Source organism: Trichococcus shcherbakoviae, from assembly GCF_963666195.1.
Lineage (GTDB): Bacteria > Bacillota > Bacilli > Lactobacillales > Aerococcaceae > Trichococcus > Trichococcus shcherbakoviae.
This window is the reverse complement of record NZ_OY762653.1, coordinates 2201881-2317223: the sequence shown is the minus strand read 5'-3', so window position 1 is coordinate 2317223 and position 115343 is coordinate 2201881. Positions and strand designations below refer to the sequence as shown.

111 protein-coding genes, 1 tRNA gene, 1 pseudogene, 1 riboswitch and 1 other annotated feature (2 of these 115 only partly in view) are annotated in these 115343 nt (G+C 48.8%); of the genes and pseudogenes, 23 read left to right on the top strand and 90 right to left on the bottom strand.

Annotation, left to right across the window (positions count from 1 at the left end; all coding sequences use genetic code 11):
- Positions 1 to 950: the 3' portion of an ATP-dependent zinc metalloprotease FtsH gene (gene ftsH, locus ACKPBX_RS11070; RefSeq protein WP_319995383.1), read on the top strand. The gene continues 925 nt to the left of window position 1, outside the view; only the last 950 of its 1875 coding nucleotides appear in the window; the start codon falls outside the window, past its left edge; it ends in the stop codon at positions 948 to 950.
- A gap of 253 nt (positions 951 to 1203) precedes the next feature.
- Here ftsH and ACKPBX_RS11065 read toward each other — a convergent pair whose 3' ends face one another.
- The 7 genes from ACKPBX_RS11065 to ACKPBX_RS11035 all read right to left on the bottom strand — a co-directional run bounded on the left by ACKPBX_RS11065 (position 1204) and on the right by ACKPBX_RS11035 (position 8790).
- The gene (locus ACKPBX_RS11065; protein ID WP_179193120.1) at positions 1204 to 1356 is read right to left on the bottom strand and encodes a hypothetical protein; all 153 of its coding nucleotides are present in this window, start codon (positions 1354 to 1356) and stop codon (positions 1204 to 1206) included.
- A gap of 112 nt (positions 1357 to 1468) precedes the next feature.
- Positions 1469 to 2422 (bottom strand): carbohydrate kinase family protein, encoded by a 954-nt coding sequence (locus ACKPBX_RS11060; protein WP_319995382.1) that lies wholly within the window; start codon positions 2420 to 2422, stop codon positions 1469 to 1471.
- A gap of 51 nt (positions 2423 to 2473) precedes the next feature.
- Complete coding sequence (locus ACKPBX_RS11055) at positions 2474 to 3973, bottom strand: glycoside hydrolase family 32 protein (protein WP_319995381.1); 1500 nt, start codon at positions 3971 to 3973, stop codon at positions 2474 to 2476.
- Between the two features lie 38 nt (positions 3974 to 4011).
- Positions 4012 to 5625, bottom strand: a complete 1614-nt coding sequence (locus ACKPBX_RS11050) for a type 2 periplasmic-binding domain-containing protein (RefSeq protein WP_319995380.1) — start codon at positions 5623 to 5625, stop codon at positions 4012 to 4014.
- 46 nt (positions 5626 to 5671) lie between these two features.
- Positions 5672 to 6553, bottom strand: coding sequence for a carbohydrate ABC transporter permease (locus ACKPBX_RS11045; RefSeq protein ID WP_086628593.1), 882 nt, complete (start codon positions 6551 to 6553; stop codon positions 5672 to 5674).
- A gap of 17 nt (positions 6554 to 6570) precedes the next feature.
- The gene (locus ACKPBX_RS11040) at positions 6571 to 7491 is read right to left on the bottom strand and encodes an ABC transporter permease (protein WP_407702597.1); all 921 of its coding nucleotides are present in this window, start codon (positions 7489 to 7491) and stop codon (positions 6571 to 6573) included.
- A gap of 324 nt (positions 7492 to 7815) precedes the next feature.
- Positions 7816 to 8790, bottom strand: a complete 975-nt coding sequence (locus ACKPBX_RS11035) for a LacI family DNA-binding transcriptional regulator (protein WP_319996433.1) — start codon at positions 8788 to 8790, stop codon at positions 7816 to 7818.
- A 273-nt stretch (positions 8791 to 9063) separates the two neighbouring features.
- Between ACKPBX_RS11035 and ACKPBX_RS11030 the strand changes: the two genes are divergently transcribed.
- Positions 9064 to 10038, top strand: coding sequence for a bile acid:sodium symporter family protein (locus tag ACKPBX_RS11030; RefSeq protein ID WP_319995378.1), 975 nt, complete (start codon positions 9064 to 9066; stop codon positions 10036 to 10038).
- A 65-nt stretch (positions 10039 to 10103) separates the two neighbouring features.
- Here the strand turns inward: ACKPBX_RS11030 and ACKPBX_RS11025 are convergent, their stop codons facing one another.
- The 3 genes from ACKPBX_RS11025 to ACKPBX_RS11015 form a co-directional block, all read right to left on the bottom strand.
- Positions 10104 to 11474 carry a CHAD domain-containing protein gene (locus ACKPBX_RS11025; RefSeq protein WP_319995377.1) on the bottom strand — a complete coding sequence of 457 codons (1371 nt, stop codon included), beginning with the start codon at positions 11472 to 11474 and terminating at the stop codon, positions 10104 to 10106.
- Between the two features lie 201 nt (positions 11475 to 11675).
- Entirely contained in the window at positions 11676 to 13058 is a 1383-nt protein-coding gene (locus ACKPBX_RS11020) for an MATE family efflux transporter (RefSeq protein ID WP_319995376.1), read from the bottom strand.
- A gap of 254 nt (positions 13059 to 13312) precedes the next feature.
- Positions 13313 to 14131, bottom strand: coding sequence for a MurR/RpiR family transcriptional regulator (locus tag ACKPBX_RS11015; protein ID WP_140186926.1), 819 nt, complete (start codon positions 14129 to 14131; stop codon positions 13313 to 13315).
- 146 nt (positions 14132 to 14277) lie between these two features.
- Between ACKPBX_RS11015 and ACKPBX_RS11010 the strand changes: the two genes are divergently transcribed.
- Positions 14278 to 14967 carry an N-acetylmannosamine-6-phosphate 2-epimerase gene (locus tag ACKPBX_RS11010; protein ID WP_319995375.1) on the top strand — a complete coding sequence of 230 codons (690 nt, stop codon included), beginning with the start codon at positions 14278 to 14280 and terminating at the stop codon, positions 14965 to 14967.
- A gap of 12 nt (positions 14968 to 14979) precedes the next feature.
- On the top strand, positions 14980 to 16488 hold the full coding sequence (locus ACKPBX_RS11005; protein WP_086943561.1) for a PTS transporter subunit EIIC: 1509 nt from the start codon (positions 14980 to 14982) through the stop codon (positions 16486 to 16488).
- Between the two features lie 249 nt (positions 16489 to 16737).
- Here the strand turns inward: ACKPBX_RS11005 and sstT are convergent, their stop codons facing one another.
- A complete protein-coding gene (gene sstT / locus ACKPBX_RS11000) occupies positions 16738 to 17958 on the bottom strand; it encodes a serine/threonine transporter SstT (protein WP_319995374.1) in 1221 nt (406 codons plus the stop codon).
- Positions 17959 to 18175: 217 nt separating this feature from the next.
- On the opposite strand from sstT, the gene ACKPBX_RS10995 reads away from it, so the two are divergent.
- From ACKPBX_RS10995 to ACKPBX_RS10980, 4 genes are all read left to right on the top strand, one after another.
- Positions 18176 to 18265: transfer RNA gene (locus ACKPBX_RS10995), tRNA-Ser, on the top strand.
- Positions 18266 to 19106: 841 nt separating this feature from the next.
- Entirely contained in the window at positions 19107 to 19724 is a 618-nt protein-coding gene (locus ACKPBX_RS10990) for a class D sortase, LPxTATN-specific (RefSeq protein WP_319995373.1), read from the top strand.
- A gap of 12 nt (positions 19725 to 19736) precedes the next feature.
- On the top strand, positions 19737 to 20654 hold the full coding sequence (locus ACKPBX_RS10985; RefSeq protein ID WP_319995372.1) for a hypothetical protein: 918 nt from the start codon (positions 19737 to 19739) through the stop codon (positions 20652 to 20654).
- A gap of 44 nt (positions 20655 to 20698) precedes the next feature.
- Positions 20699 to 21220 carry a hypothetical protein gene (locus ACKPBX_RS10980; protein WP_319995371.1) on the top strand — a complete coding sequence of 174 codons (522 nt, stop codon included), beginning with the start codon at positions 20699 to 20701 and terminating at the stop codon, positions 21218 to 21220.
- Between the two features lie 133 nt (positions 21221 to 21353).
- On the opposite strand, the gene ACKPBX_RS10975 is transcribed toward ACKPBX_RS10980, so the two are convergent.
- From ACKPBX_RS10975 to ACKPBX_RS10965, 3 genes are read right to left on the bottom strand one after another with little or no spacing between them, the layout of a single operon-like run.
- Positions 21354 to 21746 (bottom strand): hypothetical protein, encoded by a 393-nt coding sequence (locus ACKPBX_RS10975; protein WP_319995370.1) that lies wholly within the window; start codon positions 21744 to 21746, stop codon positions 21354 to 21356.
- Positions 21743 to 22258 (bottom strand): Panacea domain-containing protein, encoded by a 516-nt coding sequence (locus ACKPBX_RS10970; protein ID WP_319995369.1) that lies wholly within the window; start codon positions 22256 to 22258, stop codon positions 21743 to 21745. The genes ACKPBX_RS10975 and ACKPBX_RS10970 overlap by 4 nt, the downstream gene beginning before the upstream one ends.
- 49 nt (positions 22259 to 22307) lie before the next feature.
- The gene (locus ACKPBX_RS10965) at positions 22308 to 23207 is read right to left on the bottom strand and encodes an NAD-dependent protein deacylase (RefSeq protein WP_319995368.1); all 900 of its coding nucleotides are present in this window, start codon (positions 23205 to 23207) and stop codon (positions 22308 to 22310) included.
- A 199-nt stretch (positions 23208 to 23406) separates the two neighbouring features.
- Between ACKPBX_RS10965 and ACKPBX_RS10960 the strand changes: the two genes are divergently transcribed.
- Positions 23407 to 25980 carry a vitamin B12-dependent ribonucleotide reductase gene (locus ACKPBX_RS10960; RefSeq protein WP_319995367.1) on the top strand — a complete coding sequence of 858 codons (2574 nt, stop codon included), beginning with the start codon at positions 23407 to 23409 and terminating at the stop codon, positions 25978 to 25980.
- Between the two features lie 324 nt (positions 25981 to 26304).
- On the opposite strand, the gene ACKPBX_RS10955 is transcribed toward ACKPBX_RS10960, so the two are convergent.
- Positions 26305 to 27552 carry an MFS transporter gene (locus tag ACKPBX_RS10955; protein ID WP_319995366.1) on the bottom strand — a complete coding sequence of 416 codons (1248 nt, stop codon included), beginning with the start codon at positions 27550 to 27552 and terminating at the stop codon, positions 26305 to 26307.
- 141 nt (positions 27553 to 27693) lie between these two features.
- Between ACKPBX_RS10955 and uvrC the strand changes: the two genes are divergently transcribed.
- Both uvrC and ACKPBX_RS10945 read left to right on the top strand, forming a co-directional pair.
- Positions 27694 to 29478 (top strand): excinuclease ABC subunit UvrC, encoded by a 1785-nt coding sequence (uvrC, locus tag ACKPBX_RS10950; RefSeq protein ID WP_319995365.1) that lies wholly within the window; start codon positions 27694 to 27696, stop codon positions 29476 to 29478.
- Between the two features lie 139 nt (positions 29479 to 29617).
- A complete protein-coding gene (locus tag ACKPBX_RS10945; protein ID WP_319995364.1) occupies positions 29618 to 30469 on the top strand; it encodes a DegV family protein in 852 nt (283 codons plus the stop codon).
- Between the two features lie 249 nt (positions 30470 to 30718).
- Here the strand turns inward: ACKPBX_RS10945 and ACKPBX_RS10940 are convergent, their stop codons facing one another.
- The 5 genes from ACKPBX_RS10940 to ypfJ all read right to left on the bottom strand — a co-directional run bounded on the left by ACKPBX_RS10940 (position 30719) and on the right by ypfJ (position 38384).
- Entirely contained in the window at positions 30719 to 31222 is a 504-nt protein-coding gene (locus tag ACKPBX_RS10940) for an AbrB family transcriptional regulator (protein WP_068561339.1), read from the bottom strand.
- A gap of 138 nt (positions 31223 to 31360) precedes the next feature.
- On the bottom strand, positions 31361 to 33361 hold the full coding sequence (locus ACKPBX_RS10935; protein ID WP_319995363.1) for an HIRAN domain-containing protein: 2001 nt from the start codon (positions 33359 to 33361) through the stop codon (positions 31361 to 31363).
- A gap of 170 nt (positions 33362 to 33531) precedes the next feature.
- Entirely contained in the window at positions 33532 to 34728 is a 1197-nt protein-coding gene (locus ACKPBX_RS10930; protein WP_319995362.1) for an iron-containing alcohol dehydrogenase, read from the bottom strand.
- 317 nt (positions 34729 to 35045) lie between these two features.
- Positions 35046 to 37292 (bottom strand): heavy metal translocating P-type ATPase, encoded by a 2247-nt coding sequence (locus ACKPBX_RS10925; RefSeq protein ID WP_319995361.1) that lies wholly within the window; start codon positions 37290 to 37292, stop codon positions 35046 to 35048.
- Positions 37293 to 37502: 210 nt separating this feature from the next.
- The gene (gene ypfJ, locus ACKPBX_RS10920; protein ID WP_319995360.1) at positions 37503 to 38384 is read right to left on the bottom strand and encodes a KPN_02809 family neutral zinc metallopeptidase; all 882 of its coding nucleotides are present in this window, start codon (positions 38382 to 38384) and stop codon (positions 37503 to 37505) included.
- A gap of 594 nt (positions 38385 to 38978) precedes the next feature.
- On the opposite strand from ypfJ, the gene ACKPBX_RS10915 reads away from it, so the two are divergent.
- Positions 38979 to 39620, top strand: coding sequence for an SDR family oxidoreductase (locus ACKPBX_RS10915; RefSeq protein WP_319995359.1), 642 nt, complete (start codon positions 38979 to 38981; stop codon positions 39618 to 39620).
- A gap of 98 nt (positions 39621 to 39718) precedes the next feature.
- Here ACKPBX_RS10915 and ACKPBX_RS10910 read toward each other — a convergent pair whose 3' ends face one another.
- The 4 genes from ACKPBX_RS10910 to ACKPBX_RS10895 form a co-directional block, all read right to left on the bottom strand.
- Entirely contained in the window at positions 39719 to 40468 is a 750-nt protein-coding gene (locus ACKPBX_RS10910) for a hydrolase (protein ID WP_319995358.1), read from the bottom strand.
- A 46-nt stretch (positions 40469 to 40514) separates the two neighbouring features.
- Positions 40515 to 41342: a DUF975 family protein gene (locus ACKPBX_RS10905; RefSeq protein WP_319995357.1), complete on the bottom strand. Its 828-nt coding sequence runs from the start codon at positions 41340 to 41342 to the stop codon at positions 40515 to 40517.
- Between the two features lie 107 nt (positions 41343 to 41449).
- Complete coding sequence (locus tag ACKPBX_RS10900) at positions 41450 to 41833, bottom strand: zinc ribbon domain-containing protein (RefSeq protein ID WP_119094128.1); 384 nt, start codon at positions 41831 to 41833, stop codon at positions 41450 to 41452.
- A complete protein-coding gene (locus ACKPBX_RS10895) occupies positions 41833 to 42384 on the bottom strand; it encodes an O-acetyl-ADP-ribose deacetylase (protein ID WP_319995356.1) in 552 nt (183 codons plus the stop codon). Before ACKPBX_RS10895 ends, ACKPBX_RS10900 begins: the two co-directional genes overlap by 1 nt.
- A 164-nt stretch (positions 42385 to 42548) precedes the next feature.
- Between ACKPBX_RS10895 and ACKPBX_RS10890 the strand changes: the two genes are divergently transcribed.
- Entirely contained in the window at positions 42549 to 43778 is a 1230-nt protein-coding gene (locus tag ACKPBX_RS10890; protein WP_319995355.1) for an MFS transporter, read from the top strand.
- Between the two features lie 58 nt (positions 43779 to 43836).
- Here the strand turns inward: ACKPBX_RS10890 and ACKPBX_RS10885 are convergent, their stop codons facing one another.
- The 6 genes from ACKPBX_RS10885 to ACKPBX_RS10860 all read right to left on the bottom strand — a co-directional run bounded on the left by ACKPBX_RS10885 (position 43837) and on the right by ACKPBX_RS10860 (position 49057).
- Positions 43837 to 44046, bottom strand: a complete 210-nt coding sequence (locus tag ACKPBX_RS10885; protein WP_119094125.1) for a YdbC family protein — start codon at positions 44044 to 44046, stop codon at positions 43837 to 43839.
- A gap of 159 nt (positions 44047 to 44205) precedes the next feature.
- Complete coding sequence (locus ACKPBX_RS10880; protein WP_319995354.1) at positions 44206 to 45372, bottom strand: amidohydrolase; 1167 nt, start codon at positions 45370 to 45372, stop codon at positions 44206 to 44208.
- A gap of 427 nt (positions 45373 to 45799) precedes the next feature.
- Positions 45800 to 46972: a Mur ligase family protein gene (locus ACKPBX_RS10875; protein ID WP_319995353.1), complete on the bottom strand. Its 1173-nt coding sequence runs from the start codon at positions 46970 to 46972 to the stop codon at positions 45800 to 45802.
- A 5-nt stretch (positions 46973 to 46977) separates the two neighbouring features.
- Entirely contained in the window at positions 46978 to 47235 is a 258-nt protein-coding gene (locus tag ACKPBX_RS10870; protein WP_319995352.1) for a Mur ligase domain-containing protein, read from the bottom strand.
- Positions 47236 to 47457: 222 nt separating this feature from the next.
- Positions 47458 to 48123 (bottom strand): SIMPL domain-containing protein, encoded by a 666-nt coding sequence (locus tag ACKPBX_RS10865; protein WP_319995351.1) that lies wholly within the window; start codon positions 48121 to 48123, stop codon positions 47458 to 47460.
- 175 nt (positions 48124 to 48298) lie between these two features.
- A complete protein-coding gene (locus tag ACKPBX_RS10860) occupies positions 48299 to 49057 on the bottom strand; it encodes a hypothetical protein (protein WP_319995350.1) in 759 nt (252 codons plus the stop codon).
- Between the two features lie 255 nt (positions 49058 to 49312).
- Positions 49313 to 49388, top strand: a riboswitch (Fluoride riboswitch).
- Between the two features lie 44 nt (positions 49389 to 49432).
- Between ACKPBX_RS10860 and ACKPBX_RS10855 the strand changes: the two genes are divergently transcribed.
- Positions 49433 to 50617, top strand: coding sequence for a cation:proton antiporter domain-containing protein (locus ACKPBX_RS10855; RefSeq protein WP_233436881.1), 1185 nt, complete (start codon positions 49433 to 49435; stop codon positions 50615 to 50617).
- A gap of 87 nt (positions 50618 to 50704) precedes the next feature.
- On the opposite strand, the gene ACKPBX_RS10850 is transcribed toward ACKPBX_RS10855, so the two are convergent.
- The 8 genes from ACKPBX_RS10850 to ACKPBX_RS10815 form a co-directional block, all read right to left on the bottom strand.
- Complete coding sequence (locus ACKPBX_RS10850; RefSeq protein ID WP_119094118.1) at positions 50705 to 51451, bottom strand: class I SAM-dependent methyltransferase; 747 nt, start codon at positions 51449 to 51451, stop codon at positions 50705 to 50707.
- Positions 51452 to 51497: 46 nt separating this feature from the next.
- The gene (locus ACKPBX_RS10845) at positions 51498 to 52136 is read right to left on the bottom strand and encodes an NAD(P)-dependent oxidoreductase (RefSeq protein ID WP_086628505.1); all 639 of its coding nucleotides are present in this window, start codon (positions 52134 to 52136) and stop codon (positions 51498 to 51500) included.
- 174 nt (positions 52137 to 52310) lie between these two features.
- Complete coding sequence (locus ACKPBX_RS10840) at positions 52311 to 53711, bottom strand: MATE family efflux transporter (protein ID WP_086628504.1); 1401 nt, start codon at positions 53709 to 53711, stop codon at positions 52311 to 52313.
- A 66-nt stretch (positions 53712 to 53777) separates the two neighbouring features.
- A complete protein-coding gene (locus tag ACKPBX_RS10835) occupies positions 53778 to 54254 on the bottom strand; it encodes a GyrI-like domain-containing protein (RefSeq protein ID WP_086628503.1) in 477 nt (158 codons plus the stop codon).
- A 97-nt stretch (positions 54255 to 54351) separates the two neighbouring features.
- The gene (locus tag ACKPBX_RS10830; protein ID WP_119094148.1) at positions 54352 to 55881 is read right to left on the bottom strand and encodes a chloride channel protein; all 1530 of its coding nucleotides are present in this window, start codon (positions 55879 to 55881) and stop codon (positions 54352 to 54354) included.
- Positions 55882 to 56443: 562 nt separating this feature from the next.
- Positions 56444 to 58141, bottom strand: a complete 1698-nt coding sequence (gene argS / locus ACKPBX_RS10825) for an arginine--tRNA ligase (protein ID WP_319995349.1) — start codon at positions 58139 to 58141, stop codon at positions 56444 to 56446.
- A 121-nt stretch (positions 58142 to 58262) separates the two neighbouring features.
- Positions 58263 to 58534: a binding site (T-box leader), on the bottom strand.
- Positions 58535 to 58596: 62 nt separating this feature from the next.
- Positions 58597 to 59208 (bottom strand): GNAT family N-acetyltransferase, encoded by a 612-nt coding sequence (locus tag ACKPBX_RS10820; RefSeq protein WP_319995348.1) that lies wholly within the window; start codon positions 59206 to 59208, stop codon positions 58597 to 58599.
- A 47-nt stretch (positions 59209 to 59255) separates the two neighbouring features.
- Complete coding sequence (locus tag ACKPBX_RS10815) at positions 59256 to 60020, bottom strand: alpha/beta hydrolase (protein ID WP_319995347.1); 765 nt, start codon at positions 60018 to 60020, stop codon at positions 59256 to 59258.
- Positions 60021 to 60126: 106 nt separating this feature from the next.
- On the opposite strand from ACKPBX_RS10815, the gene ACKPBX_RS10810 reads away from it, so the two are divergent.
- Positions 60127 to 60783 carry a DNA alkylation repair protein gene (locus ACKPBX_RS10810; RefSeq protein WP_319995346.1) on the top strand — a complete coding sequence of 219 codons (657 nt, stop codon included), beginning with the start codon at positions 60127 to 60129 and terminating at the stop codon, positions 60781 to 60783.
- Positions 60784 to 60795: 12 nt separating this feature from the next.
- On the opposite strand, the gene ACKPBX_RS10805 is transcribed toward ACKPBX_RS10810, so the two are convergent.
- The 4 genes from ACKPBX_RS10805 to ACKPBX_RS10790 form a co-directional block, all read right to left on the bottom strand.
- Complete coding sequence (locus ACKPBX_RS10805) at positions 60796 to 61332, bottom strand: dihydrofolate reductase family protein (protein WP_319995345.1); 537 nt, start codon at positions 61330 to 61332, stop codon at positions 60796 to 60798.
- A 188-nt stretch (positions 61333 to 61520) separates the two neighbouring features.
- Positions 61521 to 61805: a barstar family protein gene (locus ACKPBX_RS10800; RefSeq protein ID WP_119094147.1), complete on the bottom strand. Its 285-nt coding sequence runs from the start codon at positions 61803 to 61805 to the stop codon at positions 61521 to 61523.
- A gap of 6 nt (positions 61806 to 61811) precedes the next feature.
- Positions 61812 to 62372, bottom strand: a complete 561-nt coding sequence (locus ACKPBX_RS10795) for a ribonuclease domain-containing protein (protein ID WP_319995344.1) — start codon at positions 62370 to 62372, stop codon at positions 61812 to 61814.
- A gap of 69 nt (positions 62373 to 62441) precedes the next feature.
- Positions 62442 to 62966 (bottom strand): SOUL family heme-binding protein, encoded by a 525-nt coding sequence (locus ACKPBX_RS10790; RefSeq protein WP_168173194.1) that lies wholly within the window; start codon positions 62964 to 62966, stop codon positions 62442 to 62444.
- 229 nt (positions 62967 to 63195) lie between these two features.
- On the opposite strand from ACKPBX_RS10790, the gene ACKPBX_RS10785 reads away from it, so the two are divergent.
- Positions 63196 to 64431 carry an MFS transporter gene (locus tag ACKPBX_RS10785; RefSeq protein WP_319995343.1) on the top strand — a complete coding sequence of 412 codons (1236 nt, stop codon included), beginning with the start codon at positions 63196 to 63198 and terminating at the stop codon, positions 64429 to 64431.
- 74 nt (positions 64432 to 64505) lie between these two features.
- Here the strand turns inward: ACKPBX_RS10785 and ACKPBX_RS10780 are convergent, their stop codons facing one another.
- Genes ACKPBX_RS10780 through ACKPBX_RS10760 form a run of 5 tightly spaced genes read right to left on the bottom strand, consistent with a single transcriptional unit; the run spans position 64506 to position 69572 of the window.
- The gene (locus ACKPBX_RS10780; protein WP_319995342.1) at positions 64506 to 65759 is read right to left on the bottom strand and encodes a coproporphyrinogen-III oxidase family protein; all 1254 of its coding nucleotides are present in this window, start codon (positions 65757 to 65759) and stop codon (positions 64506 to 64508) included.
- Positions 65760 to 65763: 4 nt separating this feature from the next.
- Positions 65764 to 65916, bottom strand: a complete 153-nt coding sequence (locus tag ACKPBX_RS10775; RefSeq protein WP_319995341.1) for a hypothetical protein — start codon at positions 65914 to 65916, stop codon at positions 65764 to 65766.
- Positions 65917 to 65954: 38 nt separating this feature from the next.
- Complete coding sequence (locus ACKPBX_RS10770; RefSeq protein ID WP_319995340.1) at positions 65955 to 66218, bottom strand: SHOCT domain-containing protein; 264 nt, start codon at positions 66216 to 66218, stop codon at positions 65955 to 65957.
- Positions 66219 to 66271: 53 nt separating this feature from the next.
- Positions 66272 to 68716 carry a cation-translocating P-type ATPase gene (locus tag ACKPBX_RS10765; protein ID WP_319995339.1) on the bottom strand — a complete coding sequence of 815 codons (2445 nt, stop codon included), beginning with the start codon at positions 68714 to 68716 and terminating at the stop codon, positions 66272 to 66274.
- Positions 68700 to 69572 carry a DUF6544 family protein gene (locus tag ACKPBX_RS10760; RefSeq protein WP_319995338.1) on the bottom strand — a complete coding sequence of 291 codons (873 nt, stop codon included), beginning with the start codon at positions 69570 to 69572 and terminating at the stop codon, positions 68700 to 68702. The genes ACKPBX_RS10765 and ACKPBX_RS10760 overlap by 17 nt, the downstream gene beginning before the upstream one ends.
- A 220-nt stretch (positions 69573 to 69792) precedes the next feature.
- Here ACKPBX_RS10760 and ACKPBX_RS10755 point away from each other — a divergent pair, with 220 nt between their 5' ends.
- Complete coding sequence (locus ACKPBX_RS10755; RefSeq protein WP_086628491.1) at positions 69793 to 70440, top strand: acetate uptake transporter; 648 nt, start codon at positions 69793 to 69795, stop codon at positions 70438 to 70440.
- A 470-nt stretch (positions 70441 to 70910) separates the two neighbouring features.
- On the opposite strand, the gene ACKPBX_RS10750 is transcribed toward ACKPBX_RS10755, so the two are convergent.
- The 5 genes and pseudogenes from ACKPBX_RS10750 to ACKPBX_RS10730 all read right to left on the bottom strand — a co-directional run bounded on the left by ACKPBX_RS10750 (position 70911) and on the right by ACKPBX_RS10730 (position 74637).
- Entirely contained in the window at positions 70911 to 71282 is a 372-nt protein-coding gene (locus tag ACKPBX_RS10750) for a hypothetical protein (RefSeq protein WP_319995337.1), read from the bottom strand.
- Positions 71283 to 71404: 122 nt separating this feature from the next.
- Positions 71405 to 72382 carry a hypothetical protein gene (locus ACKPBX_RS10745; protein WP_140186737.1) on the bottom strand — a complete coding sequence of 326 codons (978 nt, stop codon included), beginning with the start codon at positions 72380 to 72382 and terminating at the stop codon, positions 71405 to 71407.
- 19 nt (positions 72383 to 72401) lie between these two features.
- Positions 72402 to 73507 (bottom strand): annotated as a pseudogene (locus ACKPBX_RS10740) (RtcB family protein).
- A 179-nt stretch (positions 73508 to 73686) separates the two neighbouring features.
- Positions 73687 to 74187: a flavodoxin family protein gene (locus ACKPBX_RS10735; RefSeq protein WP_319995336.1), complete on the bottom strand. Its 501-nt coding sequence runs from the start codon at positions 74185 to 74187 to the stop codon at positions 73687 to 73689.
- Between the two features lie 36 nt (positions 74188 to 74223).
- Positions 74224 to 74637 (bottom strand): VOC family protein, encoded by a 414-nt coding sequence (locus ACKPBX_RS10730; RefSeq protein ID WP_319996432.1) that lies wholly within the window; start codon positions 74635 to 74637, stop codon positions 74224 to 74226.
- Positions 74638 to 74797: 160 nt separating this feature from the next.
- Here ACKPBX_RS10730 and ACKPBX_RS10725 point away from each other — a divergent pair, with 160 nt between their 5' ends.
- On the top strand, positions 74798 to 75793 hold the full coding sequence (locus ACKPBX_RS10725; RefSeq protein WP_140186745.1) for an MsnO8 family LLM class oxidoreductase: 996 nt from the start codon (positions 74798 to 74800) through the stop codon (positions 75791 to 75793).
- A gap of 32 nt (positions 75794 to 75825) precedes the next feature.
- Here the strand turns inward: ACKPBX_RS10725 and ACKPBX_RS10720 are convergent, their stop codons facing one another.
- From ACKPBX_RS10720 to ACKPBX_RS10695, 6 genes are all read right to left on the bottom strand, one after another.
- Positions 75826 to 76419, bottom strand: a complete 594-nt coding sequence (locus ACKPBX_RS10720; RefSeq protein ID WP_140186747.1) for a YdeI/OmpD-associated family protein — start codon at positions 76417 to 76419, stop codon at positions 75826 to 75828.
- A gap of 38 nt (positions 76420 to 76457) precedes the next feature.
- Positions 76458 to 77399, bottom strand: coding sequence for a prenyltransferase/squalene oxidase repeat-containing protein (locus tag ACKPBX_RS10715; RefSeq protein ID WP_319995335.1), 942 nt, complete (start codon positions 77397 to 77399; stop codon positions 76458 to 76460).
- Positions 77400 to 77418: 19 nt separating this feature from the next.
- Positions 77419 to 78804: a uridine kinase family protein gene (locus ACKPBX_RS10710; RefSeq protein WP_319995334.1), complete on the bottom strand. Its 1386-nt coding sequence runs from the start codon at positions 78802 to 78804 to the stop codon at positions 77419 to 77421.
- A 36-nt stretch (positions 78805 to 78840) separates the two neighbouring features.
- Entirely contained in the window at positions 78841 to 79251 is a 411-nt protein-coding gene (locus ACKPBX_RS10705) for a DUF5655 domain-containing protein (protein ID WP_140186751.1), read from the bottom strand.
- 40 nt (positions 79252 to 79291) lie between these two features.
- Positions 79292 to 79750: a GyrI-like domain-containing protein gene (locus ACKPBX_RS10700; RefSeq protein ID WP_140186753.1), complete on the bottom strand. Its 459-nt coding sequence runs from the start codon at positions 79748 to 79750 to the stop codon at positions 79292 to 79294.
- Positions 79751 to 79944: 194 nt separating this feature from the next.
- Positions 79945 to 80766 (bottom strand): TspO-related membrane protein, encoded by an 822-nt coding sequence (locus ACKPBX_RS10695; protein WP_233442770.1) that lies wholly within the window; start codon positions 80764 to 80766, stop codon positions 79945 to 79947.
- 330 nt (positions 80767 to 81096) lie between these two features.
- On the opposite strand from ACKPBX_RS10695, the gene ACKPBX_RS10690 reads away from it, so the two are divergent.
- The 4 genes from ACKPBX_RS10690 (at position 81097) to nadC (ending at position 84992) form a co-directional block, all read left to right on the top strand.
- Positions 81097 to 81744 carry a DUF2202 domain-containing protein gene (locus ACKPBX_RS10690; RefSeq protein WP_319995333.1) on the top strand — a complete coding sequence of 216 codons (648 nt, stop codon included), beginning with the start codon at positions 81097 to 81099 and terminating at the stop codon, positions 81742 to 81744.
- Positions 81745 to 81969: 225 nt separating this feature from the next.
- Positions 81970 to 82899 carry a quinolinate synthase NadA gene (gene nadA, locus ACKPBX_RS10685; RefSeq protein ID WP_140186757.1) on the top strand — a complete coding sequence of 310 codons (930 nt, stop codon included), beginning with the start codon at positions 81970 to 81972 and terminating at the stop codon, positions 82897 to 82899.
- Positions 82886 to 84166 carry an L-aspartate oxidase gene (locus ACKPBX_RS10680; protein WP_319995332.1) on the top strand — a complete coding sequence of 427 codons (1281 nt, stop codon included), beginning with the start codon at positions 82886 to 82888 and terminating at the stop codon, positions 84164 to 84166. Before nadA ends, ACKPBX_RS10680 begins: the two co-directional genes overlap by 14 nt.
- Positions 84156 to 84992: a carboxylating nicotinate-nucleotide diphosphorylase gene (gene nadC, locus ACKPBX_RS10675; protein ID WP_233442771.1), complete on the top strand. Its 837-nt coding sequence runs from the start codon at positions 84156 to 84158 to the stop codon at positions 84990 to 84992. Before ACKPBX_RS10680 ends, nadC begins: the two co-directional genes overlap by 11 nt.
- A gap of 117 nt (positions 84993 to 85109) precedes the next feature.
- On the opposite strand, the gene ACKPBX_RS10670 is transcribed toward nadC, so the two are convergent.
- The 20 genes from ACKPBX_RS10670 to ACKPBX_RS10575 form a co-directional block, all read right to left on the bottom strand.
- A complete protein-coding gene (locus ACKPBX_RS10670) occupies positions 85110 to 85628 on the bottom strand; it encodes a carboxymuconolactone decarboxylase family protein (protein ID WP_319995331.1) in 519 nt (172 codons plus the stop codon).
- A gap of 169 nt (positions 85629 to 85797) precedes the next feature.
- The gene (locus tag ACKPBX_RS10665; RefSeq protein WP_086990807.1) at positions 85798 to 86046 is read right to left on the bottom strand and encodes a helix-hairpin-helix domain-containing protein; all 249 of its coding nucleotides are present in this window, start codon (positions 86044 to 86046) and stop codon (positions 85798 to 85800) included.
- A 295-nt stretch (positions 86047 to 86341) separates the two neighbouring features.
- Complete coding sequence (gene heR, locus ACKPBX_RS10660; RefSeq protein ID WP_319995330.1) at positions 86342 to 87133, bottom strand: heliorhodopsin HeR; 792 nt, start codon at positions 87131 to 87133, stop codon at positions 86342 to 86344.
- Positions 87134 to 87226: 93 nt separating this feature from the next.
- Entirely contained in the window at positions 87227 to 87856 is a 630-nt protein-coding gene (locus tag ACKPBX_RS10655; RefSeq protein ID WP_319995329.1) for a DUF2238 domain-containing protein, read from the bottom strand.
- Positions 87857 to 87871: 15 nt separating this feature from the next.
- Complete coding sequence (locus ACKPBX_RS10650; protein WP_319995328.1) at positions 87872 to 89293, bottom strand: deoxyribodipyrimidine photo-lyase; 1422 nt, start codon at positions 89291 to 89293, stop codon at positions 87872 to 87874.
- Between the two features lie 417 nt (positions 89294 to 89710).
- Positions 89711 to 90133, bottom strand: a complete 423-nt coding sequence (locus ACKPBX_RS10645) for an HIT family protein (RefSeq protein WP_288926029.1) — start codon at positions 90131 to 90133, stop codon at positions 89711 to 89713.
- Between the two features lie 259 nt (positions 90134 to 90392).
- Positions 90393 to 90923: a DUF2703 domain-containing protein gene (locus ACKPBX_RS10640; protein WP_319995327.1), complete on the bottom strand. Its 531-nt coding sequence runs from the start codon at positions 90921 to 90923 to the stop codon at positions 90393 to 90395.
- A gap of 83 nt (positions 90924 to 91006) precedes the next feature.
- Positions 91007 to 91606: a hypothetical protein gene (locus ACKPBX_RS10635; protein WP_319995326.1), complete on the bottom strand. Its 600-nt coding sequence runs from the start codon at positions 91604 to 91606 to the stop codon at positions 91007 to 91009.
- 201 nt (positions 91607 to 91807) lie between these two features.
- Entirely contained in the window at positions 91808 to 92914 is a 1107-nt protein-coding gene (locus tag ACKPBX_RS10630) for an NADH-dependent flavin oxidoreductase (RefSeq protein WP_319995325.1), read from the bottom strand.
- A 253-nt stretch (positions 92915 to 93167) separates the two neighbouring features.
- Positions 93168 to 93299: a hypothetical protein gene (locus ACKPBX_RS10625; protein WP_319995324.1), complete on the bottom strand. Its 132-nt coding sequence runs from the start codon at positions 93297 to 93299 to the stop codon at positions 93168 to 93170.
- An 81-nt stretch (positions 93300 to 93380) separates the two neighbouring features.
- Positions 93381 to 93992: an SDR family NAD(P)-dependent oxidoreductase gene (locus ACKPBX_RS10620; protein WP_319995323.1), complete on the bottom strand. Its 612-nt coding sequence runs from the start codon at positions 93990 to 93992 to the stop codon at positions 93381 to 93383.
- Between the two features lie 153 nt (positions 93993 to 94145).
- Entirely contained in the window at positions 94146 to 95219 is a 1074-nt protein-coding gene (locus ACKPBX_RS10615) for an alpha/beta hydrolase (protein ID WP_319995322.1), read from the bottom strand.
- Positions 95216 to 95776 (bottom strand): CPBP family intramembrane glutamic endopeptidase, encoded by a 561-nt coding sequence (locus ACKPBX_RS10610; protein WP_319995321.1) that lies wholly within the window; start codon positions 95774 to 95776, stop codon positions 95216 to 95218. The genes ACKPBX_RS10615 and ACKPBX_RS10610 overlap by 4 nt, the downstream gene beginning before the upstream one ends.
- A gap of 402 nt (positions 95777 to 96178) precedes the next feature.
- A complete protein-coding gene (locus tag ACKPBX_RS10605; protein WP_319995320.1) occupies positions 96179 to 96841 on the bottom strand; it encodes a GyrI-like domain-containing protein in 663 nt (220 codons plus the stop codon).
- 65 nt (positions 96842 to 96906) lie between these two features.
- Positions 96907 to 97335, bottom strand: coding sequence for a hypothetical protein (locus ACKPBX_RS10600; RefSeq protein ID WP_319995319.1), 429 nt, complete (start codon positions 97333 to 97335; stop codon positions 96907 to 96909).
- A gap of 30 nt (positions 97336 to 97365) precedes the next feature.
- The gene (locus tag ACKPBX_RS10595; RefSeq protein WP_319995318.1) at positions 97366 to 97869 is read right to left on the bottom strand and encodes a DUF7000 family protein; all 504 of its coding nucleotides are present in this window, start codon (positions 97867 to 97869) and stop codon (positions 97366 to 97368) included.
- A gap of 205 nt (positions 97870 to 98074) precedes the next feature.
- Positions 98075 to 98356 (bottom strand): hypothetical protein, encoded by a 282-nt coding sequence (locus ACKPBX_RS10590; RefSeq protein ID WP_319995317.1) that lies wholly within the window; start codon positions 98354 to 98356, stop codon positions 98075 to 98077.
- Between the two features lie 94 nt (positions 98357 to 98450).
- Positions 98451 to 99149, bottom strand: a complete 699-nt coding sequence (locus tag ACKPBX_RS10585) for an alpha/beta fold hydrolase (protein ID WP_180687987.1) — start codon at positions 99147 to 99149, stop codon at positions 98451 to 98453.
- A gap of 268 nt (positions 99150 to 99417) precedes the next feature.
- A complete protein-coding gene (locus ACKPBX_RS10580; protein WP_319995316.1) occupies positions 99418 to 100812 on the bottom strand; it encodes an alkaline phosphatase in 1395 nt (464 codons plus the stop codon).
- Positions 100813 to 101025: 213 nt separating this feature from the next.
- Positions 101026 to 101865 carry an ADP-ribosylglycohydrolase family protein gene (locus ACKPBX_RS10575; protein ID WP_319995315.1) on the bottom strand — a complete coding sequence of 280 codons (840 nt, stop codon included), beginning with the start codon at positions 101863 to 101865 and terminating at the stop codon, positions 101026 to 101028.
- 121 nt (positions 101866 to 101986) lie between these two features.
- Here ACKPBX_RS10575 and ACKPBX_RS10570 point away from each other — a divergent pair, with 121 nt between their 5' ends.
- Entirely contained in the window at positions 101987 to 102274 is a 288-nt protein-coding gene (locus ACKPBX_RS10570) for a hypothetical protein (RefSeq protein WP_140186801.1), read from the top strand.
- On the opposite strand, the gene ACKPBX_RS10565 is transcribed toward ACKPBX_RS10570, so the two are convergent.
- From ACKPBX_RS10565 to yghU, 12 genes are all read right to left on the bottom strand, one after another.
- Positions 102275 to 102880 carry a hypothetical protein gene (locus tag ACKPBX_RS10565; protein WP_319995314.1) on the bottom strand — a complete coding sequence of 202 codons (606 nt, stop codon included), beginning with the start codon at positions 102878 to 102880 and terminating at the stop codon, positions 102275 to 102277. It lies immediately after the preceding gene.
- Between the two features lie 227 nt (positions 102881 to 103107).
- Positions 103108 to 103710, bottom strand: coding sequence for a TMEM175 family protein (locus tag ACKPBX_RS10560; RefSeq protein ID WP_140186805.1), 603 nt, complete (start codon positions 103708 to 103710; stop codon positions 103108 to 103110).
- Between the two features lie 275 nt (positions 103711 to 103985).
- Positions 103986 to 104477 (bottom strand): DUF2798 domain-containing protein, encoded by a 492-nt coding sequence (locus tag ACKPBX_RS10555; protein WP_233442772.1) that lies wholly within the window; start codon positions 104475 to 104477, stop codon positions 103986 to 103988.
- A gap of 279 nt (positions 104478 to 104756) precedes the next feature.
- Entirely contained in the window at positions 104757 to 105077 is a 321-nt protein-coding gene (locus ACKPBX_RS10550) for a DsrE family protein (RefSeq protein ID WP_140186809.1), read from the bottom strand.
- A 17-nt stretch (positions 105078 to 105094) separates the two neighbouring features.
- On the bottom strand, positions 105095 to 106171 hold the full coding sequence (gene rsgA / locus ACKPBX_RS10545) for a ribosome small subunit-dependent GTPase A (RefSeq protein ID WP_319995313.1): 1077 nt from the start codon (positions 106169 to 106171) through the stop codon (positions 105095 to 105097).
- A 33-nt stretch (positions 106172 to 106204) separates the two neighbouring features.
- Positions 106205 to 107125: a Fic family protein gene (locus ACKPBX_RS10540; protein ID WP_319995312.1), complete on the bottom strand. Its 921-nt coding sequence runs from the start codon at positions 107123 to 107125 to the stop codon at positions 106205 to 106207.
- 307 nt (positions 107126 to 107432) lie between these two features.
- A complete protein-coding gene (locus ACKPBX_RS10535; RefSeq protein WP_319995311.1) occupies positions 107433 to 109037 on the bottom strand; it encodes a phytoene desaturase family protein in 1605 nt (534 codons plus the stop codon).
- A complete protein-coding gene (locus ACKPBX_RS10530; protein WP_319995310.1) occupies positions 109030 to 109992 on the bottom strand; it encodes an SDR family NAD(P)-dependent oxidoreductase in 963 nt (320 codons plus the stop codon). The genes ACKPBX_RS10535 and ACKPBX_RS10530 overlap by 8 nt, the downstream gene beginning before the upstream one ends.
- A gap of 4 nt (positions 109993 to 109996) precedes the next feature.
- Positions 109997 to 110455 (bottom strand): nuclear transport factor 2 family protein, encoded by a 459-nt coding sequence (locus ACKPBX_RS10525; protein WP_319995309.1) that lies wholly within the window; start codon positions 110453 to 110455, stop codon positions 109997 to 109999.
- Positions 110456 to 110870: 415 nt separating this feature from the next.
- Positions 110871 to 113141 (bottom strand): formate C-acetyltransferase, encoded by a 2271-nt coding sequence (pflB, locus tag ACKPBX_RS10520; protein ID WP_319995308.1) that lies wholly within the window; start codon positions 113139 to 113141, stop codon positions 110871 to 110873.
- A gap of 256 nt (positions 113142 to 113397) precedes the next feature.
- Entirely contained in the window at positions 113398 to 114726 is a 1329-nt protein-coding gene (locus ACKPBX_RS10515; RefSeq protein ID WP_319995307.1) for an MATE family efflux transporter, read from the bottom strand.
- Between the two features lie 252 nt (positions 114727 to 114978).
- Positions 114979 to 115343 carry the 3' portion of a glutathione-dependent disulfide-bond oxidoreductase gene (gene yghU, locus ACKPBX_RS10510; protein WP_319996431.1) on the bottom strand. Its footprint extends 424 nt past the window's final position, so the window shows 365 of its 789 coding nt (coding positions 425–789); its start codon lies beyond the right edge, outside the window — the gene reads right to left on this strand; the stop codon is at positions 114979 to 114981.

Below are 115343 nucleotides of genomic sequence, written 5' to 3'. Positions count from 1 at the left end.
ACCAATTGCTGGCGGAAATGGACGGATTTGAAGCCAACAAAGGCATCATCCTCCTGGCCGCCACCAACCGTCCGGAATCCCTTGACGCTGCCCTACTGCGTCCGGGCCGTTTTGACCGTCGCGTACCGGTCGAACTGCCGGACTTGGCAGGACGTGAAGCCATTCTGAAAGTGCATGCGTTGAACTACAAAATGGATCCAAATATTGATTACAATACAATCGCCCGCGCTACTTCCGGTGCTTCCGGTGCTGAATTGGCGAATATCATCAATGAAGGCGGCCTCCGCGCCGTCCGTGAAGGCCGCAGCGCCGTTACGCAAAGCGATCTGGAGGAGTCTGTTGAGACTGTCATTGCTGGGTACCAGCGCAAAAATGCGGTCATTTCTCCGAAAGAAAAGGAAATCGTCTCTTACCATGAAATCGGCCACGCGCTGGTAGCGGCCAAACAGACGGATTCCGCGCCGGTCCACAAGATCACGATCATTCCGCGTACTTCCGGTGCTTTGGGCTATACAATGCAGATCGAGGAAGGCGAAAAATCGTTGATGACGAAGCAAGAATTGTTCAATAAAATCGTGACGTTGGCAGGCGGTCGCGCCGCCGAAGAGATCGTCTTCGGCAGCATCACGACCGGCGCTTCGAATGATATCGAGCAGATGACCAAAATGGCGCGCGCCATGATTACGCGCTACGGGATGAGCGACACGTTCGACATGATGCAGATTGAAACCCAGACGAACAAATATTTGGGTGGCGACACTTCCATGAATGTGTCCGCCGGGATGGCCGAGCAGGTCGACCGTGAAGTGCTGGACATCATCAAGCTGGCTCATGAGAAAGCCATTGCCATATTGAACGAAAACAGAGAGAAACTGCATGAACTGTCCCACCACCTGCTGATCGAAGAGACCATTACCGGTGCGGAATTCATGAAGATATTGGAAGCATAACAGCTCGCATACGAGGCACGGATTCATCAGAACTGCCGATATGTCAACAAAAGAAAGCAGTGTGGTTGTCTCAGTTCGAGATAGCCACACTGCTTATTTTTGAGGCGGAAAATGTTCGAGATATGCTCGCGTTGTCCGATTCTTTGCGGTTATCGGACAAGCAGGACTCCTAATGCGATGCGGATGTCGGATACTTTGCAGTAATCCGACAAGCAGTGCACCAAATGCGGTGAGGTTGTCGGATACATTGCGGTTATCCGACAAGCACTGCACCAAATGCGATGCGGATGTCGGATACTATGCGGTTATCCGACAAGTAGCGCACCAAATGCGATGCGGATGTCGTATGCTTGCTCGCGTTGTCCGATTCTTCCCGGTTATTGGACAACCCCAACAACCCAGCCATCTCCGATCGAACCCAGATATGAAAAAACACATTCAAGTACCCGTAAGCACCAAGTGAACATGCAAAAAACAGGGCTATCCACATAGGAATAATGCCCTGTTTTTTTGATTAATTATCCTTCCGAACGTAACACTTCCTGCAAGGTCGGTATGGATTGCATGCCGCCCGGTCGCGTCGTCACCAATGCGGCCACACGATTGGCGAACAGGCCCATCTCGCGGATTTCATCCAACGTGCAGTCTTCCCAAGCATCCTTGCCGGCGATCTGATAGAGGAAGGACCCGATGAATGAGTCGCCTGCCCCTGTCGTATCGACTGCTTTGACGCTGATCCCTTCAATGCTGGTCTTCTCGCCTTTGAAGTACAGATCCGCTCCCTTGCTGCCTTTGGTGAAGATCAGCAGTTTCGGTTCCGTCTTCAGCAATGCTGCTATCCCATCCGCTTCCGAATCCATGCCCGTAATGAAGGCCAATTCATCATCGCTGATTTTCAGGATGTCGGCATACGGCAGGAATTCCTGGATCGTCTGCTTCAGCATTTCCGGATCCGGCCAGAGATTCAAGCGCACATTCGGATCGAAAACGATCGTTCCGCCGGCCTGCTGCATTTTTTCCAAAGCGGCAAGATGCGCATACTTTACGGGTGCTTCGATCAGATCGACCGAGCAAAAATGCAGGATATCTGCAGCGGTGAAAACAAGCTCATTCAGTTCTTCCTTGTTCAACAACATATCCGCGCTGGGATTGCGGTAGAAACTGAATTCACGCTCCCCATTTTCCTGGAGCGACACAAACGCCAGCGCCGTGTTTGCCTCAGTGGTCCGAAACAGGTGATGGGTGTCCACCTGATTCTGTTTGAGCACATCAGTCAAATAATCCCCGAAGGCATCCTGACCCACTTTACCGATGAAGCTCGCGTTCCCGCCTAGGCGGCTAACCGTCACCGCAACATTAGCAGGCGCGCCTCCCGGTTGCTTCGTGAAACCGGAAACCTCCTTCAAGGGCACCCCGATTTCACTCGGGAAAAAATCAATCAGTATTTCTCCAATAGTATAAACTCTCCGCATAACGTCTCCTTTCGGTTGCAGTTATTTGTTCCAAAAAACCTGAATTCCCGATCAGATAAAGGGCGTAAAAGTCGCTTCCTCAAATACCGCTTTGCCGCTGCATTCAAACGAAATGCCTTTTGCTTCCGCGGTTGGATATACGTTTGAAGTCATGACTACTTCACCATTTTTCTCAAACACTTCAACCGACGAACTGTCCAGGTAAATGGCGAGTTCAAGATGATCGCTCTTTCCGGACAACACGACTTTCCGGCTGACGGGAGGATGTGCTTCCTCCCCTTTCAGTTCGATGCCGCTTGCAGATCGATCGATTCCTAATTCATTCTTTGCTTTATCATAGTAGACTACTGTTCTTTCGTTCTCGTTCTCACGCAGATGGATGGACAGTTTTTCCAATCCAGACGTATCCACTTTCAGCGTCAGCAATCCGCAGTCCCCTGCGATGCCTGGGATTGATTCTTTAGTATCCGCCATTGTGATCACCGGGCTGTTTTCTCCCTGATTGTCGGCAATAGCTTCGATACCGATCGGATATTGCTTCAACTTGCCGTCTTCCCATTTCAACTCCCGCGGAATCGTCATTGATCCTGTCCAGTTGTGGCCCAGCGTATCTGTCGGGAAATTTCTTCCCCACATCTGCATCCAGCCGATACAGATTCTTCTGCCTTTGTCATCCTCCAGGCTTTGAGGAGCATAATAGTCCAAACCGTGATCCAATTCCTGATAACTTTCCGGGTGGAACTGTTTCGTCGCCCAATCCACTTCGCCGACAGCCAAGACCGAGGCATTCAGATTCTGATAGTCGTCCCCGTCCTGTGGCCATTGCATCGGCGAGAAGATCAAGCAATCTTTCCCATTCAAGCGGAAGAAATCCGGGCATTCCCACATGATCCCTTGCTCTTTGTTCCCCTTCAGGAAGACGGAGGCAAACTCCCATTCCACCAAGTCAGCAGATTGGTAAAGCAAAATTTGCCCTGTCTCGTCGCCAGCCTTGGAGGCGACTACCGTGTAGTACATGCCTTCGTGTTCAAAAACTTTAGGGTCCCGGAAATCGATCTGGGAAGCGTCTGCCGGCAAAGCCGCAACCGGGATGACCGGATTTTGCTGCACTTTATCGAAGTGCAGCCCATCCTCTGACACCGCCAGACACTGCACCTGGTGATGCACGCCTTCTTCATTGGCTTCGGTTACGCCTGTATACAGCAGATACAATTTCCCGTCCCGTTCGATGGCGCTTCCTGAGAAGCAGCCGAATCGGTCATACGCTTGATCCGGCGCCAAAGCGACAGGCAAGTCTTCCCAATGGATCAAGTCCGTCGACTTCATGTGGCCCCAGTGCATCGGGCCCCATTTCGCATCATACGGGTGGAATTGATAAAACAGGTGATACGCCCCTTGGAACTGGACGAAGCCGTTCGGATCGTTCATCCAGCCGACTGGCGGTGATGCATGATAGCGATTCCGGTAAAGAGGATTCACTGTTCCTTTATTTTCTGCTATATATTGGTTGGCACGATCTGCCGAGTAAGCCAATTGACTTTGAGTGTTCACGCTACCCCTCATTTCTTGGATTTGTTTTTTCTATGTGGTTATTTATTGTTTGATAAGTAAGTATCATACGCGTCTTGTTTGATCTGCATCCATTCTTCCAGTCCCAGACGGTTCAGTTCTTCCAGGTAAGCATCCCACTCTTCGGCAATTTTGCCGTTTGCGATCCATTCTGCACGTTTTCTGTTGACGAACGGCATCAAGTCCGCGTCGATCTGTGCGATCCGGTCAGCCTGTTCCAATGACAAGAATACACGAGGATAATTGAATTGATTATGAACATCAGCCAAGTAAGTGTCTTTGAAGATATCCAAACGCCATTGTGCATCATCCGGCATTGTCGTCACAGTTCCGTAGTAGTCGTCCAAAATTGCCAACGGTCCGCCAGCTTCGGTTTTTTGACGCAATTCGCCCGGTGCTGTGCCTTCCAAAGGCAAGTGTTTCAACGAATCAGTTGCTTCTACATATTCAAAGATATTTTGTTGCGTTTCATCCCCATATGTACCCCAGTTATTCTGTACAGATTGGATCGGCACATACATCTGATCTGCCCATTTGGCAGTCAACTCCAGATTTTTGTTGGCGCTGGTGATTACGAAACGGTCGCGGCTGAATCCGAAGCCGTTCGTACGCGTAACATGTTTTTCTCCACTTGGACCAGCCAATGCAGGCAGTGGCTCATAGGAATCATTCGCTCCCGAAACGTTGGCTTTATCCCATGAGAAATACACGCCGAACAGTTGCTCTTTCCCTTTCGCTACGTAGGCATTCCAATCCTGTTCAAAAGCTTCCACATCAATCAGGTTTTTGTTGTACAGTTCGTTGAAATAAGTGACGCCATTTTTGAATTCTTCGTTGTCGGCAGTAAAGTCGATTGTGCCGTCATCATTGACTACCAAGTGATCATCGTTGTCGCCGATGCCAAATGCGCCGAAGAGGAACTTCATGTCTTCATTTCCGCCATCGTTGATGAAGGACATCGGGATTTCATCCGCTTTGCCATTGCCGTTCGGGTCTTGGGTTTTGAATGCTTCCAATACAACCATCAATTCTTCCGTTGTTTGCGGCATCTCCAAGCCCAATGTTTCCAACCAATCCACATTAATCCACGGAATATCATTTACGGTATGGATGGACTCTTTATCCTGACCCAATTCTTCGATCCATGGCAGAGAGTAGATATGGCCGTCCGGCGCTGTGACCATGGCCAAATATTCCGGATTTTCGTCCAATACTTTTTTGAAGTTCGGCATATGTTCATTGATCAGGTCTTCCAAGGGAATGATGATGCCGTCTTCCGCCCAGGAAAGCAGATCATAGTCGCTGGCGCCAGCATTCCACATGGCATCAGGCAAGTCGCCGCTGGAAATGTCCAGATTCCGTTTTTCAATGTAGTCCGAAGAATAGTTTTTCCATTCGACTTGCACGCCCGATTGCTCCTGCAAACGCTGGAAGATCAACTTCTCATTCGGATCAGCCGGTGCCAATGGCGAACTGGAAGTGGACATCTTCAAGGTTACTTCTTCCTTCAAAGGGAACGATACATTGGTCAATTCGTAATCGGGGGAAGAGGCCCCGCCGGAAGAACCGCATGCTGCTAAAGTCAAAACTGTTGCTGTGGATAATAGTGCTGTGCCAAGGTATTTTACTCTCATTTTGTATTTCTCCTTTATAGTGTATTTATTTTGTGTTGCGTATTGCCTAACCTTTGAGTGAACCTGCCATCATCCCTTTATCGAAATACTTCTGGAAGAATGGATACATGATCAGAAGCGGTAAGCTGGAGATGACGATTGTTGAGTATTTGATCAGTTCAGCCAACTGGGCCATTTCCGCCATTTGAGTCGCCGATCCGATCATATCTTGTTGCGGTTGGTTTTGAATCAGTATTTTTCGCAGCACAATTTGGAGTGGCTGCAGGTCTGCATCATTCAGGTAAATCATGGCATCGAAGTAAGAATTCCACTGACCCACGAAAGCGTAGAGGAACAGCACGAAAATGATTGGTTTCGCCAATGGCAGCATGATCTTAAAGAATATCTGCAGTTCATTCGCGCCATCAATGATGGCTGCCTCCTCCAACTCGGCGGGCAATTGTTGAAAGTACGTCCGGGCCAAGATAATGTTCCAAACATTGATTGAGCCTGGAAGGATAATTGCCCAGACGGTGTTCAACATGCCCAGGTTTTTCACTAATAAATAAGTAGGAACCAACCCGCCACCTATGAACATCGTGATTATAAAAAAGATTGTTAGCGGTCGTTTGCCTACCAGTTTTTTTCTTGATAAAGGATAGGCAGTCAAGATCGATACCCCCACGGTCAATGCACTGTAAGTGAACGAATAGAAAATCGAATTCACAAAACCTCTTATGATTGCCGGATCCTTCAGCACCCGGTTATAGCCATCCAAACTCCAATTCGCAGGATTCAGACTCAGGCCTTGTGAGCGGAGAATGAAGGGATCCATGAAGGAAGCAATCAATACATACAGCAACGGCGATAGAGTGATCAATACCAGAAGCCCTATCAGAATGCGGTTCAGCAGCAGGACACTGCGGTCAAATTTTGTCAACGTTATCATTTTGTTCTCCTCTCTCTCTATAAAGCCGCGTCATCAGTGCTTACTTTATTTGCTATCATGTTTACGGCCAACAGCAAGATGACATTGATGACTGTATTGAATAACCCGACTGCTGTTGAATATCCGTAATCCCCCATTTGCAATCCGACTTTGTAGACGTAGGTCGAGATGATCTCCGAAACAGGCAGGTTCATAGATGTTTGCATCAGGAAAGCTTTCTCATAACCAACGTTCATGATCCCCCCGACAGAAAGGATGAACTGGATGACCATGATCGGGCGCAGCGCCGGAAGATCGATGTACCAGATCCGGTACAAGATATTGGCGCCGTCCATGTGAGCTGCATCAATCAGATCTTGGCTGACGTTTGCCAGTGTGGCTGTGTAGAGGACCGATGCCCAGCCCATTCCTTGCCAAATGCCGGATAGGACGTACAAAGTCCGGAAATAATTCGGGTCGGTCATGAACGTGATGCGCGAACCGGTGATGGTTTCAATTAATCCGTTGATGGGGCCATCTGCGGCAAGGAACATGAACAGCATCCCCACAACGATGACCAAGGAAATGAAGTTCGGTGCATACAGGATCAGTTGGAATCGCTTCTTCCATTTTGTGCTGATCAGATGATTCAAGGATAATGCCAAGAGGATCGGCGGGAAGAATCCCAAGATCAGTCCGTATATGCTTATTTTGAGCGTGTTCTCCAACAGTATGCCGAAGTTGGGAGAGTCGATGAACTGTACGAAGTTTTCCACTCCCACCCATTCGCTTCCCATGATCCCACGCAGCGGGTTGTAATCCTTGAAAGCCAAGAGAATGCCGTACATCGGGAAATACTTGAATACTAGCGTGAGTATCAGTCCCGGCAACAGCATATAGTAGAGCATTCGGTGCTGTTTGATGAATTCCCATTTTGTTTGTGTGCCCTTTGGTTTGATGCTTGTCTGGCTTTTTTTCATGACTGATCTAACTCCTCCTTTTGAAAATTGAAACGTTTCCACTTTGCTTCAAAAAAATGTGGAAAGATTCATGCTCGATAATTGAAACGTTTCCACTTTAGTTCAAAAAAATAAATTCTGAAGAATCGGCATGCTACTTTTGAAATCGGTGCGGTTAATGGATCATCAGACTGCCCGCAATTTCAAAAATAGGGAAACGTTTATCGAGTAATTGAAACGTTTCCACTTCGCTTCAAAAAAATATGTTTTTGATTTAAACATATAATAATTCAGTAACCGTTTTCTGTCAATACCAAAAACATATTATTTTAAAATTTCATTTTTCGTCGTCGGTCCTTCTATGTAATGGACAGGCAAAGTGATCTTCGTTTTGACGGGTTCGCCATCGATCACCTGGATGATTTTTTCGACTGCGGCTTTGGCCATCAAATCCACAGGCTGACGGATTGTCGATACGATCTGTTTGCGCCCTGCTTCCATCTTGATGCCATCGCACCCGATGATCTGCACCTCTTCCGGTACTTTGCGATTCATTTCCTCCAAAACTTCCAGAATGTCCAAAGCAATAAAATCTGTGTGGGCAAAGACGCCATCCACATCTGGATTTTCTTCGAAAAAGGTTCGGATGTCTTTCTTTAATTCCACAACAGGGTCTTCCCCATCGAAGATGGCATAAGGCATTCCCATCAGCTCAGATTGCTCCACAAAACCACTCCTTCTCTTTGTCGTCTCAGTAGGAAAGCGTGAATGGGTTCCGATATACCCGATTTTTTTACAACCTTTCTCAATCAACTTTTCTACAGCCAATTGGCCTGCATGAAAGTTGTCCGAAGTGACACAGACCGTTTCTTCCTTGAAATGACGGTCAATGGTGACGAAAGGCAAATGCGACGAGACAAAATTATCCAAATCCGAATAGGTGATGCCGATGATGCCGTCCACTTTGTTTTCTTGAACCATCTTGATATATTCCAGTTCCTTGTCATTGTTGACATCGGAGTTGCACAACAACATCTTGTATTTATGTTCGGATAAATTCCGCTCCACATAGTAGGCAAATTCTGAAAAGAATGGATGCCAGATTGTCGGAATGATCAACGCAACCGTGTTGGTCTTGTTCATCTTCAATCCGCGCGCGTAGGCATTCGGAATATAGTTCAACTCTTTCATCGCCGCTTCTACTTTTCTGCGGGTTGATTCTTTTACGGCTCCGGAATTGTTCAGTACACGCGATACGGTACCGACGCCAACCTTCGCTAAAGCAGCTACGTCTTTCATTGTTCCCAATTGAAACACCTCCTTTCCTGTATACACTTGCAATCTAACTATCATGATAGCAGAGTCCACAAAATAAGTATAGCTGTACTTTGGGACTCATTCATTTCTGAGCCGCATGCACAATGAATGGAAATACAGAAATAATTATAACAATAGAATAATAAAGATTGACATAATGCTCATCAAGTTTTAATATTTATCTATCGTGACTTTGCAAACATTCGTTTATTTTAAAGCATGATGTTTATCGTTTTTAAGAAAAGAGGGGAAATAATGGCAAATCTGAACCAAATCTTCAACAAGTATCTAACCTGGATCGTGCTCGGTGTCGCGTTGGCGGCTTTCGTTTTCGATCAATCCTTTGTATGGGCAAGCAATTATACAACTTTATTCCTGCAGATCATCATGTTTTTCATGGGTTTGACCCTATCCGTCGATGACTTCAAAGAGGTGTTCCATCGTCCGGGATATGTGGCACTGGTAACCTTGATGCAATTCATCTGGATGCCTTTCGCCGGTTGGGCGCTGACGAAAATATTCAATCTGCCGCCTGAATTGGCATTGGGTGTCATCCTGTTGGGATGCTGTCCCGGGGGAACTGCATCGAACGTGATGACCTACCTTTCAAATGGCGATGTGGCACTTTCGGTGACCGCGACTTCGATTTCGACGATGTTGGCTCCGATCATCATGCCGCTGAACATTTCGCTATATGCCGGTGAAATAATCGAAATCAGCTTCTGGCCGATGTTCTGGTCGATTCTGCGGGTCGTTTTCCTGCCGGTTGTTCTCGGGGTTGTGCTGAACTCGCTGTTCGGCAAAAAGATCGCTTCTTACTATTCTGTCCTGCCGACCTTCTCATCCATCGGGGTACTCTTGGTGATTGCGGCAGTCGTTTCCGTCAACAAAGAAACGATTATGCATTCCGGATTGTTGATCACTTTTGTGACTTTCCTGCACAATACGAGCGGTTATGCCTTTGCTTGGATCGTCTGCAAAGTATTCAAAGTCGATACAAGCTCCACCCGTGCCATGCAGATCGAAGTCGGCATGCAGAACTCGGGCCTTGCTTCCAGCATGGCACTGAACGCGCCGTTCAATGCACCGCAGGCCTCCATGGCCGGTGCCATCTATTCGATCATGCACAACGTGACCGGCTCTTTGTTCGCGAGCTATTGCCGCTACAAAGACACCAAGTCTGCCGAAGCAACACCGGTTGCTGTCGAATCACCCGTTACTGAAGCATAACAGCCAAAAAAATAGCCCATCCAATGACCGTTTGAACCGGTCATTGGATGGGCTTCTTTTTATGTTCAATCTTCTTCGTCGTTCAATATCGCCTCTCTGCGTTGAAATTGGTGCTCACTGAGTGTTCTGAAATGGTGCTGCAGTTCGGGATCGTCGGTCTTATCGGCCATCTCCAACAGCAAGTGGCCGTTGATGTCGAGGTCGCAGAGCGTCCCTAGACCCGTTTGGACTTTCTTCATCTCTTTTATGACCGTTTTATCTTTCTCTCCTATGATAGGAGCGAGGTAGGTGGCCGCATAGCGTAGTTTTTTTGCATTGATCCGCAGACTATGGGTTTCTTCATGGTTGGAGAAATCCACCTCTTCCCATTTGCGCATCAGACGTTTTTTCATTTTCTCAAGTTTTTTGATCGTGGCTTTTTTCTGCTGCTCATCGTCCAGGCTGATGGATTTCAAGAACTGTGCCGTAGCGGCTTCCGCATCCAGGATGCGCTCGGTCAAAGCTCCACTCGTAATCAATTCATGGATGCTGTCCTGTTCGGCTTGACGCTCTTCCATCAACCAAGTCATGACTTGGCCGTCCTCGGCCAGCATATCCGGATACAACCCGCGCAACTCGCGGCATTCTTCCATCAGCACATCCAGCTCGCGCAGGTATCCGAAGGTAGTGGCGATGTCGCGCCAATCTTCGCCCGCCTCCCGGTAATATTTCTCCTCGCCGTTCGCCTTGTTGAAATTCAACAACGCCCGCAGTTGGCGGATTACCACCCGCAGCGCATGCGCCGATTCCGGCTCGACGGGATCCTGTTGGTAAGCGGCATAAGCATGCTGAACACCTGCCATCTGTTCGTTTATGATATCGGCGTACAAAGTGTCTTCGCCGTCGCATGGGCCACAATCCGCAGTCCCTTCGTGCTTATCCGCTGCATGCTTTTTGTCGGCGGCGTCTTCGTGTTTGCGTTTCGCAGATTTCCCCGGTGCCAACAACCACTCCAGATTGCCGATAGGATCCGCAGTCAAATCGACAGTGAAGAAGGCGACAGCCCCTTTTTTGAACGGGATCGCGGCACCGATCAACTCTTTCGTCCAACTGCTCATATACGGTTCGTGACCAACAAGCACCAAGTTGAAGCCATCCTCTTCCAGTTCCAACGCTTCGCTGAAGGCCGCGTAATCGCCGGTCGCCAAAAATTCCTGTGGTTGGATTACTTCGACAGCAGCGGCTTCCGCCACCAATTCAGCTGTCTGACGCGCCCGCACCAACGGGCTCGTCCATATCTTTAAGTTCCCGGCCTCAGTCAGTAAGGGTGCGACGTCGGGCAGGAACGCAGTCATTTCCTCCACTCCTGCTTCCGTCAGTTTTCTGTAGAAGTCATCCCCCTCAGGCGTACGTTCTTCCGCGATTCCATGCCGAATCAGTATCAATTGTCCTTCCATACTGCTCATCCTCCTTTGTATTGGCCTCTTTCTTACGGCTATCAGATGACGATTTGTAACCGCTCTCTCATTGAACAGTATACCATTTTTAAGCAAAGCATGTGAAAAAAATCCCCCGCTTTCTCAGAAAGAGGAGGACAAATTGTAGCTTATTGAATTATTGAAAATGCGCATTGGCAGCACTCTTTTTCTCGAGCGAATTTAGGCCAGCTTCATCCTTTTCCATTTGCCGGAGCGGAAACGCATTGCGATCAGGAACCAACGGATGATCTGATCCAGCATGACAGCCAGCCAGGCCCCGAGGATGCCCAGGCCGAGCACCTGCACGAAGAAAGTAGCTGCAGCAACCCGGATGATCAATATCCCAAGGAAAGTCGAGATGAGCGGAAAAATCGTATCCCCGGCCCCGCGCAACGAACCCGCTACGATCAGTTGATGCGACTGGAAAGGCTGCGTTATGGCAGCAACCCGGATGGCGATAGCGGCATTCCGGATGATCTCCGGATCGCTGGAATAGAAGCCGACGATGTACTCGGCTCCGAAGAAGAAAGCCACTCCAATGATTGCGCCCCACAGGCTGCCGATTTTAGCGGTCCGCGAGGCATATTTTTCGGCCAGGTTCGCATCCCCGGCTCCCAAAGCCCTTCCGACCAAGGCTGACGCCGCAATCCCGAAGGCTTGTCCGAGCGTGAATGACAGGGATAGGATATTCATGCCGATGTTGTGGGCGGCAAAGACGACGGTACCCAAGCCCGACACGATTTGGATGAACAGAATCATTCCGGAACGCAGCACTAGTTGCTCCAGCGCTGAAGGCAGTCCGATTTTCGCCAAGCTTTTCATCGTTTTCATCGAAAAATGGAAAGGATGAGCGAACGAAAAATTCAGCTTGCTCTTGCCGGATCGCAGGTAACGGATCAGCAGGAAGTTGGCCACTAGGTTGGCGATGACTGTCGAAATCGCCGCGCCCTCGATGCCAAAAGCCGGAATCCCGAAAAGTCCATAGATCAGCAAGGCATTTCCGACGACATTCAGGAAATTAGCGCGCAAATTCACGCCCATCGGAATGTGTGTTTCGCCGATTCCGCGCAAGGAACCGGAAATGCTGAAATTGAAGGATTGCAACAGGTAACTTATGCAGATGATCCGGAAATAGAGCCTTCCGACTTCGACTGTATCGGGCTGCGCGCCCATAAAGGTCATGATCTGATCTGAGTAGACAAAGGCGGCCAGGGCTAACGGGGCGGAAAGGATCATGCTGATGATCATGACATGCTTCATGACGTTTTCCATCCGGTCATGTTTTCCGGCTCCGAAATAGCGGGCGATCAAGGCAGTGCCTCCGATGTTCAAAGCCTGCACTACGGACAGCCCTAAGAACAGCGGCTGATTCGTCACCCCGACCGCCGAAACGGCAGCTGCCGCATAGGCATGGTCCGCTATATTCCCCAACATCATCATGTTGATCATCCCGAACAACGAACTCAGGACCAGTTCAATCAGAACCGGCCACGCGATGTTCATGATTTCCTTATTGATCGGACTTTTCAGCTGTTTTATGTCCGTTTGCTTCTCTTCCCCCATAATCAACCTCCTACGACTCGTGCTCCGATGCAAAATACCGAAAAATCGTTTTAACTATTCAACTCTCTCCCTCTCAGTATAGCATATTTTTGCGCAACTATTTTGCACATAAATTTCTTTTCAATAAACTGTCATAAACAGTTCATTCCCTTTCATCCATACAGAAATCACGCACCCTCTCATAATATAATTATATTATGCTCACGCGTCTCCACTGCCTGCTGCAGGAACGAGCGGATAAGGCCACTACAAAATTAATCCAGTACTTTATCAATAATGGAACGTAATACCTTCTCCCGCAATTCGACCGTTTTGATTTTATTATTTATTTCATAGCCCCGCACCAGCGTCTCCGAAATGAACAATTGCGAAATTTTCCCGGCCAGTGATCCGCCATCAAAAAATTCCTCATTGGCGGTCTGTAGGACAATGTCACCCAATTCAGCAATGGGCGAGGATTTGAAATTGGTAATGGCAATGATGGGTGTATGGTTTTCTTTGGCTATTTTCAAAGAATCGTGGATATCCTTGGTACGACCGCTCAAAGAGAAACAGATCACGAGATCTTCTGGTCCCAGCAATGCTAAGGCATGGGCTTGAAAATGCGGATCAACGATATGGTTCGCATGCACACCTACCCGGAGCAACATCTTTTCCAATGAAGCTGCCGACAAGCCACTCGATCCAACACCGATGATGTAGATCCGTTTTGCTTTAGTGAGTGCTTCGATCGCAAGCAGAACCACTTCCGAATCGAGCAACTGCCGGGTCGATTCCAAAACTTTGATCTGGTTCTCCAAAATCCGGTCGTAAAATTGGCGATCGTTGTCCCCTTCATACTGGCTGGTGAATTCCTCCTTGGCAATAGCAATTTTCAAATCAGAAAAGCCATGGAAGCCGATCTTCTGGGAAAAGCGGATCAGCGTGGCATCGCCTACTTTTACCGCCTCGGTCACATCCTTCATTGTCTGATACACAGCCTGTTCTTGATTTTTCAATAAGTAATCCGCAATCCGTTTCTCGGATTTCGTCAACGCGTGATATTTTTCTTGAATCAGTTGAGCTAGTCCCATAAAGTCAGTCCTTTTCATGTTTATGCCTCTCATTATACACGAACTTTTAGAAATGCAAATTACCTGTTTACAAACATGAAAGCGTGTGCTATATTTCATTTACGGAGATAAACTCCGGAATAAAATAAATAACGGAGGAAATATCCATGAAGAAGGAAGATTTCATCAACAAAGTCCGTGGCGGCATCATTGTCTCATGTCAAGCGCAACCAGGAGAACCTTTATACACAGAAGAAGGCGGCATCATGCCTTTGATGGCTCTTGCAGCTGAACAAGCTGGTGCAGTCGGAATTCGTGCCGAATCGGTAAGGGATATTCAACAGATTAAGGAAAAAGTTGATTTACCGATCATCGGGATCATCAAACGCGATTACCCTCCTCAAGCGCCATTCATTACGGCTACCATGAAGGAAATCGATGAATTGGTTGAAACGGGTGTAGAAGTCATTGCATTGGATTGCACTTTGCGGGAACGCTATGACGGCAAAACAATCAATGCCTTCATCAAAGAAATTAAAGAAAAATATCCCGATCAATTGTTCATGGCGGATATCGCCACCTTTGAGGAAGGACTCAACGCTTTCCAGGAAGGAATCGATTTTGTCGGCACAACGCTAAGCGGTTACACAGAGGAAAGCACCCAACAGGATGGGCCGGATATCGCCTTGATGAAAAAACTGGTGGAAGCCGGTGTGGATGTCATCGCCGAAGGTAAAATCCATATGCCTGAACAAGCTAAAGCAATCCAGGAATTGGGTGTAGCAGGAATTGTCGTAGGAGGTGCAATCACACGGCCAAAAGAAATAGCGAAACGTTTCATTGACAACTTAAAATAAGGAGTGAAAAACATGTTTAAAAAATTCTCTCAAATCGGAAGAGCCATGATGCTCCCAATCGCCATTTTACCCGCTGCCGGCCTCTTGCTTGGTTTCGGTGGTGCATTGACAAATCCAAGCACCTTGGCGGCCTATCCGTTCCTTGACATTGAATGGTTGCAAGTGATCCTGAGCATCATGAGTTTTGCCGGAAGTGCCGTCTTTGCCAATTTGGCGCTCATCTTCACCATCGGGGTCGCTGTCGGTCTCGCGAATGGAGATAAAGGGACTGCTGGTTTGGCCGGCGGTGTGGGTTACGTTGTTTTCGTCGCAACCATCAGTGGTTTTCTGCAATTATTTTCCGCGGAAGGCGCTTCGATCGACACTGGGGTTGTTGGTTCAATAGCAGTCGGAAGTACCGTTGCCTTCCTGCATAATCGTTATCGTAAAATCGAACTGCCGCAGTTTTTGGGTTTCTTCGGAGGCTCGCGTTTTATCCCGATTGTAGCATCATTTGCAGCTATCATTCTTGGGGCATTCTTTTACCTGATTTGGCCACCTATCCAAGGCGCACTGACATCCGCCGGCACAGCCATCGCAGCTATGGGCAGTTTCGGAACGTTCTTGTACGGATTTTTGCTTCGTTTGACAGGTGCGGTCGGTTTGCACCATACGATTTATCCGCTGTTCTGGTACAGCTCTTTGGGCGGAGTTGAAGTTGTAGCGGGCGAAACCGTTGCCGGTGCCCAAAACATCTTCTTCGCGCAATTGGCCGATCCAAATCATACAGGTCTTTTCACTTACGGAACGCGCTTCTTCGCAGGTCGTTTCGCTACAATGATGTTCGGTTTGCCGGCTGCTTCTTTAGCCATGTACCACTCCATTCCGAAACAGAACCGCAAAGCCAATGGCGGTATCTATTTCAGTAGTGCTCTGACTTCATTCTTGACCGGTATTACCGAACCACTTGAATATATGTTCTTGTTCGTCGCACCTTGGTTGTATGTGGTCCATGCCTTCCTTGATGGCGTTTCCTTCTACGTGGCTGACTTACTGAGCATCCGTATCGGAAACACTTTCTCAGGCGGATTCATCGACTTCTTCCTGTTCGGTCCGCTGCAAGGTAATGCAAAAACAAACTGGGTATGGGTAATCCCCGTCGGTATTGTTTGGGCATTGATTTATTACTTCGTCTTCCGCTTCCTGATCACGAAATTCAAAGTGATGGTGCCTGGTATGGATGAGTCAGAATCTGACGCAAGCATTCCGGTCAGAGCCTCCGGAGAGGCTTCTACCTTGAATGATGAAGCGCATATCATCATCGAAGCATTAGGGAATGAAGCAAACATTGAATCCGTCAGCGCTTGTGCAACCCGTCTGCGTGTTTCCGTGAAGGACGGTTCGGTCGTTGATAAAAATGCCATCAAGAATCTCGGAGCAACTGCTGTTTTCGAAGTCCAAGGCGGCATCCAAGCTGTATTTGGCGGCAAGGCAGACTTGCTGTCACAAGAGATTAATCAAATATTAGGGACAGAAGACTGATTCAAATAGTTATTGACGATCAAAAGGGCTACCTCATTTAAGAGGTAGCCCTTTTGATCGGTTTGGCGGTGGAATTCCCCGTCAAATGGGTTTTGGCGGGGAATCTCGTGCTATCTGCAGACGTTTTGCCCCGCCAAAAGGTTTTGGCGGGGAATCTCCGAATACAAACAAACAAAAAAAGCTGTATCAAAGCCAGAAAATTCTGTTCTGGTTCTGATGCAGCCTCTTTCGTTGCTATTTTGTCTTCAATCAGGATTTAATGCCTCGCTTGCGTCGCTCCGCGAATTCTGCAGTCGCAGTGAAAAGGACATCGGTCGATGAGTTGAGGGCTGTTTCGAATGAATCCTGCAGGACACCGATGATGAATCCGACACCGACTATTTGCATAGCCACATCGTTCGGGATACCGAACAGACTTGCTGCTAACGGGATAAGCAAAAGTGAACCACCGGCAACACCCGATGCCCCGCAAGCGCTGACTGCTGCCAGGATGCTAAGGATAAGGGCAGTACCGAAATCAACAGGGATACCCAACGTGTTGACAGCTGCCAAGGTAAGGACGGAAATCGTAACCGCCGCCCCAGCCATGTTGATGGTCGCTCCAAGCGGAATGGATACAGAGTAAGTATCCCTGTCCAGTCCAAGATCCTCGCACAGCGTCATGTTCACGGGGATGTTCGCAGCAGAGCTTCTTGTGAAGAAAGCTGTGATGCCACTCTCCCGTAAGCATCTGAAGACGAGCGGGAACGGATTGGAACGGATGTAGATGTAGACGATGATCGGGTTGACGACCAAAGCGACGAACAGCATACAGCCTATCAGGACCGCAAGCAGTTTCCCATAGCCCAATAGAACGCCTATTCCGCTTGTCGCGATGACATCGAACACAAGCCCCATGATCCCCAAAGGAGCGAAGGCAATGACGATTCTGACCATTTCCGTCAGCGCATCAGAAACATTAGCCAGCATCAGCTTGGTTGAAGCTGCGGCATTCTTCAGAGTGAAACCGAGCATAAGAGCCCATGACAAGATGCCGATATAATTGGCATTGTAGAGAGCCTTGACTGGATTGTCCACGACGTTCAAGAGCAGCGCCTTCAGGACTTCCACCACGCCCCCAGGAGCAGCGATATCTTCGACACCAGCACCCAAGGTCAAAGTAACCGGGAAGATGAAGCTCGCGACCACTGCTACGAGTGCCGCCGAGAAGGTACCTAAAAGGTAGAGCACGATGACAGATTTCATGTTCGTCTGTTGGCCTTTTTTGTGCTGCGAAATCGCGGAAGCAACCAAGAAAAAGACTAGCATAGGCGCAATCGCTTTTAAAGCGCCGACAAACAGGGCTCCAAAAATGGTAATCGGCTGCGCGACATCCGGAATCGTTACGCCAAGGATGATGCCTATGATCAGACCGGCGATGATACGTTTGACAAGGCTCAGCTTGTACCATTGGTTCAATAGTTTATACAATTCAAATTCCTCCTGATGTATGTAAAAAATTACAATAAAATGAGTACATAGGGTTCCATTTTACCATAATTTAATCTGTTCAGGAAGGACTCATTTTACTGGGTGACTCCCGATTTGTCATAAACAAGCGCGTATTCCGAAGTTTGTGGCTGTTTTTTTGTTATTTTTGAAAAATCTTCTTTTCTGATTGTTCGAAAAGCGGTATAATATCATTTATGGAGAATTACTCAAGTCCGGCTGAAGAGGACGCACTCGAAATGCGTTAGGTGTCGAAAGGCGCGCAAGGGTTCGAATCCCTTATTCTCCTTAAATGCTTTTGAATAGTATCCAACAAAAGGCCAGCACTCCCGAAATGGGTGCTGGCCTTTTGTTTTGTCGAAATACACTTGTCTCCGTCTATTTTATGTTGACTTGGAGTCCACTTCAGGTGCTAGTTTGGAACAAATACCCATCAGGAATACTACGCACCGTTGCAGAAGCCGTTCCCGATTTCGGGCATGCATACAACAAACATTGTCCATGCAGGCGGACTTTATTGTTATGTTGGCTTCGGAGTTTTCGCCATTCCGTTCGAGGATGCGTCGCTTCATTCCTAAAAAGCTGTGCATCTCGGTGAAATTAATGAAGATATCATCTCCCATTTGGCAGTGGCGGGCAATACCGTCATCGCTAAAATTAAAATCGTGTTTACCTACAAATCCAAAAACCAGCTATTCGCGGGTAAAATTTAAACCCCAACACATAATAATGAAAAAGCACGCTGAAAATCTCAGATAGTGTGAGGATTTCGGGGTGCTCTTTTTCCTCTACCTCGTAAAAATATGCCGATGGGCGAATTCCTAAAAATCGGATTTTCCCATATGAAACTATCCATTATAAACATCTTTACTCCAAATGCTGATTTTCCATGGACATCAGCATTTTTTTACTTTACACTTAACGCAGTATTGTAAACAAAAATTTAAAGATCAGTATTTTTATGGTATCTACAATATATTGGGCTAAACCGTTATTTTACGAAAATAGACTGCGATAACCTGCGTCTTTTGCCAGAAACGGTAGGCCGCATCAACTAAAATGAATGGAGTGGAATGATGAGGAAAAAAATAAATCCAAAAAAACGGTTAAAGCGGCGGAGAATTGTCACATTGATTGGTATCCCGGTACTGCTTTTCGTATCCGGTATAACACTGCTCTCTTTGGCATTTTTTGATAATATTTCCTACGCCTTTTACCTGTCGCGGATGTTCTTTCCACAGGAAGTCGCGATTGCGCAGACGAATTTGAGCGACAGCAGTAAGGCTGTTGAGGATCCAAGCACAGCTACCCAACCATCTTTCCCGAAATACGGGGATGAATACGGGATGCTGAGCGTGGCTGCAGCAAACATCATCTCGCCTGTTTTCGTCGGCGATGACGAAACGCAATTATTATATGGAGCTGGCCAATATTATGGTTCCGTGTTTCCGGGGGATATCGGCAACACGGTCATCGCCGGGCACACCAATTCCGTCTTCAAGACTTTGGGGGATGCGCAGATCGGCGACTCTATCCGCCTGGAGCTGACTTACGGAACTTACGTGTATGAAATCAGCAATATCGAAATCAAGAGTGGGACCGACCAAAGTATCCTGGCACCTTCCGAAGAGCAGATTTTGACGCTGTACACTTGTTATCCTTTCGACTACATCGGAAACACACCTGACAGATATGTCGTGACCGCTAAATTAGTCGAAGGCAATCCACTGTCGGAAATCAATTTTTAAAGGAGCATCGTTATGCGAAACATAAAAAAAATCGGCAGAATGACCCTCAGCTTTCTCCTGATGTATGTAGTGGTCGCCTTGATCGGGGTCATCTTCATGAAGCAGGTCCTGTTGAACGGAAGCGACCTCAACAAGCAGTTGGACGACAGCCCCTACTATACCATGGTAGAGGAAAGCTTGTCCGCTAAATTCAAGACGTTGAGCTTGGAAACGTCCATACCCAAGGAAGTCTTCGTGGAAGCTGCGATGGACCAATATGGCCTACAGCAACTTGCCCGTACAAACAATGAACAAGTGCTCAATTATCTGATTGATCCTGATGCAACATACAAAGCGATGACCGATCGCAGCATGTTCGAGGAACCCGTGACGGCTTATGTTCAGAGCTACGCCTCAGAGCACAACCAGCCGTTCGATGAAGGCTTACAAGCGCAGACTGATACGATCATTGCTGAAGCCACCGCCATCGTCGGTAGCCACATCATGCTATTCAATCTGGATAACGTCATTGCTTTTCCGCAATTCCAGACCGTCCGGAAAATGCTGCAAACCGTTCTTGCGTATTTCTATCTCGTACCACTAGCCTTCCTTTTGATTGCCGGGGCAATCGTCGGCTTGAACTGGAAACTGCCTCACCGGTCCTTGATTTGGATCGGTAGTGGCTTAGTTTCCGGCTCCGCCTTTGTCATCATCCCGGCAATTATGGCTTTGATTCTTAAAATTCCGCAACGGATCACTGTTTCAGCGGATTACATCAATACTGCACTGCGCACATTGGCTCTGCATTACACTACCTTCTTCCTGGGTTCGAGCGCACTTGTCTTCGCTTTGGGAATTGCCTGCCTGGTTGGCTATTACCTGATCAGCAAGGCAAAACGAGCGGCCTACCGCCGAGAACGCGCCTACTCTGAAGAAATGGAATACTACTGATTCATTATCGGCTGATAGAAGCATTGAGAGGAGGTGAAAAATATATGAAAAAAGTCGTTGTATCTCTTTTGTTTGCATTCGTGTTGTTCTTCGGAGCACTACCGAATGTTGCTGCTGCAACAGAAAATGACATCATCGCAACTTTGGAAGCAACTAGTTTACCATCCAATTACGTGCAGCAAGCAAAAAATTATTTAATGGCCAACGATGTTACTGCTGAAGAAGCAGATCAAATCATTGTCCACATCAATAATGCACAAGCTGTCGTGAATGCACGCGGAGCGAACAGCGTGAATCAGCTCACTCAAGCTGATAAACAAGCCATCTTGGCCGAGCTTGTTGCAGCTGCTGCTATATTGGATATGACTGTTACTGTTACTTCAAAAGAAGTTGTTTTAAGTGATGCACACGGCACTGTTGTCGCTAGATTCCCGATAAATGGGAATGATGTCAAACAGACTGGGGCAAACAATCTTTACTTGGCAGGAGGAATCTCCTTGCTGGTAGCTGCAGCTGGAGCAGCTGTTGTTGCTAAAAAAAGATTTCAATTTGCAGTGGAAGCTTAAGCGTATGTCGCTGAGCTTGCATATGCTGTTGTGAAACACCCCCGCATAGACGAAGGCACCTTAATGGGCCTTCGCTATGCAGGGGTGTTTTTTTTGTTGTATGGGTCCGGTCCAAGGGCGCGGCTCTGATAACTCAGAATAGCCCTCCAGAAAAATCCCGATAAGCAGCCTTTATTTCAGTATAGAGATCTGGGTAGGCTTCACCCAAGGAGGACAGGATTCCGATCGCAAGCTGCGAGCTGTGGATCGTCTGGCTTTTGTGGACGCGGATATAGGAGACTTCCGCATTCAGGCTCAGCTTGGGGTAGAGTTCCTTTGCGACTTTAATGTCATGGACGGGATCGATATTTTGGCTCGTCCACACTTTCGAAATCGGAAAAGCCGTGAAGTCGCACGGCAGCGTATCGTATTCGGCACCGATAATCAGGAATGGGCGCGACTTGAAGGCGATTTTGTCCGTTTCAAGGTCATGATAGGCAAAACGGGTCTTCACGATGGCACCGATGTAGGCTTGCGTTTCGTTCATGGCTCCAGCACCTCCCCTTCGAAATCCTCCAACTCATCCAGATAAACATCAAAAATGGAATCGTAGATCCGCACTTTTTTCGCGTCTTCGCGGATGTCTGCAAGTTCCAGCAGTTTGGGTTCGGTTTCTTCCGCGGGGATTGCTGTTCTGCTGTTGCGCCAGGATGTTTCGCGGCGCGCCAAATCCGCCAGATACCAACCTTCATACTGCCCGTACGCAAAGACGATGCGGTCGAGGATGAACTGTTCGCGCTCCGTCAACTTTTTCATCTCCAACGGTTCGAAGGGATCGTAGCCTTCCTCGAAGAAGAAATGCAGTTCCGCCAGCACCGGTCCCTCTTCCCAGCCTTCAAAGCTTTCCTCGAATAGCGGCTCCCCTACCATAGCCAGACATTCCCGCTGCGCGAAATAGAGCATCGCCTGCAGCTTCAGCTCATTGTCGCCGAACCGGGCTGCCGTATAGTTTTCGTAGGAATAGACCAAATACTTCGCCAGCTGAATCAGCTTCGGCATAACGATTTCCCCTTTCCTGAATTCCCTTTTTGTTTCAGCACCCTTTTATTCATTTCTCAAAAAATTCTTGCCAGACTTCCGCCAAAAAGGCGCCCGCATCTGTCTGGACGGCCAATTGGAAGGTCAGCGACTGCGGCACGGGCGTCCGGTTCAGCAGGACGGCGTAAGGGCCATTGAAATAATGGACGAAGCTCGCGGCCGGGTAGACGGCCAGCGATGTGCCGATGACGACAAGCATGTCAGCTGCGCCGATCGCCGCAGTTGCGCGCTCCATCGCCTCCTCATTGAGCATTTCGCCGTAGAGGACGATATCGGGACGCACCATCCGGCCTTGGGGATCGCGCTGGATGCCATGCGCGTCCATGCTGATCGCGTTGGCATCAGCGGGTTCGGCCGTGTCGAACGTCCGCCATCTCGTCCCGTTGCCGTGCAGTTCGATGATTGCGCTGCTGCCGGCGGACTGGTGCAGATTGTCGATGTTCTGGGTGACGACGGTGACTTCTTTGCCTGTCTGCTCGAGATCCGCAAAGAAGCGGTGCCCGGCGTTCGGGAGCGCCTGCGAAAAATCGAAATGCGCTGCATAATTGCGGAAGAAAAGTTCGGGATACGTCTCCAGAAAACCGATGCTGAGCGTCTCCTCACCGGTGAAATGGCGGCCGCTCAATCTGTCGAACAGCCCGCCCGCCGAACGGAAATCCGGGATACCGCTCTCGGTGCTGATGCCCGCCCCAGTGAAGGCGACGATGCGTTTTGATTTGCGGATCATGTCCGCGAAGCGTTCTTTATCGTTCATGCTCGGGCTCCTTTCTTTTGTGGTTCTTTCTGCCTTTATTATAGCTTTCGCAAGGGCTGAGTGGTTACTGTTTCGCATTCTGGGTGGGACGGATTTGTTGGGGTGTTCGGCATTCAGTCTTTCCGCAACAGCCGACGACTCTATCCCGACGCACAACGCCCTATTCTTATTGGCCGATATATTATTACAAACGCATCCCCTTCCATCCGAATAACGTTTTCATCCGTTTGCACACTCCAACTTACTGACTGTTCCCCTTGATTTATCCGGTGAACAGAATTAACATATATGGTATGAGAAACAAACCGACAGCACAACATCTAGTGTTTTCGCCATAAATAAGGGAGTGATTACTGTGGATGCAACAAAGACCACATTTAAAGCAGGATTCGAAAAATTGAACAAGGACATTGAGCGGTTCCCGCATGTGTTTCCGATTACGGAGGATATGAACGTGACCTATGAGGGCGTGTCACGCCTCGTCATGTTGGATCGCTACTCCTATAAGGATTCCACCAAGGAGACCCTGTCCGAAGGCGATATCGTGATTCTGACTGTCAAGGAGGACCCGAAATATCCGGCCCGCGGAACAGGAACCGTCCTTTCCGTAAACCACAAGGAACAGACTGTCCGCATCAAAGTGTCCGAGGAATACCAACACAACATCGATGATTTCGAAGTCGAGGAAGGCGGCATCGTGACGCGCCGGATCCTGACGTTGGACAAACCGCTGGAGCTTTTCTACGAACAGATTGCGATGCGCAATGCGCATGGCCTGGCCGAGGTCGAAATCACGCCGGAACTTCGCCATGAAGCGTTCCTGAAATTCTACGAAGAACAGAAAGCCTTGAACTTCATCCCGGCTGGGCGCGTGCTCTACGGCGCCGGCTCCGGTACCGATGTCACCTATTTCAACTGTTACGTCATGCCTTTCGTGCCCGACTCGCGCGGCGGCATTTCCGACCACCGCAAAAAAGTCATGGAAATCATGAGCCGTGGCGGCGGCGTCGGCTCGAACGGTTCGACGCTGCGTCCGCGCCACACAATAGTGAAAGGCGTCAACGGCCGCTCTTCCGGCTCCGTTTCCTGGATGGACGACATCGCCAAGCTGACGCATCTGGTCGAACAAGGCGGATCCCGTCGCGGCGCCCAGATGATCATGCTGGCCGACTGGCATCCGGATATCTTCGAATTCATCATTTCCAAGATGCAGAATCCGCGCATCCTCCGCTACATCATCGAAAACTTCGAGGATGAGCAGATCCGCATGCTGGCGAAGGAAAAGCTGCATTTCACGCCGTTCTCTTCAAAAGACATCAACATGTACACAGGCATCGTCAACTACAAGCACATCCCAGGTCACGGCGGTTTTGACGCCTCGGTCATCCATGAAGCAGAGAAAAAACTGCGCGATGGCGGCACTTATACAGTCAACAATCCTGAGTTCCTGACCGGCGCCAACATTTCCGTCTGCATCACCGATGACTTTATGGATGCCGTCATGAGGAATGAAGAGTATGCGCTGCGTTTCCCGGATGTCGAACACTACGACGCGGACGCGATGGCGCACTATGACGCTGAATGGACCAACTGCGGCGATGTCCGCGAATGGGAAGCTACCGGCAACGCTGTCCGCACCTACCGGACCGTCAAAGCCCGCGAATTGTGGAGGCTGATCAATGTCTGCGCGACTTACGCGGCAGAGCCTGGCATCTTCTTTATCGACAACGCCAACAAGATGACGAATGCGGTAGCCTACGGTCAAAAAGTTGTCGCCACCAATCCTTGCGGGGAGCAGCCATTGGCAGCCTATTCCGTCTGCAACTTGGCCGCAGTCAACTTGGCCGAAATGGTCAACAAGGACCTGCAGATGGTCGACTTCGCCAAATTGGAACAGACCGTCCGCACCGGCATCCATATGCAGGACAACGTCATCGACTCCACCCCTTACTTCCTGGAGGAGAACAAAAAACAAGCGCTCGGCGAACGCCGGATTGGCTTGGGGATCATGGGCTTGGCGGATATGCTGATCTATTGCGGCGTCCGCTACGGTTCACTGGAAAGCCTGCAGCTGATCGATCAAGTCTTCGAAACGATCGCAGTGGCGGCCTACGAGGAAAGCATCGAGTTGGCGAAGACGCGCGGCAGTTTCCCGTTCCTGGTCGGACAAACCGGAAAAGAGACGCAGATCCTGCGCGAGCGTTTCATCAACACTGGCTACATGAAAAAAATGCCTGAGCATGTCCGTGAAGGCGTCCTGAAATACGGCATCCGCAACTCACATCTGTTGACGGTGGCGCCTACCGGATCGACAGGCACGATGGCCGGCGTTTCAACCGGTTTGGAGCCCTACTTCTCGTTCACGTATTACCGCAGCGGCCGTCTCGGCAAATTCATCGAAGTGAAGGCGGATATCGTCCAAGAATATCTGGATCGTCATCCCGATGCCGATCCGAACCAGTTGCCTGATTATTTCGCGACAGCCATGACGCTTGCCCCTGAAGAGCACGTCGATGTGCAGACGACGATCCAGCGCTGGGTCGACAGCTCCATCTCGAAAACGGTGAATACGCCGAAAGGCTATACCGTCGATCAAGTCGAGAAAATCTACGAACGCCTTTACCTGGGCGGAGCCAAGGGCGGTACGGTCTACGTCGACGGCAGCCGCGATTCGCAGGTGCTGACGCTGAAAGCCGAAGAAAACGTTTGGGATGACGAAGCCAAGCTTGAGGAAGAGAAAGAGCACGTCAAAATCAACAAGGACAAGACTTTCCTGGTTGATTCGATAGCCAATCTCACGTCCACCGATGTCACAATCGGCAACGAAATCGGCGACACCTGCCCGATCTGCCGACAAGGTACGGTCGAAGATCTGGGCGGCTGCAACACTTGCACCAATTGCGGCGCGCAGCTGAAATGCGGCTTATAAACTGATCAAATGAAGAAGAACCCGTCTGATTTTTGGACGGGTTCTTCTTTGTGGTTTGCCGACAATCATGCTTTTCTGCTTGGCTTGCGCTTCGGTTGTCCGATAAACGCATAGTATCGGACAACCGCGTCGCGTTTGAAGCGCTACTTGTCCGATAACCATAAAATATCGGACAACCGCATAGCACTTAGAGCACTATTTGTCCGATAACCGCAAAGTATCGGACATCCGCCGTATACATCAGGCGCTGCTTGTCCGATAAACGCATAGTATCGGACAAGCACAAAAAAGAGCTGCCAAATGCGGCAGCTCCAGTCTTTAGTTTCATTCTTTCCCGGTGTTCGAAGGTTCCGGCTTGCCGGCCTCCAACAGTACCCGGTCACGGATTGCGAAGAAGGCCACGACCATCAGCAACGCGCCTGATACGGCCATCAGGATTTCGATCGCCATCCGGTCCGCAAGCGGTCCGAAGATCAGCATCCCCAACGGCATCATCGAACTGGAGACCATGCTTTGGACACCGAAGACCCGGCCGAGGAAATCTTCCTCGATCTTTTCCTGCAGCAGCGTCATGCTCGGCGCGTTCAGCAACGGGATGACGAGGCCGACGAGACCCATCAGGAAGAGGTAGATCCAGAAATTCGGGATGACACCCATCCCGAAAGTGCACAGGCCCATGGCTCCGATCGCAAAAGCGATGGAATGGATCCGGTTCTTGAAGCCGCCCCATGAGGCGATCCAGAGGCCGCCGCCTATCATCCCGATGAAAAAGGCGATTTCGATCGCCGTCAAGCGCCAGACGTCGTCGCCGAACGAGCGCGCCACCTGCAAAGGGGAAAGGAACGACACCGGAGCGGCCATCAAGAAGGCAAGCGAAAAATAGAGGAACAGCCTTTTGATGAAGGCGTGATTTTGGATGTAGCGGAAGCCGAGCTTCATGTCCTGCAGGTAATTGCTGACCTGTTCCTGGCTGGCTTTTTCATGCGTCGGGACTTTCAGCAGGAACACCATGATGGCGATCGCCAAAGCCGCTGTAACGATATCGATCATGAAAATGCCTTCCATCGGCGCAAATTGGTAAAGCGCGCCGCTGATCATCGGCGAAACCAGCATGACGACGGCCTGGATGCTGCCGTTGAGCCCGTTGATCCGGGTCAATTCCTTTTCCGGCACGATCTGCGGCAGGATGGCGCCGACCGCCGGCATCTGGATGCCCGCCCCTATCGCGCGGATGGCCGATGTCGCCAACAGAATCCAGATCGAGCGCTGCCCGGCCAAAAACAGCAGGACCAGCACCAATGTCGAGAGCGCGGTGATGCCGTCGGAAAGGACGATCAGGCGCTTCCGGTTATAGCGGTCGGCCCACACCCCAGCGAATGGAGAGATGAAGAAAGTCGGCAGAAAACCGAAGATGGTCGACAAGGTCATGATGACGCCGGACTGCGTTTCCAAGGTCAGATACCAGAATATCGCGTATTGGACAAGCGACGAGCCGAACAGGGAAATCGTCTGACTGCCCAGAAAGAGAGCCGTTTGACGCTGCCACTTTTCATATTTCATATTCTTTATCACACTACTTTCACTTCCTTGCTGTGGGCACGGTGATGTGTCCCCAAAATGACTGCGTTCACCTTCATTTGGAATCAAACGGCTGAACGTATGTTTCCATTCATGTTATACTATTCTCAACTAAAAGTAAAAGGATTGAAACGGATGAGCAGAGAAGAAATCAACCAAAAATTGGCGTTGCTGCCCGACTTGCCCGGCTGCTACATCATGCGGGACAAGGATGACGAAATCATCTACATCGGCAAGGCCAAAAATCTGAAGAACCGCGTGAAATCGTACTTCCACAGCAAGCACGAAGGCAAGACGCAGCTGTTGGTCGCGGACATCGACCGGTTCGAAACGATCGTCACCAAAACGAACAAGGAATCGCTGCTGCTGGAGATCAACCTGATCAAGCGTTACCAGCCCAAATACAACATCAAGCTGAAGCAAGGGACGATGTATCCCTATCTGAAGGTCACGAACGAAAAGGATCCGCAGCTTCTCATCACTTCGACTGTCGAGGATGACGGCGGCATCTACTTCGGTCCCTATCCGCACGTCTACGCGGCGACGGAGACGCAGGAATTCATCCAGAAGATCTACCCGCTGCGCAAGTGCGCCAAGAATTCCAAACGCGCCTGCCTTTATTACCATATGGGCCAATGCATCGGCTGCTGCGACCATGAGGTGTCTAAAGAGGAATACGATGCCCAGATCAAACGGATCGCCGCTTTCCTGAACGGCGAAGTCAAGGAAATCAAAAAGGATCTGCGGGAAAAGATGCACCGCGCCGCCGACAGCCTGAACTTCGAACAGGCTGCCGATTACCGCGATCAGATCAGCTACATCGAGGCGACTGTCGAAAAACAGACGGTCATGTCCCGCGACTACACAAACCGCGACGTCTTCGCCTTCCATATGGACAAAGGTTGGCTGTCGATCCAGGTGTTCCTGCTGCGGCAGTCTTCGATCATCAAGCGCGAAGCTGCCCTTTTCCCTTGCTACGACACGCCGGAGGAAGAGCTGGCTTCCTTCATCATGCAGTTCTATCAGGATCCCAATCACATCCTGCCGCAGGAAGTCCTCGTACCGAAAGGCGTCGATACCGAGCTGCTGCAGGAAGCGCTCGGAACGAAAGTGCACACGCCTGTCCGCGGCAGCAAGCGCAGCATCCTCGATCTTGCGATCACGAACAGCGAACTGGCGCTGACTGAGAAGTTCATGCTGATCGAGCGCGACACCCACAAGACGGTCGGCGCCATCCAGGAACTTTCGGAGGCGCTCGGCATCGAATATCTGGAGATTATCGAGTCGTTCGACCATTCGAACATCCAGGGAACCAACCCGGTCTCAGCGATGGTCGTCTACAAGGACGGCAAGCCGGAACGCAAAAACTACCGGAAATACAAAGTCAAAACTGTCGAAGGCAGCAATGAATTCGCGACGACGCAGGAAGTCATCCGCCGCCGCTACAGCCGTTTGCTGCGCGAAGGACGCGCCATGCCTGATCTGATCCTGATGGACGGCGGCAAAGTGCAGGTGCATGCCGCCAAGGAAGTGCTTGAGGACGAGCTCGGACTGGACATACCGGTGGCTGGCATGGTCAAGGACACGAAGCACAAGACTTCTTCGCTCATCTTCGGCGAGAAGGATGAAATCGTGGAACTCAGTCCGAACAGCCAAGCCTTTCATCTTGTGCAGCGGATCCAAGAAGAGGTCCACCGCTTCGCAATCACCTTCCACCGCCAAGTGCGCGCCAAGAACAGCATCGCTTCGCAATTGGACCAGATCGAAGGCGTCGGGCCGAAAACCCGCACGAAGATCCTGAAGCATTTCAAGACGATGAAGAACATCCGCGAAGCCAGCTACGAAGACCTCAAAGCATTGGGCATCCCCGAGAAGACGGCGCTGCTGATCAAAGAGGAACTCGGCGAATTGAACGATTGACCGATTGTTCCTGACTCCGCTCCGGCCCACTTCATGAAGCCGTAGCGCTGAAATTTTCCAAACGGCCGAAACGTGTTATACTGTAGAGTAGTCCACGGAATATCCCGTGAAAGAACTCGCGCTAGAGGAGGCGTTACTGATGAAAATATTTACCGATAGTGCTTGTGATCTGGCCTATGCCTATCTGCAGGAGAATGATGTGGAAGTCTTCCCGTTGACCACTCTGCTGGATACCGGCGAATACGAAGATATAATCGAAATCCAAGCCGATAAAGTCTACGAAATGATCGCACGCGGCGGTCATCCGAAAACGAGCCAAGTGTCATTGGAGAAATTCCTTTCAGGTTTCCGGAAAGCGGCGGAAGCCGGCGAATCGGGCATCTATATTTCCCTTTCCGCCAAACTTTCCGGCACTTACCAGGCCGCTTATCTGGCTTACCAACAACTGAAAGAGGAGTTCCCGGACTTTGATCTGCGGATTGTCGACTCCATGAGTGCTTCCGTCGGTGAAGGCTTGTCCGTCGTAGAAGCAATCGAAATGCGCGAGGCTGGTTTTACTTTGGATGAGATTGAATCGCGTGTCCGTTTCACGTCTGCCAACGTCGTATCTCTGTTTACGGTCAAGGATTTGAATTATCTTGCCGAAGGCGGCCGACTTTCGAAATCCAGCGCCTTTTTTGGGGGCTTGCTGAATATCCAACCGTTATTGGAAGTCATCAATGGTGAATTGGTACCCGTCGAAAAACTGCGCGGGCGCAAAAAGGTCCTGAACCGGATGTATGAACGCTTGCGCGATGAAGCGGACATGATCCAGGAACAGAACGTTTTCCTTTGCCACAGCGACGATGCCGAAGCAGTCGAAGAAATGCGTCAATACATCGAAGAGCATTTCCATCCGCGCCGCATCTATGTGAACACGATCGGTTCCACGATCAGCTCGCATACCGGGCTGGGGACGCTGGGCTTGTTCTTCCTGAAGAAATACGAATAACAATAGTTGCTTCAGTCAAAAAAAGCGGCCGTCTCTTGGAGACGGCCGCTTTTTTGTTGCGGTTGTCCGATTCTTCACGGTTATCGGACAAACGGCGTCGCTTTTTTGTTGCGGTTGTCCGATTCTTCACGGTTATCGGACAAACAGTGCTCCAAACGCATTGCGCTTGTCCGATTCTTCGCGGTTATCGGACAAACAGTGCTCCAAACGCATTGCGCTTGTCCGATTCTTCGAAACGGCCATTTTTGCTTATTTATTTATGTACGTGCTGATGAATCGGACAAAGATCGGCATCAACAGTATGACAGAGAATAGCCGGACGAGATGGATGGAGGAGACGACGATCGTGTCCGCCTCAAAAGCCGCCGCCAGGATGGTCATATCCGTCAATCCGCCCGGTGAAGTCCCAAGCAAGGCTGTGATCAGATCGATTCCAGCCACTTTGTGCAGGATGTAGCCCGCAATCACTCCGACCGTCAACAAAATCAGTACGGAAGTAACGGCAGGGAAAAACACCTGTTTCATTTCGGCCAAGCTGCTTTTCGTGAAGTTCATGCCGATGGTCCCGCCGATGATGATCTGACCGATGATCTTCAGATTGGCCGGCATATAGCCCATCTGCGAAAAATAATTGTAGATGGCGACTGCGATCAGCGAACCGATCATCCCTCCGGCCGGCACGCGGAAACGGATCCCAGCCCAGCCTCCGATGAATGCCACAATCAAAGTCCCCAACAGTTTCCCAAAATTCATATATTTGCTCCCCCTTCTGTCAATTTAATGCTCTCTTCCCATTTTCGACTTTCCCGCGAAATAGTCAAGTTCATTTCCGCGCAAAAAGAGGAACACCCTGTTCTTTCGGTGTTCCTCTTCGTTCCGCTTTTCTTTTTCTTATTCGTATTTCTTTTTCTTTGGCGGTGGGAACGGCAGGATGATGCCTTGGCCCTGCTCATTCGGTTGCGCTTGGAAAAAGGTGCGTTTCAGGACAATCGTGATTTTCGGCCGTTCCATCTCGACTGTCGGCGATTCAAGGATCGCATAAAGACGCTCCTCGGCATCGAGCAGACTGGCCAGGACGGGATTCTCCGAGCGCGGCACATAACCCAGCATGTAGCCGGCTTGGGTCGCAACGGCGATGGCATTCGCGTCATAGGAATTATCGGCCTCGCGGACAAGCTGCAGCAAATCTCCCGGTTTCAGGAAATCGGCGACTCCACTCAGCTCATGAAACTGCGTGCCGGCGATATAGGTATGCAGCAATTCCTTGTCCGTGTGGGCATGGCTCAACGGCGGCTGCTTTGCCTTCAGATAACGACTTTCTTTTTGGTTCTTCAGATTTTCCGGCTGCAAGAGTCTGTCGATCTGCCGCTTCAGTTTGATGTTCGGCTCCTTCTCAAGCGCAATCCGGAGTTCATGTTCCACCTGGTCGGACCATTTTTTCCTGTGCTGTTGCAGCACCTGCGCCGCTTTTTTGCGCACGCCGGCATGACGGTAATGGATGCCGCGGATGCACCAGGCTTCGTTGTATTTGCGTTTCTCGCTCATCACTTCGAACAGGCGCAGCAACCATTCGTCGGCGCGCATCAGATCCGTGACGCTCGGATTTTCCGGCTCTTCGGTTTCCAGAGGGAGCGTGTAGAGCTCCGGGTTCAGGATCGCTTCCAGGTATTCGCAGACATCGTCGAAATAGAATTCGGGATTGATTTTCAGGAAGAAATCCAGCATGTTGAATCCCAACGGTTGCCTACTCAGCACTTCCATGAAAGCCGGAAAATCGGGGTGCATGTTCAGATAGACGAGCACTTTCATAATCAGACTATCCGATTCCTTCGGGGCGGAAATTTCCTGATAGACGATGTGGCGCCATTTAGGCTGATGCAGGAAACTCTCAACTTTATGCACCAGCTTTTCGTAGCGGGCGATGCGGGTATCCCACATGGTTTTGGTGCGGCGGTATTTCGTTTCATTTTGACTGATGAAGTCGTAATCCTGTTGCCAATAGTCGACTGCCTGATACCAGATGCTGACGAGCGCGCCCAGATCGATGAAGCTTGCCGCATAATCACGCTTGTCGATGAACTTATACAGGAAGTCCAGCTGGGCATCGAGGGTCAAGCTGTCATTGTTGTAGTCGGCGTAACAGATCAGATAAGCGAAATCCGTGAAATTGGCTGCAGTGATCTCGGTCTTTTTGAAATAGGCGCGCATATCCGTTTTCTGGATGCAGAGATTGGCGTAGATGTTGGCGAGGAAATCGCTCTTGATGCCTTCATGCATCATCCAGTGTTGCTGCTCCCAAGTGACCGGCTTCAGCAGGAACATGGCCGCCAGTTTTCCGTAACCGACAGTTTGCTTGGCCAATTCGAAGATGAAATTGTTCTGCAGCGGGAAAACATACTGGATGCTCTCGAGCACGTACAAAGTGTACTCGCTGTGGTAACCCAGTGTGCGCATGATCTGTTTGGTAGTATCATACGGAAAGAAGCCCAGAAGGATGATGCCCAGTTTCACCTGTTCCGGATCGGTGCCGCTGCGGGCGAGCCGCATGCCGAGATGGTACAACCGCTCCCGTGCGCCTGATTCCGCTTCCAAAGTAATCCTCACTCTTTCGCGCAATTCAAGGAAATAACTGCAGATCGGATAATGCTCCAGAAAATGGCGCAGAACAGGGTCTGTCAGGATCGCCTCTTCTTTGTGGACGAGGTCCTTGAGGATGCCGCAGCACTCCTTCGCCAAATCCTCTTTCCGCCAAAACGGGATCCCTTCGGATGCAAGGACATAAAGCACATCTTTTTGCCCAGCCGTCCGCTCATCCTGGAACCGATAAGGCAGACCCGGCTGTTCATCCCGCATCCGGCAAATTGTATCGAAAATGCTCTCGTTATTCTCCAATTGGCAACCCTTCTTTCCTGTTGACTCCGATGCTCTCTTTCTTCAATATTACCATAGATTATAGAGTGCCACTATGTTAGTTTTAAAAATTATTAAATTAACATGAGCAAAATGCACAAAAAAACTCCCCAGTTAAAGGGAGTTCGATGTAATGAAAGATAGAAGAGATTTTAAAGTGCGGCTGTATAAACGGCTCTTGCATCCTCTGTAGTGAAGTCACCGCGCTCGGAAATGTTCTCTTTCTTGTGGCGGACGAGTGCTTCCACAAGGTCTGGAATGTCGGTTTCATCCAGATCGACATCGGCGAAGCGGATCGGTGCCCCAAGGCCAGCGAAGAAGTCTTCGGTCTTTTTGATCGCCAAATCGATTTTTTCTTCATCGGTCAGATTGGAATCACCGCGGATATCCCACACGCGTTCCGCATACTGAAGCAGTTTGTCCCACTTCTGCTGCTTGCGGACTTTCATCATGGCCGGAAGGACAATCGATAACGTACGCGCGTGGTCGATCCCGAATGCCAACGTCATTTCATGGCCCAGTTGATGCGTCGCCCAGTCCTGGGGAACACCTGGTGAAATGAAGCGATTCAGCGCATTCGTTGCTGTCCACATAAAATTGGCGCGGGTCGCATAGTCATGGTTGTCCTCATCGACTACGTCCGGGCCGATTTCGATCAATGTCTGCAGCAGCCCTTCCGCCCAGCGATCCTGCACTTTTGCCTCGATCGGATAAGTCAGATAGGCCTCCATCACATGGATAAAGGAATCGATGACACCATTCGCCAGTTGGCGCTTCGGCAACGTGTAGGTAGCTTCCGGTTCCAGGATGGAAAATTGTGGATAAGTATGTGGACTGGCGAAACTGATTTTCGCTTGCTTTTCTACAAAGGTGACAACCGAATTGTTGTTCATTTCCGATGCAGTGGCCGGCAAAGTCAAGACAGTTCCGAAAGGCAATGCTTTTGTGACCTGCAAGCCCTTGCCGACACCGCTGCCGAACATATCGACAGGATCGCCATCGAACACCGCACCTGCCGCAACGAATTTCACGCCATCGATGACGCTGCCTCCGCCGACTGCCAACAAGTAGTCATAGCCTTCCGCTTTGATCTTGTCGACTGCCTGAATCAGCGTTTCGTAGGTCGGATTCGCTTCGATGCCGCCGAATTCAGCCCACTCGCGGTTGCCTAAGGCTTCGACGACGCGGTCGAATGTGCCGAATTTCTTGACGCTGCCGCCGCCGTACAAAATCAATACTTTCGCGTCCTGTGGAATCAAATCATTGATGCGCTTGATCTGGTCTTTACCGAAAACTATTTTTGTCGGATTTTGAAACTCAAAATTGCGGATACCATTTTCCAATCTCATCACTCACTTTTCGTTTTTTATTCTTTTTTCATTGTAGCACAGCTGTGTGGATAAACCGCTTGGGACGCTTCGGCAGGCGCTGATGCGGACGCTTTGCCTGAACTCCGGGGAACGGGGTCCTCGCCGGAGTTCAGAAGCCCAGCTAAGACTCCAGCTCCGATGAGGGCAGCCTCCCCGGAGTTCAGCCAAATTTGCTTCGCACTACATTCGGTGAGCCATGCGCTCCTCGGAGCTGACGCTCGTTTGCACCGCGGTGCTCCGGTGTCCACCGGAGCAGACAAAAATAGGGGCCGCTGGCGGCCCCCACACACTAACGATTATTTTTTCAGGATACGGATACTGTTCAACACGGCCAACACGGTCACGCCGACATCGGCGAAGACGGCTTCCCACATTGTGGCGACGCCGAACGCGCCGAGAATAAGGAACACCCCTTTGACTGCCATGGCGAAAATGATGTTCTGCCAGACGATTTTGCGTGTTTCCTTCGCCACATCCATTGCGGTCAAAATCTTCGATGGCTGATCGTCCATGATGACGATATCTGCAGCTTCGATGGCGGCGTCGGAGCCCAATCCGCCCATCGCCATCCCGATATCGGAACGGGCCAACACTGGTGTATCGTTGATGCCGTCGCCCACGAAGATGACTTTTTCGCCCTTGCGTTTGCTTGCCAACACTTCCTCCAGCTTCGACACTTTGTCTTGCGGAAGCAATTCCGAATGGACTTCATCGATGCCGATTTCTTTTCCGACTGCTTCACCCACCGCGCGGGAATCCCCGGTCAGCATGATGGTGCGGATGCCTCTCGCCTTCAAGCCGGCGATTGTAGCCTTCGCATCAGCCTTGATGGCATCAGCAATCAAGATGTAGCCTGCATAATGTTTATCCACAGCGACATACACAACCGTCCCGGTTTCGTGGGCCGGCGCATGTGCGATGCCGAATTTCTCCATCAGTTTGGCATTGCCGGCCAGGATCTCTTGCCCATCGACGACGACCTGCAGACCGTTCCCAGGGATATCATTTGTGGTGGCAATCCGGTCTTCGGCTATCGTTTTCCCGTAAGCCTCCTTGATGGAATCGGCAATCGGATGGCTGGAATGCAGTTCCGCATAAGCCGCCAGTTCCAACAAACGCTCCTCCGTCAGTTCGCCGGCGCTTTCGATCCGGGTTACCGCGAATTTGCCTTCAGTCAGCGTTCCGGTCTTGTCCATCACGACCGTTTTGACATCATTCAGGCCTTCGAGGAAGTTGCTGCCTTTGACGAGGATGCCTTTGCGCGAGGCCGAACCGATGCCGCCGAAGAAGCCGACCGGAATCGAAACGACCAAAGCGCACGGACAGGAGATGACCAGAAAGATGCTGGCTCGGTAGAGCCATTCATTGAAGCTTTCTCCAGGGATGACGAGCGGCGGCACGACCGCCAGCAACACGGCTGCAATGACGACAACCGGTGTATAGTAGCGGGCGAATTTGGTGATGAAGTTTTCCGTAGGCGCTTTTCGGCCGCTGGCGTTCTGCACCAAATCCAAAATTTTGACGACGGTGGACTCAGCGAAAAGTTTTTCGACTTCGACTTCGATGACGCCGTTTTTGTTGATGAACCCGCTCAAAATGTTGTCGCCGACTTTCACGCCACGCGGAACCGATTCGCCGGTCAGAGCCGAGGTGTCGACTGCCGAGGTTCCGCTCACGACTTTCCCGTCCAACGGCACTTTTTCGCCAGGCCGGATCAGGATGATGTCGCCGATTTTGACGGTTTCAGGCGCCACTTTTTCGATGCCGGCTGCTGTCTTCACGTTTGCGTAATCAGGCCGGATGTCCATCAATTCGGCGATGGAGCGGCGGGATTTGTCGACCGCGATATCCTGGAACAGTTCACCAAGTTGGTAGAACAGCATCACGGCCACCGCTTCCGGATACTCCTGGATATAAAAAGCGCTCAGTGTGGCAATCGTCATCAGGAAGTTTTCGTCAAACAACTGACCGTGCTTAATGTTCAGTAGCGCACTCCAAACGATATCGTAGCCCGCAATCAGGTACGCGGTCACAAACAATGCCAACGAAACCGTTCCGCTGACCGGTGCGAAAATCGCCGCCAGCAGGATCCCAAAGCCGACGATCAGGCGGATGAAGGACTTCCGGATTTCGTCCTTGTCCCCTTCGCCATGCGCATGACTATGACCATGGCTATGTTCGTATGTGTGCCCTTCAGCATCCTCGGAATCAGGGCCGTGATGGTCGTGGACATTTTCTGCGTATTTTGCCTCAGCTGATCGGGCAGCCATTACCGGCAGCCCATCCTCCCCGATCGGCGCGCCGCTTTTTTTCAGTGTCGGATGGATGTCCGGCTCCAGTATACTGAGCTTTTGTTTCACTTTCGGCAAAACTTCAGCCTCTTGATCCTCTTCTATTTCGATCCGCAATGTCTTGGTCATGAAATTCACATTGCTTTCGAGGATCCCTTCTATTTTCGCGATGCCGGTTTCAACTTTGTTGGCGCAATTGGCGCAATCCAATTCGTCCAAATACCATTCAATCTGCTTAACTTTCTCAGACATCCGTGTCCCCTCCTTAGCCATAAACATTCGTATTATTTATCAGAAAACGGAATGATTCCGCATTACATATGAATATTCGTTCATGTGTTAATCATAGTATAATCCCTAGTACGGCTTGTGTCAATCGGATGAACAAGCAGGATATTATTGCCCTGTTGAATTCAAAAAAGCCTGCCGCAGCACGACAGGCCCAACTAAATTTATTCCAAATTACAGTTCATCATAGCCGATATTGAACGTATCTCCACCGCTCAGATTGCCGGTCTCGAAGCCTTTCGTGAACCAACGCATGCGTTGGTCGGAGGTACCGTGCGTAAAGCTGTCCGGTACGACATAGCCTTGGTACTGTTTCTGCAGGGTATCATCCCCTACAGCAAAAGCAGCCTGCAAGGCTTCCTCGAAGTCGCCTTCCTCCAGGACACCCTGCTCCTGGACATAATTTGCCCAGACACCGGCCAAGTAATCGGCCTGCAGTTCCAAACGCACATTCAGCTCGTTGTATTCCGTTTCGCTGACTTGGTTACGACTGCTTTGCACTTGATCCATGATGCCCAGCAAGTTCTGGACATGGTGTCCGACTTCATGGGCGACGACGTAGGCCATCGCAAAGTCGCCGGACGCGCCGTACTCCTGCGAAAGCTGATCATAGAAACTCAAGTCAATATATAGTTTTTGGTCGGCCGGACAGTAGAACGGTCCGACCTGGGAACCGGCCACACCACAGGCTGATTGCACCTGTCCGCTGAAGAGCACCAGAGTCGGTTCGACATATTCCAGGTTGTTGTTCGCAAATTCTTGTGTCCAAGCATCTTCCGTGTATGCCAGTACAACCGATACAAACTCGGCCATCTCGTCCTCGGTCTTGTTGCTGGTTTCAGTGATGCCTGTCTGTGGCGTTTCAGTCGGCGTGCTGCCGCCACCGCCAAACAGGTCGCCGCCTCCGAAGAGGGCGATGATGATCATGATGATGATCCCAAAGATTCCGCCGCCCGCCATGCCGCTCATGCCCAGTCCGCCGCCACCCGTCGAAAAGCCGCCACTGCCGCGTCGGTCCTCAACGTTGGAACTTCTCCTTCCACCCTTCCATTTCATACGAATACCTCCAATATTCTATTTTTCGCATCGCTGGCTCTGGTTCTGCCAACCCCACCCAGACTTTTACTGCAATCCGAAAATCGATTTCATCCATACACTTATTATATATTATTGGCTGATAATTTAAAAAAAATACACCTGAAGCCGACCGTTCCTTAAGTTGATTCCACGCGCAACAACGCTGCCCGCCACCAGACAAGTCCTTGCTCCGCATCCTCGACTGCGTTCATATTGATAAAATTATTCCAATGTCGACAGCAATGGCATATGTTCATTTTCCGTTCAAATGTTCAGAACATCCACAAACCGCGTTAACAATACAACGTTTACAGCTTTTTATTTTTTTGTGGAATCACTTCATTTTTGAATAAATAAATATGCTGCAATAATATTGATTCCGATTCATTATAGGAATAACATGATTGTAAGCCTATACAAGTTATCCCAAACAATTAGGGAGCGGCAAAAAAAGAATCCAAAGGAGCTATCTGCAATGGGAAAATTAGACAACAAAGTAGCCATCATCACAGGAGCAGCACAAGGGATGGGTGCCATGCACGCAAATTCGCGGAGGAAGGCGCCAAAGTAGTCGTGACCGACATCAACGAAACCGCAGGAAAAGCTTTGGTTGAGGAAATCGGTGAAAATGCCGTATTCATGAAACTGGATGTGTCAAAATCAGCCAATTGGGAAGAGGTCATTGCATTGACCGAGGAAAAATTCGGTCCGGTTACGGTGCTCGTCAACAATGCGGGCGTCGGCATCTTCAAAACATTGGACCAATTGACGGAAGCGGATTTCCGTTTGACATTCGAAATCGATGAACTGGGCGTGTTCCTAGGCATGAAAACTGTTGTGTCTTCCATGAAAAAAGCAGGTATCGGATCGATCGTCAACATTTCCTCAGTCGATGGCCTTGTGAGTGCTCCTACGGCCATCGCCTACAGCGCATCGAAACACGCAGTAACCGGGATGACAAAGGGTGCTGCAGCAGAGCTTGGACAGTTCAACATCCGTGTGAATTCCGTCCATCCAGGCATCATCGAAACGCCGATGGCTGAACAAGGTGACGTTTATGAATACATCAAACAATTGGAAAAAGACATTCCTTTGAGAAGGACAGCGAAACCTGAGGAAGTCTCCAATCTGGTCATCTACCTTGCGTCCGATGATTCGAGCTATTCTACCGGCTCGCAATTCGTCGTCGACGGCGGTATGATTTCCGATCTGTAATTTCTTCTTGTTCAACAGAAGCTTTCTGATACCGAAAAAAAACGCGTAAGCAGCTGCCAGACTATCCTGGCAAACTGCTTGCGCGTTTTTTCAATAGGTTAATCTCTGTCATCTTCCAAGTCTTCGACTTCTTCGATCGTCATGCCTTGGTGCTCCTGCATGTAGCGCTCGCGCTCTTTGTTACGGTACTTGTCCATCTTGCGGCGGAACAATTCACCGTTGGAAGGTGGCGTCCAGCTTATGGCATTGGCACCGGCGTTGATCGCATCCAGAATCGTTTCATCCGTCGGGCCGCCCGTCGCGATGATTGGAACATCGGGGAAATTTTCGCGGATACGGCTCACGATATAGGCAGTATCTTTCCCTCCGCTGACGTTGAGGATATCGACACCAGCATCCAGTCTTGCTTGGATATCCATGTATTCCGTGACGATCGTACAAACGATCGGAATATCAACAGTTTCTTCAATCTGTTTAATCGTTTCAATCGGTGTAGGCGCATTGACGACAACAGCCAAGGATCCCTGCGCCTCCGAAAACAAAGAAATGTTGGCGCTGCGTTTGCCTTGGGTCGTCCCCCCGCCGACACCGGAAAGAATCGGAATGGTCGAGACATTGGCTATGCTTTGGATGACCGCCGGATGCGGGGTAAATGGATAAACCGCGATGACGGCATCCGCATCGTTATTCAGGATAATGGCGATATCCGTCGTAAAAATCAGGGATTTGATTCGTTTTCCAAAAATACGGATTCCTGAACAGTTCCGGATCACGCTAGGAACTTGCACTGTATCACTGCGCAAATCGGTTGTGATGCTTGGTGCTTCTCTTTTAATTCTTGGTTCCATTATTTCGCTCCTTTGCTGATGATTTCGATGAAATTGTATGGGCTGATCAGCCGAGGATAAGGTTTTCTTCCTTCAGAACTTCCGAATAGAAGACTGCGCGTGCTGCTTTTCTTCTTGGCTCAACGATGAAGGTCAGGATTCCGAAGATGGCGAATGCCGCCAACATCAACCCTACCAGCAAAAACGCTTGATACAGTAACGCATCTGAGTCAGCCGTTGCCGCTCCGGCATACATGTTAAAAGCAGCTATTCCGACACCAAAGAACAATGCCACAGGGATCAGGTAAACAACAAAGTAAGTCAGATCCAGTTGGAAAAGTCTCATCTTCTTGCCTTTCATGAAGGATTCGCTTTGTCTCAGGATATCCGTCGTTTTCATGTCCGGATTATCGAAATAAATGAAATTCGATAATGCCAAAGCGTAAAGCTTCATGATACCCGGTATGATCAGCAATACGGACCAGAGAATGACATAAACCGCCTGCAGCGCCAGAACGCCGAGGGTTTTGAACAACTGGTTTTCAAACGGTTTGAGCAGATGGCCCGACGAAAGCGGTGTACCGTCCAGCATATCCAGATAGCCCCATTCGTTCCCCATCTGCATGGAGCCGATGATCAGCGACACGATGATCGAAAGGACCACATTCAGGGTCGTTTGGAAAGGCGAGGATTGCATCGAGAAGACGGAATCCCAATTCGGCAAGGTTTCCCCTGTCATCTGCATGTTCAATGCGCTTTCGCCCGTCAGTGTTCTGACTACCGATTGCATGGTGCTGTTCGCGATCGTGATAAGAATCAGGTTGATGACCGCCATTTTATAATTGCCGCGTAAATATTCTCTGGCTGTGGATCTGATTTCCTTGTTCGTTAACATATAATTATGACCACCCCTTACAATTTTCGATAGTGCCATTATACCATAATTGAACAATTTGTAACGCTTTCAGATAATCGTCTTTCATTTATTTCATAGGCGTTCTGTCAGCGTTCCATTTCATCCACTTTCGTTCCGCAATTCGGGCAAAAATGTGCCCCTTGAGGATACGAGGCCCCGCAGTTGGGACATCTGCTTTCAAGCGGTTCACCGGTCTGATACATCTGCAGATCGCTGTCCCGGATCGATACCGGTTCTTTCCGCTCGATCGCTTTTCCTACTTGTGGATCAAGCAAATACCAGGTATCGCAACAGGTCGTCCGGACGAGATACTTTTTCCCGAAGGTGATGACCGGGATGAAAAACAGGCGGAAACGATTGCCAACAAGATAGACCTCATAGCGCCCAAAATGGCCGCAGCGGCTGCAGGTAATCGTCTGATTGTATTCCAGTTGCTTGCGGAACGGCAATACATCAAAAAATAAAAACATCAGTCAGTTCCCCTTTCCAATTCTTCGAATGCCTGCTCGTATGCGTTCACTGTCGCATCGTCAAAACAGACAAAGGTTATTTCTGTGCTGCTTGTTTGCGGATTATTTTCCAGATAAGTCTTAATGGTTCCGACAGCAATCTTGGTTGCTTGACTTAATGGGTAGCCGTAAATGCCTGTGCTGATCGCCGGGAAAGCAAGCGTACGGATTCCGTTGGCGTCGGCCAATTCCAACGATTTTTGGTAGCACGAGGCCAGCAATTCTGTTTCACCGTGCGTTCCGCCCCGCCAGACCGGTCCGACTGTGTGGATGACATAAGTCGCTTTGAGGCGGAAACCTGGTGTTAGCTTCGCCTCGCCTGTACGGCACCCGTTCAAAAGCCGGCAGGCAGCCAACAATTTCGGCCCGGCGGCACGATGGATGGCGCCGTCGACTCCTCCTCCGCCGAGCAGGCTTTCATTGGCGGCATTTACGATGGCATCGACTTCGCAACGGGTGATATCGCCTTTCGCCAAGGACAATGTTGTTTGATTGATCTGCAATCTATTCATTCCGATTCCTCCCTCAACCCTGTTCAGCCTGGACATCTCAATAGGTACACTTTACCAAAAATCCGGTTGATTATCCATTTGACCGAATCGCGCGGAATGGTTGTGTGGGCGCGGTCGCTCTGCTAGACTTTTTGCCGGAAAAGGAATTAAATGGAGATAAAGAAATGATCGGAAAGAAGGTTTTCGAGATGGCGAATAATCAGAAAAAGAAAAAGCGGATTCTCGGCGTCGAAAGCAATGTTTTCTTTGTCGGCTTGACCAGTTTCCTGACGGATACGACGACAAAGATGGTCTACAGCATCCTGCCTTTATTTCTGACGACACTGGGCGCTTCAAAAACCGAAATCTCCCTGATCGAGGGGATCGCCGAAAGCACCGCTTCCGTCCTGAAATCCCTCTCCGGCTGGTGGAGCGACAAAATCGGCCGCAACAAGCCTTTCATGATCATCGGTTACGGCATCACCGCGCTCCTTTCCCCGCTGTTCGCATTCGTGATGACACCCTTGCAGGTCCTGTCGATCCGTTTTGTCGAACGCGTCGGCAAAGGCATCCGCACCGCTCCCCGGGACAGTCTTGTGGCCGGTTCTTCTGAAGAAAACAACAACGCCGGTCTGAATTTCGGTTTCCATAAAGCGATGGACAACAGCGGGGCCATCGTCGGGCCGCTGATCGCCTTTGCCGTGTTGGCCGCTTTCCCCGGCGACTACCGGCGCGTCTTCTTGTTTGCGGCCATTCCGGGATTGCTGGGGCTTTTGTCGATCATCTTTTTTGTGAAGGAAGCCAAACGCGCCAAATCGGAACGACTAGGAAAAATATCCTTCCGGGATTTCCCTAAGGACTTCTATCTTTTTCTGGCCATCGTTTTCCTTTTCACGTTAGGGAATTCAACGGATGCCCTGCTTTTGCTCAAAGCGAGCGACGTCGGCGTCAGCGATGCCTTCATCCCGATCATGTATCTGGTGTTCAATGCGGTTTCAGTCGCCTTCGCCGTTCCGCTCGGGAAACTGTCCGACAAAATCGGCCGCAAGCGGATCATCATCGGCGGCTATCTGATGTTCTCACTGATCTATCTCGGTTTCGGCAAGGCCTCGACCCCCTTCGCCATCGTCGGCCTGTTCGCCTTTTACGGATTGTACAGCGCCGCCACGGACGGCATCCAGAAAGCGTTGGTCTCTGACATCATCGGCAAGGAAAAGAAAGGGACCGGGTTGGGACTCTACAACATGATCCTTGGGATGACGCTGCTGCCGGCCAGTCTGATAGGCGGTTGGCTCTATGACACATTCAACAATCAGGTGCCCTTCTATTTTGGTTCCGCCACCGCCTTGCTTTCCGCTTTTTTGATGTTCCTTTTCTATCAACGCGGGAAACGTAATGGCACAACCCATTCTTAATGCAACGTTGAAATCGAAAAACCAACTGGAGCCGATTCGCTTCAGTTGGTTTTTTCGCTTATTTCAAGATTTTGGCGAGGGCTGCCATTTCTTCTTCGCTGAAGGTCAGCCCTTTGCCCATCTTTTCGTGTTCCGGACTCCATTCGCGGATGTCGTATTTTGGCGGTCTGCCGTTCCAGCTGACCAAGTTCAATTCTTTCGTCCAACCTTTTGCGGATGTGGACAGGACGCCGAGTTCTTCGACGATTTCAAATGTGATGTCTGCCATAGGGAGGATCCTTTCTATTTTGGAGTTTGAGGTTCGCTGCCTGGACGCTTTTCGGATCGGCAGCTTGCCTCTTTATTATAGCGCAAATTGGGGGTCATTTAAAATATCCGCGGACTTTCGAAATATGTGTTTTCTCTTTCAGTTGCCGAATAAATGCTGTCAGGCTTTCCATCGGTCCAGCACCTTGATCGCTAAAGCCGAGAAGTAATCAGCGGCGACAGCCAAGGCTTCCTCCTTGAGATTGAACTCAGGATGGTGCCATTCGCGCGTGCCATCGACGCCCATGAAGACGAAGAAGCCAGGGATCAGCGTCTGGTAATGCGCGAAATCCTCCCCGCCGGCGACCGGTTTCGGCTCCACAAAACGATAGCCTTGTTCGGCAGCCGTTTCCTCCATGATTGCCTTGAATCGGGCATCATTATCCACGATGGAAACGTATGGGTGCCAACGGAAATCCGCTACTGCGCCGAAACCCGACGCAATCCCTTCCGCGGTCCGGCGCATCAAGGCTGGAATCTTCTCGCGATCTTCCTTTTGGAAAGCGCGGATGGTGCCCTCCAGATAGACTTTTTCGGGAATGACGTTCCAGGAGTTACCGCCGTGGATTTGCGTGATGCTGATGACGGCGTTGTGGAATGGACTCGTGTTGCGGCTGATGATCGTCTGCAGGCCGGCGATGATCTGGCTTGCGATGACGATCGGATCGATTGTGGAATCGGGAATGCCGGCATGTCCGCCGACGCCGTGGATCTCCAGTTCGAAGCGATCCGCGCTGGCCATCAGTCCGCCTTCACGGATGCCGATCGTGCCTACCGGCAGATCCGGCTTGTTGTGCATCCCGAAAATAGCGGAAACGCCATCCAAAGCCCCGACTGCTTCGACCCACTTCGCGCCTTGTGCGATCTCTTCGGCGGGTTGGAAGATGAAACGGACAGTTCCTCTCAGTAACGCTTTTTTACCCTGAAGCAGGATTGCCGCCCCAATCATGGAGGCTGTATGATAATCGTGACCGCAGGCATGCATGAGCCCTTCCGTTTCGGAAACGAACGGCAGACCGGTTGCTTCTTTGACCGGCAAAGCATCAATATCCGCACGCAGCGCGATGGTCGGACCAGGCAGTGCACCCACGACTTCCGCAATCAAGCCTGTTTCCAGCGGGTAATCAAGAATGGTGATTCCTTCCTCCGTTAGCCAGTGGCGGATGCGCTCGGTCGTCGCGAATTCCTTTGCGGAAAGTTCCGGGTGCGCATGCAGTTCACGCCGGTAAGCGACCATTTTTTGGTAGAGCTCCGTTTTGGTTTGTTTGTCCATTTGCGTTGCAGTCATGGTATCATTCTCCCTTTTTTCAGTGCTATCCTGTTGCGGGCTGGCCACCGGAAAACGTCTCCGGAGACTTGCCCTTGTTCCACTACTATATCGATTCCGTCCAGTACGGTCAACTCACCGCATCCTACCTCCGAATCAAGAAAGTCCTAGGCAAGACCGAACACCCAGAATAATAAATTCTGTCGAAGTATTTACTCATGCTTGCCATGGTGCTTCCTGCTTGCTAGGGATCTGTTGCGATTACTCGGTGTGGCGGTCCTCACCGGGAATTCGGCCTCAGATCCGCATCTGTTTCCCGGCGTGGCGGCCTTCACCGGGAATCCGGCTCCAGTTCGGACCTAGATCCCAAAAAATGCCAGATCCGCAAACAAAAAGAACTGAAAAACATCCTGTACGCAGTGTTTTTCGGTATCATCTATTCTCTTTTTTATGTATTTTTCAGATACAGCGCTGTTTCCTTGTCGGAGGCAGCCGGTAAAGCATAGGCGGTCTTATATTTCTCGTGGCCTTTGCCGGTCACCAGAATCCAATCGCCTTCGCGAGCCTCATTCACTGCTCTTTGGATGGCCAATGTCCGGTCCATCATGACGTCGATTTTATGGATTCCAGTATATTTTTGCTGATACTCGGCATATTCCTGCCTCATCGTTTCTTCCGGAATGCTATTCAGCTCGTCAGTCGTCAAGATCACATGCCCACTCTGACCAGTCGAAGCCGAAATCATTTCATCCCGCTTCGTCGCATCCCGGTTGCCGCGGAATCCGAAGATATGCGTGATCCGCTCCGCGCCGTCCTTATGCATCGATGTCAGAATCGAACTGACCGCTTCCGGCGTATGCGCATAATCGATGATGCAGTGGACCCCATTTCTCAGATGGACGATTTCGTAACGGCCCGGCACACCCGCAAAAGAGCGCATCTGTTCCGTAACATCCGCCAACGGATAGCCGAGATCCTGAATGACAGCACCTGCCATCGCGATATCGTAAAGATTGTGTTCACCGGGCATATGCGGATCCAGCGTCACCACCATACCCGAAATGTCCAATGTGATCGCTTGGTTCGTCATTTTTTTGATGGACATAACGGCATCCTCCAGATGGCCCACGGTGATGACCGCAGTCCCCTTGGTGACCAAGCGCTGCGCCAGTTTCAAGCCCCAAGCGTCATCGGTATTGACGACCGCTTTCCCATCCGGCTTCAGCTTGTCGAACAACGTTGCTTTGGCTTCGAAATAAGCCTCCATCGTTTTGTGGTAATCCAAATGGTCGTGCTGCAGGTTCATGAACAGGGCGTAGTCAAAAACGACGCCCTCCAGACGGTATTGTACCAGCCCGTGCGAAGAGACTTCGATAACGATGAAGTCATCCTTTGATGCCGCAATCAACTCATGTACTTTTTCGGCATTCGGTGTCGTGTTGGGCGTCGGGTATTGGATCCCATTGATTTCATTGTAGATGGTACCGATCATGGAAACGCCATAACCTTGCTGCTCCAACAGATGCTTGAGGAAAAAAGCGGTCGTCGTCTTCCCGTTTGTGCCGGTTATGCCGATGACGCGTTTCCTGCCCGAAGGATGATCATAAAATTTATCCGCCAATTGTCCTAGCACTTGGCGACTGTTAGATAAGGAATCGGTAATGCCTCTGGGCAATCGTGTTCGCCGACTATCAAAGCGGCACCTTTTGCGATTGCAAGCGGGATATAATCATGCCCATCCTGTTCAAAGCCAGCGATGGCGACAAATATCATTCCTTCCATGATGTCCCTGGAACTATCGGTAATGCCGGTGATTATTTGTTCTCCATCCCAATTCGGCTGCTCTCCCAGCTGATAATCAGACAGCATTTCTTTCAGTTTCATGGAATTACTCCTTTAATGATGTTTCTAGCGGGTTTCAGTATACTTATCAAATGCGAAGTTTTTATGAATTTTTGTAAGAAACCCGCTTTGCTTTGTATAGGATAAACCATCAAGGCGTTTTTCTGTACTGTTATGTTGCAGAATTTTTTTGGCTGATTGCGGAAATATTATGATAGTCTTCGGTTTGCCAAGTATATCTACTCGATTTCGAAACACATGCCTTTAGGCCTTTTGTGGATTCAGGATTTCCCACACGACAGTCACGGTATCGCTGTTGCTGATGTCTTCAGGCTCCAGATCGATCATCGGGGCGCTGTCGTAGGCCATCTTCGATGAAGCCGCATAGACGCGGGAGCGCACTTCAATTTCGCCCCAATCGTAATCGATCGACAGGATTTTTCCGATCATGACACCGCCCGCAGCAGCCAATATCTGCGCCTTATCCTTGGCATCACGCACGGCATCCTCCAGCAAGGCGTGCTCGACCGCATGCCGATCCTTCAGGAAAAAATAGACCGAAAATTCCGGATCCGCTTCGCAGAGCGAAAGAGCCAATAGAATTTCTCCAAGCCGCTTGCTGTCATTTCCGAAGGTGATTTTCAAGTCGTTCCGGTAGCGGTAGCCGAGGAAATAGCGCTTGTTTTCGCCGCGGAAATCATTTCTGTGTTCATACGCGCTATCGATCGAGAAATGTGTGGAACGTATTTCCTTCTTAGGGAACCCGAGCGGCAACAACGTTTCCCGGACTTGCTCAAGCGCCAAAGCGGCATGCTGCATCGCCAATTCGTACGTGTCCTTGATGTCCTCCAACTGCAGTGAAATGGCGATTGTGTCAGGTGGCGCGCTGGCGAATCCTTTACCCTTTACGGTCATTCTTGAAATTTCCATGTTGGTTATCCCCTTTTTGAATGGATCTGGTTCATTCTCCTTAAGCCTAGCACTCAGAAAGCGATTTCACAAAAATCAAGGACTGATTACAAAAAAAACAGCCGTTCAAGACGACTGTTCGGTTACTCACTCTGATGATGCGTTCGTCTGATTTCAAGCAAACATTTTTTCGAATCTACGCTTCCGCATAAGTTCTTACCAACACAGCCATCTCCTGCTCAAGCATGTCGATTTCGCAATAGGCCAGCGTCGGATTGTTCGCGGCGAAATAGCGGTAAACTTGGTTCACGCGCACGCGGAATTGTTTCGGGCTGATCGGCAACTGGTTCGCGCGCTTCACGCCGCCCTTTTCGCTCAAGAGGAACTGCCGGTTCAATGCATGGATGACCTGAACCCAGGAACAGGCAGCTTGGAAGAAGCTACCGCTGGCGTAATGGATGCCCCCCTGCATAGCTGCACTATGGCCATTTTCGAGCGCCAGTGTCGCCTCCTCCATGAAATAAGCAATCGTCGCTTGGCGCAGCCTTTCCGGATACTCTCCCTGCGCTGAAACCTTCCCCTTCAATGCCGTAACCAGCTGGTCCGGTGCTTCCCAGAGAATTCGGCCATAATGGATTTCAGCCGCGTAGCTGCTGTTCACAACGCCGAAAGGGTGGCCGCTCTCGTACTTGATCGTAATCTTACCGTCAAGGCAATCAGAAATGGCATGCACAACAGAATCGATTTCTCTTAGTTTGTAATGTATGGGCACCTCGATATCATCCAATCGGTGGATCACATGTTCCAGCTCTTGGTTGGACAAGCCTCCGGCGACATGATACAGCAAGATGGCTGATTCCGTGATATTGTCTCCACCACCGTACGCCACGATGCCTTTCAATGCAGGAATGCTTTTCAGTTCGCTCACAATCTTCTCTCTGTTCACTTCGTTCACACACGTCACCTCATATTTTTCTGATGGAAAAACTTATCGGAAGGGCCGGACGGGAAATTCCACAAGCCCACAGTCACTGGTTCCCGGCCTTGAATCGTGCAATTTGATTACTTTCATCCTATCATTTTTAGAGAATTATCGCAATTTTGACAAGGTCCACCTTCTCGGAGTAATTCGCTGTGGCAATAGCGCCAAAATAAGGAAGCGATTTCTGATTCCCCTTGTCTGCCTCGTGAAAACATGCTATCATTCTATCTATAACAAGGGAATGAATGTCTCCCCTAGCAAATCGCTTAAACCGCTTATACAAGCTGATGACTTCTGCGCAATAGGCGCAGTTTGTCGTCTGCTTTTTTTTAGTGGAAAAATTTGGAGGTGCAGCTTTTGATATACAGTATCGCGCTTATTCTCATCCTCGGTTTTCTTCTCAGTTCGCTCTTCACCCGGCTCCAACTGCCAGGCTTGTTGGGCTTGATTTTGACCGGTATTCTGTTGGGGCCTTACGCAATGGATCTGATGGCGCCGGAATTGCTGGCCATTTCCGCGGATATCCGAAAAATCGCCTTGATCGTCATTCTCGTGCGCGCCGGTCTGACGGTGGATTTGGGCGATCTCAAAAAGATCGGCCGTCCTGCTGTCCTGATGACCTTTTTGCCGGCGACCTTCGAGATTCTGGCGGTCATCCTGTTGGCGCCGAAATTGTTGGGCATCACTTTATTGGAGGCTGCTATCCTCGGAGCCGTCCTTGGGGCCGTTTCGCCTGCTGTCGTTGTTCCGCGCATGATCATGCTGATCGAGAGCGGCTACGGCAAGGCCAAAGGGATTCCGCAGATGATATTGGCTGGCGCATCCGTAGATGATGTCTATGTCATCGTCCTGTTCACCTCGTTCATGGGCATGTACACCGGCAGCGGGTTCCAGGCAATCACGCTTCTTTCCGTTCCAGTTTCGATTGCCTTGGGTATGCTTGGCGGTCTGCTGATCGGCTTGGGTCTCGTTTTTCTCTTCAGGACGTTCCACATCCGCGACACGATGAAAGTCATGCTGGTGCTGAGCGCCAGTTTCCTGTTGGTGACGGCTGAGGATTCCTTGGCAAAATTCATTCCCTTCTCTGGGTTGCTCGGCGTCATGGCTGTCGGAGCCACTTTATTGAAAAGACGCCCGGAATTGGCCAAACGTCTGAATAACAAATTCTCCAAAATCTGGTCCGCGGCGGAAATCTTCCTGTTTGTTTTGGTAGGATCGGCTGTCGACATCACAGCCTTGCGTGGCGCCGGTTTCGCGGCAGTTGCCCTGATCTTCGCAGCATTAGTTTTCCGGATGGTGGCCGTCTTCCTGGCGGTTTCAGGCACAAAACTGAATGCAAAAGAACGCATTTTCTCCGCGATGGCGTATACGCCGAAGGCCACTGTCCAAGCGGCTATCGGTTCGATCCCTTTGGCTGCCGGAGTCGAAGCCGGCAGCATCATTTTGAGCGTCGCCGTCTTGGCGATCATCCTGACCGCGCCGATCGGAGCCACCTTCATTGACCGTACCTATAAGACATTCCTGACCAAGTAGAATTTATTGTAAAATAGAATGTATCCTAAAAAAAATAGAGGCGCCCTGTCCATCCTACGGACCGGGCGCCTCTATTTTCCAGTTTTTTCAACGTTTCTGCATGATGTAGAAAACGTAGTTGTAGTACGCACTGTATTTTTCGAAATGTTTCATTTCCTGGCGGTTCTCCTCCACCAAGGCTTTCGCATCCTCGCTGTGGCTGTGCCGCTCCAGGAATGCCGCTTCATTGGCCTCGTAATAATGGTAATAGTGGCTCGTCCAGTCCGATTCGGGCAGGACAAAATGAGCCACCGGGATGTAGCCGGCCTCCTCGATCTGGGCGGTCTTTTCAGCAATCGTCCCCATTTCCGGGTAAACTTCGGTCCAATATTTGTCCACGATCTGCGGACGTTCCGGCGTCAGCCAGGAAATTTCCGAAACAACCAAGTAACCGTCTTTTTTCAGCAATGGTCTCCACTCACGGATGCCTCTGGAAAAGCCGATGTTGTAGATGGCGCCTTCTGCCCAGATGACGTCCAATGATTCCGGAGCGAAAGCCAGCTGTTCCATGTCCATTTCCTTGACAGTCAAGCGGTTCGTGATGCCTTTTTGCAGGACTTTGTGTTTGAGTATGCTCAAAAATTCTTTGCTGCTGTCGACCGCTGTGATATGGGCTGGCGTCTGTTCGCTCAGCACCATCGTCTGCGCGCCGGTTCCGCAGCCGACGTCCAGCAGTTGCGTTTGCGGGGTCAATTGCGGCAGAAACTGCAGCGCTTTGATGGTGCTTTGTTGGCTGCCGGGACCTTGGCGCGGGTTGCTTTTATGAAAATCGATGATCAAATCCAATGTTTCCATGAATTCCCCTCCTGATCTGCGTTGTCGTGCCTGTCAGCGTAAGGACCTACTGCCTTTCGCCGACGACTGTGTAGCGTTGTCTCAGATGTCGTTGTCTTTCGATCTCGTCCACCAGCGCGATCGCATAATCCGCGTAACTGATGTAACTTTCACCCTCGCTGTTCAGCAGCAGCGTTTCTGCACCTTCCGCGTATTTCCCGGTCCGGTTGCCGTTTGGGTCAAAATAAGCGGATGGCGAAAGATAAGTCCAATTGGCTTTGCTTTCCTTCAGTATGCTGAGGGCCTTGGCCATGTTCGTGGCAGTCGGTTTGAAAGCCTCGGGAAAATTGGCCGTTTCCATCACCCGGATCGTTTTTCCGGGATCCGCGTAAAGGCTGCCGGCTCCGCCTACAACGATCAAACGCGTTTCCGGCAGGTGCTCCAGTTCATCGATCAGGGACTGTAGTGAGGTCACATGCTCCTCCTCCATTCCCGCAGGTGCATTGAACGCATCCACAATCACATCGAATCCTTTCAGATCCTCCACCTGCACATCGAAAATATCCCGCTCCATGATGGCTACTTCTTTGTCTGCAAGCTTGGCGGGATTCCGGATGATGGCGGTCACCTCGTGTCCCCTAGCATGCGCTTCTTCCAAAATCAATCTGCCCTGTCTGCCTGTCGCTCCGATGATTCCGATCTTCACTGAAACCCCTCCATTCTGGTTATAAACGTCCTTCTGTCTCCTTCATTTTAGGATTCCGGGGATTAAAAGTAAAGCCGGACACTTTTCCGGAAGCGAAAACACACCTTCACGCGAACCCACTAAAAAAAGCCTTGCAGAACCATTATACGGCTCTGCAAGACTTCGTTTTTCTGATTATTCTGGAACAGCGTCCCCAATTGTATGCGGATAGATGTTCGCGATGACTTCTTTGTCGATTTTCTTATTGAAATAGATGCTCATGACCAAGGCGAAGGCTTCCGCGATCGGAAATGCCCACCAGACAAACGCAACGTTTCCCATCAAGGAAAGCAGATAAGCTGCCGGCAGCAAGACCACGACCTGGCGGATCATGGAAACCCAAAGGCTCAGACCGCCTCTTCCGAAGGCCTGGAACACAGAACCGGAAACGATGTTGTAGCCTGCAGCAACATAGCAGAGACTGATGATCCGCAAAGCCGGGATACCGATCTCCAGCATTTCATCGGATGCGTTGAACAATTGTAGAAGTGTGCCGGGCATCAGCAAGAAAATGGCAGCGCCGATGAACATGATCGCCATCGCATATCTTTTTGACAATCTGATGGTCTCTTTGATCCGCTCTTTTTGATCGGCACCATAGTTGTAGGCGATGATAGGAACCATCCCGTTGTTCAAGCCGAAAACCGGCATGAAGATGAAACTTTGGAGCTTGAAGTAGACACCGAAGACAGCGGTCGCAGTCGGTGTGAAACGGATCAGGATATTGTTCAGGCTCAAGTTCAGGAAGGATCCGACAGCTTGCATCAGAATTGAAGGGCCGCCGATCGAATAGATTTTTTTGATCGTATGCATATCCGGGCGGAACCCTTTAAACGATAAGCTGATTTCCTTATTGAACCGAACATTGAAAAAGAACGCCAGCGAAGCCGCGACTATCTGTCCGATGACGGTTGCGATCGCAGCGCCTCTTGTGCCCATCGCCGGAACACCGAACCAGCCGAAAATGAAGATCGGATCGAGGATGATGTTCAGGATTGCGCCTGTCGCTTGGGTCGCCATCGTGAACAAGGTTCTGCCGGTGGATTGCAACAAGCGTTCCATGCTGACTTGCATAAATATTCCGATCGAAAAGACACAGATGACTTGCAGGTAATCGATCCCGTAGGCGATGATTTCTGCATCCTTCGTCTGAAAGGAGAAATAAAGCGGGATGAAGAACAGGCCTAACGCCAAAAACAGCAGAAAATGCATGGCATTCAGAAAAATCCCATTATCTGCAGTGCTGTTTGCGGCTGCGTAATTCTTTTCCCCGAGGCGTCTAGAAACCAACGCATTGATCCCGACCCCGGTCCCGACCGCCAGAGCAATCATCAAGTTCTGCACCGGGAAGGCTAAGGATACCGCAGTCAGGGCTTTTTCACTGATTTGGGCCACAAAGATGCTGTCCACTACATTGTATAAAGCCTGAACTACCATGGAAATCATCATTGGTACGGACATGGAAATCAGTAATTTGTTGACGGGCATGACACCCATCTTATTTTCCGCCATCGCTGGCTGTTTGTTTTTTTGCATATTTTTTCCTTTCCAAAAAAGTGGAGCCGTCTATTCGACGGCTCGCCTTTTTGTAGCTATAATTTTTTATGATTCATCTGCCTCTTGGATAGGCAATTCGATTTTGGTCAAATATTCCTGAGGCGTGAAGCCTTCGCCGTTGTAGTAGGTTTCATAGGAGATGCCGTTCGTTTCGAAATCATGGAATTCCAACCACTTATCCATTTCCTGGTAAAGTTTCGGGATTTCATTATAAGGGCCGATGTTCAGACAGGATACCCGTTTCCCCGCCGGAATGATGGACATGCGGATATCATCCTGCTCAGGCAACATTTTTACGATTGGATAGCCGACTTCAATTTCGACATTTTGCTTCGTGAATGAGTAATAGATCGTGAAACAGGGACCTGCAGGCAGTTCTTCCAACAAATTCAGGTAGGTCAGGATTTTTTCGCGGCATTCCTCTATCTTCGTCTGCATATTTTTTAGCGTCGTTTCCGTTTTGATGGAAATGATGCGCTGCTCCGGTTGATTGGTCAATGTGATGTCTGAAATTCTTCCCATTTTACAGTACCCCCTCTATCAAGGCTTGCGATGCACCGACTTTGAAAAATTCAATATAAGGATAGCATACTTTTCAGAAAAAATCCGTTTTGGTGCATCAAGTGTCGAAAAGTCGCCTCTTTTCCAATTGCTTCAGTTCTTCCTGAACGGTTTTGGCCAGGCCCAGATCGGTCAAAACATGCAACACATCCCCCGTCTGCATAATTGTTTTCCCGGTTGCCACAACATTCTGTTGGCCTCTTCTGATCGATGTCACCAACACATCCTCAGGCCATCGGACATCACGGATCTCTTTGCCGGAAAAATGGCTTTCGGCTCTGACCGGTAGATCAAACAAATATTTTTTCCCGTTGCGCTTGCTGTCATGCGAAGCGATAAGTCTTTCCAGAAGACTCTCATAGATGGGATCCACGCCCAACAGATCGGCCGTGACAAAGGCGCTGAATGAACAAATGGCAAGCGGCATCAACTGATTCATCCCGCCGACCATCTCCGTCACCAAAATGATGGCGGTCAAGGGTGCTTTTCCGATGGCTGTGAAATAACCCGCCATCGCAAAAATGATAAAATGCGGCAAATATTGCGGATCGAAAGAAAACAGAGACAACGTTGCTTTCCCATAGATGGCGCCCAATATTGCCCCCAAGGATAAGATCGGCAGAAAAATACCGCCGGGAACATTCGCCCCATAGGAAACCATCGAAAATACAAAGCGCAAAACCCATAAGCCGAGCAACATCCTCAAGGAGAGTTGCCAATTGCTCAAATGCAGGATCAGCTCGCTGCCTCCTCCGATGACCTGGGGAAGAAAATAGCCGATCGGGATGACCAGAATGAATGGCAATATTGCGTTATACCGAGCCGAGATGAACGGCAGCTTGCCGTACAATTTAGGCAAAGACAAGACCACCTTGGTGTAGAGCCAGCCATTCAAACCCAGAAAGACGCCCAAGCCAATAACCAATCCGTAGTAGGCGATCGGGATCGTGTTCATCATGCCGATGTCCAACGCAGGAGTCAACCCGAAGATGTTCAAGGACACGAAATTTGCCACAAGTGCGGAGGAAAAGGTCGTGATGGCAAGCAAGGGGGAAAAGTTGTGATGGACCTCCTCGAGGACAAACATCAAGCCTGCCAAGGGTGCGTTGAAAGCTGCCGCCAAACCGGCGCCGGCGCCGCTCGAAAGCAGGATTTTTTCTTCCACGTCATCCCCTTTTGTGAGACTGCTGATGCCTTGTCCCACTGCGGATCCCAATTGGATGGAGGGACCCTCTCTTCCTAAGAAAAGACCCGATCCGATCGCCAGCAGACCTCCGATGAATTTTTTCCAGAGCACGGGCCACCAGTTGAGGCTGATGATTCCTTGTACTTGGCCTTCCACTTGCGGAATGCCGCTGCCCTTGATGTTGGGTTCGCTTTTGACAAGTTTTCCGACGATGAGCGCGGCTGCCACTGAAAAAATTACCCAAGGGATGAGCCAGATTGGCTGTTCTTGCATATAATGATAGCTTGCAACTACGGTTTCCAGTATAAATTCAATGCCTAATCTGAAAAGGCTGACAATGAAGCCGGCTGATAATCCTACAAGTGTTCCTTTCGCAAGGTAAACGATGCGCTCATCAGCCATGAGCTTCCTGTAAATATCCACAGGTTATCCCTTCTTTCTGTTTTTATTGTTCAATGAAAATCAAAAAACCTAAAACTATATAAATAATTTTAGGCGGTTTTGGTTTTTGAAGAAGGATGAATCATCTCATCCAACTTAGTCGAACTCTGAAATGCTAGCAGAAAGTGCCTCATTAGACTCAGCACAAATATTGCGAAAGACCTCAAACGTCGCACTGTGACGTTTGAGTGCCTAAGCTGACATTACGTCACGGCCAAACTGCGGCCGTTCTTGTAATGTCCTCTTAGTGCTCATCCCCTCCCGCATTTCATCGTATCCTACGCAAACGCGTTCTGAAAAGCAGATACCACTCCCGTTTCGCAAATAACGTAGTGAACAAAAGAGGTTCACTTCGTTATTTGCTCCAACGTCCGGGTATCTAAACGCTTTTCATCTCGCTCTACTTAGTCGAACTCTGAATCCCAGAAATCTCCGCCTAAGTTGACAACCCCACGCGGACAAAAAACGTCCGCTTTGTGTTTGTCCCCTTAGTGCTCGATTTCTACCCGGGATTCATCGTATCCTACATTTTTTCTGGGGATTGGACTCCTAGGAGTCTTAGGCCTTCTTGCAGGACTGTGGCTACGGATTGGACTAATGCCAGGCGGGCGTTGCGTTTGTCGTCTTCTACCAGCACTTTTGTGTTGCCGTAGTATTTATTGAATGCTTGGGACAAGTGGATCGTGTATTTCGCGATCACGGATGGCTCGAATTTTTCGTAAGCTTGCTGGATGATTTCAGGGAAACTGTTCAACAGTTTCACGACTTCCCATGCGTACGCGTCATCCAAACCAAGATCAGCCGCTTCATTCGTGTCCAATTCAACTGCCGCTTTGCGCAAGATGCTCAAACCGCGTGCGTTTGTATATTGGACATAAGGGCCTGTTTCGCCTTCGAATTGCACGACTTCCTCCAAATCGAAGTCGAAATTGTTCAGACGGTCATTTTTCAGGTCATGGAATACGACAGCACCGACGCCGACTGCTTTGGCGACTGCTTCCTTGTCTTCCAATGTCGGATTCTTCTCGTTGATCTGTTTCAAGGAAAGTTCAGTCGCTTCGTTCAGGACTTCCTCAAGCAGGATGACTTTCCCTTGACGCGTCGACAGTTTCTTGCCGCCTTGCGTGATCAGACCGAACGGGATATGATGCATGTTTTCTGCCCAATCGTAGCCGAGCTCTTTCAAAACAGCTTTCAGTTGTTTAAAGTGGTTGCTTTGTTCATTACCGACTGCATACAGGGACATCGCAAAATCATAGTTGCGTTTGCGGTAGATCGCCGCAGCCAAGTCGCGGGTGATGTACAGCGTTGCGCCGTCCGATTTCTTGATCAAGGCCGGGTTCAAGTTGTATTTTTCCAAATCAACGATGGTTGCACCGCGGTCTTGGGTCAGGATGCCGGCTTTGTCAAGCAGTTCAACGACTTCATCCATCTTGTCGTTGTAGAAAGCTTCACCGTTGAAGGAATCAAAAGTGATCCCCAACATATCGTAGATTTTCATGAATTCCTGCAGCGATTCGGAACGGAACCACTCCCAAAGATGCAAAGCTTCTGCATCGCCATCTTCCAATTTCTTGAACCAAGCGCGGGCTTCGTCGTTCATGGTATCGTCTGATTCTGCTTCCGTGTGGAAACGGACATACAGAGTCAACAATTCATTGATCGGTTCCGCTTTGACTTTTTCTTCGTTGCCCCACAATTTGTAGGCCACGATCAGCTTACCGAATTGGGTGCCCCAGTCGCCCAAGTGGTTGATTTTGATAGGGTTGTAGCCGACTTTCTTCATGATGTTAGCCAATGAATTTCCGATTACCGTAGAGCGCAAATGACCCATCGAGATCGGTTTCGCGATATTCGGCGAGGACATATCGATCGGCACGTTGCCTCCTTTTCCGATATCGGCTGTTCCGAATGCTTGCTTCTCGGCAGCAATTTCATGCAGGACCGCATTCGTTACCGCTGCTTTTTCAAGGAAAAGATTGACGTATGGGCCTACCGCTTCAACCTTTTCAATGTAAGGATGGTTCAGTTGTGCCGCCAGATCTCCAGCGATGGCTTGCGGTGCTTTGCGCAGTGCTTTCGCTAGTGCGAATGCCGGAAACGCGACGTCCCCGTGCTCAGTATATTTAGGTACTTCAAGCAATTGGTACACTTGGTCATAGGTTAAATGCTCCGGTACAAGCTTTTGAATCTCTTCAGCAACAATCTTTTTATAATCCATGTTTTTCTGCTCCTTTATTATATGCCTCTGCCTATCCACATGATGAACGGATCATTTTCTTTCTCGTTGGTGTCGCAAATCTGCGATAACGATAAAAAAAGCCCCTATTCTGCCCTGGCAAAATAGAGACGAACATCCGTGGTACCACTCTAATTCGATAAAGCAACACAGATGGGCTCTGATTATTTTATCCTTTTGAACCGTTAACGGGGCTAAACCGAATGACGCTACTCACAAACGTCCTTTCCCAGATGTCCGATGAACAGGGGGATCACGTTTGTCTTCAAGTCATTTTCTCTGAAGTGCGTTTCCTTCTTCGCTCCATTACGGGCTTCCACCTTCCCCGCTCGCTGTGAACATTGCTCGAAGTACTTTCTTCATCAATGAATGTGTTTACTATCTGTAATACTATATCAAAGCCTGCACTGTTTGTCTAATTGATTTTTACTTTCCCATCATTCCGAGGGATTCGGCAAATGCTTCGGACGGCTCATCCAAATGCTTTCCGAGTAGTCCATGAAAATTTTTCCGATCCAGGATTTTTTGCGGTGCACTTCGCGGAATCCAATCCGTTCATAAACGCTTTGTGCCCGTCCGTTGCTGTCGACGACATCCAAGGCGAAAGTTCGATAAGGTTCCGTTTCAATCAGTTTGAGCAACATCTGGCCGGCAACACCCTGGCGACGATCGGCTTCATTGGTCGCCACGCATTCAAAATAGAGCGTCTCATCATCGATGGCCAGTGGCTCTCCATATTCTTTGCGAAAACTGAAATAACCTACATGTCCCCAGACAAATCCAAAATTGGCCAAGAAATCCTCTTTGTTTACTTCCATGGCGCGGCGTTGGTTGGTCGAACAACCTACCATCGCGACCGGACGATCACCGTCCATCGCAACCCGGATCAGGTCTTCCTGCAGCAGTCTGCGGAATCCGCCAAGTAAGCGCTCAGTATCCCGGTGCAACGTCTTCATGTCCTTATAGTAGCTGGTGACGAAAATTTTTTTGACTTCCTCTTTTTGGGCTTCCGTTAATTGGCTCATTTTCGCCATCGTTATTTCTGTCATATTTTCTTCCTTTCATACAAATCTCACTTATTATTTGATCCGCTGCGTTATTGCTGGCGATTGTTTTCGATGAATGATGTGATTGCTTCAACCGTCTGCTGTTGCTGCTGTACGGTTGAAATAGTTGCTGTTCCGTCGCCCTCCTGCAGTCCATAATCGCCGAATTGGCCATGATTGCCGCCATCCAGCACGATTTCCGTGTAGTCATCCGGAAGCTTCCCTTGCGCTTCGTCGTAGCTTTCACGGCTCAGCACTTCATCTTCTGAACCATAGATGGAAAGTACTGGAAACGGCGCGTCGGTCAAATCACCTGCTGGATAGGAAGCCAGGAAAATCAAGCCTACTACCTCATCAGATTGATCGGCAGCAAAACTGGAGGCCATGACGCCGCCCAAGGAATGCCCGGCGAGATACCAATCCTCAACCTCATCTTCCTGTTCCATGATTGCTTCTGCCGCGTCCGCATCAAAGACTGCCAAATGGAATGGCATCTTGGCGACGACCACCAACAAATCCGCTTCGGCCAAGCTGCGCAGCAATGGCGCATAGGCTTCACTCTCAACTTTTCCGCCCGGATAAAAGATGATGCCTTTCTCCGGATCTTCCCCATTCGGCGCAAAGGTGATTGCGTCATCGGTTTCGGTGATGGTGACCGATCCATCCGACTGCAGCGCCTCGATCGCATCCACCGTCGCTTTGTAGTAGTCATTCGCGTACCAAAAGAATGCCCCTGCAGCGATCACTATAACTACAGCCAATCCGATCAGCACTTTTCGGATCAAGCTGGGTTTTCTATTTTGTTTTTGTTCCATAATATCCTCCTTGGGATCATGATTGCACTTTTCTTGAAACTATTCTAAAGTAAGCATGATGAGTGGCTTATGAGTCGCATCCACCTAAGAAAGGCGGTTTAAAACAATGTGGTATGATGGCATTTTTGAATCTCTGCTGGCATTGCGCGATGAAGAGCGCGCTCCCCAAATGTCGGCCTATATGCGGAATCAATTCCCGTTCCTGGGCATCCCGACTGGTCCGCGGAAAGCTGCCTATAAAAAATATCTTGCAATCGCAAAAAAAGAAAAAATCGTCGACTTCGATTTCGTGGACCAATGCTTCAAGCGGGATGAACGTGAGTTCCAGTATGCTGGCGTCGATTATCTTCTGGCGATCCAGGACTGCCTTGGTCCGGAAGATTTGCCGAAGCTGAAGCAGTACATCCAGACAAAATCTTGGTGGGATACCGTCGATGGCCTGGATGGGGTTGTCGGATCGATTGTCCAACGTTTCCCGGAATGCAAATCTGCCCTGCTGGAATGGAGCGTAGCGGACGACATCTGGCTGCGTCGCGTAGCCATCGACCATCAACTCGGTTTCAAATCCAAGACGGACACCGCTTTACTGGCGGAAATCATCAGGAATAACCTCAACCAAAAGGAATTCTTCATCAACAAAGCCATCGGTTGGAGCCTGCGTGATTTCAGCAAAACGAATCCCGATTGGGTGCGCGCATTCATTTCCGCGCATAAGGATGACCTGTCCAACCTGAGCATCCGCGAAGGCAGCAAGTATGTCTGACCGAGAAAGCATCTATAGGTTGACGGGCTCGTAGCTGAGCTGCACCAAACCGGAATCAAAAGTGGTTACTTCAACCAATTTCAAAGGTTGTTCCTTCTTGCTTTCTTTGAACAACGGAATGCCTTCGCCGAGCAGAATCGGGATGATGGATACGGTATAGCTGTCGATCAACCCCTTTTCACGGAACAGGTCGATTGCCTCGGATCCGCCATCGATAAAGATGTCTTTGCCCGGCCTGCTCCGGATCTGATCCAACAGCTCGTCTGCTGGTCCGCTGTAAAAATGGACCTGCCCATCAGGAGCTCGCTCCGTCCGGGTCAGAACGTAACAGTCCCGGCCTGCATGCGGGAATTCCCCACCGAAAGACAACACTTTTTCGTAGGTCTTCCGGCCCATGATGACCGTGTCAATCGTTTCGATAAAAGCGGCGTAGCCATAATCTTCATCCGGTCTGGCAACACTGTCGAGCCAATCGATATTTCCATCCGAATGTGCGATGTAGCCATCCAGACTGACTGCGATATAGACTCTGACTTTTCTTTTCCCCATCTGATCACCTCATTGACTTGTCTACCCCATACAGTCAACTATACGCTTGGTTGACAATCAATGAAAGAATTTTTCGTTCGGAAATTGACAAAACCGCAAAAAAAGACGATTCTGAGCGAATCGTCTTTTTTTGCGTGCATCCTTATTTTTAGGTTGACAATCGGGGATTCCCAACTTGTTGATTCGGATCAACTTTGGAGCGGGTAGACTAGGATCAAACGGATGGCGGAGTTGATTGCAGCAACTTCCTTGAACAAGCTCACCAAGGAGTATCCATAGTCACCGAGTTGGTTTTTAACGGTTTGCGGATCATGCAGGATAATCATTTTTCCGGAAAAATCGGTCGTCAGACAATCCCACAAGGCATCCAGATTATTGCCGTAATATTCGGGGAGATGCAGTTTTCTTTTCAGATAGGCATGTGTCGCTTTCCGGTCGGTCATCTTGCTGCCGTCCAAACGGATGATTTCCATGTTCAATCAATCCCCCTCCCCGTACAGCTGTTCGAACGATTCGTAATGATCATCCGTGTAAAAGATCAGGCCGTCATTCGAGAACACGATGCGCTCCGCCCCACGGAAGCCACCGTCATAATCGATGTCGGCTTCGTAATAGGTCCTGCCTGATTTCTTCGGAAGCAGTCCCTCGCGATTGCCGAAGAAATCACCGCCAATCGACATTCCGTCAGTCACTTCCCACAAGTTCCCTTCAGCGTTGTCCCAGCCAAATGCTTCTGCTTCGTCCTTTGTCAGATAATTGGGCGGCAGCTCGTTGAACTGGTGGATGTAGGCCGCAACTTCGTCTTTCGTTGAATAGGACTGCCCTTGCGTGACACCGCTGCTGATTACCGTTTCGGTCGACTCCTGTATTTCACTTTCTTGGGTACCTTCTTCAATTGTTTGCGAGCTGCTGGCGGCTATGCTGATCGAAGAATCGGATGTTTGTTCCTCGAAAAGCGAGTCTACGCCGTTGAACCATACGGCCAGAATGATCGCCAATAAAGCGAACAAGCCTTTCAAGCCGCTTTTTAAGTTTTTCATGCACTAGTCCCCTTTTTGGTAAGTTTATTCTCGAATACGATACAAAAGGAACACCTGATTGTCCATTATTTACTCGGAATCCTGTTGATCCGTTCCGACCCGCACCATGATTTCGTTGTGCCGGAACATCGGCGGCACGAACGGCGCGTTGAAGGACGCCAGCATATAATTCGAAGCTGGCTGGTACTTTTTCTCCTGCAGCCACTGAGCTAGCTTCTCCAGCATGTCCCGTTCTTTGCGATCATTCGAATAACCACCGTATTGGATGACCGCAAAAAGGCCGCTGGCGAATTTTTTTACGGTCAGCGCAGGACTGTTGGGCTGCGGAATATCTTCCCATTCCGCCTTCGGGACAACGAACGCCATCTTCATGCGATCTTCCGATAGTTCCTGGATCACCGGTACGGTCATACTGATTTTCCGGTCCGCCTGATTGTCTTTTGAAATATAACGGAACAAGGTGCCGAACCCGCTGTCCACATCCGGATCATTGGCATTGTCATATTCCACGATGTAGAAATCGCGGTATTCCCGCAATTCAAACGGTTCCTCCGACAGCAGCACTGTGTATTCCGGGCGTTCATATTTGGCCATTATTTTCATCCTCCATTCTGTTCCTTATTCTGCATATATACGTGTTTGATTGGATAGCGGCAGCAAATACTGGTCTTTCTTTATACCTGAATTTTACCATATTTTTCATTTTTCCCGCAAAGTTAGGCTGCTCGACTGGTTTGGGCTTGTGCTATCCCTTAACAACTGTTATAAATAAATTATAAACAAATGAGAGCGATACCAATTTAGGTGATTGGAGGCGGAAGCCATGTTAAAAAGTTTTTCGCTGCAGGAAAAAAGTTGGATCATGTACGATTGGGCGAATTCCGCCTACTCCATCATCATCTCCTCGGTCATTCTGCCGCTTTTTTATAAATCGATCACGACCGGCGAAGGCATTGCCCCGAACTTGGCGGATTCCTATTGGGGCTATGCGACCTCTGCCGCGACTTTGGCTATAGCAGTATTCGCCCCGATCCTCGGTACGATAGGTGATTATCCGAAATGGAAAATGCGGCTGTTCAAAAGTTTCTTCCTGATAGGTGTTGTCGCAACCGCCGCACTGAGCTTCACGGACGATTGGCGCCTGCTGCTTGCCTTCTATATGCTCACGACAATCGGCTTTTCAGGCGCGAACATTTTCTATGACGCCTTTTTGGTGGATGTCGCGACAGAGGATCGGATGGATCGGGTCTCCACTTACGGATTTGCGATGGGTTACATCGGTGGCAGTACCATCCCATTCGTGCTTTCGATCCTGCTGATCATGTTCGGCGAGAAAATCGGCATTCCCAGGACGACCGCCGTCAAAGCCTCCTTCCTGTTCACAGCATTTTGGTGGATTGTCTTCACGATTCCGATGCTGCGCAATGTGAAACAGCGCTATTTTGTCCCGGCCAGCGAACACATCATCCATGACAGTTTCGCCCGCCTTAACAAAACGCTGCACCAGATCCGCAGCCACAAGAAAATGTTCCTGTTCCTGATTGCCTACTTCTTTTACATCGATGGGCTGAACACAATCATCCACATGGCAGCTGTCTTCGGCGACAGTATCGGGGTCGTGTCTGATATGCTGATGATTGCTGTGCTGGTGATTCCGATTCTGTCATTTCCTTTCACGATCCTCTACGGAGTACTGGCCAAGCGCTTCGGCAGCAAAAAGATGATTTTGGTGGGCATCGTCATTTATCTGTTTGCTTGTCTGCTGGCTTTCCGCATGACCACAGCCCTAGAATTTTGGATCCTCGCTGCGCTGGTCGCAACTTCACAAGGCGGTATCCAGGCACTGTCGCGTTCCTATTTCGCCAAGCTTGTGCCGAAGGAGAACGCCAATGAATATTTCGGTTTCTACAACATCCTCGGCAAATTCGCGGCCATCATGGGTCCGGCGCTTTATGCGCTCACGAGCCAATTGACCGGCGATTCACGCAACGGGCTCGCCAGCATTTCCCTCCTCTTCATCATCGGAGGCGTGCTGATGCTGCGCACGGAGGACAATTGATTCCGCATTGCATCTGATCCATACCCGAGAAGGCTGACTCCATGCGGAATCAGCCTTTTTGCTTTGCCGTTTAATTATTTCAAAATGATTTTTTCTGGGAAAGGCTGTAGCCTTGAAATATGCCACATCTTATCGATGTAGGCTGTGGTATACGCCTGTTCGACATCGTGATAGAGATAAGCGGCCTTGTCGGTCAGCTCGTAGACACGTCCTGTTTTCTTAAGATAGCCTAACTTGGTCGCCAAGAACAGTTCCAGTCCGAACATCCTGTTCAATGGGGTGCCGATGAGTTCCTCGAATCTGTCGGCGTCTATTCGCATTGCATAGGCACTCCAGAACAGGTAATAGACCGCCCGCTGCCTTTTGGTGAAATGGAGCGTCAAGGATGTCGGCAAAGCATCGCCCTCAATCCGCTTGATGTATTCGGGAATCGAAAACGTATTGATCTTGAAGATATCCTTCAGCAGCGTGGTTGCGGAAACACCGAATCCGAGAAAGGCATCCCGCGTGACGGAAGAATATTTTTCGGTTTGCCGCTGCGCGAACGTCCAGACCGATGTCCGCTCGATGCCATTTGCATGGCAATAATCCGTCAAATGCTCCAGCATCTCCCGCTTTACTTCTTCGCTCATCGGCTTGTAGGCATTGTCGGCGAAAGTGAAGTCGATGAAGGGATAAGTCGAGACTTGCGTCGCCCCGCTGGCGAAGGCCGTATGGATGTCATTCGCCAGAATCTCGTCGGTCTGACCCGGGATGGCAAATATCAGGTCCACGTCGACTACGTCAAAGCCGGAACTTCTCACCAAACGGATCTTTTCGACGAATGAGTCGTTTCTTCTCCCGATTTTCCGTAGGCAGTCTTCCTGGAAGGATTGGATGCCGATGCTCAACATCGTCACCCCCGCCTCCCTCAATTTCTGCAGATTCCCTTCGGTGATGTCGCTGGGATGGAGTTCCACGCCGATTCCGCCCGTCAGAACGAAGTATTGTTTCAGCTTCGCGATGATGTCCTTCAGATCGTCCAACATCATGGCCGGCGTCCCTCCGCCGAAATAAAGACTCGTCGCCTGTTTTTTGCCGGACATCCCTTTGCAGACCAGGTCGATTTCCTTCAGCAGCGCAATCTTATAGGCATCCGCCTGCGGTTTATTGTGGACCACTTTGCAATAAGGGCAGAAACTGCACAACGAACGGCAGAACGGGATATGCACATACAGCCCCAGATCATCCAGTTTTTCAAAATCCAATGTATTCTCATGGGTCCCTTCAAATACGAAAGGCTTGAACGAGCGGGTAAGGTATATCCGCAACAATGATGTCCAACGCATAACTTCACCTCCTAGTGATGTTGCTGACGGCGCAGTGCTTGCAGGCCAAATTGCATTTGTCGGTCAGGATGATGGAACCCAACAGCGGCCGTTTCCTTTTGAATATAATCGTTGTAGCGCCAAAGTACGCCAATTGCAGCAACGAACGCAGTTCCATGATGCACCCCTTCCAGGCCAAAACTGTTCCTTATTGCCTCATTCCAGCAAATCGCTTTTCTTCTGTTTGAATTCCTCGGCATCGATTTCGCCGCGCGCATACCTTTCGCGAAGGATCTTCAGTGCCGAATCTTCCTCCGATTTTGGCGGAGTTGGCCTATCGGTGAAATATTTTTTGAAGAGCTTGACCGCAAAAAGGATGACGACAGCCCAAAAGGTTAGGTACATGGCCATCGACAGCAAGCCGACCCACCAATACCCTTCTGCAAAAAATTCGTTTACGGCCCCATAAAAAGGATGCATACCACTCACCTTCTCTTTCAAATTACTGGTCTATTCCTGCGTTTTCGAACAGCTCATTTCTTTTTGACGAAACCTGACAATGGACGTTTGACGAGTTCCGTAACGATAAGATACGCGAAGGCGATCCCCAAGATGATCCCCAAATGCGCCATTGTCGGCGTTTGGAATTCAAAGAAGGCGGCAGTAGCGGGGATCATCGGCAATCCTACGGCAAGTACCATGGCGATCACCGATAGAACCACGATCGACGGTGCCGGCCAGCCAGCTTTGGTGATTGGCGCCAAGGAGCGGATGGAAAGCATCAACAATATCTCAGTCAGAACGCTGGCGATGAACCAGTTGGTCTGCAGCACTGCCGGGGAAATCCGATAGAACAGCCCAAAGCAAATGAAATCGAAGACCGTGCTCACAAGTCCCATCGTGACGAAAATGATGTAGAGGGAATGCAGATCATAGCGCTGCGGCCGTTCCACTTCCTGGGCCGATACGCGGTCAAAAGCGATGGCCATCATCGGAAAATCGGAAAGCAGATTCAGGAGCAGCAGCTGTTTCGGCAACATCGGCAAAAAGCTGATGAAGAGCGAGCCGATCGCGACCGCATAGAAATTCCCGAAGTTCGAGATCAAAGTGGCGCGGATGTATTTCATCGTGTTGGCGTGCGTTTCCCGTCCGAAGCGGATGCCTTCGACGATGACCCGCAGATCGTTCTGCAGCAATACGATATCGGCGGTCTCACGGGCGACATCCGCTGCGGACTGCACGACCATCGAGACATGTGCCGCCTTCAGGGCTGGTGCATCATTGATCCCTTCACCCAAGTAACCGACCGTGAACTGTTCCTTCAGCAATTGGATCAATTCCAGTTTCTGCTCCGGCGTTGTCCGGGCAAAGACGCGGATGGAGGACAGGCGTTTCTTCCTTTCGGCAAGCGGCAATGCCAAAAAGGCGGCAGCCTCCGTAACTTCAGCGCTCTCCGTCACCAGACCGGCTTCCCTTCCGACGGCCTCGGCAACCTTCAAAGCATCCCCGGTGATGACCGTGATGGCGACGTTCATCTGTTTTGCGGCCGCTACGGTCGCAATAGTGGAATCCTTGATGCGGTCCACGAAAGAGACAAATCCGCCGAAACGCGCACCGCTGCCGTCATCGTAGCTCACGCCCAGTACCCGGTGCCCCTTTTCTTCCTCCGCCTCTAACCAATTCGCAACTGCATCCCGGGGAATCAAACCTTCCCCGAAGAAATATTCCGGGCTCCCGCGTCGGATATGCAGCATTTTGCCGTCTGCTTGTTTCACGATCGCACCGTTGCTGCGCAGCGCCGGATCGAAAGCCTCCTCCTGCACGAGACTGTAGCGCTCCACAATCTGCCGTTGTTCGTGTGTGAGGGCCTCATCGCTTGCGTGGTCGAAAGGTTCCGGTATACGCTCATGCAGATTGATGGCGGCCAACCGCGCCAAGACCAGTGGATCGTAGGGTGATTCCGCCATCGGATAAACATTGCTGAATACAAGATGATTTTCCGTGATTGTACCGGTTTTGTCGGTGCACAACAGATTGACGGATCCCAAATCCTGGACCGCGGAAAGCCGCTTGACGATGACGTCGCGTTTGGCGAATTCCAAGGCTCCCCGTGAAAGCGAGAACGTCAGCACCAAAGGCAAAGCTTCCGGTATGGCCGAAACGGCCAACGCGATCGCAAAAATCAGCAGGCCCGTGACATCCGCCTGCCGGCCTTCAATCAGGATGTTAGCCACCACGACGAATCCGAGCGTCAGCAGCGTCACTTTCATGATGAAGTTGCTGATTTTATCCACGCTCTTGACGAGTTCGCTCTCCGCCTGGACGGTGGATGCCGTTGAAGCGATATGGGCCAACTGCGTTTCCTGACCGATTGCGGTGATTTCAGCCAATGCATTCCCCCGCACGATCACAATCCCTTGCAGCAGGCGCTCTTCATCGGCGGCAACCGTCGCTTTGTCGGCAACGGCTGCGCTTGACGCGGACGCACGTTTCGTAACCGGAATGGACTCTCCCGTAAAAGTCGTTTCATCCACCAGCAGATCGCGGTCTTCGCGGACAATGGCGTCTGCAGGGACGATATCGCCCGACTCGAGCTTCAGGATGTCCCCGGGCACCAACATCTCGGTCGGCACTTCCGTTTCCACTCCGTCCCTCATCACCGTGATCGTGCTCAGCAGATAGGCTTTCAATTTATCGGCCGCCTGATTCGATTTGTGCTCCTGATAGACGTTGAGCGCTGTCCCGAGGAACACAAACAACAGGATAAAGGCGCCGTCGATCGGCTCACCCAAAGAAAAGGTCACTCCCGCCGCAATCAATAGCATAAGATTGAAGATGCCCCGGAATTGCCTTGCGATCAGCCTAAGGAGGCGATGCTTCGGTACCGGCAGCGCGTTTGGTCCATATCGGACTCTCCGCTCAGCCGCTTCCGCTTCCGTCAATCCTTTCCATTCATTCCAATCATTCTTGTTTGTCATAACTCATCATCGCAGCTTTCGCATCAAAGTAAGTGAAATCCCCTTCGTCATAGTGCCAGACCGCCTTCAGATCCGTCGGCTGACGAATGCCATTGATTTCCTTGTATCCACCGCAGATGGCTGACCATCTGACTTTTTCACTTTTTCCATCCATCGTCGTAGCTTCCCGGTCGTTGGTCGAAAAGGCAATCATTTCATCATCTTCATTGAAAGTGAAGACCCCTTCCGCAGTGGTGCCGTGCGCCGTGATCACTGCTTTGGCGTGGTGCGCATCGATTGCCTCCCAGCGGATGTAGTCCTGAAGAGCCGCATTCGGAACGAAGAGGCACTCGGACAGGAACGTCACCAGACTGGCCTTGTCCATCGCTTCTCCGTCAATGTCGAACAGTGTGATATTTTTTGCCAAAATCCCTTTCATCGAGCCCTTGCCGTCGACATAGGCATCAACCCCTTCGAAAGGTACGCCATAGAGTGAACTGTCGATGTAGGCGATCCGGTCGGGACCGTCCACAAAATTATATTGTGTATACGCAATATTGATGGCCTTTTTTCCCTTTCCGAGCGAAAAGGAGACATTCGGAAAAACTACCTTCATGTAGGCCATTTTCGGTTTCCCGAGATATCCGCAACGGCGTAGATGACGTCGGACAGGGCCGGGTAGCGTCGCAATATCTGTTTCTGTGAAGCGACCCTTTGCCGGCTCCGTTTCCTTCAATAAATCCTCCGCCAAATCGGCAAATTCCCCAGCGGCTTTGGAAGGCGCCATGCGCAGATAGGCATGCACAACTCCGACAGTCCCGAGCAGAACCCCGCCGACCGCAATGATTTTCTTTATCGCTATCATTTTCTCTTCCATCCTTTCGAATCCTCAAAATCGTTTTATTATTTTCTCTGCAGAATCACTTCTTCACAGCACTTACATAGAAAGAACGCTGACACCCAGACGCACTTACCGTCGTATTAAAAATGAACTTTTGGTGTACTTTCAACGAAACAGATTGACGACAGCAAGCAATATGGATATAATCACCCTGACATTATTTTCAGATTTGAAATCAAAGGAGAACGGACTACTAATGAAAAACGCATCAAATACACAGAACAACACGATCGTCAGCTTGAAAGAATTCACTGCTAATCCAGCGCCGCTTGGCTTATTGGGCTTCGGAATGACAACAGTCCTGTTGAACATCCACAATGCAGGTTACTTCCCGATGAACACGATGATTTTGGCTATGGGCATTTTCTTCGGTGGCATGGCGCAAGTCATTGCCGGCATCATGGAATTCAAGAAAAACAACACTTTCGGCGCAACTGCCTTCACTTCTTACGGTTTCTTCTGGCTTTCCCTTGTCGGAACGATCGTTATGCCTGGACTTGGCATGGGCGAAGCGGCTTCGGCTCAAGCGATGGCTGCTTACCTGTTCATGTGGGGTCTGTTCACGTTGGGCATGTTCGTCGGAACATTGCGCATCAGCAAAAACCTGCAGATCGTCTTCGGTTCATTAACATTGCTTTTCTTCTTGCTTGCTTTGGGAGACTTCACAGGCAATGAAATGATTGCGACTATCGCGGGTTACGAAGGTATCTTCTGCGGATTCTCAGCAATCTACGGCGCATTGGCACAAGTTTTGAACGAAGTCTATGGCGAAGAAGTCCTGCCGTTGGGCAATGTGACGACTGTTAAGAAGGCAGCAAAAGTCGAAGTAGCAACAAGCAAATAAAATATGAAACAAGAACGGGGCCGTCTCATAAGAGATAGCCTCTTTTTTCTGCTTTGGTGGCAGGGATGCCGGGTAGCTCAACTTCAACTCCGGTGAGAGAATGCTGGCCGGAGCTGGAGTCGGAATTGGTGGCTGTTCTCCTGCGAAGCCGTAGTGGTCGGAGGTGATGCTCTTTTTTGTTGTTTAGCTCCGGCGGAAGATCTCCTGCCCGGAGCTAATCGTCAGCATAAATTCATTTTTCCATAGAAAAGGGCTGTATCAAACCAGAAAATTATCTTCTGGTTTGATACAGCCCCGTTTTTTTGCCTTTTCGCTGGCGTTCCTCGCCCATCCGTCGAGGAGTGTCATTCGAAGTCAGCAGCAGCCTTTTTACGGGGCTGGCTTGTGCAACCTGACCTAAAAATTTGCCTACTGCTCTGTCCTGAATAATGACTGGTTTGATTGATTGCTGCTTGCTGCGTCTTGGCGGATTATCTGCTGACGATCCGGCAGCAATGAATCCTCGCGGCTTTCTTTTTGCCTTCTTCGATTTCCTGATCGAAGGCTGCCCTTTCCTCCAGCGTCAAGTCGTTGATCGACAGGAAGCTCAAGTTGGACAGTCTATATGTTTCCTTCACATCGCTGTCGTTTCCGAAGGCCGTCGCTTCGATGTTGTTCAGCACCTTTTCCGGATTGCCGGCTCCCATCGCCTCCAAGTTTTCCTTATCCTGCTCGGAGAAACGCATCGCCAAATCGAGCGTCGTCGTCTTATAGACGGTGCTGCCCATAAAGGTGACGCGCGTCAGATATTCGTTCGTGACTTCGTTGTAAAGGATGTATTCTTTTGCTTTTGTCTGTTCCATGATTAATTGGTTCCCTCCAAAAATACCGGTCCACCGCTCAGCGGAATAACCGTTTTGTTTTGCATTCCCATTATAGAACATCCGCTCCTCTTTTCACATACCCGCAGCAATTGTTTGCCGGTTCAGACCGGCTTTTTGCTGTTTTTGTAGGCATCATGGAAACCTTCGAACGAGTCCAGCAGGAAGATGAACAGGAATACAGCTTTGATCGAGTTGAATGCAGTATTGAGCACCCTTTGCCCATCCGTGGCTTCGGCGATTTTCGTGACGAGCTCCGGATTCAGGATGGCTGTATCTTGAAGGATGAACCACAACAATACAAACGAAAGCACATTTAAAATCAGATTGGCGGTCGCGACCGGATAGGTCCACTTCCTGAAAACGAGTTTGCTGGCGGAGAACAGCAATTGCAGCACCAACATGGCGTTGATGTAAGGCAGGTAACTACGGAACACTTCCTGATTCAACACCGGAATCATTTCCTGGATGCTGCCGTCCAGTGAATAGTAGAATCCCAGCAGCTGGCTGTATTGGTTGACGAGGACGAGGAAAAGCACCGTAAAGATGATGCCGATGATGACCCCAATCCTGCTGAACGGTTTCTGCGGAACTTCCTTCTCGGGCAGATCAGCCAGACTCCAGTCTTCCTGGATTTCTCTAAGGATCTTCTCTTTTGCCGTCCTTTCCATGATGGCGAACACGAGCGTCACCCACCCGAAGGCACCGATTGCCGCACTTATTGCCGTCGCGAAACTTATGGCGAAATAACGCAGCAATTCCACATCATTGACGATGAAATCGACGGTATTTCCGATCAGCGTGCCAATGACCGCCACCGTCATGACGATTTTTACGATCAACATGTAGGTGCCGTAGAGTTCCGGTCCGATCAGATGGGGCGGTTCACTCAGTTGCTTTTCAGCCAGAATCCTCGGACTCCCCAATCCCCTCAACACTTCGCGTTCCGTTTCTTCGGAAGCATCGCCGCGTTCCTGAAGCCGCTCCGCAATGATGCGGCGCATGGCCCTTTCCACTCCATCTTTTTCGGTCGGCGGTATATGTTTCAGGCCGGCCGCGATGTACCTTTCCTGCAGTTCCATTTTTGTCCCTCTTTTCTTTTCAGCCTTTTACAACTGCGACGGTCTTTAGGCGGCGTACCGGTTCAACGAGATCTAGTTCCTGGGAGAGCACAAAATCGATGGCTTTATAGGCAAATCGCGATTCTGTGCCGACGTCTGTCCGTTTGGCTTTCGCGAGAAAGACTCCTAATGCCCTCAAATCCAGGATGGTGTCCTGGACACTGAACTGCTCTCTAGCATCCAATCGGCTCATGCGCCTGCCAGCCCCGTGTGAACAGGACTGGAAACTTTCCGGATTGCCTTTGCCTTTGACCAGATAGGAATAGGTCCCCATCGCGCCCGGAATGATGCCCAGTTCGCCCACACCGGCGCGGATCGCCCCTTTGCGGTGGACCAGACTTCTTTGCCGTAATGATCTTCCAGTGCGGCATAATTGTGGTGGCAGTGGACGGCATCCGACAAATTGACATGGTTGATGCCGGCGTATTTTTTCACCCAGAGTCGGACGATATCGAGCACTTTCTCCATCATCTGGTTGCGGTTTTCTTCGGCGAAATCCATCGCCAATTTCATCCAGCGCAGATACTGTTTCCCGAGATCACTTTCGGTTGAAAAATAAGCCAGATCCCATTCGGGAGGGACCGGAGACTGGTCCTGCTTGTTCATTTCCTTGGCCAAATCGTTGAAATAATGGCAGATTTTGAAGCCCAGATTGCGCGATCCGGAATGCAGCATGATGCCAAGCTTTCCCTGATCGTCCGTCTGCAGTTCGATGAAATGGTTGCCGCTGCCGAGCGTGCCGACTTGATAGGCGGCATCGTCCAGTTCCTTCATCAATTCCTGCGGCATTGTTTCCTTTTCCTCGGGTGTCATGCCATCAAGGAAGCGGGCGACCGATTTGCATTGCTGTTTTTTCTTATGGTGCTCGAAGCCGGTCGGGATATTCCGCAGGATGTCGCCCGCGATCGCCTGGGCCAGCTTCCCGTTCGGCGTCTCGATTTCGATCAGCCGTTCAACCGGAACGTTCGTCTGGACAAAGCTCATCCCGCAGCCGATATCCACCCCGACCGCATTCGGAATGATGACATTTTCGGCAGCGATGACGCCTCCGATCGGCATCCCATAGCCGGAATGCGTATCCGGCATCAATACGACCCATTGATGCAGAAACGGCAGATTAGACAAGTTCTTCGCTTGCTGCAGACAATCCTCACCTATCTGTTCCTCATTCTCCAGCCACACCTTGATTGGCCACTTCTGTTCCTTGGAATTGAAGATGGTAATCATCTCTTGATGCCCCTTTCCGGATACCTTGCGCAGCGCAGCTATTTGATTTTTTGATCCATCCGCGCGGCCAAATCACTGAACTGCTGAAGCAAATCCGTAATCTGCCTTTCGCGGTGAGGATTCTTCCAATTGATGACGCCGCTGCCGATGACTTCGGCACCGTGTTCTGCGCAAAGTGCCGTCATCTGCTTCAAGGCATTTTTTCCGCCCATCCACGGGAAAGGGAAGAACTCGGTCACAAACAGGAGCGTGGGCTTGTTCTCAAATTGGCCGACCCGCGAAAAATAATGCTTCAGGACAGGGGAAGCGGAAGCGCCTCTCACCGGTCCGGCGATGATCAGAAGATCGTGTGCCTGCGGATCTGGATAGGACTTCAGTGTGATGTTCGCGCTGTTGTTCTCGTTTGTTTTTTCCTCTCCGATGGTCTTGAGCTGTTCGATTTCCACGTCGTGCCCGTCAGCCGCCAGCCTTTCCTGCAGCCGCTCCGCTACCGACAAGGTATTTCCGGTCAGAGAATGGATGATGATCCCGATTTCCATAGCCTTTCCCACTTTCTGTTATTTAAATTTTCGCCATTAATGGATGTGTTTCGTCTGTCCGAATGGGGACCTTGCCGCAACCTCGACTTTGATCCGATCGGGGTCTTCGAAAAAGACGGCGTAGTGTTCCTTTCCGCCTGCGAAAGGATGCCTTTCGGGATACAACAACGGGATACCGCGAATTTGCAGTTCCCTGTACAGTTCGTCTACCTGATGCTTTGTGTCGACAGCGAAGGCGAGATGGTTCAATCCCGTCCGGCTGCGGTGGTAGGATCCATCCAAGAAGCGTTCCGCTGTCTGGACGAAGACGATGTAAGTATCATCTTCCTTGTAGCTGAAGCCTTGCTCCCATTCCTGGTATTTACTGAAGCCCAACTTTTCCAGCAGCCAGGACCAAAATTGCTTGCTGGCTGCCAGATTGCTGACATTGATTTCGATATGATGGATGATGCTCATTTAACCACTTCCTTTTCTTTTGTGACCACCCTATCCTGCTTACATTTTAAAAGCTGATTCTTTGTCCCAAGCGACTAGGTTTGTTATAGTCATCTTATCAGCATTTCGCACAAAGCCTTCACAAATTATTCAGAATGAAAAATCGGAGGAAATTATGAAACTAAGCATCTTGGACCAAGTCCACATCACAGCAGGCGGTACAGCCGAGCAGTCCCTGCAGAACGCCAAAGAACTCGCCCGTTTAGGGGACAGCCTCGGGTACGAACGAATTTGGTTCGCCGAGCATCACGGCAGCAATTTGATGGCGAGCGCCGCACCCGAAATCATCGCCGCCTTCATAGCGGCCGCGACGGATCGGATCCGGGTCGGAACCGGAGGCGTCATGATGATGCATTACTCCCCTTTGAAAATCGCAGAAGTCTTCAAAACGCTGTCCGGCTTTGCGCCCGGCCGGATTGATCTGGGTGTCGGCCGGGCACCCGGAGGCGATCGTCAGTCCATGTACGCATTGGCGCAAGGCAACCCGCCCCAATTGGAGAATCATTACGAAAAACTGCGGACGATATTGGATCTTTTGGAAGACCGAAAACCCCAGGACCCACTTTACCGGGACACTCCCGCGGCGCCTGTAGACGTGACCGTTCCGCAGACCTGGTTATTGGGTTCGAGCGGAAACAGTGCCGTGCAGGCCGGCAGAATGGGCGTCGGCTATTCATTCGCGCAGTTCTTCACCGGGACGCTTGATAAAAGTATTTTCGACCTCTACAAGAAGAATTTTGTTCCATCCGCAGCCATGCCCGAAAAACAGATCAGTGTCGCTTTCCATGCCATCGTCGCGGACACGCGCGAAGAAGCGCTCTATGAAGAGTTGCCGTATGCGATTTTCAAGATGCAGCTTTTCCGCGGAATGATGCGCAACCACCTGATGACCCCGGAACAAGCCGCAGCTTACCCGCTGACGGAAATCGAGAAGCAGCTTATCAACGACATCCGCAAGACGCATATTATCGGGACCGCAACAGAGGCAGCCGAAACATTGCTGAATCTGCAGGAACAGTACGGTTTCGACGAAGCGATGATCATCAGCATGCCGCATTCCCAACAGGCGAGGCTCAAAACCTATTCCTTGTTGGCGCAGGAATTACTTTAGGCAGCCTTACGAATCAAGCTTAGTCATCCTCTTCAAGGGGATGGCTTTTTATGGCTATTTTTGGCTTTTGCCCGTTCTAACGTTTCGGCGATCCTTTTTTGGCGGGTATCCGCACGTTGGGCTTGGGCGATCCAGAAAAGATAGTGGGCTTTTTCGCCGGTCGGCCAGCCATCGAAACAAACGCGGGCAGCAGGGTCATCCCTGAATGCCTGCTCCAATTCCTCGGGCAGCTCCGGAACTTCCTTCGAGGAATAGGCCGCTTGCCATTTTCCGCTGTCCTTTGCTGCTTGGATCGCTGCCAAACCAGACTCAGTCATCCTCCCAGCCTCCATCAAAGCCTCCGCACGCCGCCGGTTGACCAAAGACCAGACGCTTCCTGATCTGCGGGGAGTGACCCGAATGATGAAGCTTTCTTCATCCAGACTGTACATTTTGCCGTCGATCCAGCCGAAGCAGAGCGCCTCTTCGACTGCCTCCGCGAGCAGAATGCCCTCGCCTGCAGCATGGGCTTTTTTTATTTCCAGCCAGATTTGATCCTTTTGATCATGGTTTTGCGCCAGCCATTCATGCCATTCCTGAGGCCCTTGCACTCTGAGCCAATCTTTTGGAAATCCGGTTGCATCCATCTGAGCGCTCCTTCTACGTTGATTTTTTTCTTTAAAACTCAAAAGTCCTGACTATAGTATTCCAGCACCCGCAGACATCTGAGCGTATTCCATCGGCTCGGTTTTCCGGCCTCTTCCATCATGAAATGCACTTCGCCCGGATGATGGGCCTGCGTTTTCCAGCGTCCGTCCGGCAAGCGTTTAGCGTTCAGAACGTCCAGAGCATCCTGCAACCTTTCGTCATACGGATAACCGACACTTTGGAAATAATCAAGCGCGCGCAGAATGTCGTAGCGCCAACGTGGCGGATAGACCAATTTCAAAAAGCTCGGATGGATGATTGCGCCGGTGTGGTCGGATTTGTACAGCCGGTGCCGCAAAAGGAATTCCTGTCCTCCGCTTTCGATCCGTTTCAATTCATCCAAACGATAAACATAACCGGCTGCAGCATACTCCCGGATGCCTTCAAGCACACTGAGCGTGGAATGCACCGAACTGTGCCGGGCACCGGAACGGTTCAGCCGGCAATTGAAGCCGCCGTCCGGCAACTGTTGGCTGATGACGAAATCCACTACCGTTCTGAGCTTGTCTTCTTCCGTCCCGAAATAGCAGGCATAGTTCAGGAACATGCCATTGACGCAGACATCGCTCTGCTCGATGCCTTTTGCCGGATTGATACCGCCATCAGTGGCGATGACGGTCGCAAGGATGAGATCCAGCGCCTTTTTTATTTCCCAGGTCGCCGGGATGCAGAGGTTCCGCAGATCCAGCAAGGTGTAATGGCTGCTTGTCCATTTCGGCTGATAAAACCAACGTCCCCAGTGCCCATCAGGCTGTTGCCGTTCCAGAAAAGCGCGGCCCCAACCTTCCTTTGCTATCCTGTTCCGCAGGTCAGCCAACGCAGCCTGGTCTTCATGCAACAGATCGCGTCTTGTATGAAATTGGATGGCTGGATCGCCTTCCAGAAGCCACGCGATGATTTCCTCCCTATTCATTTCCATCGGCCCTTCCTTTTTCGGCTCAATCGTAATAAATGCTGCCGCCGATGAATTCCCTCAGAATGGAATTGAACGGCACTTTGGAGACATCCAGCGGTTCGAAGAAACTCAGCAGGTTCAGGAGCCGTTCCCGCGTATCATAATAAGGGCTGTCGGCCGGAATCTTCTGCAGCGCTGTTTCCGCGAAGGGGCGCAGGGCGTTCATCTCATAGATCATACTGGAATTGAACATCACGTCGGCTTCTTCCTGAAATTTGAAGATGTTCTGGTATTCGCCGCGGCGCACGCTGTCCCATTGATGGATCGTATTTTCCGGCGTGACGCCCCGGTATTTGTCATCCCTGACCAAACGGCGCAGCAGCCGGATTTCCGAAGTCGGAACCCGGCTCATCAGGTCGATGTTCAGGCCGCCGAGTGCACTGATGTAGATTTTGTAGATAAGGTTGCGGTTGATGCTGGTGACCAATTCCGGATTCAGCGCATGGATACCTTCAATGATAAGGATCTCCGATGGACCAACCTGCATCGGTTTATATTCGGCCTGGCGCTGGCCAGTGATGAAGTCGAATTGAGGGACGGATACACGCTCGCCGGCGATCAGCTGCGCGATTTGTTGCTTCAGCAAGGGCAGATCCAACGCCTCCATGCTGTCGAAGTCGTACTTTCCGTCTGCATCCCGGGGCGTATGCTCCCTGTCCACGAAATAATGGTCCAAAGACAGTGCGACCGGCTTCAGCCCGTTCACTTCCAGCTGCGTTGATAATCTTTGAGTGAAGGATGTTTTCCCTGAAGAGGAAGGCCCCGAAACCAACAGCAGGCGCAAGGCGCGCCGATGCTGCAGGATGGCGTCCGCAATGATGGAAATTTCCTTTTCGTGCAGAGCTTCGGCGATGCTGACCAATTTCATCGTGCGCCCGGATCGGATATAGTCATTCACGTCATTGACGAACTCGATGTTGATATTGTCCATCCAGATCTGGTTCTTTTCGAACGCTTGGGATAACTGCACAGGCGGAATCAGCGGTCGATTGCTGCCCTTGTCGATATCCCCGAAATCCACGATGAACCCGTAGGAAAATGGCAGGATGGTGAACGGTTCGACAAGGTGGGGCTCCGTGAAAGCCGGATAGACAGCCTTCACGATGATGTCCCCCACCTGATAATGGTAATAGCCGCCCTCTTTATCCAGCAGCTCGATAGCGCAGTCCTTTTCGACCCATTCCCGCAGTTTCAATTCGATCTGCTTCACTTCCCTTGTCGACAAGATCGATCCGTACAGATTGCAGAAGACCCCTTCCAAAATGGAATAGGATGTCTTCAGCGTCTCTTCCGGAAAAAGATCATGCACTACCTTGATCAAACCCAATTTGACAGTCTGGCGACCTCTGTGCAGATGCGTTTCACTCATAATGTTCTCCCCCCCTTACTCTCGTTTTGCGGTTGCTTATATCTTTGAAGCAGGCTGGCGTCCGCGCGTTTCCGAGAACCGGTAGGCTTCCAGCAGCCAAACATCAAGGATACCCGTCAGATCCGCTTCCTCCGCAATGATGACATGGTGCGTCCATCGTCCGGGATACGGTTCGACGGCTTCGACAATCTGATCATGCACAATCTTGCGCCCGCAGCCGAAGCTCAGCACCAGGCTGTGCAGCGGCCGCTTTCTGTCGGTCGTCAGCGGCATCCAGACCCAGGCGAATTGTGTCCGCGTGGCAAAAGAAATCTGGGTCTTTGTCACCGTGATAATGGCGGGTCCGATTGCCCGGATTTTCCTTTCCACAGCCATGAACAAAGCTTTGGTTTCCGGTTTCCCGGCAAAAAATGCTTCCACTTCTTTGTTGATCATTACGTCTGTCATAGATATCGCCTCATTCTTTGAAATAGGGATTGGCGTATTCTCATTCCAATAAGAATACGATTTTCGTCAACAATTCGCTTTCGGGTACTTCCTCAGGCGAATTGTAATAATGTTCATAGACGGGACCAAGCGGCTTGTAGCCATTATCTTTGATCCATTTCTCAATTTCCTCATAAGCGGGCGGCATCTCCATATAAGGGCCTTTGTACATGCAACTGACCTGTTTGCCTGCCGGAATGCTCCCGGCAAGGATATCGCCTTTGCCCGGCAGCGCTTTGGACACTGGAAAACCGATTTCCAATTCGAGCCTTTCCATATCCATGTTGAAATAGCCGACGAAAGCTGGTCCAACCGGTTGTTCACCCAATTCCATGATGTGCGTGACGATGTCCATGAAGGCCTTCCCCAATATTTTCGGAAGCTCGCTTACCGGAGTAACCGTTTTCAAAACCAAAGTCGGTTGTTCCTGCGTTTCCACCATTTCAATCACAAAGCTCATTTTCTCCACGTCTCCTTTTCTGAAGCACATTGTCTCATGCTTATTTTATCACTTCCGCAACCGCAGAACCATCAATACGATGACAGCGGAAAGGGTCTGAAATGGCGCAAAAACAGGTCCCGGCACCAATTCAGTTGAATCAGTGCCGGGACCTGTCTCTAATCCATCAAACTACCCCATTGTCGAAATTATAATCATTTTAGGATAGATGGAGTTTGTTTCTTCGCGAAGAGTACATAGCCGATCGCCACGCCCATCAGCACGATGCAGGCGATGACGGTCGTGATGATGCCCGAGTATTGGCCGTTGAATCCAGCCTCGGACATATGCTTGATCAGAATGCCCGCATAAGCCCAGATGATCACGAGTCCGTATGCGATATCGTGGTTGCGGATCATCGTGACGGCTCCGATCGCAAGCCCGATTACGATTATAAGTATTGTCCAGACTGATTCGGAGATTCCGAAGCCATTCCAGCCGATGTCGACCAGCAGCGTTGTGATGTTCGCGATCGTCGCCACCGTGATCCAGCCGAAATAGACGCTGAACGGCAGACGGATGAACAGTTTTTCCTTTTGATCGAGTTTTTCCTTCAGGATCAACTGGTTGATGTAAATCAGGCTCAGCAGAAGCACCAGCATAAGAAGCACCGACAGGCCGATCATGCGGTAATGCCAACTGAAGATCCAAGCAGCGTTCACCACTGAACTGATTGAAAAGACGATACCGATTTTCCGCAATAATTCCGTCTTCACCTTGCTCTTATCCCCTTGGAAAATACCGAATTGGTAAAGCGTATAACCCAACAACAACAGATAGATGACACCCCAGATTGAAAATGTCAATCCTGCGGGCGCAAACAAGTTCGGATAGGCATCCGATACCGCACCCGTGTCGATGCCGTTGATCGGAAGGATGTTTGCCAATGCATTGACGACGATCATGATCAGGTAAGTCACAGCCACCGTTATTTTGATGGGTGTTTCCAGTTGTTTCGTTTCCATTTTTGTTTCCATCTTATTTCCTCCTTATCCAACGAGCCCAATAAAAAAAATAATTGCCTTTAAGTAACCGGTCATACAGCGTATCACGAAATAAATACATTATTCGCCTAATTCAATAGTACTCAAAACAGCGTGCCTATGCAAATATTGGGATATCGTGGGAGAGGTTAATTTTACTTCCGTCTAGGTCCAATTTTTTGACATTTTTTCTAGGGTGGCGTACCTTTGAGTTGACAAGTTGTTCGTTCATCCTTGCCATTCATCATTCAAAAACGTCAGCCACATTCTCAAATTACCCTCCCCATTCAATCGTGCAGCGTTTGTATGAAAGGACGAAAAAAAATGAACAGTAAGAAGAAACTTTACGGTTCGGCCGCCTTGTTGAGTCTGCTCCTGTTGGTCGGTTGTTCCGCGGACGATGATACCTCGACAAATGATTCTTCAGCAGGCGGCTCATCGGAAATGGTCGAAAGCAGTTCAGAAACAGCCAACAGTTCCGAACAAGATGAATCCATGATGGAAGAAAGCGACATGGAAGAAGACGAATCGAATGACGCACCATACAGCTACGGTGCGGTCGGCGCCATGGCAGACGACAATCTGACGATGGAAGAGATGTTCACATATGCCATCCAGGATGAACAATTGGCCCATGGAGAATACGCCTACGTACTGGAAACATTCGGAGATCAAGCTCCGTTCAACAACATCATTTCTTCTGAAGCTCAGCACATCACCGAAATGACTGTTCTGTTCGAAAAATACAATTTGGCGATTCCGGCTGACGAATCTGCAGATCACATCCAACGTGCGGCGGATGTAAGAGAGGCATTGGATAACTGCGCCACAGGAGAAGTTGACAACATCGCGATGTACAACAAATTCCTCGAACAGGACATCCCTGATGACGTTCGTGCAACCTTCACGGCTTTACGCAATGCTTCCGAAGGACATCTGCAGTCATTCCGAAAGAGCCTCGAGAAGTATTGAGAAGTCACACACCTAAAAAAGCCTTTCTCCAAAATTGGGGAAAGGCTTTTTTACATCGATCACTGTTGATGGGTAGCTGATGCTATTTGATGAATTCCGATAGTCTCGAAATGGAATGGCCAAATAAGCTGGATAAGTTCTTTCTTTCACAAGGTGTCTTGACACCTGTAAAGTTACGTGATATAGTCATTTTCATTAAACTATCACAAAAAAGGGGTCGCAACAATGGATGAACTTACGGAAAGAATATTGCAACTGAAAGCAGAAAAAGATGCCGTCATTCTCGCACACTACTACGTTCCTGGAGCCGTTCAAGATATCGCAGACTTTATCGGGGATTCGTACTATTTGAGCAAAATTGCAGCACAGGTCACGGAAAAAGTGATCGTTTTCTGCGGCGTCGCCTTCATGGGCGAAAGCGCGAAGATGCTGAATCCGGAGAAAGTCGTCCTGATGCCCGACCTGAAAGCGGATTGTCCGATGGCCCACATGGTCAAAATCCGCGACATACAGAAAATCCGCGAAACTTACGAAGACGTGGCTGTCGTCTGCTACATCAACTCCACAGCTGAAATCAAGGCGCACGCCGATGTCTGCGTGACGTCATCCAATGCGAAAAACGTCATCGCCGCCCTTCCCAACCGCTATATCTATTTCATTCCCGACGAGCACCTGGGCAGATACATTTCGCATCAGCTTCCCGAGAAAACGTTCCTCTTCAATGACGGCTACTGCCCGATCCATACCAGCATCCGCGTTGTCGATGTCCTGAAGATGAAACGCGACTTTCCGCAAGCCGAAATTCTGGCGCATCCGGAATGCAAGGAGGAAATCCTTGTTTTGGCGGACTTCGTCGGCAGCACATCGGACCTCGTTGCCTATACCGAAAAGAGCCCATCCCAGGATTTCATCATCTGCACGGAAATCGGTGTCATCCATGAGATGGAAAAACGGTCGCCGGGCAAAAGCTTCCATGCCCCTTCCGTAGGTCAGGTCTGTCCCGACATGAAACTAAACACGGTCGAGAAAATCATCTATGCTCTGGAAACTTTCGAACCTGCTGTGGAAATGGATGAAGTGCTGCGCCAAAAAGGTTTACAGCCTTTGGAACGTATGCTGGCATTGGCCGAGGTGAAGACCTATGCGCAACTATGATGTCCTTATCATCGGAACAGGTGTCGCCGGACTCTTCGCAGCCCTCAACATCAGCAAAGACAAAAAAATTCTAATCGTCACAAAGGGTACTTTGGAAGATAACGACTCCTTCCTTGCCCAAGGCGGCATCTGCGTCCAGCGCGACGAAACGGATTTCGAGCCTTTCATGGAGGACACTTTACGTGCCGGCCACTACGAAAACAACGAAGCGGCCGTTTCAGCCATGATCCGGTCCTCGCAGGAAATCATCGACGATTTGATCGGTTTGGGCATCGCATTCGACAAAAAGGGGGATGGCTTCTCCTACACCAAAGAAGGCGCCCACTCCCGAGCCAGGATTTTGCATTGCAAAGACATGACCGGAAAGGAAATCAACAGCAAACTGATTGCTAGGATAAAAGAGCGGAAAAATGTCAGCATTCTGGAAAACAGCACGCTTGTCGATCTTTTGGTTGCCGGCGACCGTTGCCACGGCGCGGTGCTCCGCGATCAGTCCAGAAAGTTATTCAACGTTTATGCACAGTCCACCTTACTTGCCACTGGCGGCATCGGCGGGCTGTTCAGCAAATCGACCAACTTCGCGCATTTGACAGGCGATGCCATCGCCGTTGCGCTGAAGCACGGCATCCGCGTCAAGGACATGAATTATGTCCAGATCCACCCCACTTCGTTGTATACCGGACGTCCAGGGAGAGCTTTCCTGATTTCGGAATCGCTGCGTGGGGAAGGCTCCATCCTCGTAGGCAAAGACGGCCAACGCTTTGCTGATGAACTGTTGCCGCGCGACCTGTTGACGAAAGCAATCTACACCCAAATGGAAAAAGACCGCTTGCCTTATGTCCGTATGCTTTTGAAAGGCCACGTAGAAGGATCGATCGCCGAAAGGTTCCCGGGCATCCATGCCCACTGCCTGCAGGAAGGCTATGATTTGACAGAAGATTACATCCCGGTCGTGCCCGCCCAGCATTACTTCATGGGCGGCATCGAAGTGGATCTGCAAAGCAAAACTTCGCTGGCTAACTTGTATGCCGCAGGGGAAACGAGCTGCAACGGCGTTCACGGGAAGAACCGTTTGGCGAGCAATTCGCTGTTGGAAAGCTTGGTTTTCAGCAAGCGCGCCGCCCAAGCCATCGATGAGTCATTCCAGTGCGCACTTCCTTATCCTTTCCCCGAACCGGATGCCCGCTCCGTCACGGATGGCTTGGCGGAAGCACGCAGAAGACTATTGGAAGAAATCGGAATCGAGGAGGAAGCCCATGCAAAGTAATAGGGATCGCCTGATTTTGGCGGCACTGCAGGAAGACATCCCCACTGAGGATATCTCAATCAACGCCATCCTCACAGGCTATACGAAAGGCAAAGCCGAGCTGTTGTGCAAACAGGACGGCATCATCGCGGGCCTGGATGTCTTCGCCAGGACCTTCGCTCTCCTTGATGATACGATCGAAGTATTTTTCCATTGTCAGGACGGTGATGCCGTCAAATCGGGAGATTTGTTGGCCGAGGTGATCGGTGACATCCGCGTCATCCTGTCCGGCGAACGCACCGCCCTGAATTATCTCCAACGCATGAGCGGCATCGCCACGCATACCCGCAAGATTGTCAACTTGCTGGAGGGGAGCGGCATCACGCTGCTAGACACTCGCAAGACGACACCGAACAACCGAATTTTCGAGAAGTATGCCGTAAAAGTCGGCGGCGGTCACAACCACCGTTTCAGCCTATCCGACGGCGTCATGCTGAAGGATAACCACATCGCTGCGGCGGGCGGCATCAAACAGGCTGTTGCTGCTGCGCGGGAATATGCCTCTTTTGTGCATAAGATCGAAGTCGAAGTGGAAAACTTGGATATGGTCAAAGAGGCCCTCGAAGCGAGAGCCGACATCATCATGCTGGACAATATGACCCCGGCGGATATGAAGGAAGCCGTCCGTTTGATTGACGGGTGCGCCTTGGTGGAATGCTCCGGAAACCTAACCGCTGAAAACATCGCTGCCTTGCGCGATACCGGAGTGGATTACCTTTCATCAGGAGCCCTGACCCACTCTTCCGCGATCCTCGATCTGTCGTTGAAGAACCTGGAACGGGTCTGACGGAAAGTTATACCCATTTAAACGCAGATAAGCTGTGGAAAAGCCATTAGTAATGGTTTTCCACAGCTTATCTTTTTCGTTATCCACAAACAGAATGATTTTAGTTCAAGTGCATCCTCAGAAACTGATGACAGGTTTCTTGAACAGGCCGTCGATTAGAGCATGGATCAAGGTCAGCGGCAGATAGACGATGATGCTCAGCATCATTGTGATTTCATACAACAGACTGCTCTTTTTGACAGCTTTGCCTTTCAAACGGCTCAAGAAAGCACTGAATGCGATCCCATGCGCATTGCCGACCATTATGGCCCGAATGGCACCCAAAATTCCTTTAGCCTTGTCTTCCCCATAAAGCGAAACAATCCGATCCCAGGATTCTTCGGTCGGATACCCTCTTCTGTCCGCATAATGCTGGGCGAAAAGGTACGCCGGCATTTCCTCAACAGAGATTTCGTCAACAGACCCCGCCAACAATTGCTGGATTTCTTCCGCAGCCATCCCCTGCTCGAGCGCCATTTTCGTGTGGGCATAGGAACAAACTTCACAGCCATTGACTTCCGTCACCCCCAACATGATCCTTTCGATAAATTCCGGACTTAATTCTTTTTTCTTTTTGGCCTTGATCATGTATTTCATTGTGCGGACCCCTTCATACAAAATCGTATAAAATTCCCGCACCGAGTATATTTTCTTGTAGAATTCCTGCGCCATTGTTATCTCCTTTACTCTGTAGGGCTTCACCAGATTTGTTAAAAACCATTATACCCCTATAGGTATAAATAGTAAAGAAGACGGTTTGGCTGACCTATCCATTTTTCCAGTTCCACCACTTCAATTTTTCCGGATCCGGATTCGGTTCGGTCGCATAATAGACGGCGCAGCGGAAAGTGTACAATACGCAGGGATCTTGTCGCTGCCCGGTTATCCTGTTCAAACGCTCATAAAGTTCCTGCGGATTCTTGTCGCGCAGGTCAGCGACTGTATTTATGCCCAATGAGACCAGTGTTGCCGCCATCTTCGGACCGATGCCGGGAATTTGCTGCAGTTCTTTCATCTGATTTCCTCCTCACTTTAATTCCTTTTTCCTCAAAATCATTGTAGTCCTTGTCGCCGGCGATTGCCAATAATGGCATTCTTGGCTGACGACGCAAAAAGCGGACAGGTTGGGCATCCATCAGAAGCTTTCTGGTGGACGCCCAACCTGTCCGGCTGAAGCATGTCATTCAAAAATAAGCAAAGCAGCAACAAGTTACATTTCCTCCACACATCCAATATACACCGTCATTGTAAATCGTATCAAAAAATCCTGTATTGTTTTTGTAAATGACAGCGCCTGAAGCCTACCAAAATTACGGCTGCATCGCTCCGAAAAGCACAAGCCAGGCAAGAATCGATTTCGCAACCAGACTGAGCACGATGTAGACCCGCTCCCCGTAGAGGTAGTCCGCCCATTTCCCGACTTTTTTGTACTGCAAAATCATGTTGATCGGGAACGTGTTGAAAGCAACGAAATAAGTACCGACGATTGCCCAGACAAACCAAGGCACTTCGCCGAAATTACCGGTCCCGAACATGTACAGCAAAATAGCGATCCATGGCGCAACACCGGCAATCGAGCCCCAAATGAACGGTCCCCACTCAATGTTGTCTTTTGAGCGGCCTACATTCAACTGTTCCATTACAAGCCCGAAAAAATTCATGGTGGCGTTGACGATGAAGATCAGAATCAGCGAAGCGATATCGTAGATGCCGAACAGCGTCGCAATCAGGACAATCATGATTGACGAGCTGAGCGAATACTCGAACCAGCGGAATTTATTGATGCCCTTCGCCAAATCAGCATTATAGATTTCATTAAGCTTTTTCGGAATGGAAACCAAGGCATGCGCGATGGCTGAAATGAACAAGAACGAAGCGACCATAACTCCAAATGGTAATTCAAAAAGAACTCGCGAGGCAGTCTCCAACGAGCGCGTTTCAGGATTGAAGGCCAAGTAGAATTGGCTGATTTCAGGACTGAACTCACCGATTTTCTGGATGACATTTGTTGCCAAAAACAGCATTGCGACTGCTTGGATCAGGTGGAGTCCACCCATGATCAGATTGAAGCGCCGTAGTTTTTCTGTCGTGATCTCTTTCATGATGATATACCTACCTTTCTAAAATGACTGGAAAATAATGCCAATTGACCGTTCTCATTCGTTGAATCAAACTGTTCTTCAATCAGAATGCCTTTAACCATCCCCCATCTGTTCTATTTGGCTGTCTTGGAACGGGCCGAACACGAACACCGCCAGGCTCGCACCGATCAAGGCCCAAATCATATCCCAGAGGCTGTCGAAGGCGTCTCCCTGTGTCCCCATCACGGTGTCGGCGGGAACATCCATAATTTTAACGACCGCGAATTCACTCAGTTCGTAGGCTGCGCTGAAGCCGAGGCAGGACAGAATAACGATAAGCATCAGCAGTTTGCCTTTCTTGACGTAGCCGCCCCGCAACAAAAACTCCTTGGCCAAAAAAGCCGGTACGAAGCCTTGGGCAAAGTGCCCCACCCGGTCGAAGTAATTGCGCTCCCAACCAAACTGCTCTTTCCATTGATTGAACAGCGGATTCTGGGAGTAAGTGTAGTGCGCGCCGTACAGCAACAACAAGGCATGCAGAAAAGCCATCACATAGACGAAAGTGCTGAAACGGAACTTCCGGTAAGTCACGACCAGCAATAATACCAACAGAACTGCTGGCGTCATCTGACCTATCCAAGCCAGCCGATCCAATGGACGGATAGCCGAAATAATGTACGCTATAACGAAAAGAACCAAAAGGATTATAGGCAAGGGTTCTGCCTTTTTGCCGTTTCTCGCCATCCGTTCCGCCTCCTTTTAGTTGCGTTTGCGTGCCCGTTCCGCAACCTGTTCCAGATACAGTTGCATATCGAACTTGCGCTTCAGGCCTTTGTCATTCATGAACCGGACATTGCCGAAGATGGCACGTTCCCCCCACGGCCGGTCATGCTTGCCGAAGCACCAGCTCACTCCGGCAAACCCGTTCGGATCGCGGCCGTCCAACAGGTACTTATTGTTCAGATAAATGGCTTTTCGATAGGCTTCCTCCGGCGTGCTGCTCCACTCAAGAATTTTCTTGGCCCAGTACATCCGCATGTACCCATGCATTTTACCGGTCAGGTTCATCTCCAGCTGCGCGGCGTTCCAATAGTCGTCGTGGGTCTTGGCCGCTTCCAATTCCTCCACAGAATACAGATATTCGCGTTCATCCGCCAAGTGCTTGTCCAGTGTCTTCTTGGCCCAATCCGGAACAGCTGCATAGGAATCGTACTGTTCATTGTAGTAAACGAAATTGACGGCCAATTCTCTTCTGACAACAAGTTCCTCGAGGAAACTTTGCTGACTTTCGCTGTCCATCCCCATCAGTCTGCGGTAGATATAGAGCGGTGAAATCTGGCCGAAATGGAGATATGGACTCAGATTTGAGGTGAAGGACTCGCCGGGACGATTCTTGCGTTCGCTGTACCCGGCCAGTCTATTCTCGATGAAATCCTCCAACCAGAGTTTGGCCACCGTGGTTCCGCCGATATAATCGGAAACGCGCGGGACACTACGGTCGATAGCCAAGCCGGCCAAGGCCTTTTCGGTATCGGAAACGTCATAGGCCTCGAATGGAAGCTCCGCTGCTACGGATGGATGTTGGCAGACGGTCTCCTCCAATGGCGCCAAACAATGCGGCAGGATTTTCTTCAGCTTGGAGCGCAGGGTCGCGGCGGAATACTCCTCTTTCGGAGAAGCCAGTTCGACCGGAACAACGACATTGCTTTCAATCTGAACGACGGCACATTCAGCACCCTCGGCCAAGGTAGCGCGCCATTGCCGCTCGATCCGGAGATAACCGCGGTCGACCACCAACAGGGCCGCCAATCCGGAAATTTCCAATGCTCCTTGTTCCGGCGATATTTTCCGGATCAGCATTTGGATGCCGCGTTGCTCCAAGGCGGCCTTCGTTTCCTTCAGCCCTTCCAGCATGAATGCATAGTGGCGCTCATTGGCTTCCGGAAAACCGTCCGTAATCCCGAAGTAAACGACCAGCGGCTTCTCGAGCCTGTTTGCCTGGCGGATCGCGTATTCCAAAGCATGGTTGTACTCCGCCCGCTGCGAGCTCTGCATCCAATAGACGACATAGGGTCGCTCCATCGCTGTATTTTTAGCGTTCAGTTGCTTGATTCTTTCTTCCAGTATCATCCGGTTTCCCCCAATTTGTGTGCGTTTGTTGTTATTCTTATTATAGAACATCGCTCCGACTCCTACTAATTTTACGAATCAAATCAAACTGAAACGGTGCCCTTTTTGAGCGGAACAAACAGTACAGTATGCAGAAAAAATGCTGAAACGCACAAACGGCCGATGGGGCGTTCTGTCGGCTGTTTATGCGTTTTCTATACCTCTTGTCGGCTGTTCCACATCCGCTCCCTAGAGATCAGCCGACGAAGTGAGCACCCGTTGACTGTTCGTCCTTCATTTTTCCGACAATAGTCGACGGCCGCAGCTTATGTTGACTGTTCCGCATTCACTTTTTCCGCAACAGTCGACGCCTGAAGCGCTTGTCGGCTATTCCGCAAATATCCTGCCCTCAACAGTCGACGAGTCCGCGCAAAAAAGCTGATTCCGTTTTTGGAATCAGCTTCTTAGAAAGAGAATTTTTACATTTCCTTATAGATTGATGCGGATTTCTTCAGCTAATGCTTCGTACGCATCGTCCGTCAAGGTCACACGGCCTGGGTTCATGTCGAATGTCGAGCCCCATTCGAAGGCATCGTCTTTGTATTTTGGCACCAAGTGGAAGTGCAGGTGTTTGCCGGTATCGCCGTAAGCGCCGTAGTTTACTTTTTCAGGGCTGAAGGCTTTGTGCAATGCGTTCGCAACTGTGGCGATATCCGCGAAGTAACCGTTGCGCTCCTCATCCGTGATGTTCACCAATTCGCTCACGTGGTCTTTATAGGCAACAATCACACGGCCTTTGTGGCTTTGTTCTTTAAAAACGTAGACTTTACTGTAAGGCAATTCACAGCAAGGGTAGCCGAAAGCCAACACCATTTCGCCTTCCATGCAATAGGCGCAATTTTCATCTTTCATCAACACAGACCTCCTAGAAATATTCTTCTGGTTCATTATAGCACTTTTAAGCGCCTACATTTTGTCCATAATCCAACAGTATTGCGGACAAAATGTGAACACAAGCCGGACTACCTTAAATAGATAATCGCTCTTTTTTAGATTATCCACTTTTATTCGCCTCTGTAAGCTACAAAATTGAAGATAAAGCTAATCCATCCTGATCAATCATCTTTGCTTCCCCACTTATGGTAACTTTTGGCATAGTTCTCCGCTTTTCTCATTCCTCTTTCTTTGCTTCAGACCCAGTGAAGAATGCTCTTAGGTTATCCGGCAATACATACTCCTTTTTGGATTTCGGAGATTCTGAATGCATTCCATAGACTTCCTTCAGAATTGCATTCACAAGCATTTCTTTTGGTGGTTCAGGATGTTCAATACCTTCATATATCCAGGATCTGCAATCTACAGAATCTCCGCAAATATCTCCGCAGTCCTTGCAAGAAGTTTCTGTAACATCCAAGGAGATGTCATTACCGTTGATTCTTATCGTTGGCGAACTGAGAAATTCATATTTGATTGCCAACTCAGGTGATGAGATATTTACTTTATTTACGCTCACTCCATAGCCAGCGGATGTCAAAACTGCCGAAACTTCATTTGTGGCCCGATCCAAATTACTTTCAGCCCCCTGACACCTTTTGCATGTATTTAAATCCAAATACAAGAAATCGATGTCAATTTTCTTTTTTTCTTGTTTTTGTGCGCAGCAATCACCCCCGCAAGAACATTCATCTTTTTTATTACTCATAATTTCCCTCCACTTTCATGAGAACGGCCCGATTAATTGACTCTGCCTATGATCGGAATTGATATAAGTCGCGATGTAAATCTTCATTCTTCCGTATACCCGAAAAATGACAAGATTGTATCCAAAACCTGATATTCCGCCACATAGCCATAACCGGCTGATTGATCTTCACTGATGCTGAAAGGAGCTGATCCGATCATTGTTTCCTCATGGATGATGGTGCCGGCAGCCCTGTCCAGGATGGTTATTTGGACGTAGCGCGTATAAGCGATCCCTTCATTTGAATAGGTTCCCGTCTCCATGTAATAGCTGCGAAGCCTCACCAGCACGTTCATCTCGGCGTCCGACTTGGCCTGCAATTCTTCCGGCAAATCGAGATAGTGCGGTGAATACACGTACTTTTCTCCGGCCCCTTCCTCAACGGATTCATCGTTTTCGATGATGAACACTTTGGCTGGCGTCGGAGCTGCTGATTCCGCTAGCACGCCTTGGATAGCCGTATACGCATCCACATTCGCGATCAGATCACTGCTTTCCAGTTCGCTGATTTGGCTCTCCCTGATCGCTTCCGGATCTGAAGATGAGTCAGTTTCGTCGCTCGATGAACCGCAGCCCGAAAAGATAAACAAAAACATGGTCATGATGAGGAAAAACTTGTACTGGCGTTTGTTATTTTTGATCATCTGAAGTCCCTCCTTGGACTGACAAAAGCCTATGGATTAAGGAAGACAATCGACTGTCCTACGCACTTTGTAACCGTTCTTTTTCGACCTCATTATAACATATCATCAGCCCCGGAATCGTGTACAGCTTCACCTGACACAACGCAAAAAAGACCACACAGAACTTCCATTCCAGGAAGTCTGTATGGTCTAACTAATTGCTTATTTTCCCAAACGGTCCGGCATCATGAATTCCATGAAACCCCAGACGCCGTTCGCAAGGAACAGTTCTTCGCGGTCGTAGCTGGATATTTCTTGGCGAATCAGATCATCCTTTTTGTCGAGGGCTTTCGCACCCCAATGTGGATCGATCAGCAATGCACGTCCAACGGCAACAAGCTCCGCATTTTCCAATACTTGCTCCGCGTCTTCGCTCGTGCGGACATCGCCGACACCGACCAACGGCACACGTCCGTTAATTTGCTCATGGATGTACGCCATCATGCTTTTCTCTTTATGATCTTCAGAAACGGAAACCAGTTGACGGTCCCTCAAGGAAATATGCAGATAATCCAAACCTTTATCGGCTAATTGGTCCACAAGGAAGAGCGTATCCGAAAAACGGATTCCAGGATTTTCGTATTCTTCAGGGGAAAAGCGGTAGCCGACGATAAAGTTTTCGGCGCCCGATTCATCCACGGTTGCTGTCACTTCATCAACCAATTTGTCGATGAAACTGAACCGATTTTCCAGGGTGCCGCCCCATTCGTCGTCCCTGCGGTTGGAGTGCGGCGAGAAGAATTGTTGCAACAAATAAGTATTTGCACCATGCAGTTCCACACCGTCAAAACCGGCTTCAATCGCGCGGCGAGTCGCGGCTTTAAAGTTTTCGATCAGATCAAGTATTTCGTCATCTGCCAATGCTCTTGGCGTTTCGGCATTCGGTCTTTCGGCAGCAATCGCACTTGGCGCTACTGGCTGAACGCCTCTCAATACGCTTGAATCCGTCATGCGGCCACCGTGGAAAATCTGCAGGATGGCTTTAGTGCCATTTTTCTTGATGGCAGAAGCCAATTTACTCAAACCCGGAATGAACACATCGGAAGCGACGCTCAATTCGCCTTCCCAACCTTTACCGTCGTTCTGAACATTTGCAGCGCCTGTGATGACCGCACCTATTTCACCGGAACGAAGCGCATAGTAATTGATTTCGTCGGATGTCACTACCCCATCATAGAAACTCATCTTCGTCGTCATCGGTGCCATCATGATGCGGTTTTTAAGTTCAAGGCCGCGTTTGAAAGTCAGTTTGCTGTTCATTGTTGACATATTTTTCTCTCCCTTGGATCGCTTTATTTCATTCTACCGAGCTTGCCAGAAATTCCCTAACAAAATGCTCGGCCGCTTCAAATTGCATGCGCATGCATATATTTTATTATAAGTCACTTCCTTTTGCAAGAGGATTGGCTTTGAGTTTCTCCGTAGGTACCACTCAAACAAATAAGACTGCGGATCAGGCTTATATGGCCATCTACACAGTCTTACATCATTGCAATGTTCTTACATTTTCAATCAACCCAATTCAGTAGTCTGTCTGTTTACTGACGGCGCTCCAATCCTCGATCTCCTGCAACCTTTCCTTCATCTCGGCGGATACGATTTTCACTGCATCCGAACCAAGCAATAACCGTTTCGGAAGATTTTCTTTCTTCATGGTTTCGTAGATGACTTCCCCCGCCTTGTCGGGATCGCCGGGTTGGTCCTGGTTGTCGACGATGTTCTCTTTTCTGGTTTTTCAAGCAGTTTCGGCATAATCTTCGATCTGCTTCTGGGTCCCTTTCAGGGAAGTGTCGTAGAATTTGGTCCGGAATGCGCCTGGTTCCACGGTCATTACTTTGATCCCCAACGGAGCGACTTCCTTCATCAAGCCGTCCGTCATCAATTCCAAAGCGGCCTTGGATGCTGCATAGTAGCCGGAGCCGACACCTGAGCGGGCGGCAGCAATCGAGGAAACATTGAGTATGGCGCCGTTTTTCTGTGCACGCATGTATGGCAATACTTGCTTGATCAATTCAATCGGGCCGAAGAAGTTCGTATTGAACAAGAGATTCACACTTTCTTCCTCGCCTTCTTCGACGGACGAGCGGTAGCCGTATCCTGCATTGTTGACCAAGATATCAATTCCGCCAAAATTATCGGCTGCCGCTTTCACGGCATCTGCAATACTTTCTTTATTCGTTATATCCAAAGGCACCGCAATAGCAGTGTCGGGATAATTTTCGACGATATCCGCCACCGTGGAAATGTTCCGTGCAGTCACTATCGCGTTATCCCCATGTTTTAAAACTGCTTTTGCGATTCCTCTGCCGATGCCGCTGGAACAGCCTGTAATCAACCATGTTGTCATATTATTTCCTTCCTTTCCGAAGCTGTTTATTTTGATCATTGCGCCTTTTTGCTAATCAAAATGGCGCCACTCGCATTACCAACAGAAGTATACACCTTGGAGTGCACTTCAAGGGAAGCGTTTTATTTTCCATATAGCAAAATAATTCAGAAATCATTGTTGCTCCTCAAAAAAGAAATTGATCTCATCCATGAAGTCCAGATCCAACTCACTCGTCCGGAATCTGTAGACACTTTCGTAATATTCCGCCTTGATGTCATCTGGGATTTCCCCGTCATAGCGATCGTATATCTCCTTATATTCCAGATTTTTTGCTTTAGCATATTCGCTTGCGGCATCGGATTCGAATAGATTGTTGTGTCCATCATAATTTTCTGCACTGCTAGTTTTATAAATAACGTTAGGATTGATTATTTCGTCACGATGGGCAATGATGCTCGCTCCGTCGTATGCTATCACTTCATCTTCGACGCCATGGATAATCATGACCGGAGTATCCGTACCATTTATGCCGTTGGTAGCTGTAACCCAGGCAGTGTTGCCGAAAAGCATATTCTGATATATCCACAGGAAAGGATAGGCTAGTGGGGAAAATGCCCCTAACAGGCTGTCCGACTGCTCATTTAATAGTTCAATGGGCGAATTGAATCCAGCGATGCTGGCGACTGCAGCAATATCAAAGCCGTAATCCAAAATTGCGGTGACCGCATAGCCTCCCCAGCTATGTCCATATAGCATGACAGGTAAATTGTTTAATCGTTGCTCGCCTTGAATGTACGTCAAGGCAGCATCCAAATCCAGCAAGGATTGCGAAGGGCCCATCGTGCTCTCGCCTTCGCTTTCGTGTGTCCCGGTATTGTCGAAGGTCAAAACGCGCCATCCGTTATCAACGAAATACATCGTTTCTGCCAGATAGTTTTCTGCACCGAATCCCAAACCAGCAGAAATGACGACTAAGCCTTTATCATTTTCGCTGCCATAGACATGGCCTTTCAAAATATTTCCGCTTGATTCGAACGCGATCTCCGTGCGATCATATGCATCCGCCACATCGCTGTATCTGAGATAGCCCGAATATTTAGGATCCGGTTTGTCGACCCTGGAAAAACTTTCATCATAGTTCGTTTTGACGTAACCCATCGAGCCTATTGAAATAACGCCGATTAACAGCATCATGCTTATCAGCGCTATTTTTACTGTTTTTCCTTTGAAATGTATGTTTTTCATACTTGGATGCTCCCAGCACTGCTTTTAAAGAAAGAGGAATTTCTCTCGGCAACAAACAGGAATAGACAAAGAATACCGAAAACTATACTCTCAATCGCAAACAACTGTAGGGTGAACCTGTCCCATAAGAACATATGCGAGGTAGCATTGAAAGTAAAGTGCCAAACAGTCATGAGCACAAGATTCCCAGCTGTTTTGTTGTACAGCCAAGACATCAAAATAGACATCTCGATGATGGTGATCGTATACAAAACGAACCCAAAAAGGCCACCAGTAAAGTTCAAATGCCAAACGCCCCACAGGATTCCCACGATCACACTGCTGGTAAACGGTGTATACTTTTTTTGCAGGTTCGGCAACAGAAACCCGCGCCAACCTATTTCTTCTGCCGCGCAACCGATCAGCATCGCAACTATATTCAGTATATAGAACAATGCATCGCCTTCCCAAGAGACAAAGCCTACTTCATAATACGACAGTATGAAACTGCTGACGATGATGCACATGGCCGGGACAGCAATGGCAAGTATCAGCCATTTCATAACAGTCCTATCCACACGAAAATGGTTCCTTATATCCTTGATGATCATTTTGTCCTTTAATATCAAGGACACAGCAACCACCGCAAGTGCGGGTGACAATTGGGTGAAGGAAACAGAGTAGTTCCCTGCAGCTCGGAATATAAAATGTAAGGTTAACAAAAAAATGCTGAATAGGAATGTAATAACATAAAAGGAGCTCAAATAATATTTCCGAAGTAGCTTTTCCAATACAATTCCTCCTTGGCTAAATGATGCTGTGAGGGCAACCGGAAATCTGCCTTTTCTTGAAGACGTCGCAGTCCATGACAACGAAAGAGCATTTTTCATTTTATGATTATGATAAGAAAAAAGCTCTAGGACTGCGGTAACAGGCTAGAGCAAATCATACGACAACGTGATTTCATTTCACGATCCATTTTACATTTTCATCCTGATCGGATGGCGGACGACTGTCTTCATCTTTTCCGGAGCGACTCTGCGCGCATCGTTCAGGTAAATTTCATGGTGCCTACGGATTGTGCCATCCGGACTTACTTCCGAAATGGCATTGACGTATCCCTTGGACGCAGCAAAGTCGTCGATAGCCTTGACAGTCACTGCTTCCGTATCATAGGGACCCATATGCAGCATCTGAACGCAAAGCCCTTCTGTGAACTCCGCCAACCTCGCCTTAGTGAGGTCAAGCGCCGGTTTCTTTTTCTTCAATCCCTCAACGGCCCATCGGAATACCTCATCAGTGACAAATTCCGGCTGCCGGATTATCGCTGTCCAGATCAATTTGTCCTTTTGGCTCGTGTCAAAGGGGCGATCAAGCTCCGTCCACCAGAGGCCCTCCAATGGCGGAACGACATATTCGAAGAAATCCGCCGGGGCATTGCCGCTTTTGCTGCTCATTTTGATGGTGTAGGACAGCCCGTAAAGCATTTCGATTGCTTTCGCGTATTCCCCCGATTCATCATTTGGGTCCCCCTTGCCGTCAACCATGATGAATTTCATCTTCGGCACATCGACGATCACAGGTACCGTCTTGGGCTGATAAAGATTCTTATATTCCCTTTTTAAATCTAATGGACCGGACATTTCCTTATTCCTCCCTTAGTTGAATCGGCTAAACAAAACGGAACAAAAGTTATAGTTCGAATAGGTTATAAATAAAATAATGCAGCCATGATGGAAATTGCAATAGCATAGTAGTGATACCATTTCTGATTCATTTTATGAAGCAGAAATACACTTGTTGCAGCAACCAAAAACAGGACCAACCCCACTACAATGGGACTTTCGTACAATTGTACACCAATTCCAACCATAAAAGTGGTTAGTGAAGCAGTCAGCACGCTGGCTTTAAGCCAATCGTATACTGTCGTACGGTATACTAGCAAACATAGGCCAAGCCAAATAATCCCATACCCAACGCGCAGTTGTGACACAAATCCATAGGAACCATCCTGATTTGCAATAGATTCAAAAACCATAAAGATCAGAAAATAAAGCATAAAGGCAACTGCCAAAGTAAGAAAGCTCGCTATCGTAACAAGTATCCCTTCCTTAATAATTCTAGACTTTTTGCTCATATGTCATCCAGCTCCTATCCTTACATCCGCTTATAATATTCCTTGAAGTTCATCCAGTATAGAAGTGATATCCTTTATAAATTCCATCGTCTTCTTCTCAATCTGCTTCTTGAGTTCCTCTGGATGGTCAAAATCCGGCTTCTCAACCAGAGTTGATTCTATAATGGAATCAACTCCCGGAATAACCTGTGATAATTTATATTTACCAATATTTCCACTGCTCATCAACTCGATATACTCAGCCTGAATTTTTCTGTTATTCCCAGCTAACCAAACTTCGAACACGCCTTTTTCATGCAAATAAACTACGGCAATTTTCAGCTTCTTATTTTTCAAATTCGCAGGTGTGAAAGCAAAGTACGTCATATCCATGTAGCCAAAATACAAACTACCAGCAGTATAATCTGGGTACCCGCTTTCCAGATAGGAGCGTAGTTCTGACATAAATGTCAGGATTCCTTTATAAGCTTTCTGAATCTGTCCTTTTCTTAGCTGCGTAGCATATTCCTTTATACATTCATTTATTGACTCCATAAACTACTCCTCATTCCCCGATTCAGCAGACTGTAAATAGACCTAAAACACTTTTTTGTAACCGCTATATTTCGATTTCATTATATCATACCGCCCACTAGGGAAGCTTTTACATCCCTCCCCGGTAAGAATAGTATAAAGAGCCAAAAAAAAGACGTCCTGACTAAGGACGCCTTAACTCGATTGATGTTCAGATAACGATGCATCAGTGCGGAAAGGCAATTTCTGCGAGAGTCCATGCGATGATGATTATCCCAACCGGAATGGACAACAACGTCAGCAGGGCTCTATCCTTATATTTGATGATTGCTACCAGCCCCATGATGAAACCGACCACTCCCATCAAGGCAAGAACGGGGGACGGTAGAGGCAGCCTGATTGTAGCCCCAAGCCCAACCATTTTTAAAGCTATCAACACGATGAAAGCCAAAGTCAAACCCGCTGCCCATTTCCCAGTTGTCGTTTTGGACCAAAACTGCATTTTCATGATAGTTTCCTCATTATTCTTCCGTTAGATAGAATGCTGCTACTGATAGATTTTGTTTGGGGACTGGAAATTAGATTTATACGTTATAGCATTTTCATTCATCCAAAAAACGTTGCATTTCCTTGAAGAATTGTTCAGGACGAAGAAGGATTTCACCATGCCCAAAACCTTCAAACAGGGTATCTTTACCGTTCGGGAATGTTTTTCTGATTTTTTTCGCACCTCGCGCAGCCAACTTTTCCTTGCTGCCATACCAACAGGCTACCCTGATCGCATTATAGGGCTCCATTTTATTAAGCTGGTTGAACATGGATGCCGCGTCATAGAAAGCATTTTTCAGGGTCGTTCTGGAGATGCCGGGATATAGAAATGTTTGAAGCATCTTGGGTGTGATCCCCCCAAGTTTCAGAAATCCATTCATCTTGTCTGTTAGAATTTTTTCGCCAAACCAACCGGCTACAATTGACGCCGGTTTGTTGAATATGCCAAGAGACATATCGGCTGTACCGTCCAGGATAATATTCCTGACTGTCACTTTCCGGCGATAGGCCGTCAAAAGTGCAGTGATACAGCCTAGGGAGGATGCATAAATCACGTCTATCTTTCCATCAAGGTGATTCTGAATATATTTTTCAACCTGTTCTGCTTCTTTTTCCCCATCTATATAATTGGATTCCTCTTCTGGATTATGCCCATCGAGCCCGACAGCAACAACAAAATAATGAGGCGTCAACAAAGGAATCTCTTTACCGAAACTCTTATCCCATGTAGTCCCAAGGCCATGGATAAGCATGACCGTCATTTGGTTTTTGTTCCCGAATTCGTGGAATTTCATAACCAAGACTCTCCTTATTTTAGTTTGACGAAAGGAAGGCACCTTTTTTTACATAAGCTATGTACTAAAAAACCAAAACCAGAGTCATTCTTTACAAGATTATAATACCACTTTTAGGACTCATCTAAACTTTCCTTGCCTTGATCCATACAAAAACAAAAGCCTGCAGATCAATTGAATGATCCGCAGGCTTTTAGCTCCTTCATAATTATTCAGCTTAGTCTTATCAGTCGATCAATGTGCGGATGACTTCGGAAATTTCCGTGTTATCCAAGTAAGCGCCCCTTACAGGATCCGTTTCATCGGCAACTTTCTTTAAGATTTCTGCCCCTGCACCCTTCGCAAAGAAAGGAATCAATTGGTTGGTGTGGTTCCCGGAATTCCATGCCATCGTCGGCATCACACCTTCTCCGTTGTTCACCACTTCATCATACACGCCTGCTGTTCCCGTCAGATAGCCGGTCTCATGGTCTCCGGTAACGATCAGCAACGTTTCGCCCCAGTTGCTGTTTTCTTCCACCCATTCGTAGACAGCTTCTACTGAATCATTGAAGGCTGCTTGTTCCTCAATCAGACGTCCACTCTGATTGGCATGTCCGGCCCAGTCGATTGCGCCGCCTTCGACCATCAGGAAGAAGCCATCTTCATCATTGTCCAGTACATTCAATGCGCCTGTTGTCATCACATCAAGTCCAGGTACGTTGTTGTTTTGCTCCACCTCGTAGGCATCAGCTTTTGCATCCCCTCCTCTAGCTTGCTGCAAGGTCGTATAAACTTCCGGCACGCCGATGACGCGGCTTGCTGTTTCACCAATTTGAAGCGCTTCGAACTCCTCTTTGCTTTGGATCAACGTCCAAGCATCATCGATCCCGTCACCGTCCGCATCGGAAACGTCCAATGAACCGTCAACCAATCCGTTCCAGGTAGCTGCTCCACCCACATATCTGTAGTTCGGTGCAGCCGCAACATCACCATTATCGGTATACAGTGGATTTCCGGCACCCATGATGACGTCGGTCGCGCTATCCTTGATCATTTCGTTCGCCAAGAAGCTGTAATCATTGCGGCTCTCGTGGTGCGCCACAAAACTTGCTGGCGTAGCATGGCTGAATTCCACGGAACTGACCACGCCAGTCGCCTTGCCCTGCGCTTCAAAATCTTGTGTCATATGCGTCAAATCTTCTGGCTGCTCATCGACACCGATTGCTGCATCATAGGTTTTCACGCCAGTTGACATCGCTGTACCCGCAGCGGCAGAGTCAGTCGGGTTGTTCATCAATGTGTTGAAGTTTTCCCAAACAGTAGCAGGATCATATACACCTTCAGCATTGTCTTCCGTCGTCAAATCTCCCAGCGAATAAGTGCTCAATGCCAATTGTGTCGGGAAGTTTTCGTACACTTGCGTGCCTGCTTTCCCTTCGGTATAGTAATCCGTCGCTAAAATTTGGTTGTATCCCCAGCCATCGGAAATCATCAGAATGACATTCTTGACATCTTTGCCGTTGCCGGTCAAATGCGCATCGTTGTTTGAGGCAGCCATAACCGGAACAACCGTCGCTGTGCTCATAACCCCTGCCACCAAAGCTGCCGTAATTGATCTTCTGATTCTTTTGTTTACCATCTGTCAATTCCTCCTCATATCGCATACCCAAAAACAGCCTGCTTGTTTCTTTCGCTTTCTATTTCAGTTTACTCCTCGAATGTCATTTTCTTGTTAACAGTATTTATGTTTTCTGTAAACTTTGTGAAAAAATAATTAATCCCAACATCGAATTAGGAGGACGCAAAAAGGAAAGCCTCAGATCAACTATTGATCCATAGGCTTTCCTTTTGGTTACTGATTTCTGTCTTTTATGAACCGAACCCACTCCTCATAAACCGAAAGCAGTTCCACATCAAAATAGCTCAATGCTCGTTCTTTAATCTGTTCCGGGATGCCGTAATAGGCTTCCGCAATCGCACCGGCAATGGCGGCCAGTGTATCGCTGTCTCCGCCAAGCGAAACAGCATTGCGGATGGCATCCTCGAACGAAGTGGATTCCAAGAAGGCCACTATCGCTTGAGGAACCGTCGCTTGGCAATCCGTTGTAAAGCTGTAGGAGTCCCTGATTCCATCAAGTGTGAAATTCAGCGGGTAATACTCGTCCGCAATCCTGTTTTTGATTTCGTCTTTCGAAGCACATCTTCCTGCCATAAAGATCGCTGTTGCCGTTGCTTCCGCACCCTTCAGACCTTCTGCGTGATTGTGTGACACACCGGTTACGGTTTCGGAAAGATCCTGAATCTCCTTTTGGGTTCTACCGACATACGCAACCGGGCTGATCCGCATGGCCGCCCCGTTGCCGTAACTGTTGTATGGCTGAGGATCATCGCTGATGATCCACTGGAAGAACGCCCGGCTGAAGCCGCAATCGGGGTAGCTGCGCCCCAACGCTTGCATATATTGGATGCTCATTTTCTCCAGCAAGATATAATATTCGTTGTTCCGTTCCTGCCCCTTAGCCACAGATTCCAGTGCCTTCTCCGTTTCCATCAGTGCGTTGGCAACAGCGAGCGTCATGATGCTATCGTCCGTCATCCGGCAATCTTCCGTGAAAAGTTCAAATTCCTTGTCTTTATGGTTATGCCATTCGAAGCGGGAACCGACGATATCCCCGATGATTGCACCCAACATAGGAAGTCCTCCTTCTCAAAATCTGTGCATTTATTAACATTGAGAAAATAACTATCTACATATCATCCACACATTGAAGATGTATAACTATATTAATTAAAGTTAACAAGGAGATGACCCTATGAATTGCTGCAAAAACAATAACCCAGAAGATAAGAACCTCCCAACAGAATCCGTGGATCAGCAGAATACCCATGACCACAACGACGCAAAAACATCGAAGTACAGCCACAAAAACCACTTTCTGCACTTAGCCTTATGCTGCGGATTGCCACTGTTGTTGCTGGTCGGTTTGCCGTTGGTCGGCTATCAAGGAATCCTGCTGAGCATCGCGCCGTTCATCTGTCCTATCATGATGTTTGTGATGATGCCGATGATGATGAAAGGACACAATCACAAGGAGAAATAATCAATAGACTTTCAAGTCCTTGAAAAAGCCTTCCGTCCCTTCTTCAACCCATAATGCGATGGCGCCTTCCATGTCTGGTCCGTGTTTCAGGTCATTGACCACCAATACGGGATACTTCGAATTATTCACGTACAATTCGGCATGTTCGCCGTCCACTTTGACCTTCAGATTGATCCATTCATCCAGGCCAATGTCGGCGTAGGATTCGTACTCGCCTGGGCTTTCGGCCCTGAATCTGTCGAATTTGTAGTCAGGGTATGAGAAATATTGTGTGGATCGGTTCCTTCTCAATTGATTTTCATTCCTGCCGTTCGTAGGGCGAATATACAACGATTCAAAACGCTCATTGTTTTCATCGATGCGGAACGCAATTCCAAGGAAACCTCTGGCGAATTCAGGCGCGTCCGGCAAAAGACGGCTCAAAACCTTCACTTCGATTGTGCCATTCTTAAAGTTAGTGCCTATCACTCGGGCATACGTCGGCTCATCAAAAGCTTCTATTTTCGGATCTTTCGTAACCCTAAGCACTTCCGTTCCTTCAAAATCTAGGTTGTTGATAAAGGAATTAACTGCGATAAAGTTGTCTACTTTCATGGCTATGTACATACTCTATTCCCCTTTGAATGATTTATTTGTGCTGCTCTTATAATCAGTCTAGCACGAATTTTGAGGTTGTAAATTACGCACAAAAAAGTAAGTATGGAAAAAATGGACGCAAGGACAGTCAGAAATTCAGATTGTCGTTGCGTCCTTTTATGTTGCACTGGAATTCAGCTATTCACTCAAACAATGCCGCTCCTGAATCATCCAACTTGATGGATTGAAACTGTTATTTATTTTATTGTTTTTCCATCCTTTTCGGTGCTGTACAACATATTCTCAATTCGCCTATCAGGGATTAACCAGAGCATTGCCAAAATAACGTATAGTGCCTGGGCAATCCAAGGTTGGATGATTGCTAACCCGGAAGCGGTCAGATAAACCAACATGGATACTTTTCCCTTAGTGTCATTTCCGATGGCTTGTTTGAGCGTAGAACTTCGCTGTTGAGCATTGATTATCATTTTTTGAAGCACATGATAGGCAATCGATGCCATAAGCAACACTATGCCGTAAAGTGCTGCAGGTACCTTTGCAGAAGGGTTTGCCCCCATCCATCCCGATGCGAAAGGAACAAGCGATAACCAAAAAAGCAGATGATGGTTTGCCCAGAGAACAGGACCTGTCACCTTTTGAAGAGTATGCAACAGATGATGGTGATTGTTCCAATAAATCCCGACATAAATAAAACTCAGTATGTAACTTAAGAACGTTGGAAATATCAACAAAAGTGCCTCTATCCCTTTCCCCTCCGGTATCTTTAATTCCAGGACCATGATGGTGATGATAATTGCCAACACACCATCGCTGAAAGCCTCAAGCCGATTTTTCCCCATAGCAATTCCCCTTTTGTATAAACTATTGAATGATTATTTCGTCGCTGCCTATAATCTTCATTTTAGCTGTGGATTCTTATATATTCATTTTACCACTTCTGTAATCAAATGCTTAAGCCCTTGCATTTGATGTCATTGATTGAACTATCCAAGCAATCCTACTACGATAGCTTACAAATCAACCAGTGTTGCTCAATCAATTCATCAGCATAAAAGTTAAAAAAGTACCTTCACGAAGAAGATACTTTCCCGTATATTCAGACATCCCTATCCCGTTAAGCTGCTAGTTCACTGTTGCCTTTCGCATCCTTAATCTGATGCAACTTGAATAAAACCGTTCTGGCAATCGGTTGGGCGACCAATGCTTCTATCGCAAACGAAATGGCAAAGTTGCGCGGCCATTTGTAGAAAAATGTCCGGATCGGTTCGATTCTGACATGTCTGCTGCCGATCCATGTGCCGACTACGGTCATGAATATCGACATCAGAAAAACTGTGCACAGGATATTCACAATGACATGTGCATTGAAGCTATTGCCTTCTTTAACCAGTTTGCCGGTCATCAACTCAGCCGGTTTGTACGTAATCAAAACAAGTGCGATGACGCTGCACCAAATCAGCGGAATCACTTTCAATACATCCATCCACACGTCCATACGGAATCCCATTTCAAAGAAAGTAATCAACGGCGCAATAGTATTTACGGAAATCATTGATATGATCTCCAAAAACAGCGCGAACTCCTTCTTGTTTCTTGGCAACTTCATATAAAACTCCATCTTTTGTTTCCCCATTTCTTTTATTTCGAAATTTCAGGCAAAAAAAATGCGTGAGATCACAAAAGTGATCTCACGCTGAACCATTATACGCGTTGAAATTTCTATAATTAATATTATTATGATTTACCAGGAATTTCGCAAGCATATTTTTAAAAAAGTTTCACCTTGTCTGACCGTAGCAATCCCGCTTTTTCTGCCTTAAGGATTTATGCTTCTGCACATTTTCGACTACATAATGTGCAGAAGCGTTTAGATTCTACTGATTTTTCAGAAAGTAACGACCTTATCCGCCCACTCAACCATCTGGACGCAATCGATCATTGTGCTGATCGGGCAAACATCCGAGCCTTCCATATGGCGTGACTTCAGACAGGTACCGCAAGCCAATATTTCGCCGTCCAACTCGTCAAAAGCTTGTACTTGTGCGGCTACATCGTATTTTTCGTGGGTCATGTTTTCGATTTCGACGGCTTCGCCCATCAGGAAAACTTTCACTTCATGTCCGGTCTTCTTCGCGGTCACGGCGAACCTCATGGCGTTCCAAGATTTTTCGTATTCCTTTGTTTCGATGATGATTCCTAATTTCATTGCAATTCCTCCAACTTTTATTTTTCCTTATTTTTTGACTTAGCGAATTTCCTAGCATTCTTGATGCCGCCGAAGTCGGAAAACATGGTGCTGATTTTCTCTTTTTCAATCTGTTTGGAATTCATGCCCTCATACTTGGCTTCCTTCTTGAGCTTCAGGTAGCTCTGCAGCCGTTCTTCGGTCAGTATGCCTTCCGCTATCGCCTTCCTGACCATGCAGCCTGGTTCATTTTCATGCTTGCAATCTTTGAATTTGCATTGTTCCGCCAATTCATCGATGTCGACAAACGTCCTCGCCAGGTTCACGCTCTCCAAACCGAGTTCGCGCATGCCCGGCGTATCGATGATGCAACCGCCCGTCGGAATAAGGAACAGTTCCCGATTTGTGGTCGCATGCCGGCCTTTGTCATCTCTTCTGATTTCCCGCGTCTTATTCAGGTCTTCCCCAAGGATCCGGTTGATCAAGGTTGACTTTCCCACGCCGGATGAGCCGATGAAAACGACGGTCTGGCCCAGTGTGATGTATTTCAGGACGGCCGTGTATCCGTCCTCGCTCAGGCTCGAAGTGACCAGCACATCGACCCCGAAAGCGATCGTCTCGATTTCACGCAACTTTTCCGGGATATCCGCGCACAGATCCGCTTTCGTCAGCACGATCACCGGCGTTGCCCCGCTGTCCCACGCGATCGCCAGGTAGCGTTCCAGCCTCCGCAGATTGAAGTCATTGTTGAGCGACATGCAGATGAAGACAATATCGATGTTCGCTGCCACAACCTGGACGTCATGCGCTTTTCCGGCTGCTTTCCGGATAAACACGCTTTTCCTTGTCAGTGTGTGGTGGATGATGACATGGTCCTGGCTTCCCTTATTCCGGTCGATCATCACAAAGTCGCCGACTGCCGGATAATCCGACATTTCGACTGCAGCATGGCGCATTTTCCCGGATATTTCGGCCAGCATCTCCGATTCAACGGTCGCAACCCGATACAATTCCTTGTATTGCGCGATAACTCTTGCCGGATGCAGGTCCGGATAAAGGGTCGCCTCCTGCGCGAACCTGTCCGTGAATCCCAAATTTGTTAATTTGTCAGGCATTTTCTTCCCTTCCTTTCGAACAAAACCGCTTTGTCATTCCAGAACAGTTAGCCACAACTTTTCCGACTCAATCACGAGTTCCGCTACAAATTTTATGAAAGGTCCGTAATCCATGGTCGTGTGGGCGTGATCAAGCACCTTATAGTAGTCAGCACGATTTTCGTTTTTGATGATGATTGGTGGATAGCCGGATTTCATAAGTTCAAAGTTCAACAACAACCGTGATGTCCTGCCGTTTCCGTCAATGAACGGGTGAATTTTCACGAATTCGCCATGCAGTAAAGTCGCCCGCACAACGGGGTGATAACCTAGCCATTCGTTCTGATATTCGGCAATCAATTTTTGCATATATTCGCTTATTTGATAATGTTTCGGCGGAATATGCTTTGCACCACTGATTACCACATTCTCGCTCCGATATTTCCCCGCATTTTGATTATCAATTTGCTTCAGAACCAGTGCATGGATGTTCTTGATGTTCCATTCGGAGAGCGGTTCTTTGTCGGAAACTAGTTGTTCGATGAACAGAATGGCGTCGCGGTGATTGATGATTTCCAGATGTTCGACTAGGCTTTTTCCGCCTATCGTTATCCCTTCGAGAACGACTTTCGTTTCTGACATGGTCAGTGTGTTCCCTTCGATCGCATTGCTGTTGTAAGTCCACTCAACGATCAGTTTTTCATGGAGAGAATCCGCCAATCCCTTTGAAAACGGTCTGTGTCTATTGATGGTATCCATCGCCGTATCGATTTGGCTGAAATCGTATCCCAAGCCGAGATACTTTTTTTGTTCACTTTGCCTTGCATCCACAGGTTTGTGCGCATCAACAGGGATCGCCCAGTTCCGACCGATTTTGACTGCCCCTTCAATCCGACCTTCTTGGCAAAGTCCCCGAATCCTGCGTTCGCTTATGTCCCAATTGTTGCTTGCTTCTTTTGTGCTGATGTATGCCATATTCGCTCACCTCAATTCCATTTTATGCTTCCTAGTGTTGAAAAGCAATATCATTCCGACATCGGAATGATATGTAATGAACAGTTGGTGGAATTCCAGCTCAACAAAGTAAAAAGCGAGAAATGGTTCAAAACCCATCTCTCGCTTGATTCTGTTATCGGTTGCTGAATGTGACCTCGACACTCCCTCGTCCCAGCGCTTGGGAAAATCACCAGATAATCGGAACCGTACAGCATCAAATCCCCGGCTTTGGTGCTGCAACTGATTACACAATATTTCTGTGTTAGAAAGTTAAATCATTTGACGCTTACTTGTGTTTTTTAATTATCCTGTCAGCAGCTAATTTACCTGTAATGATACATGTGGGTGTTCCGGCTGGATTATAGGCCCATTGCCCTACTTGATAAACATTCGGAATAGGCGTAAGCACTGATTTGTTCACTTGCTGCATTTTATAAACAACCGGAATCGGGGCTTCAAATGACCATCCTACTATAGCCCCGCCAGTACTCCCGACTCGGTTTTCAACACTTAAAGGTGTAAAGGAAAATTGCTTCTCCACTTTGTCTTTTAACTCAGGGCATAAACTTTCAGAAAGCACACTGATTATCTTATTTTCGATTTCCCTTCTGAACTCCTCATACCAGCCAGATTCTTCAACTTTATAGAACAATTCCGCCTCCATAAGCAGGCTGACTATCAAACCCGTTTTACCTTCCGGGGCCAAATCAGAATCTCTCATAGCCGGGATGGCTATTTCATAAGTGTTGTATTCCAGGAAACGATCCAACCAGGAAAGAACTTCTTCTTTATCCGTCTCTCCCCATTTTTCCAGGATTCCCTTAAGTTCACTCTTGTTGATGTTGCCCAACCCTTTTCTGGAAGGTGTGTAAAATAGGTGCCCATTGAAGGACTTCTTAAAATAAGACACCGGCAAATCAACTTCCAAATAGAGCGAGAAGACAGATTCGCTAGGCCTGCCTTTTGCCATCAATGCCTTTGTTGTTTCAAACTTTTCCCTTATTTTTGGGGCCAGGTTACCCAGACTAACAATAGTGTAAAAATTTTTTAGGTCTGCAGCCCAAACAAGGTCTTCATAATAGTATTCGTTGTTGTTCTCATCGACAATCACCTGTTGGTCGGCATGGATTTTCTTTATAACCGTATTCGGGAGTATGTCACCATTGAACGCTTGTATTTTTTCCACCAATGCTTCGGCAAGCTTGCCTGTCCCCCCTTTTGGGTACACATAGCTGCTGTACAACGTGAAATAACTCAATGCAAAAAATGTTGGTGTGCTTTTGAAAAAATGTTGTGAAATGATATCGATAAGGGACGGATCTTTAATAAGCTCCTTGAGATCCTCCTCGCAGGGTTTGGAAAGCTTTTCAATCCTGCTCATTGCGAACATGAACTTCGGCAGCCATGGCAAAAGTTCTTTTAAAAAATATGCTTTGTCTTTCTTGATATCTTTAAATAATGGATTATCGATGCCATAGATGATATCGATCAGCTTCATTATTCTGATCATGACTTCTATGAATTTATCGATATCCTCTACGCTATCGGGATATAGGCTCACCAACAAATCTCTGTATTCGCCAACAGAATTTGGGCCTTCGATGCCGATGATTTTATCCTCAACGCCAAGGGAAACCTTGCTTGAGACAACCTCAATATCAAGCTTCAAGTCTTTCAGCATCGCTAAAACGACTCCTAAAATGGCTCTGGCTCCAGCATCAAAAACAAAACCATCCCTTTCAAATGAGTTTACCAATCCACCAAATTCAGCATTTTTTTCTATAAGCAAAATTTTCTTGCCTGCTTGAGAAAGAAACACCGCAGACGTAAGCCCGGCGAGTCCTCCACCTACAATTATGGCATCATATCTTTTTTGATCAGCATTATTCATTCAAATTCCCCATTTTCAAACTTATTTCCCACAGAACTCTTGCATTTTCAACATCCAACGCTGGTGGAGCAGGTTCTTCAAGAGTTGTCAGATTGAAAAATTCACCACTGCATGTTTCCAGCTCTTCAGAAACCCCTATATAGTATATCGCCTCTGCTGCAACCGAAACAGGGTTTAACGTTTTGTCCAACACATTCTTCTTGAACCACTTGTATAATGGACCATTATCCTGTCCTGTGGCTGTTTTTACAGCTCCGGGATGCATCGCATTGATGGTTACGCCCGATCCTCGGAAATACTCTTCAAATTTTATCATCGCTAATAGTTCAGCGATTTTGGCTGCACCGTAGCTTTTCAAACCGGAATAACGTCTTTTTGACCAATCCAAATCATCAAAACGCATCCCCCAAGCCGCAAAGCGGTGCCCTTCTGAGTTTACCAAGATGATACGGCATTTCCCCTGGGATTTTAGTTTCTCTTTTAAGATGTCGTTCATGATGAAAGACGAAAGGTAATTGACCATAAAGACTTTCTCGATTCCAGTTGAAGTGATTTGTCGCTTTGTAAGATAAATGCCAGCATTATGAATGATGATATCAATTGGTCTCTCAAGCTCCAGCAAACTATTAGCCGCTTTATGTGTATCAGCCATGCTGCTGAAATCAGCCAAAATATAATCACACTTTACTTTGTACGCGCTCTCAATTTCATGTTTCAAAGCTTCTGAGCGCTCTTTGTTTCTGTTGATGCAAATCAAATCCGCACCTTTTGAGGCAAACTTTTTAGCAACGGCATAGCCGATTCCAGAAGTAGCACCCGTTATGACAACCAGCTTGCCCTTGCAATCATCCGCACAAATCAATGGACTTTTGGAGTTATTTTTTATCATGGCCAGCACATTCGACAGACGATATTCTTTAAAATATTTCCCGAATTTTATCCCATTATTTTTCATGTTGTCACCCAAATTTTTTCTTCATGAATTTTCTGTATTTTTTACCGAATGACGGGATGTTATCAAATATATCTCCCCACAGATCATAATAATCTCGTTGCTCAATAATTTTATCCTGCTCATTTATGGTTAACCGTGAAAGACCGTATAAGATGGAACTGGGATATTTCTTATAGCTGATTGTCATCTCCCATTCGATGAATATATCATTCCCCTGTTGCACAACTTTAACTAATTTCATATTCAAATCTTTTGAGCGTTCTGTCAGTCTATCCGTCATTTCCTTGAATTCCACAATACCTCTGATCTCCTGTATTGTATCTTTAAAGTAAATAGTATCGTCATAGTAAGGTAAGATGTGTGACCAATCAGGCTTCCCATCAGTATTGTAGGTTTTTGACCAGAGTTCTTTTACAAGTTCCAGCGTGAGTCTGTGCTCTTTTTCCGTTTTAAATTCTTCCATATACATCGTCTCTTTCAGCATATTTTGAATTCTCTATTTACTGTTATTTTAGCATATTGTTGCCAACATCCCTAGTGACGAAGTATCCCGACTTTGACAGTCCACAGTGGGATTGGCGATCAAAATTCAGAAGAGCTGCTCAGCGTGGCGCCCAAAATTGTCGAATACGTGAGGTAGATCCGACACTTTGACACCAGTTTGAGCCGAGATTGTCGAATGTCGAGAAACATTCGACAATTCGACATCTTGCCGGATCGATATTGTCGAATAACTGAGGAACATTAAACAATTTGGCCCCGCCCGCAGTCAAAAAAAGCGAGAATGCATCATTGAATGCATTCCCGCTTTTTTACAGTTATCAAGTTGCTTGTGTTAATGACCTTACCGCAAAGACAGTCTCTGTTTATTATTTTATTTAGAATGAACCGTGGATAACGCGTTCCAGCAAGTCGGAAATTTGTTCTTTCGTTGCTTTTGCTAACTCCAACGCATATCCGGATACACGGATGGTAGCTTGTGGATAGTTCTCTGGATTTCTCAACATTTCTTCTAGGCCTTCCTTAGAAAATACGTTAACGTTTAAGTGATGTCCGCCATCTTTTCCAAAGTATCCGTCCAATAACATCGATAAGTTCTCTACTTGAACGTCACGTTCTTTTCCTAATGCTTTAGGATGAACTGCCCACGTATAGGAAGAACCATCTTTAACGTCTTCAAAATCAATCGTACTTACTGATTTCAACGCTGCCAAAGCACCTTTGTAAGGGCTGCTGTAGCTTGGGTTAGCTCCTGGAGACAATGGCGTGAATGCTTCTCTGTAGCCTTTGTACTTCGCATCTTGTCCACTGAATAGAGCACCTGTTGCTTTTCCGTAAACGATATTTGAAGTAATTGTCAAAATAGAAGTCGTAATTTCAGCATTACGGTAAGTAGGTTGAGCTTTCAACTTGCCGACAAATTTCTTGATCAGCATGTCGGCAATTTCATCAGCCTCTTTTTCGTTGTTACCGAATGTCGGGAACTGATCGCCTTCAACAACATAGTCGACCGGGAAGCCCTCTTCGTCACGAACGATACGGACTTTAGAATATTTAACAGCACTCATTGAGTCAGTTGCCAATCCAATACCAGCAATACCTGTAGCCATCATTCTGTGAAGTTTAGTATCAAGCAAACCAAATTGAACAGCTTCGTATGCATATTTATCGTGCATGTAGTGGATGATGTTCAATGCTCTAACATAAGTTGTCGCTACCCAATCCATGACGACATCGATTTTTTCCATCAGTGTGTCATAGTCCAAGTATTCATCTGTGATCGGTTCTAGGCCATCGATAACTTTACTTCTGTTTTTCTCATCGTAACCACCTGTAACGGCATAAGTCAGAATTTTAGGAAGGGACGCTCTGGCACCGAAGTACTGGATAGAACTACCAGTATCTCCTGCTGTTGGGCTTACGCAGCAAGCGATTGAAACATCATTACTTCCATAATAATGACGCATAACATCGTCATTCTCATATTGGATAGCACTTGTATCAATACTTACTTTTGCACAGAAATCCTTGAATCCTTTAGGAAGCTTTTCATTCCACATCAAAGTCATGTTAGGTTCTGGTGCGTTCCCCATATTATAGAGTGTTTGCAAGAATCTGAAGGTATTTTTTGTAACCAATGAATTGTTGTCATCAAGCATACCAGCAAATGTCAATGTTGCCCAAGTTGGGTCTCCTGCAAACAAAGCTTCGTATTCTGGTGTTCTTAGTTGACGAACGATACGAACTTTCATTACCAAGTGGTCGATCAATTCTTGCGCTTCTTTTTCAGTCAAAGTGCCTTCTTGGAGATCACGCTCGATATAGATATCCAGGAATTCTGCAATACGCCCTAAACCTTGTGCAGCACCATTGTCTTCTTTAACCATAGCCAAGAATCCTAGGTAAACCCATTGCACTGCTTCTTGTGCATTTTCTGCCGGTCTGCTGATATCGAAGCCATAAATTTTGCCTAATTCAATCAGTTTGCCTAATGCACGATATTGCGTTGAAACTTCTTCGCGCAAACGAATGTCTTCTTCAGTATACGTTTTTGCTTGCAAAGCGTTCCAATCATTCAGTTTTTGTTTCTTCAAGTAATCCACACCATACAATGCGATGCGTCTGAAGTCTGGAATGATTCGTCCGCGACCGTAAGCATCAGGTAATCCCGTAACGATCTTATTGCGTCTAGCTATGCGAATGTCATCATCGTAAGCATCAAAGACACCTTGGTTATGCGTTTTACGGTGTTCTGTATAAAATTCATCTAATTCAGGATCAAGTTCATAACCATAAGATTTTAATGCTGTTTCTGCCATACGGATACCACCATAAACGTTCAAGCCACGTTTCAATGGTTTTTCTGTCTGTAGTCCAACGATTTTTTCTAAATCTTTATTGATATAACCAGCCGGATGAGAAGTTATTGTACTGACAACAGATGTATCTGCATCCAAAACTCCACCATTAGCGATTTCTTGCTTTTTAAGTTCTACGATTGCTTGCCACAATTCACTTGTTGCTTCCGTAGGACCTTCCAGGAAACTGTCATCGCCAACATATTCTGTGTAGTTATCTTTGATGAATTCTTGGACGTCAATACCGTTTTGCCATTGAGAACCTTTAAAACCACGCCACGCATTATTCATAAACTAATTCCTCCGCATCTTAGTAGTTTGTTTTTATATTCACATTATACACTATCATGAATGATTTTATAACAGTTATACTAAATTTTTTTAAAAAAGTTAAAAAAGCTGTTAAATAAGGATATTCCTGTTATATAATCAGATCCAAACCTGTATCAATTGTTATATAACTGGAAAATCCTGACGCTCTTCATACTCATTTTATTGGTATGCTCACACTATACGAGAAAAATTACACATTTAATGTCTTACAGATTCAGTCAGGATTTCCATACGCAATGGTTCCCTTTTCGATGGCAGTCGTCAAATAAAGTGCAAATCCGGCAACGATCAGCTCGGAAAGCACAAATGACGACCAGATCCCAGTCATTCCCCAAAGGCTGCTCAAGAGGATTGCCATCGGTACGATAACAGCAAGTCCCCTCAGAACCGAAAGGACAAAAGCTGCCCGTCCCTTTTCGGTTGCGCTGAGGATCATCGCCGTCACGACATTGATTCCGACAAAGAAAAATCCAAGAAAATAGATTTTCATTCCGCTGTCAGCCAACCTTAGAATCACCGGATCATTTTCATTGTTGAACAGGCCGATCAGCGCTTCCGAGTTGAAGAATGTCCCCAGGTAAATCAAGGCAGCGATGAAACCCGCCGTCAACAGTGCATAGCGGTTCACGCGCCGGACCGTCTTGCGATCCTTCAGACCATAATATTTGCTGATGAGCGGTTGTACACCCTGCCCCAGCCCAGTAAAAATCGCGACCGCCACAAAGGCAATATTTGCGACAATCCCATAGGCGGCAACCCCTTTGTTTCCCTCGAGCCCCAAAATCAACAAGTTGAAGGTCGTCAGCACGACTGCCGAGGACACTTCCATTATGAAAGTGGAAGATCCCAGGTTGAGAATGTCCTTGATTGCCGGACGCGTCAACTTGTGCTTCAAAATAGCGGGCCGGGATTTCTTTTTTGCGAAATGGATCGAGAGGATGCCCAGACTGATGATCGGGGCCAAGCTTGTCGCAAAAGCGGCACCGAACATCCCCATTTTTAGTGGGAAAAGGAATATGTAATCCAAAATGACATTCGAAACACTGCCGCCAATCATCGCAAGCATAGCCAGTCTGGGATTGTTGTCGTTCCGGACGAAAGCCAGTACCGTATTGTTCAGGATGAAAAATGGTGCAAACACCATAATCGTGGCCATATAGGCATGTGTCAAAGGCAATGTGACTTCATCGGCACCCAAAATCGATGATAATGCCTTCGAACCGAACAATCCGAGCACAGCGAACAACAAGCCTGCCAGAGTGCCAAGCTTAAGCGCCCCTGCAAAGACCGCCTCTGCTTCTTTGTGTTTGTTCCGGGATTTCAGGATACCGAAACGGGCTGCTCCGCCGATGCCGATCATCAGACCGATTCCGAGGATGATGCTGAAAAGCGGGATGGCGAAATTCAACGCCGCGATCCCGGTAGCCCCCAAAGCTTTTGCGATATAATACGTGTCGGCCAAAATATAGAACGACACGCCGATCATGCCCAAAATATTCAGACTGACATACTTCGAAAAGTCCTTCACTAGTGATTTTTCCATGCTGCTGTCTCCTTCCAAAATAAAAAAGGTGTCCCGGAAACACTCCTTCAAAGACCTACGGAATGTTTCTGAACACCTTGAACTCTCTGCCCGGTGGCAAAAAGAGGGTTATCTATTAGATTGATATCACTTGATTATAATTTTTCGGAGAAAATTTGTCAATGTCGTATTCAAACGGGATGAATGGATACCGGATTAGTTCAGCATTAATAAAGCAACCATCCTTATTCCCCCTTGCACTACTTGCCTAGACTACTCCCCAAGCGGTTGATACTCCGCTGCCAGACCTCTTTTAACACCAGGTCGTTCTGCAATACGCTTAGACCATTCCAAGAGATGAGAGTATTCATCCAGATTTAAAAATTCATAAGATCCTTCATATAGTTTCCCTAAAGCTAAACGACCGTACCAAGACCATATGGCAATATCCGCGATGGTATAGCTATCGCCTGCCACATAAGGACGCTCCTCTAAAGTTTTATCGAGCAAATCCAGCTGACGTTTCGTCTCCATCGTGAAGCGATCAATCGGGTATTGCATAGGCTCGGGAGCATAGGCGAAAAAGTGACCAAATCCTCCCCCAACATAGGGCCCTGCCCCTATTTGCCAGAATAACC

What these genes read in the sequence shown, in the direction of transcription:
- ACKPBX_RS11065 (WP_179193120.1), bottom strand. Translation starts at nt 1,356, where the DNA reads ATGGCTGGGTTGTTGGGGTTGTCCAATAACCGGGAAGAATCGGACAAC.
- ACKPBX_RS11060 (WP_319995382.1), bottom strand. Translation starts at nt 2,422, where the DNA reads ATGCGGAGAGTTTATACTATTGGAGAAATACTGATTGATTTTTTCCCG.
- ACKPBX_RS11050 (WP_319995380.1), bottom strand. Translation starts at nt 5,625, where the DNA reads ATGAGAGTAAAATACCTTGGCACAGCACTATTATCCACAGCAACAGTT.
- ACKPBX_RS11045 (WP_086628593.1), bottom strand. Translation starts at nt 6,553, where the DNA reads ATGATAACGTTGACAAAATTTGACCGCAGTGTCCTGCTGCTGAACCGC.
- ACKPBX_RS11035 (WP_319996433.1), bottom strand. Translation starts at nt 8,790, where the DNA reads ATGAAAGACGTAGCTGCTTTAGCGAAGGTTGGCGTCGGTACCGTATCG.
- ACKPBX_RS11030 (WP_319995378.1), top strand. Translation starts at nt 9,064, where the DNA reads ATGGCAAATCTGAACCAAATCTTCAACAAGTATCTAACCTGGATCGTG.
- ACKPBX_RS11025 (WP_319995377.1), bottom strand. Translation starts at nt 11,474, where the DNA reads ATGGAAGGACAATTGATACTGATTCGGCATGGAATCGCGGAAGAACGT.
- ACKPBX_RS11020 (WP_319995376.1), bottom strand. Translation starts at nt 13,058, where the DNA reads ATGGGGGAAGAGAAGCAAACGGACATAAAACAGCTGAAAAGTCCGATC.
- ACKPBX_RS11015 (WP_140186926.1), bottom strand. Translation starts at nt 14,131, where the DNA reads ATGGGACTAGCTCAACTGATTCAAGAAAAATATCACGCGTTGACGAAA.
- ACKPBX_RS11010 (WP_319995375.1), top strand. Translation starts at nt 14,278, where the DNA reads ATGAAGAAGGAAGATTTCATCAACAAAGTCCGTGGCGGCATCATTGTC.
- ACKPBX_RS11005 (WP_086943561.1), top strand. Translation starts at nt 14,980, where the DNA reads ATGTTTAAAAAATTCTCTCAAATCGGAAGAGCCATGATGCTCCCAATC.
- ACKPBX_RS10985 (WP_319995372.1), top strand. Translation starts at nt 19,737, where the DNA reads ATGCGAAACATAAAAAAAATCGGCAGAATGACCCTCAGCTTTCTCCTG.
- ACKPBX_RS10980 (WP_319995371.1), top strand. Translation starts at nt 20,699, where the DNA reads ATGAAAAAAGTCGTTGTATCTCTTTTGTTTGCATTCGTGTTGTTCTTC.
- ACKPBX_RS10975 (WP_319995370.1), bottom strand. Translation starts at nt 21,746, where the DNA reads ATGAACGAAACGCAAGCCTACATCGGTGCCATCGTGAAGACCCGTTTT.
- ACKPBX_RS10970 (WP_319995369.1), bottom strand. Translation starts at nt 22,258, where the DNA reads ATGCCGAAGCTGATTCAGCTGGCGAAGTATTTGGTCTATTCCTACGAA.
- uvrC (WP_319995365.1), top strand. Translation starts at nt 27,694, where the DNA reads ATGAGCAGAGAAGAAATCAACCAAAAATTGGCGTTGCTGCCCGACTTG.
- ACKPBX_RS10945 (WP_319995364.1), top strand. Translation starts at nt 29,618, where the DNA reads ATGAAAATATTTACCGATAGTGCTTGTGATCTGGCCTATGCCTATCTG.
- ACKPBX_RS10940 (WP_068561339.1), bottom strand. Translation starts at nt 31,222, where the DNA reads ATGAATTTTGGGAAACTGTTGGGGACTTTGATTGTGGCATTCATCGGA.
- ACKPBX_RS10930 (WP_319995362.1), bottom strand. Translation starts at nt 34,728, where the DNA reads ATGAGATTGGAAAATGGTATCCGCAATTTTGAGTTTCAAAATCCGACA.
- ACKPBX_RS10925 (WP_319995361.1), bottom strand. Translation starts at nt 37,292, where the DNA reads ATGTCTGAGAAAGTTAAGCAGATTGAATGGTATTTGGACGAATTGGAT.
- ypfJ (WP_319995360.1), bottom strand. Translation starts at nt 38,384, where the DNA reads ATGAAATGGAAGGGTGGAAGGAGAAGTTCCAACGTTGAGGACCGACGC.
- ACKPBX_RS10910 (WP_319995358.1), bottom strand. Translation starts at nt 40,468, where the DNA reads ATGGAACCAAGAATTAAAAGAGAAGCACCAAGCATCACAACCGATTTG.
- ACKPBX_RS10905 (WP_319995357.1), bottom strand. Translation starts at nt 41,342, where the DNA reads ATGTTAACGAACAAGGAAATCAGATCCACAGCCAGAGAATATTTACGC.
- ACKPBX_RS10900 (WP_119094128.1), bottom strand. Translation starts at nt 41,833, where the DNA reads ATGTTTTTATTTTTTGATGTATTGCCGTTCCGCAAGCAACTGGAATAC.
- ACKPBX_RS10895 (WP_319995356.1), bottom strand. Translation starts at nt 42,384, where the DNA reads ATGAATAGATTGCAGATCAATCAAACAACATTGTCCTTGGCGAAAGGC.
- ACKPBX_RS10890 (WP_319995355.1), top strand. Translation starts at nt 42,549, where the DNA reads ATGATCGGAAAGAAGGTTTTCGAGATGGCGAATAATCAGAAAAAGAAA.
- ACKPBX_RS10885 (WP_119094125.1), bottom strand. Translation starts at nt 44,046, where the DNA reads ATGGCAGACATCACATTTGAAATCGTCGAAGAACTCGGCGTCCTGTCC.
- ACKPBX_RS10880 (WP_319995354.1), bottom strand. Translation starts at nt 45,372, where the DNA reads ATGACTGCAACGCAAATGGACAAACAAACCAAAACGGAGCTCTACCAA.
- ACKPBX_RS10870 (WP_319995352.1), bottom strand. Translation starts at nt 47,235, where the DNA reads ATGAAACTGAAAGAAATGCTGTCTGATTATCAGCTGGGAGAGCAGCCG.
- ACKPBX_RS10865 (WP_319995351.1), bottom strand. Translation starts at nt 48,123, where the DNA reads ATGGAAATTTCAAGAATGACCGTAAAGGGTAAAGGATTCGCCAGCGCG.
- ACKPBX_RS10850 (WP_119094118.1), bottom strand. Translation starts at nt 51,451, where the DNA reads ATGGAAACATTGGATTTGATCATCGATTTTCATAAAAGCAACCCGCGC.
- ACKPBX_RS10840 (WP_086628504.1), bottom strand. Translation starts at nt 53,711, where the DNA reads ATGCAAAAAAACAAACAGCCAGCGATGGCGGAAAATAAGATGGGTGTC.
- ACKPBX_RS10835 (WP_086628503.1), bottom strand. Translation starts at nt 54,254, where the DNA reads ATGGGAAGAATTTCAGACATCACATTGACCAATCAACCGGAGCAGCGC.
- ACKPBX_RS10830 (WP_119094148.1), bottom strand. Translation starts at nt 55,881, where the DNA reads ATGGCTGATGAGCGCATCGTTTACCTTGCGAAAGGAACACTTGTAGGA.
- argS (WP_319995349.1), bottom strand. Translation starts at nt 58,141, where the DNA reads ATGGATTATAAAAAGATTGTTGCTGAAGAGATTCAAAAGCTTGTACCG.
- ACKPBX_RS10820 (WP_319995348.1), bottom strand. Translation starts at nt 59,208, where the DNA reads ATGACAGAAATAACGATGGCGAAAATGAGCCAATTAACGGAAGCCCAA.
- ACKPBX_RS10815 (WP_319995347.1), bottom strand. Translation starts at nt 60,020, where the DNA reads ATGGAACAAAAACAAAATAGAAAACCCAGCTTGATCCGAAAAGTGCTG.
- ACKPBX_RS10810 (WP_319995346.1), top strand. Translation starts at nt 60,127, where the DNA reads ATGTGGTATGATGGCATTTTTGAATCTCTGCTGGCATTGCGCGATGAA.
- ACKPBX_RS10805 (WP_319995345.1), bottom strand. Translation starts at nt 61,332, where the DNA reads ATGGGGAAAAGAAAAGTCAGAGTCTATATCGCAGTCAGTCTGGATGGC.
- ACKPBX_RS10800 (WP_119094147.1), bottom strand. Translation starts at nt 61,805, where the DNA reads ATGGAAATCATCCGTTTGGACGGCAGCAAGATGACCGACCGGAAAGCG.
- ACKPBX_RS10795 (WP_319995344.1), bottom strand. Translation starts at nt 62,372, where the DNA reads ATGAAAAACTTAAAAAGCGGCTTGAAAGGCTTGTTCGCTTTATTGGCG.
- ACKPBX_RS10790 (WP_168173194.1), bottom strand. Translation starts at nt 62,966, where the DNA reads ATGGCCAAATATGAACGCCCGGAATACACAGTGCTGCTGTCGGAGGAA.
- ACKPBX_RS10785 (WP_319995343.1), top strand. Translation starts at nt 63,196, where the DNA reads ATGTTAAAAAGTTTTTCGCTGCAGGAAAAAAGTTGGATCATGTACGAT.
- ACKPBX_RS10780 (WP_319995342.1), bottom strand. Translation starts at nt 65,759, where the DNA reads ATGCGTTGGACATCATTGTTGCGGATATACCTTACCCGCTCGTTCAAG.
- ACKPBX_RS10775 (WP_319995341.1), bottom strand. Translation starts at nt 65,916, where the DNA reads ATGGAACTGCGTTCGTTGCTGCAATTGGCGTACTTTGGCGCTACAACG.
- ACKPBX_RS10770 (WP_319995340.1), bottom strand. Translation starts at nt 66,218, where the DNA reads ATGCATCCTTTTTATGGGGCCGTAAACGAATTTTTTGCAGAAGGGTAT.
- ACKPBX_RS10765 (WP_319995339.1), bottom strand. Translation starts at nt 68,716, where the DNA reads ATGACAAACAAGAATGATTGGAATGAATGGAAAGGATTGACGGAAGCG.
- ACKPBX_RS10760 (WP_319995338.1), bottom strand. Translation starts at nt 69,572, where the DNA reads ATGGAAGAGAAAATGATAGCGATAAAGAAAATCATTGCGGTCGGCGGG.
- ACKPBX_RS10755 (WP_086628491.1), top strand. Translation starts at nt 69,793, where the DNA reads ATGAAAAACGCATCAAATACACAGAACAACACGATCGTCAGCTTGAAA.
- ACKPBX_RS10750 (WP_319995337.1), bottom strand. Translation starts at nt 71,282, where the DNA reads ATGGAACAGACAAAAGCAAAAGAATACATCCTTTACAACGAAGTCACG.
- ACKPBX_RS10745 (WP_140186737.1), bottom strand. Translation starts at nt 72,382, where the DNA reads ATGGAACTGCAGGAAAGGTACATCGCGGCCGGCCTGAAACATATACCG.
- ACKPBX_RS10735 (WP_319995336.1), bottom strand. Translation starts at nt 74,187, where the DNA reads ATGGAAATCGGGATCATCATCCATTCTCTGACCGGAAATACCTTGTCG.
- ACKPBX_RS10725 (WP_140186745.1), top strand. Translation starts at nt 74,798, where the DNA reads ATGAAACTAAGCATCTTGGACCAAGTCCACATCACAGCAGGCGGTACA.
- ACKPBX_RS10720 (WP_140186747.1), bottom strand. Translation starts at nt 76,419, where the DNA reads ATGGATGCAACCGGATTTCCAAAAGATTGGCTCAGAGTGCAAGGGCCT.
- ACKPBX_RS10715 (WP_319995335.1), bottom strand. Translation starts at nt 77,399, where the DNA reads ATGGAAATGAATAGGGAGGAAATCATCGCGTGGCTTCTGGAAGGCGAT.
- ACKPBX_RS10710 (WP_319995334.1), bottom strand. Translation starts at nt 78,804, where the DNA reads ATGAGTGAAACGCATCTGCACAGAGGTCGCCAGACTGTCAAATTGGGT.
- ACKPBX_RS10705 (WP_140186751.1), bottom strand. Translation starts at nt 79,251, where the DNA reads ATGACAGACGTAATGATCAACAAAGAAGTGGAAGCATTTTTTGCCGGG.
- ACKPBX_RS10700 (WP_140186753.1), bottom strand. Translation starts at nt 79,750, where the DNA reads ATGAGCTTTGTGATTGAAATGGTGGAAACGCAGGAACAACCGACTTTG.
- ACKPBX_RS10695 (WP_233442770.1), bottom strand. Translation starts at nt 80,766, where the DNA reads ATGGAAACAAAAATGGAAACGAAACAACTGGAAACACCCATCAAAATA.
- ACKPBX_RS10690 (WP_319995333.1), top strand. Translation starts at nt 81,097, where the DNA reads ATGAACAGTAAGAAGAAACTTTACGGTTCGGCCGCCTTGTTGAGTCTG.
- nadA (WP_140186757.1), top strand. Translation starts at nt 81,970, where the DNA reads ATGGATGAACTTACGGAAAGAATATTGCAACTGAAAGCAGAAAAAGAT.
- ACKPBX_RS10680 (WP_319995332.1), top strand. Translation starts at nt 82,886, where the DNA reads ATGCGCAACTATGATGTCCTTATCATCGGAACAGGTGTCGCCGGACTC.
- nadC (WP_233442771.1), top strand. Translation starts at nt 84,156, where the DNA reads ATGCAAAGTAATAGGGATCGCCTGATTTTGGCGGCACTGCAGGAAGAC.
- ACKPBX_RS10670 (WP_319995331.1), bottom strand. Translation starts at nt 85,628, where the DNA reads ATGAAATACATGATCAAGGCCAAAAAGAAAAAAGAATTAAGTCCGGAA.
- ACKPBX_RS10665 (WP_086990807.1), bottom strand. Translation starts at nt 86,046, where the DNA reads ATGAAAGAACTGCAGCAAATTCCCGGCATCGGTCCGAAGATGGCGGCA.
- heR (WP_319995330.1), bottom strand. Translation starts at nt 87,133, where the DNA reads ATGAAAGAGATCACGACAGAAAAACTACGGCGCTTCAATCTGATCATG.
- ACKPBX_RS10655 (WP_319995329.1), bottom strand. Translation starts at nt 87,856, where the DNA reads ATGGCGAGAAACGGCAAAAAGGCAGAACCCTTGCCTATAATCCTTTTG.
- ACKPBX_RS10650 (WP_319995328.1), bottom strand. Translation starts at nt 89,293, where the DNA reads ATGTTCTATAATAAGAATAACAACAAACGCACACAAATTGGGGGAAAC.
- ACKPBX_RS10645 (WP_288926029.1), bottom strand. Translation starts at nt 90,133, where the DNA reads ATGAAAGATGAAAATTGCGCCTATTGCATGGAAGGCGAAATGGTGTTG.
- ACKPBX_RS10640 (WP_319995327.1), bottom strand. Translation starts at nt 90,923, where the DNA reads ATGAGTAATAAAAAAGATGAATGTTCTTGCGGGGGTGATTGCTGCGCA.
- ACKPBX_RS10635 (WP_319995326.1), bottom strand. Translation starts at nt 91,606, where the DNA reads ATGATCAAAAATAACAAACGCCAGTACAAGTTTTTCCTCATCATGACC.
- ACKPBX_RS10630 (WP_319995325.1), bottom strand. Translation starts at nt 92,914, where the DNA reads ATGTCAACAATGAACAGCAAACTGACTTTCAAACGCGGCCTTGAACTT.
- ACKPBX_RS10625 (WP_319995324.1), bottom strand. Translation starts at nt 93,299, where the DNA reads ATGAAGAAAGAAAATCTTCCGAAACGGTTATTGCTTGGTTCGGATGCA.
- ACKPBX_RS10620 (WP_319995323.1), bottom strand. Translation starts at nt 93,992, where the DNA reads ATGACAACATGGTTGATTACAGGCTGTTCCAGCGGCATCGGCAGAGGA.
- ACKPBX_RS10615 (WP_319995322.1), bottom strand. Translation starts at nt 95,219, where the DNA reads ATGAAAAACATACATTTCAAAGGAAAAACAGTAAAAATAGCGCTGATA.
- ACKPBX_RS10605 (WP_319995320.1), bottom strand. Translation starts at nt 96,841, where the DNA reads ATGTCCGGTCCATTAGATTTAAAAAGGGAATATAAGAATCTTTATCAG.
- ACKPBX_RS10600 (WP_319995319.1), bottom strand. Translation starts at nt 97,335, where the DNA reads ATGAGCAAAAAGTCTAGAATTATTAAGGAAGGGATACTTGTTACGATA.
- ACKPBX_RS10595 (WP_319995318.1), bottom strand. Translation starts at nt 97,869, where the DNA reads ATGGAGTCAATAAATGAATGTATAAAGGAATATGCTACGCAGCTAAGA.
- ACKPBX_RS10590 (WP_319995317.1), bottom strand. Translation starts at nt 98,356, where the DNA reads ATGAAAATGCAGTTTTGGTCCAAAACGACAACTGGGAAATGGGCAGCG.
- ACKPBX_RS10585 (WP_180687987.1), bottom strand. Translation starts at nt 99,149, where the DNA reads ATGCTTATCCATGGCCTTGGGACTACATGGGATAAGAGTTTCGGTAAA.
- ACKPBX_RS10580 (WP_319995316.1), bottom strand. Translation starts at nt 100,812, where the DNA reads ATGGTAAACAAAAGAATCAGAAGATCAATTACGGCAGCTTTGGTGGCA.
- ACKPBX_RS10575 (WP_319995315.1), bottom strand. Translation starts at nt 101,865, where the DNA reads ATGTTGGGTGCAATCATCGGGGATATCGTCGGTTCCCGCTTCGAATGG.
- ACKPBX_RS10570 (WP_140186801.1), top strand. Translation starts at nt 101,987, where the DNA reads ATGAATTGCTGCAAAAACAATAACCCAGAAGATAAGAACCTCCCAACA.
- ACKPBX_RS10565 (WP_319995314.1), bottom strand. Translation starts at nt 102,880, where the DNA reads ATGTACATAGCCATGAAAGTAGACAACTTTATCGCAGTTAATTCCTTT.
- ACKPBX_RS10560 (WP_140186805.1), bottom strand. Translation starts at nt 103,710, where the DNA reads ATGGGGAAAAATCGGCTTGAGGCTTTCAGCGATGGTGTGTTGGCAATT.
- ACKPBX_RS10555 (WP_233442772.1), bottom strand. Translation starts at nt 104,477, where the DNA reads ATGAAGTTGCCAAGAAACAAGAAGGAGTTCGCGCTGTTTTTGGAGATC.
- ACKPBX_RS10550 (WP_140186809.1), bottom strand. Translation starts at nt 105,077, where the DNA reads ATGAAATTAGGAATCATCATCGAAACAAAGGAATACGAAAAATCTTGG.
- rsgA (WP_319995313.1), bottom strand. Translation starts at nt 106,171, where the DNA reads ATGCCTGACAAATTAACAAATTTGGGATTCACGGACAGGTTCGCGCAG.
- ACKPBX_RS10540 (WP_319995312.1), bottom strand. Translation starts at nt 107,125, where the DNA reads ATGGCATACATCAGCACAAAAGAAGCAAGCAACAATTGGGACATAAGC.
- ACKPBX_RS10535 (WP_319995311.1), bottom strand. Translation starts at nt 109,037, where the DNA reads ATGAATAATGCTGATCAAAAAAGATATGATGCCATAATTGTAGGTGGA.
- ACKPBX_RS10530 (WP_319995310.1), bottom strand. Translation starts at nt 109,992, where the DNA reads ATGAAAAATAATGGGATAAAATTCGGGAAATATTTTAAAGAATATCGT.
- ACKPBX_RS10525 (WP_319995309.1), bottom strand. Translation starts at nt 110,455, where the DNA reads ATGGAAGAATTTAAAACGGAAAAAGAGCACAGACTCACGCTGGAACTT.
- pflB (WP_319995308.1), bottom strand. Translation starts at nt 113,141, where the DNA reads ATGAATAATGCGTGGCGTGGTTTTAAAGGTTCTCAATGGCAAAACGGT.
- ACKPBX_RS10515 (WP_319995307.1), bottom strand. Translation starts at nt 114,726, where the DNA reads ATGGAAAAATCACTAGTGAAGGACTTTTCGAAGTATGTCAGTCTGAAT.